The 115,343-nt window shown below is 45.1% G+C and carries 109 protein-coding genes, 1 pseudogene and 1 other annotated feature (1 of these 111 cut by a window edge); of the genes and pseudogenes, 13 read left to right on the forward strand and 97 right to left on the reverse strand.

The genetic code is table 11. From position 1 onward, the window contains the following. Window positions 1-40 precede the first annotated feature (40 nt). From HMPREF0721_RS02825 to tsaB, 8 genes are all read right to left on the reverse strand, one after another. Entirely contained in the window at window positions 41-2,152 is a 2,112-nt protein-coding gene (locus tag HMPREF0721_RS02825) for a heavy metal translocating P-type ATPase (RefSeq protein ID WP_006598027.1), read from the reverse strand. Window positions 2,153-2,170: 18 nt separating this feature from the next. After that, a complete protein-coding gene (locus tag HMPREF0721_RS02830; RefSeq protein ID WP_006598028.1) occupies window positions 2,171-2,416 on the reverse strand; it encodes a hypothetical protein in 246 nt (81 codons plus the stop codon). Window positions 2,417-2,487: 71 nt separating this feature from the next. Beyond that, entirely contained in the window at window positions 2,488-3,453 is a 966-nt protein-coding gene (locus HMPREF0721_RS02835) for a homoserine O-succinyltransferase (RefSeq protein WP_006598029.1), read from the reverse strand. Between the two features lie 151 nt (window positions 3,454-3,604). Continuing rightward, the gene (gene groL, locus HMPREF0721_RS02840; RefSeq protein WP_006598030.1) at window positions 3,605-5,233 is read right to left on the reverse strand and encodes a chaperonin GroEL; all 1,629 of its coding nucleotides are present in this window, start codon (window positions 5,231-5,233) and stop codon (window positions 3,605-3,607) included. Window positions 5,234-5,283: 50 nt separating this feature from the next. After that, window positions 5,284-5,568: a co-chaperone GroES gene (gene groES / locus HMPREF0721_RS02845; RefSeq protein WP_006598031.1), complete on the reverse strand. Its 285-nt coding sequence runs from the start codon at window positions 5,566-5,568 to the stop codon at window positions 5,284-5,286. A 127-nt stretch (window positions 5,569-5,695) separates the two neighbouring features. Continuing rightward, window positions 5,696-6,724, reverse strand: a complete 1,029-nt coding sequence (gene tsaD, locus HMPREF0721_RS02850; RefSeq protein WP_006598032.1) for a tRNA (adenosine(37)-N6)-threonylcarbamoyltransferase complex transferase subunit TsaD — start codon at window positions 6,722-6,724, stop codon at window positions 5,696-5,698. 21 nt (window positions 6,725-6,745) lie between these two features. Next, window positions 6,746-7,237 carry a ribosomal protein S18-alanine N-acetyltransferase gene (gene rimI / locus HMPREF0721_RS02855; protein WP_050786949.1) on the reverse strand — a complete coding sequence of 164 codons (492 nt, stop codon included), beginning with the start codon at window positions 7,235-7,237 and terminating at the stop codon, window positions 6,746-6,748. Further along, complete coding sequence (tsaB, locus tag HMPREF0721_RS02860; protein ID WP_006598034.1) at window positions 7,230-7,916, reverse strand: tRNA (adenosine(37)-N6)-threonylcarbamoyltransferase complex dimerization subunit type 1 TsaB; 687 nt, start codon at window positions 7,914-7,916, stop codon at window positions 7,230-7,232. Before tsaB ends, rimI begins: the two co-directional genes overlap by 8 nt. 157 nt (window positions 7,917-8,073) lie before the next feature. On the opposite strand from tsaB, the gene HMPREF0721_RS11720 reads away from it, so the two are divergent. Continuing rightward, complete coding sequence (locus HMPREF0721_RS11720; protein WP_006598035.1) at window positions 8,074-8,340, forward strand: type II toxin-antitoxin system HicB family antitoxin; 267 nt, start codon at window positions 8,074-8,076, stop codon at window positions 8,338-8,340. Between the two features lie 311 nt (window positions 8,341-8,651). Here HMPREF0721_RS11720 and nrdG read toward each other — a convergent pair whose 3' ends face one another. The 23 genes from nrdG to HMPREF0721_RS02975 form a co-directional block, all read right to left on the reverse strand. Then, window positions 8,652-9,194, reverse strand: coding sequence for an anaerobic ribonucleoside-triphosphate reductase activating protein (gene nrdG / locus HMPREF0721_RS02865; protein WP_006598037.1), 543 nt, complete (start codon window positions 9,192-9,194; stop codon window positions 8,652-8,654). Between the two features lie 42 nt (window positions 9,195-9,236). Next, window positions 9,237-11,414, reverse strand: a complete 2,178-nt coding sequence (nrdD, locus tag HMPREF0721_RS02870; protein WP_006598038.1) for an anaerobic ribonucleoside-triphosphate reductase — start codon at window positions 11,412-11,414, stop codon at window positions 9,237-9,239. Between the two features lie 249 nt (window positions 11,415-11,663). Continuing rightward, a complete protein-coding gene (locus tag HMPREF0721_RS02875) occupies window positions 11,664-12,167 on the reverse strand; it encodes a DNA-deoxyinosine glycosylase (RefSeq protein WP_040639867.1) in 504 nt (167 codons plus the stop codon). After that, the gene (locus tag HMPREF0721_RS02880; RefSeq protein ID WP_006598040.1) at window positions 12,154-12,954 is read right to left on the reverse strand and encodes a TMEM164 family acyltransferase; all 801 of its coding nucleotides are present in this window, start codon (window positions 12,952-12,954) and stop codon (window positions 12,154-12,156) included. Before HMPREF0721_RS02880 ends, HMPREF0721_RS02875 begins: the two co-directional genes overlap by 14 nt. Before the next feature lie 122 nt (window positions 12,955-13,076). Beyond that, the gene (gene plsY / locus HMPREF0721_RS02885) at window positions 13,077-13,706 is read right to left on the reverse strand and encodes a glycerol-3-phosphate 1-O-acyltransferase PlsY (protein WP_006598041.1); all 630 of its coding nucleotides are present in this window, start codon (window positions 13,704-13,706) and stop codon (window positions 13,077-13,079) included. 35 nt (window positions 13,707-13,741) lie between these two features. Continuing rightward, a complete protein-coding gene (locus HMPREF0721_RS02890) occupies window positions 13,742-14,041 on the reverse strand; it encodes a cysteine-rich small domain-containing protein (protein WP_040639868.1) in 300 nt (99 codons plus the stop codon). After that, complete coding sequence (locus tag HMPREF0721_RS02895; protein ID WP_040639869.1) at window positions 14,038-14,628, reverse strand: indolepyruvate oxidoreductase subunit beta; 591 nt, start codon at window positions 14,626-14,628, stop codon at window positions 14,038-14,040. The genes HMPREF0721_RS02890 and HMPREF0721_RS02895 overlap by 4 nt, the downstream gene beginning before the upstream one ends. Window positions 14,629-14,633: 5 nt before the next feature. Further along, complete coding sequence (iorA, locus tag HMPREF0721_RS02900; protein WP_006598044.1) at window positions 14,634-16,409, reverse strand: indolepyruvate ferredoxin oxidoreductase subunit alpha; 1,776 nt, start codon at window positions 16,407-16,409, stop codon at window positions 14,634-14,636. A gap of 76 nt (window positions 16,410-16,485) precedes the next feature. Continuing rightward, window positions 16,486-17,616 (reverse strand): Nif3-like dinuclear metal center hexameric protein, encoded by a 1,131-nt coding sequence (locus HMPREF0721_RS02905; RefSeq protein ID WP_006598045.1) that lies wholly within the window; start codon window positions 17,614-17,616, stop codon window positions 16,486-16,488. Beyond that, entirely contained in the window at window positions 17,609-18,292 is a 684-nt protein-coding gene (locus HMPREF0721_RS11430) for a tRNA (adenine(22)-N(1))-methyltransferase (RefSeq protein WP_006598046.1), read from the reverse strand. Before HMPREF0721_RS11430 ends, HMPREF0721_RS02905 begins: the two co-directional genes overlap by 8 nt. Then, a complete protein-coding gene (rpoD, locus tag HMPREF0721_RS02915) occupies window positions 18,293-19,483 on the reverse strand; it encodes an RNA polymerase sigma factor RpoD (protein WP_006598047.1) in 1,191 nt (396 codons plus the stop codon). After that, on the reverse strand, window positions 19,473-21,251 hold the full coding sequence (dnaG, locus tag HMPREF0721_RS02920; protein WP_006598048.1) for a DNA primase: 1,779 nt from the start codon (window positions 21,249-21,251) through the stop codon (window positions 19,473-19,475). Before dnaG ends, rpoD begins: the two co-directional genes overlap by 11 nt. A gap of 38 nt (window positions 21,252-21,289) precedes the next feature. Beyond that, a complete protein-coding gene (locus HMPREF0721_RS02925; protein WP_006598049.1) occupies window positions 21,290-22,201 on the reverse strand; it encodes a bifunctional riboflavin kinase/FAD synthetase in 912 nt (303 codons plus the stop codon). Between the two features lies 1 nt (window position 22,202). After that, window positions 22,203-23,150, reverse strand: a complete 948-nt coding sequence (gene truB, locus HMPREF0721_RS02930; RefSeq protein WP_006598051.1) for a tRNA pseudouridine(55) synthase TruB — start codon at window positions 23,148-23,150, stop codon at window positions 22,203-22,205. Continuing rightward, window positions 23,147-24,112 (reverse strand): DHH family phosphoesterase, encoded by a 966-nt coding sequence (locus HMPREF0721_RS02935; RefSeq protein ID WP_242821844.1) that lies wholly within the window; start codon window positions 24,110-24,112, stop codon window positions 23,147-23,149. The genes truB and HMPREF0721_RS02935 overlap by 4 nt, the downstream gene beginning before the upstream one ends. Further along, complete coding sequence (gene rbfA / locus HMPREF0721_RS02940) at window positions 24,109-24,474, reverse strand: 30S ribosome-binding factor RbfA (protein WP_006598054.1); 366 nt, start codon at window positions 24,472-24,474, stop codon at window positions 24,109-24,111. The genes HMPREF0721_RS02935 and rbfA overlap by 4 nt, the downstream gene beginning before the upstream one ends. A 51-nt stretch (window positions 24,475-24,525) precedes the next feature. Further along, window positions 24,526-26,904, reverse strand: a complete 2,379-nt coding sequence (gene infB / locus HMPREF0721_RS02945; RefSeq protein ID WP_006598055.1) for a translation initiation factor IF-2 — start codon at window positions 26,902-26,904, stop codon at window positions 24,526-24,528. A gap of 22 nt (window positions 26,905-26,926) precedes the next feature. After that, entirely contained in the window at window positions 26,927-27,313 is a 387-nt protein-coding gene (rnpM, locus tag HMPREF0721_RS02950; protein ID WP_341349317.1) for an RNase P modulator RnpM, read from the reverse strand. Beyond that, entirely contained in the window at window positions 27,201-28,436 is a 1,236-nt protein-coding gene (nusA, locus tag HMPREF0721_RS02955; protein ID WP_006598057.1) for a transcription termination factor NusA, read from the reverse strand. The genes rnpM and nusA overlap by 113 nt, the downstream gene beginning before the upstream one ends. A 9-nt stretch (window positions 28,437-28,445) precedes the next feature. Beyond that, on the reverse strand, window positions 28,446-28,901 hold the full coding sequence (locus HMPREF0721_RS02960; protein WP_040639870.1) for a ribosome maturation factor RimP: 456 nt from the start codon (window positions 28,899-28,901) through the stop codon (window positions 28,446-28,448). A gap of 89 nt (window positions 28,902-28,990) precedes the next feature. Next, a complete protein-coding gene (frr, locus tag HMPREF0721_RS02965; protein WP_006598059.1) occupies window positions 28,991-29,548 on the reverse strand; it encodes a ribosome recycling factor in 558 nt (185 codons plus the stop codon). 1 nt (window position 29,549) lies between these two features. Further along, window positions 29,550-30,239, reverse strand: a complete 690-nt coding sequence (pyrH, locus tag HMPREF0721_RS02970) for a UMP kinase (RefSeq protein ID WP_040639871.1) — start codon at window positions 30,237-30,239, stop codon at window positions 29,550-29,552. 214 nt (window positions 30,240-30,453) lie between these two features. After that, window positions 30,454-30,696, reverse strand: a complete 243-nt coding sequence (locus tag HMPREF0721_RS02975) for a hypothetical protein (protein WP_006598061.1) — start codon at window positions 30,694-30,696, stop codon at window positions 30,454-30,456. A 203-nt stretch (window positions 30,697-30,899) separates the two neighbouring features. Here HMPREF0721_RS02975 and HMPREF0721_RS02980 point away from each other — a divergent pair, with 203 nt between their 5' ends. Then, the gene (locus HMPREF0721_RS02980; RefSeq protein WP_040639872.1) at window positions 30,900-31,667 is read left to right on the forward strand and encodes a peptidylprolyl isomerase; all 768 of its coding nucleotides are present in this window, start codon (window positions 30,900-30,902) and stop codon (window positions 31,665-31,667) included. Window positions 31,668-31,745: 78 nt separating this feature from the next. Here the strand turns inward: HMPREF0721_RS02980 and HMPREF0721_RS02985 are convergent, their stop codons facing one another. From HMPREF0721_RS02985 to HMPREF0721_RS03040, 11 genes are all read right to left on the reverse strand, one after another. Further along, on the reverse strand, window positions 31,746-34,142 hold the full coding sequence (locus HMPREF0721_RS02985; protein WP_006598063.1) for an ATP-dependent DNA helicase: 2,397 nt from the start codon (window positions 34,140-34,142) through the stop codon (window positions 31,746-31,748). Then, on the reverse strand, window positions 34,139-34,462 hold the full coding sequence (locus tag HMPREF0721_RS02990) for a hypothetical protein (RefSeq protein ID WP_006598064.1): 324 nt from the start codon (window positions 34,460-34,462) through the stop codon (window positions 34,139-34,141). Before HMPREF0721_RS02990 ends, HMPREF0721_RS02985 begins: the two co-directional genes overlap by 4 nt. Before the next feature lie 50 nt (window positions 34,463-34,512). Then, window positions 34,513-35,217 carry a DUF2249 domain-containing protein gene (locus HMPREF0721_RS02995; protein WP_006598065.1) on the reverse strand — a complete coding sequence of 235 codons (705 nt, stop codon included), beginning with the start codon at window positions 35,215-35,217 and terminating at the stop codon, window positions 34,513-34,515. 171 nt (window positions 35,218-35,388) lie between these two features. Continuing rightward, window positions 35,389-35,721 carry a branched-chain amino acid transporter permease gene (locus tag HMPREF0721_RS03000; protein ID WP_006598066.1) on the reverse strand — a complete coding sequence of 111 codons (333 nt, stop codon included), beginning with the start codon at window positions 35,719-35,721 and terminating at the stop codon, window positions 35,389-35,391. 4 nt (window positions 35,722-35,725) lie between these two features. Then, window positions 35,726-36,487 (reverse strand): AzlC family ABC transporter permease, encoded by a 762-nt coding sequence (locus HMPREF0721_RS03005; protein WP_006598067.1) that lies wholly within the window; start codon window positions 36,485-36,487, stop codon window positions 35,726-35,728. A gap of 46 nt (window positions 36,488-36,533) precedes the next feature. Next, the gene (locus HMPREF0721_RS03010; RefSeq protein ID WP_006598068.1) at window positions 36,534-37,037 is read right to left on the reverse strand and encodes a phosphatase PAP2 family protein; all 504 of its coding nucleotides are present in this window, start codon (window positions 37,035-37,037) and stop codon (window positions 36,534-36,536) included. Window positions 37,038-37,040: 3 nt separating this feature from the next. Beyond that, complete coding sequence (locus HMPREF0721_RS03015; RefSeq protein WP_006598069.1) at window positions 37,041-37,700, reverse strand: HAD family hydrolase; 660 nt, start codon at window positions 37,698-37,700, stop codon at window positions 37,041-37,043. Continuing rightward, window positions 37,693-38,376, reverse strand: a complete 684-nt coding sequence (locus HMPREF0721_RS03020) for an HAD family hydrolase (RefSeq protein WP_006598070.1) — start codon at window positions 38,374-38,376, stop codon at window positions 37,693-37,695. The genes HMPREF0721_RS03015 and HMPREF0721_RS03020 overlap by 8 nt, the downstream gene beginning before the upstream one ends. 149 nt (window positions 38,377-38,525) lie before the next feature. After that, complete coding sequence (locus tag HMPREF0721_RS03025) at window positions 38,526-39,527, reverse strand: peptidoglycan amidohydrolase family protein (protein ID WP_156788684.1); 1,002 nt, start codon at window positions 39,525-39,527, stop codon at window positions 38,526-38,528. Window positions 39,528-40,007: 480 nt separating this feature from the next. Then, the gene (locus tag HMPREF0721_RS03030) at window positions 40,008-42,962 is read right to left on the reverse strand and encodes a vitamin B12-dependent ribonucleotide reductase (protein WP_006598073.1); all 2,955 of its coding nucleotides are present in this window, start codon (window positions 42,960-42,962) and stop codon (window positions 40,008-40,010) included. Between the two features lie 274 nt (window positions 42,963-43,236). Beyond that, a complete protein-coding gene (locus tag HMPREF0721_RS03040) occupies window positions 43,237-43,836 on the reverse strand; it encodes a cytidylate kinase-like family protein (RefSeq protein WP_006598075.1) in 600 nt (199 codons plus the stop codon). 132 nt (window positions 43,837-43,968) lie between these two features. Next, window positions 43,969-44,229, forward strand: a binding site (T-box leader). Between the two features lie 68 nt (window positions 44,230-44,297). Here HMPREF0721_RS03040 and HMPREF0721_RS03045 point away from each other — a divergent pair. Both HMPREF0721_RS03045 and HMPREF0721_RS03050 read left to right on the forward strand, forming a co-directional pair. Further along, window positions 44,298-45,764, forward strand: coding sequence for an anthranilate synthase component I family protein (locus HMPREF0721_RS03045; RefSeq protein WP_006598076.1), 1,467 nt, complete (start codon window positions 44,298-44,300; stop codon window positions 45,762-45,764). Continuing rightward, a complete protein-coding gene (locus HMPREF0721_RS03050) occupies window positions 45,761-46,324 on the forward strand; it encodes an anthranilate synthase component II (protein ID WP_006598077.1) in 564 nt (187 codons plus the stop codon). Before HMPREF0721_RS03045 ends, HMPREF0721_RS03050 begins: the two co-directional genes overlap by 4 nt. Before the next feature lie 46 nt (window positions 46,325-46,370). On the opposite strand, the gene prfA is transcribed toward HMPREF0721_RS03050, so the two are convergent. The 4 genes from prfA to uvrC form a co-directional block, all read right to left on the reverse strand. Then, window positions 46,371-47,441, reverse strand: a complete 1,071-nt coding sequence (gene prfA / locus HMPREF0721_RS03055; protein WP_040639873.1) for a peptide chain release factor 1 — start codon at window positions 47,439-47,441, stop codon at window positions 46,371-46,373. Between the two features lie 146 nt (window positions 47,442-47,587). Then, complete coding sequence (locus tag HMPREF0721_RS03060) at window positions 47,588-48,454, reverse strand: DegV family protein (protein ID WP_156788685.1); 867 nt, start codon at window positions 48,452-48,454, stop codon at window positions 47,588-47,590. Window positions 48,455-48,482: 28 nt separating this feature from the next. Continuing rightward, window positions 48,483-49,562, reverse strand: a complete 1,080-nt coding sequence (gene hprK / locus HMPREF0721_RS03065) for an HPr(Ser) kinase/phosphatase (RefSeq protein WP_156788686.1) — start codon at window positions 49,560-49,562, stop codon at window positions 48,483-48,485. 24 nt (window positions 49,563-49,586) lie between these two features. Next, window positions 49,587-51,509 (reverse strand): excinuclease ABC subunit UvrC, encoded by a 1,923-nt coding sequence (gene uvrC / locus HMPREF0721_RS03070; RefSeq protein ID WP_040639874.1) that lies wholly within the window; start codon window positions 51,507-51,509, stop codon window positions 49,587-49,589. A 185-nt stretch (window positions 51,510-51,694) separates the two neighbouring features. Between uvrC and HMPREF0721_RS03075 the strand changes: the two genes are divergently transcribed. From HMPREF0721_RS03075 to malQ, 3 genes are read left to right on the forward strand one after another with little or no spacing between them, the layout of a single operon-like run. Beyond that, window positions 51,695-51,952, forward strand: coding sequence for a hypothetical protein (locus HMPREF0721_RS03075; RefSeq protein WP_040639875.1), 258 nt, complete (start codon window positions 51,695-51,697; stop codon window positions 51,950-51,952). Next, entirely contained in the window at window positions 51,949-52,656 is a 708-nt protein-coding gene (locus tag HMPREF0721_RS03080) for an HAD hydrolase-like protein (protein ID WP_006598083.1), read from the forward strand. The genes HMPREF0721_RS03075 and HMPREF0721_RS03080 overlap by 4 nt, the downstream gene beginning before the upstream one ends. Beyond that, window positions 52,653-54,251 carry a 4-alpha-glucanotransferase gene (malQ, locus tag HMPREF0721_RS03085; RefSeq protein ID WP_006598084.1) on the forward strand — a complete coding sequence of 533 codons (1,599 nt, stop codon included), beginning with the start codon at window positions 52,653-52,655 and terminating at the stop codon, window positions 54,249-54,251. Before HMPREF0721_RS03080 ends, malQ begins: the two co-directional genes overlap by 4 nt. Window positions 54,252-54,309: 58 nt before the next feature. On the opposite strand, the gene lepA is transcribed toward malQ, so the two are convergent. Beyond that, entirely contained in the window at window positions 54,310-56,118 is a 1,809-nt protein-coding gene (lepA, locus tag HMPREF0721_RS03090; RefSeq protein ID WP_006598085.1) for a translation elongation factor 4, read from the reverse strand. A gap of 218 nt (window positions 56,119-56,336) precedes the next feature. Between lepA and rpsT the strand changes: the two genes are divergently transcribed. Beyond that, window positions 56,337-56,603 (forward strand): 30S ribosomal protein S20, encoded by a 267-nt coding sequence (gene rpsT / locus HMPREF0721_RS03095; RefSeq protein ID WP_006598087.1) that lies wholly within the window; start codon window positions 56,337-56,339, stop codon window positions 56,601-56,603. Between the two features lie 65 nt (window positions 56,604-56,668). Here rpsT and holA read toward each other — a convergent pair whose 3' ends face one another. From holA to prmA, 8 genes are all read right to left on the reverse strand, one after another. Next, a complete protein-coding gene (gene holA, locus HMPREF0721_RS03100; protein ID WP_169310201.1) occupies window positions 56,669-57,685 on the reverse strand; it encodes a DNA polymerase III subunit delta in 1,017 nt (338 codons plus the stop codon). 44 nt (window positions 57,686-57,729) lie between these two features. Further along, window positions 57,730-59,925: a DNA internalization-related competence protein ComEC/Rec2 gene (locus HMPREF0721_RS03105; RefSeq protein ID WP_006598089.1), complete on the reverse strand. Its 2,196-nt coding sequence runs from the start codon at window positions 59,923-59,925 to the stop codon at window positions 57,730-57,732. 156 nt (window positions 59,926-60,081) lie between these two features. Beyond that, the gene (locus tag HMPREF0721_RS03110; protein WP_006598091.1) at window positions 60,082-60,528 is read right to left on the reverse strand and encodes a GatB/YqeY domain-containing protein; all 447 of its coding nucleotides are present in this window, start codon (window positions 60,526-60,528) and stop codon (window positions 60,082-60,084) included. Between the two features lie 16 nt (window positions 60,529-60,544). Beyond that, a complete protein-coding gene (gene rpsU, locus HMPREF0721_RS03115; protein WP_006598092.1) occupies window positions 60,545-60,730 on the reverse strand; it encodes a 30S ribosomal protein S21 in 186 nt (61 codons plus the stop codon). 132 nt (window positions 60,731-60,862) lie between these two features. Next, window positions 60,863-61,207 carry a histidine triad nucleotide-binding protein gene (locus HMPREF0721_RS03120; RefSeq protein ID WP_006598093.1) on the reverse strand — a complete coding sequence of 115 codons (345 nt, stop codon included), beginning with the start codon at window positions 61,205-61,207 and terminating at the stop codon, window positions 60,863-60,865. Between the two features lie 15 nt (window positions 61,208-61,222). Continuing rightward, the gene (gene mtaB / locus HMPREF0721_RS03125; RefSeq protein WP_006598094.1) at window positions 61,223-62,521 is read right to left on the reverse strand and encodes a tRNA (N(6)-L-threonylcarbamoyladenosine(37)-C(2))-methylthiotransferase MtaB; all 1,299 of its coding nucleotides are present in this window, start codon (window positions 62,519-62,521) and stop codon (window positions 61,223-61,225) included. Between the two features lie 26 nt (window positions 62,522-62,547). Further along, complete coding sequence (locus tag HMPREF0721_RS03130) at window positions 62,548-63,285, reverse strand: RsmE family RNA methyltransferase (protein WP_006598095.1); 738 nt, start codon at window positions 63,283-63,285, stop codon at window positions 62,548-62,550. Further along, window positions 63,285-64,232: a 50S ribosomal protein L11 methyltransferase gene (prmA, locus tag HMPREF0721_RS03135; RefSeq protein ID WP_006598096.1), complete on the reverse strand. Its 948-nt coding sequence runs from the start codon at window positions 64,230-64,232 to the stop codon at window positions 63,285-63,287. The genes HMPREF0721_RS03130 and prmA overlap by 1 nt, the downstream gene beginning before the upstream one ends. A gap of 227 nt (window positions 64,233-64,459) precedes the next feature. Between prmA and HMPREF0721_RS03140 the strand changes: the two genes are divergently transcribed. From HMPREF0721_RS03140 to HMPREF0721_RS03150, 3 genes are read left to right on the forward strand one after another with little or no spacing between them, the layout of a single operon-like run. Beyond that, complete coding sequence (locus HMPREF0721_RS03140) at window positions 64,460-64,828, forward strand: BMC domain-containing protein (RefSeq protein WP_006598097.1); 369 nt, start codon at window positions 64,460-64,462, stop codon at window positions 64,826-64,828. 3 nt (window positions 64,829-64,831) lie between these two features. Next, window positions 64,832-65,314, forward strand: a complete 483-nt coding sequence (locus HMPREF0721_RS03145) for a EutP/PduV family microcompartment system protein (RefSeq protein WP_006598098.1) — start codon at window positions 64,832-64,834, stop codon at window positions 65,312-65,314. A 40-nt stretch (window positions 65,315-65,354) separates the two neighbouring features. Continuing rightward, the gene (locus HMPREF0721_RS03150) at window positions 65,355-66,617 is read left to right on the forward strand and encodes a phosphotransferase (RefSeq protein ID WP_006598099.1); all 1,263 of its coding nucleotides are present in this window, start codon (window positions 65,355-65,357) and stop codon (window positions 66,615-66,617) included. Between the two features lie 65 nt (window positions 66,618-66,682). On the opposite strand, the gene HMPREF0721_RS03155 is transcribed toward HMPREF0721_RS03150, so the two are convergent. Both HMPREF0721_RS03155 and HMPREF0721_RS03160 read right to left on the reverse strand, forming a co-directional pair. Then, window positions 66,683-69,085: an ATP-binding protein gene (locus HMPREF0721_RS03155; RefSeq protein ID WP_006598100.1), complete on the reverse strand. Its 2,403-nt coding sequence runs from the start codon at window positions 69,083-69,085 to the stop codon at window positions 66,683-66,685. Then, entirely contained in the window at window positions 69,075-70,175 is a 1,101-nt protein-coding gene (locus HMPREF0721_RS03160) for a metallophosphoesterase family protein (RefSeq protein WP_006598101.1), read from the reverse strand. Before HMPREF0721_RS03160 ends, HMPREF0721_RS03155 begins: the two co-directional genes overlap by 11 nt. Window positions 70,176-70,771: 596 nt before the next feature. On the opposite strand from HMPREF0721_RS03160, the gene HMPREF0721_RS03165 reads away from it, so the two are divergent. Then, window positions 70,772-72,445 (forward strand): 2-isopropylmalate synthase, encoded by a 1,674-nt coding sequence (locus tag HMPREF0721_RS03165; RefSeq protein WP_040640224.1) that lies wholly within the window; start codon window positions 70,772-70,774, stop codon window positions 72,443-72,445. Between the two features lie 68 nt (window positions 72,446-72,513). Here the strand turns inward: HMPREF0721_RS03165 and HMPREF0721_RS03170 are convergent, their stop codons facing one another. From HMPREF0721_RS03170 to HMPREF0721_RS03230, 14 genes are all read right to left on the reverse strand, one after another. Next, complete coding sequence (locus tag HMPREF0721_RS03170; protein WP_006598104.1) at window positions 72,514-73,242, reverse strand: acyl-[acyl-carrier-protein] thioesterase; 729 nt, start codon at window positions 73,240-73,242, stop codon at window positions 72,514-72,516. 11 nt (window positions 73,243-73,253) lie between these two features. Next, window positions 73,254-74,696, reverse strand: a complete 1,443-nt coding sequence (locus HMPREF0721_RS03175) for a glutathione biosynthesis gshAB (protein WP_006598105.1) — start codon at window positions 74,694-74,696, stop codon at window positions 73,254-73,256. A 102-nt stretch (window positions 74,697-74,798) separates the two neighbouring features. Further along, window positions 74,799-75,092 (reverse strand): type II toxin-antitoxin system HicB family antitoxin, encoded by a 294-nt coding sequence (locus HMPREF0721_RS03180; protein ID WP_006598106.1) that lies wholly within the window; start codon window positions 75,090-75,092, stop codon window positions 74,799-74,801. A 36-nt stretch (window positions 75,093-75,128) separates the two neighbouring features. Then, window positions 75,129-76,235, reverse strand: coding sequence for a UDP-galactopyranose mutase (gene glf, locus HMPREF0721_RS03185; RefSeq protein WP_006598107.1), 1,107 nt, complete (start codon window positions 76,233-76,235; stop codon window positions 75,129-75,131). Window positions 76,236-76,276: 41 nt separating this feature from the next. Further along, a complete protein-coding gene (locus tag HMPREF0721_RS11725; protein WP_156788687.1) occupies window positions 76,277-76,465 on the reverse strand; it encodes a hypothetical protein in 189 nt (62 codons plus the stop codon). 26 nt (window positions 76,466-76,491) lie between these two features. Next, window positions 76,492-77,151 carry an LbetaH domain-containing protein gene (locus HMPREF0721_RS03190; RefSeq protein ID WP_006598109.1) on the reverse strand — a complete coding sequence of 220 codons (660 nt, stop codon included), beginning with the start codon at window positions 77,149-77,151 and terminating at the stop codon, window positions 76,492-76,494. Beyond that, the gene (locus tag HMPREF0721_RS03195) at window positions 77,148-78,671 is read right to left on the reverse strand and encodes an O-antigen ligase family protein (RefSeq protein WP_006598110.1); all 1,524 of its coding nucleotides are present in this window, start codon (window positions 78,669-78,671) and stop codon (window positions 77,148-77,150) included. The genes HMPREF0721_RS03190 and HMPREF0721_RS03195 overlap by 4 nt, the downstream gene beginning before the upstream one ends. 108 nt (window positions 78,672-78,779) lie before the next feature. Beyond that, window positions 78,780-79,346, reverse strand: coding sequence for a hypothetical protein (locus tag HMPREF0721_RS03200; RefSeq protein WP_006598111.1), 567 nt, complete (start codon window positions 79,344-79,346; stop codon window positions 78,780-78,782). A 17-nt stretch (window positions 79,347-79,363) separates the two neighbouring features. After that, window positions 79,364-80,389: a UDP-glucose 4-epimerase GalE gene (gene galE / locus HMPREF0721_RS03205; protein WP_006598113.1), complete on the reverse strand. Its 1,026-nt coding sequence runs from the start codon at window positions 80,387-80,389 to the stop codon at window positions 79,364-79,366. Between the two features lie 85 nt (window positions 80,390-80,474). Next, window positions 80,475-81,128: a VanZ family protein gene (locus HMPREF0721_RS03210; RefSeq protein ID WP_040639877.1), complete on the reverse strand. Its 654-nt coding sequence runs from the start codon at window positions 81,126-81,128 to the stop codon at window positions 80,475-80,477. A gap of 136 nt (window positions 81,129-81,264) precedes the next feature. After that, entirely contained in the window at window positions 81,265-81,654 is a 390-nt protein-coding gene (locus HMPREF0721_RS03215) for a hypothetical protein (RefSeq protein WP_006598116.1), read from the reverse strand. A gap of 184 nt (window positions 81,655-81,838) precedes the next feature. After that, window positions 81,839-84,319, reverse strand: a complete 2,481-nt coding sequence (locus HMPREF0721_RS03220; protein WP_083798128.1) for an RICIN domain-containing protein — start codon at window positions 84,317-84,319, stop codon at window positions 81,839-81,841. A gap of 212 nt (window positions 84,320-84,531) precedes the next feature. Next, complete coding sequence (locus HMPREF0721_RS03225; protein WP_006598119.1) at window positions 84,532-85,233, reverse strand: CpsD/CapB family tyrosine-protein kinase; 702 nt, start codon at window positions 85,231-85,233, stop codon at window positions 84,532-84,534. A gap of 17 nt (window positions 85,234-85,250) precedes the next feature. Continuing rightward, window positions 85,251-85,970, reverse strand: a complete 720-nt coding sequence (locus tag HMPREF0721_RS03230; RefSeq protein ID WP_006598120.1) for a YveK family protein — start codon at window positions 85,968-85,970, stop codon at window positions 85,251-85,253. Between the two features lie 138 nt (window positions 85,971-86,108). On the opposite strand from HMPREF0721_RS03230, the gene HMPREF0721_RS03235 reads away from it, so the two are divergent. Beyond that, window positions 86,109-86,528 carry a GtrA family protein gene (locus HMPREF0721_RS03235; RefSeq protein ID WP_006598121.1) on the forward strand — a complete coding sequence of 140 codons (420 nt, stop codon included), beginning with the start codon at window positions 86,109-86,111 and terminating at the stop codon, window positions 86,526-86,528. Window positions 86,529-86,631: 103 nt separating this feature from the next. On the opposite strand, the gene HMPREF0721_RS03240 is transcribed toward HMPREF0721_RS03235, so the two are convergent. From HMPREF0721_RS03240 to tsf, 26 genes and pseudogenes are all read right to left on the reverse strand, one after another. After that, complete coding sequence (locus HMPREF0721_RS03240; RefSeq protein ID WP_169310203.1) at window positions 86,632-87,693, reverse strand: EpsG family protein; 1,062 nt, start codon at window positions 87,691-87,693, stop codon at window positions 86,632-86,634. A gap of 102 nt (window positions 87,694-87,795) precedes the next feature. Continuing rightward, window positions 87,796-89,658 carry a DUF6020 family protein gene (locus HMPREF0721_RS03245; protein WP_006598123.1) on the reverse strand — a complete coding sequence of 621 codons (1,863 nt, stop codon included), beginning with the start codon at window positions 89,656-89,658 and terminating at the stop codon, window positions 87,796-87,798. A 17-nt stretch (window positions 89,659-89,675) separates the two neighbouring features. Continuing rightward, a complete protein-coding gene (locus tag HMPREF0721_RS03250; protein ID WP_006598124.1) occupies window positions 89,676-91,433 on the reverse strand; it encodes a DUF6020 family protein in 1,758 nt (585 codons plus the stop codon). Window positions 91,434-91,485: 52 nt separating this feature from the next. Next, complete coding sequence (locus HMPREF0721_RS03255) at window positions 91,486-92,409, reverse strand: glycosyltransferase family 2 protein (protein ID WP_040639878.1); 924 nt, start codon at window positions 92,407-92,409, stop codon at window positions 91,486-91,488. 38 nt (window positions 92,410-92,447) lie between these two features. Beyond that, on the reverse strand, window positions 92,448-93,491 hold the full coding sequence (locus tag HMPREF0721_RS03260) for an acyltransferase (protein WP_006598126.1): 1,044 nt from the start codon (window positions 93,489-93,491) through the stop codon (window positions 92,448-92,450). Between the two features lie 21 nt (window positions 93,492-93,512). After that, window positions 93,513-94,451: a glycosyltransferase gene (locus tag HMPREF0721_RS03265; protein WP_006598127.1), complete on the reverse strand. Its 939-nt coding sequence runs from the start codon at window positions 94,449-94,451 to the stop codon at window positions 93,513-93,515. Window positions 94,452-94,731: 280 nt separating this feature from the next. Next, window positions 94,732-95,774 (reverse strand): annotated as a pseudogene (locus tag HMPREF0721_RS12765) (macro domain-containing protein). After that, on the reverse strand, window positions 95,668-96,171 hold the full coding sequence (locus tag HMPREF0721_RS03275; RefSeq protein ID WP_006598129.1) for a TIR domain-containing protein: 504 nt from the start codon (window positions 96,169-96,171) through the stop codon (window positions 95,668-95,670). The pseudogene HMPREF0721_RS12765 and the gene HMPREF0721_RS03275 overlap by 107 nt, the downstream one beginning before the upstream one ends. 166 nt (window positions 96,172-96,337) lie before the next feature. Next, window positions 96,338-97,801 (reverse strand): flippase, encoded by a 1,464-nt coding sequence (locus tag HMPREF0721_RS03280; protein WP_006598130.1) that lies wholly within the window; start codon window positions 97,799-97,801, stop codon window positions 96,338-96,340. Continuing rightward, window positions 97,794-98,693 carry a hypothetical protein gene (locus tag HMPREF0721_RS03285; protein ID WP_006598131.1) on the reverse strand — a complete coding sequence of 300 codons (900 nt, stop codon included), beginning with the start codon at window positions 98,691-98,693 and terminating at the stop codon, window positions 97,794-97,796. The genes HMPREF0721_RS03280 and HMPREF0721_RS03285 overlap by 8 nt, the downstream gene beginning before the upstream one ends. A gap of 322 nt (window positions 98,694-99,015) precedes the next feature. Continuing rightward, window positions 99,016-100,074, reverse strand: a complete 1,059-nt coding sequence (locus HMPREF0721_RS03295; protein WP_006598134.1) for an NAD-dependent epimerase/dehydratase family protein — start codon at window positions 100,072-100,074, stop codon at window positions 99,016-99,018. 14 nt (window positions 100,075-100,088) lie between these two features. Continuing rightward, a complete protein-coding gene (locus tag HMPREF0721_RS03300) occupies window positions 100,089-101,015 on the reverse strand; it encodes a glycosyltransferase (RefSeq protein WP_156788689.1) in 927 nt (308 codons plus the stop codon). A gap of 20 nt (window positions 101,016-101,035) precedes the next feature. Continuing rightward, window positions 101,036-101,755 (reverse strand): IspD/TarI family cytidylyltransferase, encoded by a 720-nt coding sequence (locus tag HMPREF0721_RS03305; RefSeq protein WP_006598136.1) that lies wholly within the window; start codon window positions 101,753-101,755, stop codon window positions 101,036-101,038. After that, window positions 101,756-102,583, reverse strand: coding sequence for a LicD family protein (locus tag HMPREF0721_RS03310; protein WP_006598137.1), 828 nt, complete (start codon window positions 102,581-102,583; stop codon window positions 101,756-101,758). After that, window positions 102,580-103,695 (reverse strand): glycosyltransferase, encoded by a 1,116-nt coding sequence (locus tag HMPREF0721_RS03315; RefSeq protein ID WP_006598138.1) that lies wholly within the window; start codon window positions 103,693-103,695, stop codon window positions 102,580-102,582. Before HMPREF0721_RS03315 ends, HMPREF0721_RS03310 begins: the two co-directional genes overlap by 4 nt. Then, window positions 103,692-104,603, reverse strand: coding sequence for a glycosyltransferase family 2 protein (locus HMPREF0721_RS03320; protein WP_006598139.1), 912 nt, complete (start codon window positions 104,601-104,603; stop codon window positions 103,692-103,694). Before HMPREF0721_RS03320 ends, HMPREF0721_RS03315 begins: the two co-directional genes overlap by 4 nt. Next, window positions 104,604-105,443 (reverse strand): DUF4422 domain-containing protein, encoded by an 840-nt coding sequence (locus HMPREF0721_RS03325; RefSeq protein ID WP_006598140.1) that lies wholly within the window; start codon window positions 105,441-105,443, stop codon window positions 104,604-104,606. Beyond that, entirely contained in the window at window positions 105,444-106,856 is a 1,413-nt protein-coding gene (locus HMPREF0721_RS03330) for a sugar transferase (RefSeq protein WP_006598141.1), read from the reverse strand. 136 nt (window positions 106,857-106,992) lie between these two features. Next, entirely contained in the window at window positions 106,993-107,844 is an 852-nt protein-coding gene (locus HMPREF0721_RS03335; protein ID WP_006598142.1) for a glycosyltransferase family 2 protein, read from the reverse strand. Continuing rightward, complete coding sequence (locus HMPREF0721_RS03340) at window positions 107,841-108,872, reverse strand: hypothetical protein (protein ID WP_156788690.1); 1,032 nt, start codon at window positions 108,870-108,872, stop codon at window positions 107,841-107,843. The genes HMPREF0721_RS03335 and HMPREF0721_RS03340 overlap by 4 nt, the downstream gene beginning before the upstream one ends. A 216-nt stretch (window positions 108,873-109,088) precedes the next feature. Continuing rightward, window positions 109,089-110,090, reverse strand: coding sequence for a glycosyltransferase family 2 protein (locus tag HMPREF0721_RS03345; protein WP_006598144.1), 1,002 nt, complete (start codon window positions 110,088-110,090; stop codon window positions 109,089-109,091). A gap of 12 nt (window positions 110,091-110,102) precedes the next feature. Continuing rightward, the gene (locus tag HMPREF0721_RS03350) at window positions 110,103-111,527 is read right to left on the reverse strand and encodes a sugar transferase (protein WP_006598145.1); all 1,425 of its coding nucleotides are present in this window, start codon (window positions 111,525-111,527) and stop codon (window positions 110,103-110,105) included. 145 nt (window positions 111,528-111,672) lie between these two features. Continuing rightward, complete coding sequence (gene glmM, locus HMPREF0721_RS03355; RefSeq protein ID WP_006598146.1) at window positions 111,673-113,061, reverse strand: phosphoglucosamine mutase; 1,389 nt, start codon at window positions 113,059-113,061, stop codon at window positions 111,673-111,675. Window positions 113,062-113,137: 76 nt separating this feature from the next. Next, entirely contained in the window at window positions 113,138-114,058 is a 921-nt protein-coding gene (locus HMPREF0721_RS03360; RefSeq protein WP_006598147.1) for a glycosyltransferase family 2 protein, read from the reverse strand. Further along, entirely contained in the window at window positions 114,055-115,161 is a 1,107-nt protein-coding gene (locus tag HMPREF0721_RS03365; protein WP_050786954.1) for a glycosyltransferase family protein, read from the reverse strand. The genes HMPREF0721_RS03360 and HMPREF0721_RS03365 overlap by 4 nt, the downstream gene beginning before the upstream one ends. 111 nt (window positions 115,162-115,272) lie before the next feature. Further along, window positions 115,273-115,343, reverse strand: partial view of a translation elongation factor Ts gene (gene tsf / locus HMPREF0721_RS03370; RefSeq protein ID WP_006598149.1) — the 3' end only. The gene runs 580 nt beyond the window's last position; the window shows 71 of its 651 coding nt (coding positions 581-651); the start codon falls outside the window, past its right edge — the gene reads right to left on this strand; its stop codon occupies window positions 115,273-115,275.

Raw genomic sequence — 115,343 nt, forward strand, 5'->3', positions numbered from 1 at the left:
GGGGGGCACATCATTTTGCAGAGCTTTTTTTATTATATGTTTAAACGACACAGACTACATCCGTATCATCATTTTCCGGCGATAAATCCCGCATATTGTTCAGACACAGCCCAATGGTTGAAGCATTATGCAAAATGGCTCCCGTTTGGGGAACGATGATGCCGGCAATGCCCCCGGCCAAAATACTTCCATTTAAAACATTGCCGATCACATACGTATGATGCATGCGCTTCATCAGCTGATCCGATATCTTTTTCAAAACCACCAGCTGATCCAAATCGGATCCAGAGATGGTTACATCCGCAATTTCCTGCGCGATATCCGCTCCCTCTTTAATCGCAACCCCGACATCCGCCGCTGATAGTGCCGGTGAATCGTTAATGCCGTCGCCGATCATGATTACTTTGCGCCCGGTGGCCCGTTGTTTTTCCACATAACGGGCCTTATCTTCCGGCAACACTTCAGAATAGTATTCTTCAATACCGGCCTGCGCGGCGATCACTTTTGCCGTTTTGTCGCTATCTCCTGTCATCATCACGATGTGATGGAATCCAACGGTTTTTAACGCTTGGATAATTTGCGGTGCTTCTGCTTTGATCGGGTCAGAGATGCCGAGTGCCGCAACCAATTCTCCGCCGATCGCCATATAAAGATGACTGTATTCTGGCGGCATGGCTGCCAGTGATGCTTGAATGCTGTCGCTCATCTTCACGCCTTCGTCTTCGAAAAGAAAATGATAAGAGCCGATCACCACTCGCTGATCGTCAATTTCCGCGGCAATACCATGTGCCACAATATATTCAGCCTTAGTGTGCATTTCTTTATGTTCAAGATTCTTTGCTGCGGCGGCTTTAACCACGGCATTGGCCAGAGAATGCGGGAAATGTTCCTCCAGACAGGCGGCAATGCGCAGCATCTCATCTGGATCGCGGTCGCCGAATGTCATGACCTTTCGAACTACTGGCGTGGCTTTGGTTAAAGTGCCGGTTTTATCGAAAATAATCGTGTCTGCTTTCGCAATGGATTCCAAAAACTTGCCGCCCTTAACCGTCATTTGATGGCGGCCGGCTTCCCGCATAGCGGAAAGCACGGCAATAGGCATCGCCACCTCAACCGCGCAAGAGAAGTCCGCCATAAGCACCGATGCTGCTTTCATGACATCCCGGGTCAAGACGAATGCCAGAAGCGCGGCCCCAAAGGTCCAGGGCACCAATTTATCTGCAACCGAAACGGCTTTCATCTGGGTCAAAGCCGCCATGTTTTCCGACTGCTCAATCATTTTGACAATCTTGTCATAGCGCGTTTCCCCCGTGGCAGAGACCACCTGCACGGTCAATTCCCCCTCTTCCAAGACGGTGCCGGCATAAACCGTCACGCCGGGATATTTACTGACCGCTAAAGGTTCTCCCGTCAGCGCGGCTTGATTGACCAAAGCTTCCCCATCGGTCACCTTGCCGTCCAACGGAATCATGTTCCCCATGGTGATTCGGAATCGATCGCCGTTTTGCATATGGTTAAGGGAAACCTGATGTTCCGAACCATCTGCTTCGACTTTCCAAACCTTTTCAACATTCAGCGACAAAGACTGGGCCAAATCGTCCACAGACTTTTTATAAGTCCATTCTTCAAGAATTTCACCAATTTCCGTTAGGAAAACCACAGAGCTTGCCGTTTCAAATTCGCCAGTCAAAAGCGCTGCCAAAACGGCTGCTGCATGGATGATCTCCGCCGAAAAATTTTTCTGCCATAAATCCTTTAATCCGCGAAAAACAAAAGGCGTCGCGTGGATAATGGTCACAGCTGTCCGAATCGGCACCGGCAGACACAACGTTCTAAAGGCTTTTGAAATAATTTTATTGATGATTTTTTCTTTAAAATGTTCATTGGTTGCCCGAGATGACACTGTCGGCACATTCTCTTTCAGTGCCGGATCATCTAAATCCATCGCCGAAATGTAATCCAATAGTGCTGAACGCACACCGTTATAAATCACCGCTAATTGCGCCGTCCGCGTATAAACTTTCACATGCGTAACACCGGACATTTCAATCAAGGTGTAATAAAGCACGTCCGCTTCGCTTTCTGTCAAACGTTTTTTCGTTAAATCCAAATGAAAACGATTCGGGCTTTGATGAATCAGTCGAAATTTCATGGCGCTACGCCCTTCCCATCATTCGCTTACTTCTGCAGTTTTCTGAGCAATTTTTTCTGCCGATTCTTCAGCTTCTTTATCTGCATAATATTTTTCTGTGATCATATCGGCATCCGCCGCGATATCGCCATAACCAGCCTGACACTTTTCAATACCGTCTTTGATGACATTGACTGCAATTTTCGTGCCGGCAACCACATAGGCACTTGCTTTTTTAGCGCTCTTGCTTTTGGCCCAATTGGGAAGGCTACTGAATGTTTTCACATTTCTGGACTACCGACCAGAATCCAAAAGGATTGTGTTTTTATCTTTGATTTTAACTTTGCTGTATTCGCTCAGATTTGATCTGTGCTGCCCGTTTTACCCGCATAACAATCGGTCTCGACCGGTGTCAGATTATTGAGTTCATAAGGCGTTCCCTGATACATAAAATGGAGCCAATTGGTATACAGGCAATTAGAAACGGATCGCCAGCGTAAAAGCGGTCCCCGCGAGGGATCATCGTTGGGATAATAATTCACCGGGATATCCGGATCAAGTCCTGCCTTCATGTCGCGCTTATACTCTTTATCTAATTCCATCCGATCGTATTCAGTATGGCCTAAAACAAAAATCTGCCGAGAAGAATAAGCCAGAATAATGGTCGATCCGACTTCTTCTCCGCTTGCGCAAACATAAAGTTCCGAATTTTGGGCAACAGCCGCTTCATCAATCCCCGTATAGCGCGAATGCGGGATATAAAAAACATCGTCCATGCCGCGCATCAACATTTTTTTATGATGCAAAACCCGATGCTCATAAATCCCCGAAATTTTTTTCTCCAGCGCAACCTTTTGAATCCCGTGATGATAATAAAGGCCGGCCTGAGCACCCCAACAAATATGAAACGTTGTGAAAACATGGGTTTTTGACCATGTCATAATGGCCGTAATCTCATCCCAGTACTCCACTTTTTCAAAGGACATTTTTTCAACTGGCGCGCCAGTAATAACGAGTCCATCAAAGCGCTCGTTCTTTAACTCAGAAAAAGTCTGATAAAATTTATTGAGATGAGAGGTCGCCGTATGTGTTGGTTCATAACTTTCTGTTTTCATAAAAGTGATCTGCGTTTGAATCGGAAAATTGGACAGCACGCGCAGCAGATCCAGTTCCGTATCTTCTTTTAATGGCATCAGATTCAATATGCAAATTTGCAATGGCCGAATCTGCTGTGTGTGTGCACGCCGTTCATCCATCACAAAAATATTTTCGGATTCTAAAATTTTTTTTGCCGGCAAATCATTCTGAACTAAAATCGGCATGACCTAACCTCCTGATAGTTTCGTAGTAGTTTTCTATCATACCATATTTCTTATTTTACATGATTTTAAAGTTTATTTGCACTAAATTAAAAACAAGACTGCAGACATTCGTCTACAGCCTTGAATGATTTTTCAAATATATAATCAGCAATTACATCATGCCGCCCATACCGGCACCTGCTGGCATGGCCGGAGCCGGATTTTCTTCAGGATGGTCTGCCACGGCCACTTCCGTTGTCAAGAGCATGGCTGTAATGGAAGCCGCATTTTGAATGGCTATTCTGGTGACTTTGGTCGGATCAATAATGCCCTTTTCGACCATGTCGACATATCTGTCGGTCAAGACATCATAGCCAATGCCCTTTTCCTTTTTCCGAAGTTCATTGACAATGACAGAACCTTCCACACCAGCATTTTCTGCAATCTGGCGAACCGGTTCTTCAATGGCTCTGCGGATGATGGCCGCACCAATTTTTTCATCGCCTTCTAACGTGGCAACCAATTTATCAACATCGTCAACGGTGTCGAGCAATGCGGTTCCGCCGCCGGGAACAATCCCTTCCTGAACGGCAGCCCTGGTTGCATTCAGCGCGTCTTCAATGCGATATTTCATTTCCTTCAGTTCAACTTCTGTGGCTGCACCAACCTGAATCACGGCAACACCACCAGCCAGTTTTGCCAAGCGTTCCTGAAGCTTTTCACGGTCATAGTCGGAGTCGGTGGCCGGAATCTGCGCTTTAATCTGCGCAACGCGTTCTTCCACAGCAACTTTGTCGCCCTGGCCGTCAACAATGATTGTATTTTCTTTATCGACTTTCACCTGACGAGCGCGGCCTAATTGTTCAACGGTGGTATCTTTTAATTCAAGACCGACTTCTTCGGAAATGACCTGCCCGCCGGTTAAAATGGCGATATCCTGAAGCATGGCCTTTCTTCTGTCGCCGAAGCCAGGCGCTTTAACGGCCACACAATTGAAGGTCCCGCGCAATTTGTTCAAAACCAATGTGGTTAAAGCTTCGCCTTCGACATCTTCAGCAATAATGAGGAGCTTTCCGCCCTGCTGGACAATCTGTTCGAGCACCGGCAAAATTTCCTGGATATTGGAAATCTTTTTATCTGTAATTAAGATATACGGGTTATCCAATTCGGAAACCATTTTTTCGGTATCCGTTACCATATAACCCGATAAATACCCGCGATCAAACTGCATCCCTTCGGTAAAGTCAAGTTCGGTTCCCATCCCTTTACCTTCTTCAACCGTGATCACGCCATCATCGCCAACCTTGGCCATGGCTTCAGCAATCAGCTGACCGATTTTTTCATTTTGCGCGGAAATCGACGCAACCTGTTCTTTGGATTTTTCGGATTGAACCGGCTGAGACAATGCCTTCAAGCCATCGACAACCACATCGACCGCTTTTTCAATCCCTTTCTTCAAAACTATCGGATTCGCACCAGCCACCACATTGCGATTGCCTTCCCGAACAATCGCCTGTGCCAAAAGGGTTGCCGTCGTTGTTCCGTCACCAGCAACATCGTTGGTTTTGGTAGCAACTTCCTTCACCAGCTGTGCGCCCATATTTTCAAAAGCGTCTTCTAATTCGATTTCCTTTGCAATGGTCACACCATCATTGGTGATTGTCGGGGCACCATATGTTTTTGAAAGCAATACATTTCTGCCCTTTGGTCCCAAAGTAATTTTAACTGCATCTGCCAGCTGATCGACGCCACTGATTAAAGCTTCTCTTGCGTCTGCGCGGTATTTAACATCTTTTGCCATACAAATAGCCTCCTCAATTTAAATTATAAATAGAACACGTTCTTTTTTCTTTATTCAACAATCGCTAAAACGTCGCTTTGTTTGATGATCAAAAATTGTTCACCTTCCACTTTGACTTCGTTGCCTGAATATTTGGAATAAATCACCTGATCACCGACCCGAACGTCCAGCGGCACTTTTTTCCCGTCGATCACTTCGCCGGAGCCGACAGCGATAACTTCTCCCTGTTGGGGTTTTTCCTGTGCGGAATCCGGCAAAACAATACCAGAACTGGTTTTTGCTTCTTCTTCCTTGACTTTAACGACGAGCTTATCACCCAAAGGTCTTAACTTCATATTAATGCCTCCTAATAAATTAATAAAATAGCATTTCTCTATTAGCACTCAATATATCCGAGTGCTAATAGTATGTTAATCGATTGGCTGAATTTTTGCAATCATTTTTTCAGTTTTTTTATTTCTTTTAAGATAAAGAATCGGCAAATTGCGCCGGCAGTTCCAATCCCGGTTCTGCATTTAAATCCCAACCGGACAGTCGGCCGGCTTTAAAATCATAGTAAGCGCGTGCCCCAATCATTGCGGCATTATCCGTGCACAACGTCAACGGTGGATAATACAGTTCCCATCCATTCTCCTGGCATGCCTGCTTCAAAGCGTCGCGAAGTCCCCGATTGGCAGACACGCCGCCGGCGACACAAATTTTATTCATTCCGGTTGATCTGACGCAGTCTATGGTTTTCTTCACAAGCACTTCAACCACAGACGCCTGAAAAGACGCGGCAATGTCCTCCGGCTTATAAGCGATATTTTTCATCTTGCAATGATTCAAATAGTTTAAAACGGCGGATTTTAATCCGGAAAAACTAAAATCAAAGGTATCTTTTTCCAAAAAGACGCGTGGAAAATCCACAAAATCCGGATCACCCATTTCGGCGGCTCGGTCGATAGCTGGACCGCCGGGGTAAGGATAGCCCAAAACACGAGCCACTTTGTCAAATGCTTCCCCAGCCGCATCATCCCTTGTTTGTCCCAAAATAATATTGCTCTCGTAATTTTCTACCAAAACCAAATTTGTATGACCGCCGGAAACCACCAACGCCAAAAACGGTGGTGTTAACGTAGGAAAAGCCAAATAATTGGCCGCAATATGCCCTTCGATATGATTGACACCAATCAACGGCTTTCCCAACGCGTAGGCCAGCGCCTTGGCTTCCGAAACCCCCACCAAAAGCGCCCCGACCAATCCCGGGCCGCGGGTCACGGCGATCGCGTCAACCGCTTCAAGGATTAAACCGATATCATCCAATGCATCTTGAATCACATAGGGCAGTTTAATAACGTGATTACGCGATGCAATCTCCGGAACCACACCACCGTATTTGCGATGGATCGCGATTTGCGTATAAATTTGATCTGTCAAAATTTTTCGACCGTCTTCGACGATGGCAACAGATGTTTCGTCGCAAGATGTTTCAATGCTCAAAATTTTCATATTCACATTCCATTTCTCTATTCATAACGGGACCGACATCAGATAAGCGTTCGAGCCATCGGGATAATATTGCTCACGCTTTCCAATTATTTCAAATCCCAGGTGACGATAAAGTTTAAGGGCTTGATGATTTTTTTGCTTGACTTCCAAAGTCATTTTTGTGCAGCCGTTTAGGCGTGCATGATCCATCATGACTTTCATCAATCGTCGACCGAGACCACGCTGCTGCCAATCCGGCAACACGGCAACCTTCATGATCTGCGCTTCATCCACCACACACCATTCACCGGCAAAGCCAACCATTTGCAACGCCTGTTCCTGCTCTGACGAATGCTCGATGACCATATAATGAGCCAATGGATTTTTAATCTCCTGCAAAAACGAGGTCTCCTTCCAGGGAATTAGCCCTGCGGCTCGGTCGATCGTCAAGACCTGAGCAATGTCACCACGAGTCATCGGTCGAAGGCTAAAAAAAGACAGGCTCAAAACTTCATCTGCCATTTTATTAGCCAAATCTTTCTTCCGCAGAGGATTTGCGAATATAATTTAACGTGGCCAGCATGCAATCTGTCGTTTGACCTGCAGTGATTTTCTGCATCCCGATTTGGGCTGCAGAAGAAGCTCGATTCATCCGTATAAATGGCGGTGCACAAATACCTTCGGATAGCAATTCACATAAATGCTCGCCATATTTTTTTACACCGTCTCCCACAAAATAAATGGGGCCAGCATAATCCTTTAAGATATCCGCCAACACATCGACCGTACATACCCGTTCTGATAATACCGTTTGCAAACTATCGGCCGTCGACCGATAAGTCGCCGTGTACACTTGCTGCCGCTGTGCATCCAAAACGGGACAAACCAACCCATCCGCACAATACAAATTAGCCGCCAACGCCTCCAATGTCGAAACGGTTACCATCGGTTTGTGAAGAGCCTGAGCAAATCCCTTGACCGTCGCCATACCAATGCGCAAGCCGGTAAAAGAGCCGGGGCCGTTCACCACGCCGAAAACATCGATCTCTTGAATAGATAATCCAGAATCCTGCAGCATATGGTCAATCGCCGGCAACATTTTTTCGGAATGCTTTCTGCGATAATTGACAATCATTTCTGCCATCAAACGATCATCATCGATCACTGCAGCACTGGCCACAATCGTTGCCGTGTCCACCATCAATAATTTCATTATTATTCCTTTCAGTACTTATATCCAATCAGACAATCAAAATTCAAGTTTACAATCTGTGATATAATAACAAATAATTGATGTTCTTACAATTTCACGAATAAAGCTGCTATATTTTTGCTTGGCAATTGGCCTAAATTAATGAAAGGACTCCCTTATGTCTCGTCAATACAGTTATCCTGCCGTTTTTGATATTCATCCCACTTTTTTCACCATCACTTTTCCGGATCTGCCGATCGAACCAATCCGATTCGCGGCTGAGGAGATCGCTGAATCCTTCGATCACGCCGCGACTGTTTTAGGGAATTACATTTCGGAATCCTTAATTTTTGGAACGCCACTCCCCGAACCAACACCTTTGACAGATCTCCCATTAACGTCAGCACAAAAGGGTGTCATGATCACCATTTCGGAAGTTTTATAATCTATTTTCCTTGCGCAGTTTTTCTAAATAAATTTCATTTTTATTCGCATAACACAATGGCATTCGCCATCGAATATATCTTTATTTGCTCTTCTAAGGTGTTCAAGCCCTGATCAAAATCTGCCTTCGATTTCACCTTACTTTTCTATGCATAATTTTTATTCTGAATTTCTGCCATAAAAAATGCCGCCACATCTGGCGGCTCCCAATCCGAGTATCTAAAGAAACACTTTACTTTATCGCAAGATTCTCTGATGAAAAGGATCAAATCATGACATTCTCAAATACCAATCCGTTTGAATTGACATCGCTCAGTACGCCTGATTGGAGATCGAAACGTTTCGGTCATCCCACAAAACCACCTTCTGCTTTTGTCGAGAATTTTTAACGTCAATGATCCGCTGATTGGCACTGCCGCGGTACAATAAAGTAATGTCCTTTTGTTCTTGCATAAAACGACCATCCACCAGCACATCCGTCAAGTCAAGGATCGCCTGTGTCGTTTCGGACGGATCCGTTGATAGCACCTCATAGGTAAACCCAGTGTAAATCCACAAATCCATCCGGGGGAAGACTTGTTTAAAACGCCTCAGAAAAGGAAGCAACGCTCGTTGATTCTCCGGTTCCATCGGCTCCCCGCCCAGCAACGTCAGGCCACGATAGCAAGGTTCCCGGAGATCGGATAAAATCTTTTCATAAACCGGCTTCGAAAAGACTTCTCCGTAATTAAAATCCCAAGCCACTTGATTGAAACAACCCGGACATGCGTGACGACAGCCCGACACAAACAAGCTCAAACGAATGCCCGGGCCATTGGCAATATCATGCTCATGAATCGAAGCGTAATGCATCATTTTTTTCCTGACTTCCCAAATCCTCAATAAAATTCATGCGGGTTACAAATGCAGCACGCGTTCCTTAATCTCCTGCGTTCGTCCCTGATTAAAGCCCGTCGCACCACCGAGATAACCGCAAACACGCCGCACCACTGACATTTTATTTAATTCGCGATTGCCGCAATTAGGGCATTCCCAGATAAGTTTACCGGCTTCGTTTTCCACAGCTTTAATTTCACCATCGTAGCCACACACTTCGCAAAAGTCACTCTTCGTGTTTAATTCAGCATAGGTAATATGATTGTAAATATGCTTCATCACTTCCAAAACTGCCGGAATGTTATTCTGCATGTTCGGCACCTCCACGTAGGAGATAGCGCCTCCCGGCGACAAACGCTGAAAATCCGCTTCAAACGTTAATTTGCTGAAAGCGTCAATGGGTTCTGTCACATGGACATGATAAGAATTGGTGATGTAGTTTTTATCCGTCACCCCTTCGATGATTCCAAATCGTTTTTGCAAACACTTGGCAAATTTATAGGTCGTTGATTCCATCGGCGTCCCATAAACCGAATAGGCAATGTTTTCTTCTGCCCGCCACTCTTGACATTTATCATTCAACTTTTGCATCACGGCCAATGCGAAGTTTTTCGCTTGATCGTCCGTGTGCGATTTACCCGTCATATAACGACACATTTCATACAACCCGGCATATCCCAAGGAAATCGTGCTGTAACCACCATAAAGCAGTGCATCAATCGTTTCTCCCGACTTTAGTCGCGCCAACGCACCATGCTGCCATAAAATCGGCGCCACATCAGAAGGCGTTCCCAAAAGCCGTTCGTGACGGCAGCGCAAAGCTTTGTGACAAAGTTCCAGCCTTTCGTCTAAGATCTCCCAGAATTGGGCCATATCCCCGCCGGATGAACACGCTACATCCACCAAATTAACCGTCACCACGCCTTGATTGAAGCGACCGTAAAATTTGTGGCTGCCATCTGAATTGCGCTGTGAATCTTCCACCGTTAAAAAACTGCGACATCCCATGCAGGTATAGACATTGCCTTGTTTGAGTTGTTTCATGATTTTAGCCGAAATATAGTCCGGCACCATGCGTTTGGCCGTGCATCGCGCCGCCAAATCGGTCAAATACCAATACGGGGCTGATTCGTAAATATTGTCTTCATCCAGCACATAAATCAACTTGGGGAATGTCGGTGTAACCCAGACATCCTGTTCATTTTTAACGCCTGTGATGCGCTGATTGAGCACTTCTTCAATGATAAGGGCCAGATCCTTACGCACCTGCCCGTCCGGCACTTCATCCAAATACATAAACATTGTAACAAACGGCGCCTGCCCATTACAGGTCATCAATGTGATCAATTGGTACTGAATGGTTTGAATACCGCTTTTAATTTCTTCTTTTAAGCGTGCAAAAACGATTTTTTCGATAATTTCACGATTCATAACTTCACCGCAGAGCCTGCGTTCTTCAATCACTTGCTGACGGATTTTTTGCCGGCTCACGTCGACAAATGGCGCCAGATGTGAAAGTGTAAAGGATTGCCCACCATATTGGTTGGACGCTACCTGCGCTACAATCTGCGTAGTAATATTGCATGCGGTATAAAAACTATGAGGTTTATCAATCTTCGTGCCGGAAATAACCGTCCCATTTTGCAGCATATCTTCCAGGTTGATCAAATCGCAGTTATGCTCGCGCATGGCAAAATAATCAGCGTCGTGAAAATGGATAATCCCTTCTTCGTGGGCTTTCACCACATCTTCCGGCAAGAAAAGCCGTTTGGATAAATCCTTGCTGACTTCCCCGGCGATATAGTCCCGCTGCGTAGAATTAATTGTGGGATTTTTATTGGCATTCTCCTGTTTGACCAATTCATTTTCACGATTAATCAACGCTAAAATTTTGCGATCTGTTGTATTTGACCGGCGGAGGGCCGTCCGCTTATCCCGGTAATGCATATACGCCTGGGCCACCTCATACCCACGCATTTCCATAATGCCCGTTTCGACCAAATCCTGAATATCTTCAACACCGGCCGCATGCTGATAGGCAGAAATTTGTTTTTCCACATTGTCAGCTACCGCCTGAATTTGGGCCGCATTTAACTGACGAATGGGTTTCACTTCTGCATTGGCTTTCGTAATCGCGTTAACGATTTTATCGATATTGAATAAAACTTCTTCGCCGTTTCGCTTAATCACATTCTTCATGAAAATTCTCCATCTTTTCATTTTCTCCAAAGTTTGGGACAAGTGTTATTATACGCCCGCCATGATTGAGATTCAAGTAAAATCGAAACTGAACTCTATATTTTGTGTTTGTAGATTTGAAAACATCAATATTTGGGGCTTATTTTCTCGAAGCAAAGATGACATAATTGTCATTTTATATTCTTCCGAAGTTATTAAGCAGATTCAATTGTTTTTTACTAACAAAAAAAGCCACTTACCAGCGGCTCATTATAACGATAATATCGATCGATATGCATCGATCAAATCCTCCAGGTGCATTTTGGCATTGGCCGGACTGGTGGACGGGAGCCCCAAATGCGACAGTCTACTGATCTGTGGATTTAAGCCCCAATGCTCTCGGAATAATTTTGTCGCTTTTCCCCCGGTAGTAACAATTCCCCGAATGGAAGTTTGTGATACGATCGTCGTCAAATCATTGTAATGTACATTTTTGATAGATGCATCCGATGCCCCTCGAATATCACAACTGCCAATCACATCCCACAATGCCAGTGAATGTTTTTTGAGAAATAACTGTTTCTGCTCGATACTCTCCGGTATCGTTTCCTGATAAACACCGGCCAACGTTTTCCAAAAGCGATTGCGCGGATGACCATAATAAAATCCGGCTTCCCGCGATTTGGGAGATGGCAAAGAACCTAAGATTAAAATCTGTGAGTGCGCATCGTAAAAAGGAACCAACGTGTGCTCAATATGTTCATACGCGGCCATGTAAAAATGCCACCTTTCTTTTTTCCGGCGGATACGGCCGATGATTGGCCATCCAAAAATCGAACCGCCGAAGCAATCTTGTTGCAAAATCCATCCCAAAAATCAGAATCGGCAGCACGACGAGCCAATAATAAGGAGCCGCAATTGCGCTGATTACCGGGACCCCCCTTGCATTGCGCATCAAAAGATAATTTGCATTAAAAAATGTCGACGCCCAAAAAGCAACCGCCAAAATAATACCCATGCCGATCAGTCGCTTTCCCATCTGTTTGAGAGAACGATGATACCCCTGCTTTGACGACATCGGCATACTCAGCGCAATGGTAACCATTAAACCATGGGAAACCATGCTCTGAACGGACATCACATGAATACCAGCGTAATCGTAAAAGACCCAAAGCGGATAAATCAATACCGCAACACCACCAAGAAATGCTGCCACATCAACATAAGGATAGAGTTTTTCAATCCGAAACATTGCTATAAACGGCAAAACCATGCAAATTTGATTGCACCAATCGAAACGAAAATTCGTCCAATGCATACCGTAGTAATGCGTGCGCCATACAATTCGGAACAATTCCAACAACAGCATCAAAACGCCCAAAACTATCAAAATTTTTTGGCTAAAATAGGGATTCTGCTTTCGTTTCTGAACGGCCATAATGGTCACAATCGCGCAGACAATCAGTGTTGCCAGCACAATATGTGCTTGGGAAAACACGCGATTCTGCCGAATGACATCCTGCGGCTTAAAATAATGATTGTAAAAATAGTTTATACCCATAAGCTCATTCCGTTCCGTTTTATTAATTCGATCCTTTTGATCTGTTGATCATCATAACAAAAAGACCTGAAAAGCGCAAACACGCTCTCAGGTCTTTTATGCAGCGGTAATCGAATGAAATATTATTTTTTCATGTCCACACGCTGACCAATTTTGCTTTCAGTGCCGTTCAAAATTCGTTTGATGTTGCTGCGATGCTGAATGTCTGTTGACAATGCCATAAAAATTGTCAGTGCCAAAGCCGGAAGATTATGCGCGCCAAAAAAGCCGAGGGCTACAAACGGCAAAATGGTCATCCCCATCATTGATGAAAGAGAAACCATTTTAAAAATGACCAATAAAATCAATCCAACCGCAATGCAAATAAGCGCAATGCGCCAATCGTAGACGAGAAATAAACCGATAGACGTCGCGGTTCCTTTACCGCCGCGAAATTTTAAAAGCGCCGGCCAATTGTGGCCGCATAAAACAGCAATACCCGTTCCGGCGGTCCACCAAGGACTTAATCCCAGATGGCTTTCCAATAAACGTGCTATCACAATGCATAATGACCCTTTCAAAGCATCCAACAGTAAAACTAAACCAGCGTATTTGAGTCCCATTGTCCTCAGAACATTTGTTGTACCGGCATTACCGCTGCCAAAATTTCGAATATCCTCACCGCGAACAGCTTTAACAACGATATAGGCAAAATCGAGATTGCCCACAAAATAAGATGCTATGAGCAACAACACACCCCACGCGACATTCATCTGTTATCCTCCTTCAATTCTCCCGATAACGGATTTTATTCTTTTTTCTGATCTTTCTGCATTGATGCTAAGTTTGCTTGCTTCATTCGTTCCAAAAGTGTCATCAATTTTTGAATGACACGATCGTAATTTTGCCGATAATGCGGAAAACAACAATTGGTACAGATCTTTACCCCTTTATCCGAAATAGTATAATTACCTCCGCAGTCTTTGCCCAAGGCATAAAGAGGACAATAACAAAACAGACAATTAAAATCCTCCAAGTTCTCCATTGGATGGCATGGAAAGTATTCGCATTCCCGATGCTGAAAAAATTTATAATGGTCTGTCTTCAATGGCTGGCTCGTTCTGCAACCAAGGCCATGCCTTTGGCCATTGCCGCTTTGTTTAATTCAACAAATTTCGGTTTAACATTATCTTCGATAATCCGGTTCCAATCGATATGTTCCAGGCCCATTGCCTTAACGATTGTTCCCAACAGGATCACATTTGTCACTTTTTCATTGCCCATTTGCGTCGCAATATCTGAAGCCGGAATCACTTTTGCATCAGCGATTTTAGCAAGTTCCCCCAAAATATCCGGATGATATTCCGCCTGGCCGATCACGACCGGCATCGGCCAGATTTCCGTGTCATTAACAATCACTTTACCATCTGCTTTCAGATAATTGATGTAGCGCATGGCTTCCATCTTTTCAAAGGCAACAAGGATATCGGCCGTTCCCAATTCGATAACCGGAGACTGCACTTCATCCCCATAGCGCACCTGCGAACTGACCGAACCGCCTCGCTGGCTCATCCCATGGATTTCACTCATCTTGACGTCGTAGCCGGCCTGCATTAAGCCCGTCGTCAGCAATTTGGCTGCCGTGATCGTTCCCTGTCCGCCGACACCTGCCAATAAAATATTTTTTGTCTTCATGATAATCACGCTTTCTTAACAATTGCATCGACCGGACAAACCTGGCCACAAACGCCGCAGCCCACACAGGCATTGGTAATGGTCATTTTTTGGTCTTCAATGCGGCCAAATTCCAACGCCGGACAGCCCGTTCCGATGCATTGCTTGCATCCGATGCACTTATCCATGAGGACTTCGTATTTTTCGGTAAATACCTGAGGAAATTCTTTCTTGTCTTCCATTGAAAGCCGTTTTAAAGCGCAGGGCCAACGCGTGATGATAACCGCCGGTCCTTCGCAGGCAATCCCCCATTCCAGCGCGGCCTTGGTTTCTTCCAAATTGTTGGGATCGATGGTTCGAATATTCTCGATATTTAAAGCCCGGCAAACCGCTTCAATATCGACAATCGGCGCTGCATTGCCCTTTAAATCGTAACCGCTTCCCGGATTTTCCTGATGACCGGTCATGCCGGTAATGCGGTTATCCAAAATCACGGTCAAATAAGAGCTCTTATTATAAGCCGCATCCATCAAGGATGTGATGCCGGAATGAAAGAAAGTAGAATCCCCGATTACGGAGACGACTTTTTTGTCTTCGCCTTTTATTTTAAAGGCCTGCGCCACGCCGTGTCCGCCAGAGATTGAAGCACCCATGCAGATCAGCGCATCCGTTGCATTATACGGCGCGGAAAGCCCTAAAGTATAGCAACCGATGTCGCCAAAAATCATGGTGTTCTTCAATTTGCCTAATTCATAGAAAAAACCACGATGCGGGCAGCCCGCACAAAGTGCCGGCGGTCGGCCGACAACGGTTTTTTCGTTCGGCGCCAATACTTCCTGGCTTTTACCAAAGGCAGCCTCGCGAATCTTTTCCGGGAGCAGTTCTCCCATCTGCGGGAACAAGTCTTTCCCAATGCAGTCAATCCCGGCTGCTTTGATCTCCGTTTCCATGATGGGATCATTTTCTTCCAAAACATAAATCGTCTTGACCTTGGAAGCAAATGCCTTAATCATGTCCATCGGCATAGGATAAGAAAAACCAATCTTGCAATAGGATGCCTGATCGCCAAAGACTTCTTTCGCATAGCGATATGAAACCCCGGATGCAATGATCCCGATATCTTGATGATTATCTTCATAATAATTCCACTTACATTCATTGGTGAATGTTTTTAAGCGTTCAAAATTTTGGGCTAACTTTTGCTGCATTCCCGGTGTGAACGCCGGCAGCGGGCAATATTTTTGAATATTTTTTTCGTAAGGCTTATCGGCAACCTCCGTGCGATCTGAGCATTCAACAATGCTCTTGGAATGGTCAACACGGGTGGTCATTCTGAACAACACAGGGATGTCGAAAGTTTCAGACACATCATAAGCATCCTTCATCATATCTTTGGTCTCCTGTGAATCCGAAGGTTCAAACATGGCCAATTTGGCATGGCGCGCATACCGGCGATTGTCCTGTTCATTTTGAGACGAGAACATTCCGGGTTCGTCGGCCGTCAAAATAACGGATCCTCCGTTGACACCCAAATACGCAAAAGTAAACATGGGATCGGCGGCCACGTTCATGCCCACATGCTTCATGCAGGCCAAGGTTCTAATGCCGGCGATAGAGGCCCCAGCAACCGCTTCCACGGCCACTTTCTCGTTAGGCGCCCATTCCGTCTGAACTTCATCATAAAGTGCCAGATTCTCCAGGATCTCTGTACTGGGAGTGCCCGGATAAGCCGATGCAAATTTTACCCCAGCTTCCCACGCACCGCGCGCGGCGGCTTCGTTGCCCGTAAATAATTTTTTCATAGCGTCCTCCTACTTTGATGCTGTGCTAAAGTCCCCATCTATTTATACGCCACCTTAGCAGTTTGTAAACAAACCATTAATGGATTTCCAAAAAATCACACATTTTTTCTGAAATAATCGTTTCGACACCCGGGCAGTTAGCCGCAATCATTTCTTTTAAAAGAAGCACTACCTGGTGCTCTGTTCCATAATGCCCGGCATCCACCACCCAAAGATGATTTTCATGTGCGCTTTGGGCCTCATGGTATTTGAGATCTCCGGTTACATAAACATCGGCATTCCGCACTTTGGCCAATCCCATAAATTCAGCACCGGCACCAGTGCAAAGAGCGATGCGTTTAATTACCTGGGGTGGTTTTCCGGCCGTGCGAACAAGCTTCAAGCCCAAAGCAGATTTTAGTTTTTCCAAAAAATCCTGGGGTAATAATGCCGTTGACAAATCGCCAATTTTTCCCGGACCGTTGGCCTCTTTTGTCAATGATTCATCCATAGGATAAAGATCATAGGCCATGGTCTCATAGGGATGAACCGCTTTGATCTTTTGAATCAAAGATTTCGCCATTTCATTATCAATAACGGTCTCGATGCGATCTTCTGCTACGGTTTCCACTTGATTTTCACTGCCGATGAATGGTTTCGATTCCGAAAGGGGCTTAAAGGTTCCCTTGCCGACCGCACGGAATGAACAATGGCTGTATTTCCCGACATAGCCGGCGCCATTATCGCCCATTACTTGAAGAATGGCCTCCGTATGTGACTCCGGTACAAAAACCACTAATTTATACAATCGATCCTTGGGGCTGTTAGAAAGCGGACGCATTTCCTCTAAGCCCAACGCTTTCGCGATAAAATAATTGAGCCCATATTCGGCGGCATCTAAATTGGTATGCGCCGAATAAACGGATATTTTATGGGCGATCAATGCGTCAATGAGCTGACCCTTGCCATCATCCACACAAATAGACTTCACACCGTTAAACAAAAAAGGATGATGGGAAACGATCAAATCAATATCTTTTTCAATCGCCTCTTCCACAACATCGGGTGTCACATCCAAGGTCAGAAGAACTCGGCAAACCGGATGTGAATAAGACCCGACCTGAAGTCCCACATTATCCCATTTTTCTGCCAAGTATCGCGGCGCATTTCGCTCAATAGCTTTAAAAATATCACTGTTTCGGTATTGTTCTTTCTTAACGCTATCCACGAGCAACAACCTCCTTTAGCATATCAAGCATTCCTTGAGACTGATGCCACTTGCGTCGGGCACCATCCGTATTAATGGCAGACACCTGAACCAAGATATGTTTTTCCTTTTGAATCAAGTGATGCACAAATTCCTCAAAAGTTTTATTTTCCTCGCGAATATCGGCAAGGCCAATCCAATAATCGATGGGCGTTGAAATTTGCATTTTTCCCGGTTCTGCCGCCATAATCTGATAATAATGACCATCTTCAAAAACCATTTTTTCAAGAATAAGACGAGCGCCGATGGCTTCAAGCGCTAAGCGCACAGTCTGAACATTATTCATAGGTTGCAAAACCAAATGAAAATGATGTCCTAATTTTATTTTGCCTTTCAGCAAAATGTCGGCCATCAGCAAGCCGCCCATTCCTGCTATCACAATCGCATCGCATTCTCCTGGAGCGATAATATCCAAACCAAATCCTAACCGAGTTTCAATACCAGTCATTCCGCGGTGAGTAATTTGCTTCTTCGTCTTTTGGAGTGAAGATATTGAAATATCTGAAGCAATGGCACGTTCTGATTGTCCGTTTTGAATCAACGCGATCGGCACATAACCGTGATCCGTTCCGACGTCTAAAACGCATTCGGCCCTGCCGACAGCTTCAACAATACACTGCAGCCGTTCTGATAACATTTAGGTCAGGTAGTCCTTTAATTTTTTACTTCTGCTGGGATGACGAAGCTTCCGCAGCGCTTTTGCTTCGATTTGTCGAATTCTTTCCCGCGTGACATCGAATTCTTTGCCAACCTCTTCGAGTGTTCTTGCACGGCCGTCATCCAAACCGAAGCGCAGCCGCAACACTTTTTCTTCCCGGTCGGTTAACGTGCTCAAAACATCAATCAACTGTTCTTTTAATAGGGCATACGATGCCGCTTCTGATGGCGCCGGCGCTTCATCGTCCGGAATAAAATCACCTAAATGGCTGTCTTCTTCTTCACCAATCGGCGTTTCAAGCGAAACCGGATCTTGGGCAATTTTTTGAATTTCCCGCACTTTATCTTCCGAAAAGCCCATTTCCTTGCCAATTTCAGCCGGAGTTGGCTCTCTTCCATATTCCTGCAGAAGTTGCCGAGAAACGCGAATCAATTTATTGATGGTTTCAACCATGTGCACCGGGATGCGGATGGTTCTCGCCTGATCGGCAATGGCTCTTGTAATGGCCTGGCGGATCCACCAAGTCGCATAGGTAGAGAATTTAAAGCCCTTGGTATAATCAAATTTTTCAACCGCCTTGATGAGACCCAGGTTCCCTTCTTGAATTAAATCAAGAAACGACATTCCCCGCCCCACATAACGCTTAGCGATGGAGACTACCAGGCGCAAATTAGCTTCTGCCAATTCCTTTTTGGCATCTTCATCTCCGGCGGCCATCCGTTTGGCGATAGCCATTTCTTCGTCAGCTGTCAATAGCGACACACGACCGATTTCCTTTAGATACAGCCGCACCGGATCATTCACATTGACATTTTCCGTCAGATCTTCTTTTTTGTTCGTCTTTTCGTCTTTTTCGATGGAACGTAATTCTGCGATACTGGCATCGTCCAAATCCGTCATATCCATATCTTTAAATGTCAAACGAATATTTTGTTTTTGAAGATACAGATACACTGCATCGATCTCATCGGAGTCAAAATCCTTTTCTGATAGGGCGTGCTCAATGTCTTCGCTATTAAGAATCCCTTTTTGTTTGCCTCTTTCGATCAAGGATTGAATTTCGGGCAAATTCTGGATTTCTGGGGTGACTTCCTCTTCCGACAAAGACTGAAGGGTATCCATTTGTTTCAGGACACCGTCTTTTGTCAGTGTGTTTTTTTTATCTGCCATCTTCCACCTCCTGCATGCTATCTTTTCGTTTTTTCAATTCCATTAATGCATTCAATGTCCGTGCAACTTCTGGATCGCTCGGATCCAATGTTTTAAGTTTCTTCTGCAGTGCACGCATCGCTGCAGCATCTTTGTATTGCTTAAGCACGCGAATGCTTTCTTTGGGACTTGCTTCGCCATTCGAACTTTCCATGATGAGCGCGGTTAATGCTTGCTGCGCTTCTGGCTGATCAAGAGCGGCAATAACCGTGGCCCCTGTCATGGGTTTTCTTTCCTGATAACATTTTTTGATTTCGTGAAAAGCTTGTCGAAACATCGCATCAGAAAAATGTGATTCTGTTAAATCAAGCGCATTAAAAGGGATGGTTTGGTTTAAAAGACCAATAATGATATTCTTTTCAGCTTGGAGCACAGCCTTGGGCGTTTTTTTCTTTTGTTCCGCTAAATATTTTTTAAAAGCCGGCATTATCTGATCTTCTGAATATCCGATGTTTTTAATTGCAGCATTATAAATCATTTTAGCAGAAATTCCTGTGCTCTGCGCGACCAATTTGGAAAAAAAGTTTTTTTCAATATCAGACCTCGCTTCCCGAATAATGGGAACAGCCTGACTCACATAGGTCAAGCGATCATCATTCGTTTTTAATGGATTATCCTTCTTCAGACAGGTCAGCTGATATTCAATGGCTGTTTGGGCTTCCCGCACTTGTTGTCTGAAAGCGTCAACGCCATTTCTGCGAATATAAGAATCCGGGTCATCCTCGGCATTGAGCCGCACCACTTTAATTTTAAGCGGTGAATTTTTTAGAATCGCGATCGCTTTATTCGTTGCGTTTTCTCCGGCCTGATCGCCGTCAAAGCACAAAACGATTTCGTCGACATAGCGGCTTAAAAGTTTGGCATGATGGGATGTAAAGGCCGTTCCCAATGCCGCCACTGTATTTTTAATGCCGCGCTGATACAGGGCAATAACATCCATATAGCCTTCTACCACCACCAACTGATTGTCGACGATGTTTTTCTTGGCCCGATTTAAATTAAAAAGTTCCGTCCCCTTAGAAAAAATCAGCGACTCGGGAGAATTCAAATATTTCGGGCCATGTTCCTCATTGGAAAGAATGCGGCCTCCAAATCCAATGATCTTGTCTCTGGCGTTTTGAATGGGTATCATCAATCGATTGCGAAAGCGATCGTAAAATCGCCCACGGTCATTTTTAATTTCCACACCACTATCGACAATATCGTCAATTTTAAATTGCCTTGCCGTCAGATACTGGCACGCTTCGCGCCACTGGTCCGCTGCGTATCCCAATCCGAAGGTCTTAATAGTTCGGATATCAATGCCTCTTTCTTTAAGATATGCCAGAGCATCGGGTTGATGCTTGAGCAGTGTATAATAATGGTTGGCCAACACACGGTTTAACTCATAGAGCGTTTCTTTTCTTTGATATTTCGCATCGTCTTCGGAAGTGCTTTTAGGTAAATGAATATTGGCTCGTTCCGCCAGATATTGGATCGCTTCCGGAAAGCTCATATTCTCTTTGTCCATTACAAAGGAAATGACATTTCCCCCCACACCACAGCCAAAGCAATGATACAGCTGTTTATCTTGCGACACTGAAAATGATGGTGTTCGTTCATTGTGAAATGGACAACATCCCATATATGAATGGCCTGATTTTTTCAGTTGAACGTATTGGGAGACCACATCGATAATATCATTGGCTTCTATGACACGCTGAATGATCTCTTCCGAATATTTCGGCATTCAATCATCCCCTTTCGCCCTCTATTTAAAGAATCCTTTTATTTTTTGCGATACATTTGGTCTATAAAATGGATATCGTGCTTGATACGCGCAATAAGTGCATCCACAGACTCAAACTTAATTTCATCCCGGATCTTTTTTAAAAATGACACCTTCAGATGATGTCCGTAAATATTTTGATTAAAATCATAAATATAGGTTTCAATGCTGTATGGATGTTTATCAAATGTTGGATTATATCCTAAATTGGTCAATCCGTCATACTGCTTGCCGTCAAGTTCCACTTTTGTAAAATAAACACCGGTGCTTGGCATAATAACGGAAACATCCGACTGCAAATTAGCTGTTGGCACATCGAAGGTATGTCCAAGGCGTTTCCCGGTCACAATCTTTCCCTCGACGGCATAAGGTCGGCCCAAAAGCGGCGGCACATCCTCCACTTTCCCCGTGGCAACTAATTCGCGAATGCGCGTTGAACTTACTGTTTCCCCCCCGATGACACACGGCGGCATCACAGAAACCGTAAAGCCGTATTCACTTCCAAAATCCACCAGATCCTTAGTCATTCCGGCACCTTTATAGCCGAAAGTATAATTAAAGCCGACCACCAAATGCCTAACATTGTATTTCAGCAATAAATAATCGCGAATAAAAGCTTCCGGCGATAGGTTCATCAATTCTTCCGTGAATTGATTGATAAAGATTCGATCAATCCCCATGGCCTTCATCGCAGCTGTCTTTTGAGCATTGGTTGTAATCATTTTGGGCGCATAGGCCGGGAAGATCAACTTGAGCGGGTGACTTTCAAAGGTCATCACACCGGACAGCCAATGATTTGCTTCGGCAATGACCATCGTCTTTTCTAAAAGCTTTTGATGTCCCTTGTGAACGCCGTCAAAGAAACCTAAAGCTAATGCAATTTCCTGATTTATATATTCTTCTGTCATCATATTATTCTGAATTCATCATTTTCAGCGGACGCACGCAAGGTTCAGTCGGCTGGACTTTACCGTTTAATCTAAATTGGCCGATTCCTTTAAATCTGCCTTGGCTATCGTAGATACGCAGCAATTGGTCGGCTTCCAATTTTTCAAAACCGGTCATACTGTTCCAAGCGTAAAGTTCTGCGCCGTTTCCAATAAAGCGATCGCCCCATGCATTGCTTTGCACCGAATCATATTGATCTAAAAAGCGTTCAGCTGACTGAAGCCTTTCGAAACGCTCTGCCATCGACATTTTTTCAAGGTTGCTCAAGGTATGCGCATTTTCAATACGCCACCGCCCGACCGCCGTGCGTCTCAAATCACCCATACAAGCACAGGTATTCATCACCGTTCCCAGATCATGACACAAGCTGCGGATGTAGGTTCCCGACGAACAGTGGACCAAAAATTCGCAGCGCTGGGGCAATGCATCGATTTTTCGAATTTCTATTTGATAAATACGGATCGCTCTCTCCGGCATCTCAACCATTCGGCCGGCTCGCGCATAATCGTAATATTTTTTTCCGTCTTTTTTTAAAGCCGAATAAATCGGCGGTTTTTGCATTAAATCGCCCTTAAATTGCTGCAACGCGTGATGCAATGCAGCAATAGAAAAATCCGGTGTGCATACTCGGAGCACTTTCCCTGTCGCATCATAAGTATCTGTTTCCAAACCAAAAATTACTTCGGCCTGATAGGTTTTATCTGTATCTGTAAAATATTGAATAAATTTGGTAGCCGGCCCAAAACACACCAGCATCACACCAGACGCATTAGGATCCAACGTGCCAGTATGTCCGATTTTTTTGAATTGGTAAAGTCGACGCAGACTATTGATAACATCATGAGAGGTCACTCCCTTGGGTTTATCCACAATCAATACGCCGTTTGGCTGTTTCACTGATTTATTCGTCATCTGTCAATGCTACCGGCCACCAAATCAATCAATGCGTTTTGGATTTCCATCAAATCACCGGCAAATGTCAACCCGGCCGCTCGTTTATGACCACCGCCTCCATAACGCTTGGCAATAACCGAAACATCAATATCAAACGGAGAACGCGATCTGAGCGAAATGCGGTATTGCCCCGGCGTGATTTCTTTAATGGTTGCAGCCACCATGATTCCCAAGGTATTCATGCCGATATTGGCAATGTCATCTGTGATATTAATATCACCGCCATATTTTTGAATCGTTGCATGATCAAGCAATACCCATCCAATCCGGCCGTTGTCCAAGACTTTCAGCACCGAAGCCGCCGCCCCGTACATTTTCATTTGATCGTAGGATTTTTCACAATGCAACTGTTTCGATAGAACGGCGAAGTCATTCCGATAAGCGTAAAGCTGCGCTACAATTTCATGGGTCTCAGCTGTCACATTTGAAAATTGAAACGAGCCGGTATCCGTCGAAATACCGGCGAAAACAGCATCTGCAATTTCTGCGTCCAATTCAATATTCATTTGCATCAACAGCCGAAAAACCAATTCGGCTGTCGCCGAGGTAATTTCCACATGATTGAGAACGCCATAGCCCTCATTGCTTTGATGATGGTCTATGACGATACTGCAATCATGAGGGGGCAATTCCTTTGGTTTAAAAGCAAAGGACAAAGTCGAACAGTCCACAAAAACCAGTGCGTCATAGTGATCAGCCATGTTGCGATTAAAGCAGTTGATTTCTGGCAACCCGGCAAGCTTTTGCTCCACTGGCGTCTGTACATAATAATCGACTTTTTTACGACATTTTTTCAACCCCAGTCCCAAAGCAATGGCGGAACCAATAGCATCGCCATCCGGTTTTTGATGAGCCATGATCAAAAAACGATCATGAGTTTTCAGATAATCTGCAATTTCCTGTGAGATGGGTCTGATCATGCCTTTTCACTTTCCTGCTGATGCAGTTCATTTAAAATGGCATCAATGTGCATGCCGTAAGCAACCGATTCATCCCGTTTAAAGTGCAGTTCCGGAATCATATGTGTTTTCATGATTTTTCCAAGGCTGCTGCGCAAAAATCCCTTCGCCTTTTTCAGGGCCTCCATAACACCTTGCGCATCCTCTTCCGATCCAAGCACACTGATGTACACTGTGGCCACTTTTAAATCAGGTGTTGCCTTGACGCCAGTAATACTTAAAGTATTGTTGTGCAGGCGTTTATCTTTCGTTTTCTGTCGAATGATCAAACTCAGTTCTCTTTGAATCTGAGCGTCAATCTTTTCTTTTCTATGAGAAGCCATCTTGATTAGCCCTTTCTATTTTTGATTTTCAGTCCCAATGAGGGTAAAACTCTAAAGTTCGCGCTTAACAGCTTCATTGACAAAAGTTTCGATCACATCGCCTTCTTTAATATCGTTGTAGTTTTCGATACCGATACCGCATTCGTAACCTTGGTTGACTTCTTTCACATCGTCTTTGAATCGGCGCAGTGAAGCGATCTTCCCTTCAAAAACAACAATGCCGTCTCGTGCGACACGCACTTCATCGGAGCGACTGATCTTCCCGTCTGTAACATAAGCACCGGCGATAATGACGCCTCCCGGAATTCTGAAGGTAGAGCGCACTTCCGCATCTCCGGTTACTTTTTCCACAAACTCCGGATCGAGCAGCCCTTCCATGGCTTTCTTCACATCGTCAATCGCATCGTAAATAACACGATAGAGGTGAATATCGATTTTTTCATTTTCAGCAGCCGCCAATGCATTTTTATCCGGACGCACATTAAATCCAATAATAATCGCGTCGGAGGTGGTCGCCAGCAATACGTCTGATTCATTGACCGCACCAACAGCACCATGAATGACATTGACTTTAACTTCGTCATTACTCAATTTTTGAAGCGATTGCGACAATGCTTCAACCGATCCCTGAACATCCGCTTTTACAATCAGATTGATATCTTTGACATCGCCTTCCTGAATTCGAGAGAACAGATCATCCAACGAAACTTTCGCTTTTGCCTGACGGTTGTTCTTTTCCTGTTCGAGGCGCTGTTCCGCCATTTGTCTTGCTTCCTTGTCTGACGGCATAACGATAAAGTCATCGCCGGCCTCCGGTGTTCCGGAAAGGCCTGAAATTTCAACGGGTCTCGACGGACCTGCCTTTTTGATTCGACGGCCTTTATCATCAACCATGGTTCGCACGCGGCCATAGGTCGTTCCAGAGAGGATCGCATCGCCGAGGTGAAGCGTCCCCTGCTGAACCAAAATGGAAGCGGTTGAGCCTTTGCCCTTTTTCACCCGCGCTTCAATCACACAACCGCGCGCCGGCCGATCGGGATCTGCCTTCAATTCTTCGATTTCGGCAACCAACAAAATGTTTTCTAACAATTCGTCGATATTTTTGCCTTTTTTGGCCGAAACCGGAACCGCGATAACATCACCGCCCCATTCTTCAACAATCACACCTTGATCGACCAACTCCTGCTTGACGCGTTCGGGATTGGCACCTTCTTTATCGATTTTATTGATTGCAACAATGATCGGCACTTTTGCCGCCTTGGCATGATTGATGGCTTCTATCGTCTGCGGCATCACACCATCATCCGCAGCCACAACCAAAACAGCAATGTCCGTCATTTGAGCACCGCGTGAGCGCATGGCCGTAAACGCGGCGTGGCCCGGGGTGTCAATAAAAGTGATCGACTTCCCTTGAATCTTAACCGTGTACGCCCCAATATGCTGGGTGATGCCGCCGGCTTCACCCGCTGTTACATGTGATTTCCGGATACGGTCAAGCAGCGATGTTTTACCGTGATCAACATGCCCCATGACGGTGACAACTGGCGGTCGGATTTCTTCATTACCCGTTTCCTCTTCGTCATATTCCTCGAGCATTTTTTCAAAAACATCTTCAACTTTAACGGCTTCAACTTCATACCCCAGTTCATCACAAACCAATTGCGCTGTATCAAAGTCGATCCTTTGATTGATCGTGGCCATGGTTCCGGCGAGCATCAAAATTTTAATGATTTCGGTCGCTGCAACATCTAATGTCTCAGCCAGCTCACTAACTGTAATGTTTTCCGGGATGGCATAGACTTTATTTTTTGCCTGTTCCGTTTTCTTTTCGTCTTTTTTCTTTTTGTAGACCGCGTGAGAGGTTTTTCCCTTTTTACTGTGATCTTTCACCTTAAGAGCCGGCTCATTTTGGCGGTTGGCGCGATCCTTTTTATTTTTCTTTTTGCGATTTTTTTTATTTTCGCCATTTTGTTTCGGCAATGCCTCCGCACCATTTTTCTTTTTTAATCCCGACGCATGTTCTTGAGGCCCTGATTGTTTTGGCTTAGCCGATTTCTGCTTTATATCAGCTGTTTTTTTCTTTTCAGTACGCTTTTTATCCGCACCCTGAGCTTTTTCCGAATGATCTGCGTGCGATTGTTTTATCTTTTGTTTCGGAACTTGTTTTGATTTTTGTGATGCCGTCTTGGCTTCTTCTTTTGCAGCGGAGGTTTTCTTAGAAGGCACTTTTTTCTTTTTAGCCGGCGTCTGTTCTTCAGTGCGCCGGTCCTTCTCGGGATCAAATTGTTTTTTAAAATTTTCAACTTGTTGATCTGTCAGCGCACTCATATGATTTTTAACCGGGATTTCAAATCGGTTTAAGATCTGGACAAATTCTCTGCTTGGAATATCATACTGACTTGCTAATTGATATACTCTCAATTTTGCCATATAATTTCCTCCTTTATTATATTTACATGGGCTGTATTTCCTTACGTAATGCAACTATCAGTTGGTCAAACGCTTCATTACTGATCGACTGTTTTAAAGCCGATTGAAGGGTTTCTTTTTTTAATTTATCAAGACACTGCAAGTTCCGACAGATATAGGCTCCCCGACCGTTCTTCTTCCCTGTCAGATCATATGTCAACCCTTCGGTTTCGTTATATACGATTCGAATTAAATCTTTCTTGGGTTGTTTCTCTTTACATGCAATGCATGTTCGCATCGGTATTTTTTTCATCATTTCAATCGTTCGGAAGCGTTTCTGCTTCAATAGGATCATCTGCCAAAACATCGGTCTCTGTATCTGAATCGTCGTCCAGCAATCCAGCGCCGGCATCATCACTGAGCACTTCATCCATCTCTTGCAGGATATCATCCACCAATTTCTCGGTTTCTTTTTCCTGGGAAAATTCCTCTCTCAAATTCGGATTTTCATCCAGCATCGCCTGAAAATCACTGGCACTTTTAATATCAATCTTCCAGCCAGTCAATCGAACCGCCAAGCGAACATTTTGTCCTTCTTTGCCAATCGCCAACGAAAATTGAAAATCGTCAACCACAGCATACGCCTGTTTATCGCGAGGATTAGCCAAAACCTCAATAACGTTGGCCGGACTCAAAGCGTTGGCGATAAATTCATGAATATCTTCGTTATAGCGAATGACATCAATTTTTTCACCGCCCAATTCATCAATAATATTTTGGATGCGCGTGCCACGGTATCCCACACAGGATCCAACCGGATCAACCGTGCTGTCATTCGATTTAACCGCAATTTTTGAACGTGAACCCGCTTCTCGAGCGATGCTTTCAACATCGACCACGCCATCGTAAATTTCCGGTACCTCCTCTTCGAGAAGCCGTTTAAGCAATCCGGAATGCGTTCTGGACACCATAATTTCCGGTCCTTTGCTCGTTTCCTTGACTGAAGTAATGTAAACACGAATGCGCTGTCCCGCTTTATAATGCTCGGTCGGAATCTGCTCGGAAAGCGGCATCAACCCCGTCGCATCGCCGATATCCACATAGACCATTCGGCGATCCACATGATCAATTTTTCCTGTCACAACTTCATCTTGGCGTTCAATAAATGTGTCGTAAATATTTTTACGTTCCTGCTCCTTAATCTTTTGATAAATCATTTGTTTGGCATTTTGGGCTGCAATGCGGCCAAAATGCCTCGGTGCAATTTTTTTCTCAATCATTTGACCGATTTCCGCCGCTTCATCAATCGCCAAGGCCTCTGCCAATGTCTTTTCCTTATCGGGATCCATCACCTCATCGACAACCAGCCAGGTAGTGTATACCTGAATCTCACCAGAAGACCGGTCAAACCTCACCTCAACATTTTGTTCAGACCCATAATTCTTGCGATAAGCCTGTTCAATCGAGCTTTCGATTGCCTCTATCAATTCTTCTTTATTAATGCCCTTTTCCTTTTCTAAAACGTCCAGGGCCGCTAAAAATTCTGCATTCATTTTCTACTCCTAAAATTCAAAATGAAGAGATGCTTTTGCAATTGATTTAAACGGGATCGTTAACGGCTCAGCGTCACCCTCTTGAACCACAATTTTTTCATCATCAACAAAGCGCAAAACAGCACATAATTGTTTTTGCCCATCGATGGCCTCAAAAAGTTTTAAATCAATCATTTCGCCGACAACTGCCCGATAATGTTTCAATCTCGTCAGTTTACGTTCTAATCCCGGCGAAGACACCTGAAGGGTATATGTTTCAGCGATTGGATCCGCTGCGTCCAAAAACGCACTGATTTCTCGGCTGACTTTTTCGCAGTCTTCCAAGCTGATCCCTTCCTTCCGATCAATGTAGACCGTTAAAATGCGTTTTTTCCCGGCCTTTTCAAAATCCACATCGTAAAGTTCATAGCCCAAAGTCGTCACCTGTGGCTTGAGCAACTCATAAATCGCGTCTTTCCTTGCCATTTTTCTCCTTTGAGAATATTGTATCATTCTCATAAAAACACAAGAGCGGGTCACCCCACTCTTGAACCAGATCTATTTGGTTTTATCCGTTATACCGCCAGAATTTCTTCTTCCTTAGCTTTCAGAACCGCATCGATCTCTTTGATCTTTTTGTCGGTTAATTTCTGAACAGAATTCTGGCCATCGTGCATTTCGTCTTCGCTGATGTCCCCGTCCTTTTGCGCCGTTTTAAGTTTTTGATCTGACTTGCGACGGATGTTGCGCATGGCGACCTTGCATTCTTCTCCATATTTTTTGGTGAGTTTGACCAATTCTTTTCGGCGTTCTTCGGTTAATTGCGGCACCGCTAAACGAATAATCTTGCCGTCGTTGGATGGATTAAATCCCAAATCTGCTGTAAGAATGGCCTTTTCGATCGCCGGCAGCGCTGTTGTGTCATAAGGCTGAACTGTGATCAGTCGTGCTTCCGGTGCCGCAACCGTGGCCAGCTGATTAATCGCTGTTGGTGCCCCATAATAGTCGACGGTCACTTTATCGAGAATATGCGCATTGGCCCGTCCCGCACGCAAAGTGTTCAAACTGCCGCTCAAATTTTCTAATGCCTTATTCATTTTTTCTTCGGCACGCTGCATCATTTCATTAACCATCTTAGTTTCCCCCCTCAATTAATGTGCCAATCTGTTCGCCATTAACTGCGCGCAAAATATTATCCGGATTATCCAAACCGAAAACCAAAATTGGAATATCATTATCCATACAAAGGGTGATGGCCGTCGAATCCATTACTTTAAGCCCTTTGTTAATCACATCCAAATAACTCAGATGATCAAATTTCTGAGCATTTGGATTGATCGCCGGATCAGAATCATAAACAGCATCTACATTTTTCGCCAGCAGGATGATATCGGCATCAATTTCTGCTGCTCTAAGCGCCGCCGTAGTATCTGTGGTGAAAAATGGATTCCCAGTTCCCGCCGCAAAAATAACGACGCGCCTCTTTTCAAGGTGACGCATAGCCTTACGCTTGATATAGGGTTCCGCAATTTCCTTCATTTCGATGGCTGTCTGAACGCGGACCGGAACGCCCATTTGTTCTAATGCATCCTGCAACGCTAAAGCATTCAACACGGTTGATAACATTCCCATATAATCGGCTGTCGATTTATCCATACCGAATCCCTGACGACCGCGCCAAAAATTGCCGCCACCAACAACAACAGAGATTTCCACATCATGAACATAGACTTCTTTTACGGATTCACTGATTTGCTGAACGGTTGCCGGATCAATTCCGAATTCCTGCTCACCAGCCAAGGCTTCACCAGAGAGCTTGATCATAACCCTTTTATACTTTGCGTCCAAAAGAACCTCCCAAATTTAAAGATGGTGTTTGTCTCCAGATAAAATCGGAAAAGTGAACGAGACTTTATCTGAAAAAAAAGAACACAAAATGTGCCCTTCCCGAAATTTTTCGTGTTTTATTGCGCGCTAAAACCACACAACGATTATTTTTATTATACACGATATTCAAAAAAAGTAAAGAAGAAACTCGTTAACTTGAAGGATTTCGGATCATATCGATTCGATTGACGCGATAATGCCTGTTTCCCCGCAAAACCACGTCTCCCACTTTTACATTAACCAATTGGGCCAAAAATGGATCTTGACGCACCGCGTCAATCACAATTTTGCAATTGAAACGAACGTTATGATCGCTTGAGATCACAACGGTCTTTCCGTAGTTCACCCCCGATGGAATTTGATAATGTTTCTTTGGCTGCTGGTCTTCCTGCATGGCGTTCTCCTTAACAAATGTATCGTTTCTGAATAATTCCTTTCACTTTAACATCTCCAGCGCGCTTTTGCAAGCCGTTTACACTTAGCTTCTTAAAAAACGCGCCTATTTATCCTGATTCTTGCTTATTAATCGCAGCTTGACAAAAAAAAACGCAAACGATAGACTAAATGGCATTAAATCACCGATCACAGGAGGATCACATGTCAGAAAAGGATCAAGTCCTTGCCACTGTTGAAGGCAAAGAAATCACGCAGAGCCAACTGGATTTGCTCATTGAACAGGCGCCGCAGGATCAGCAAATGCAATTTCGCACCCATGAAGGCCGCCGTCAACTGCTCAACGAGATGATTGCGCAAGAACTTTTTTATTTAAAAGGCAAAGCTGAAAAAATCGAAGAAACGGAAGAATATCAAAAAGAATTTGCAGAAATGACTGAAAAATTTTTAAAATCATACATGATTTCACATTTTATGTCTTCCGTAAAAGTTGAAGAAGACGAGCTTCGCCAGTATTACAATGAAAACCAGGACAAATTTATCGCGCCGGATTCCGTTCGCTGCAGTCACATTTTAGTTCCGGCCAAACAGCAGGCCATCGATATCATTGAAGAAATCGATACTGGCGGAAAAACCTTTGAACAGGCGGCAAAGGCTTATTCTGCCGACGCTTCCAATAAAGACCGCGGCGGTGATCTCGGCTATTTCCATAAAGGACAAATGGTTGCCGAATTTGAAATGGCTGCCTTTTCGCTGAACCCCGGAGAGATGACCAGCGCCCCCGTCCAAACGCAGTTCGGCTGGCACATCATTCAATGCACTGATCACAAGACAAACGAGATAGTTCCCTATGAAGCCGCCCGCGACAGTCTTCATCGTTTCCTTCTAGGACAAAAGCAAAATCGCCGTTACGTTGCAGAGGCAGAAGATCTGAAAAAACAGTATCACGTCAATATCAAATTGGGCTTATAAAAATCTTCAAAATAGAGATCTCGAGAACTTTCGAGATCTCTATTTTGTTTTTTGCACTTGCGTCTCTTGGTCATTGTCTTATGACCAAAAATGGCCGACCACTTGTCGCAGTGCTTCTGCATTTTGAACCAAATGAATTTTTTGATCTGCAACTGGCAGCAGACTTCGATAAGCCTTTTGGGAAAACCGGGAATCAATTAGAAGCGCCATGCCGCGATCCCTTTCCGCCCGGATCACCCGCCCCATGGCCTGAATTACTTTATTCATCCCCGGATACCGATAGGCATAATCAAATCCGGACTGCAATTGTTCATCAAAATACCGTTTGAGCAGATCATTTTCCGGGCAAACCATGGGCAATCCCACACCGACAATCACCGTGCCGATCAGTCGATCCCCGCTGAGATCAATCCCCTCGCCAAAAAATCCTCCAAGCACGCAAAACCCAACCAAAGTCTTCTTGCTTTTTTCCTGAAACCGCGATAAGAAAACTTCCCGTTTATCAACCGTCATTGCCGGATCCTGCACTAAAAGTTCAAACGAGTTATCTTCGCCCAAACGATCAACCATTAGTGTCAGATAAGCATACGACGGTAAAAAAACCAAATAATTGCCGCTTCTGCCGGACACAAAGGTTTTGATCAGTTGGGCAACTGCCTCTGCACTCGCTTCCCGATCGCGATATTTGGTCGAAATATGATTAGCCACGACAACGCCAAAACGGTCGGCATCAAAGGGTGAAGGCAGCTGGATCGCCGCCGTCTCCCGGCCGCTGCCCAGAAAATAAGCATAATAATCCTTGGGCACCAATGTCGCCGAAAAATAAATCACCGTTCGAAGCATGGCCGCTTTTTCACCAATATGCCTGGAAGGATCCAGACACCTTTGCGTGATGATCAGATTTTTTCTTTTCTTTTCACAGGTGACAACACTTTCCGCACCCGCTATTTCCGCCAGATCAAGATACCTTCTGGCGTTAAAATACCAATCCATGACCGAATCCTCCACGACATTCCCATGTTCCCGCGCCGATTTTGTATAGGCTTCGCAGGCAAAGCAAGCGTATTGCAGGCTTTCATTCAGAGGCGCAATTTGGGAGGATGACACCACCTCAAAATCTGATTCCTGACTTTGAAGTAAGGCTAAAAACGCATTGTTGAGTTTGGTCAATGCTTTTCGGAAAGACGAATCCTGTCTGGAAATTGTCCTGCGTACTGCCAGAGCGTCTGCTTTATAAATCGCTGCGGAAAACATTCCGCGAGCTCTATCCGGCAGATTATGCGCTTCATCAATTAAGGCAATCGTCTGTCCAAAATCATTTTTCGGACCGGACAAGCGCTCCAAAGCGATATGCGGATCAAAGAGATAGTTATAATCGCCGATGATCATGTCGCACCAATCCGCCAAATCAAGGGACAGCTCAAAAGGACATAATGCATAATCTCTTGCCAGAGCTTCAATCTGAGAGCGGTCAAAATGGTCATGCCGGTGCAATGCTTCATAAACCACGACTCCTGCCCGATCATAATAATGTGCCGCGTAGGGACACGCATCCGGATTACATTCACGTTTTTCCAAAAAACAAACGGCATCCTTTGCCGTGAGTGTCACCGATTTGAAAACGGCTCCCCGCTGCCGAAGCAAATACGCCGCTTTTTCTGCCGCGAAGGCATTCGTCGTTTTAGCCGTCGCGTAAAAAATGCGCTCGCCCTTTTCCTGACCAATGGCGGCCAACGCACCGTATAAAACGGCTAAGGTTTTGCCAATACCCGTCGGTGCCTGACAAAGCAGCGCACGTTTCTGCAATACTGAGCGATAAACGGCAATGGCCATTTCCCGCTGACCGCTCCGCCACCGGGCAAAGGGAAACGGCAAATGCGAAAGACTGCGGTTTCTTGCAATCACATTCTCCGTACGCAGCCGCACCCACTTCATAAAATCCGCCAAAAGCGTTTTGGTGAAAGTCTCGAGTTCTTCTCGCGTAAAATCTTGGCGAAGGGTGCGGAAGGTCCCGGAGGGCACCTGATAATACGTCAATTGCGTTCCAATCGATTCAAGGTCTTCTTCCTCGGCAACCATCCAGCCATAAAGCTTAACTTGAGCCCAAAAGTCCGGATCGTCGGCTTCCGTCAACGCCATCACGTCCTTTGAAACGGTCTTAATTTCATCGATAAGAACGGCTCCTGCCTCGCGGATAATCCCGTCCGCACGGCCCTGCAGATCAAAACGATAGGATTCAAAACGGACACATCTGCGCAAGGTGACTTCCGGCTCGTAATGTTCCCCCGCCATCTTCTGAAGACGACGATGTATCGCTGCCCCTTCCTGGGCTCGATCAAAACCGCCGAAGCGATTGTCGATGCTGCCGCTTCGAAGAACTAACGCCACCAGATCTTTCACCGACAGATGAATCGTGCGCGCATCTTCTTCAGACGAATCCGCCGGTCGTATCATTTCCTGATTTTGAACGGTCATTGCGCTTTCGGTTCATAGGGATCGGGCAACCGCATCCAAGCCGTAATCTCTGCGATACACCCGCCATCATCCGTTAAAATTTTGCTGTCGTTAAAAAGCACATTGTTCATATCCTCGCTGGTGGAATGGGTTAAAAAGATTGTCTGGCCACCCTGTTTAAAGGCAGGAATAAACGTCGCCAATGCGATTTCGCGCTTAGCTTCGCCGGCTGCCCCGCCGATGGTCTGTGCCATGGGATAATGCACTACGCTGACCAGACAATTTATTTGACGATCCGGCAGTTCTGAACCCACCAGGATCCATTGCAGCTTTTCAATCATAATAGCCTCCTTTTGTGTTGATTATAACACGAATGTGTTGAAAGGCTGCATTAATGATTGTCGACGCCGACTTCCGGATTCTTTTCTCCAAAATTTTCTTTTAATTTCATCACGATCTCAGCGCGCGCAGTCCCTTTGGATTCTTCCGATTTGATGAACTTATAAGCGCGAAACAACGCCGAAGGTCCGATTTCTGATGAAAAATGGCCAATGCCTTGGTTCCAGGCAAGCAATTCAAACACATCGTCCAACGCGCGGACATCCAAACCATGGGCGTAGGCCTTCACCAATTCCCGGCCGGCCTGGCGCATTCTGCCCGCCCCCACAGCATTCGCCAGCGATAAAAGCAAGCGCATTTCATAGGGGAGATAACGCTTTTCATCGTTCCAGGTTAAATCCCAAAAATCAACGGCAACTTGACCGAGCTTTTCGTCAATCATCGGATAATTGAGCAGTGCCAGCGGCGCATAGGGAGCCGGCGTATCCTCCGACGGGATGGCCTCGCGGTAAAAATAAGTCTTAAAGCAATTGGGCTCCGGCGTTTCAACCCAATAATCAAACCCCATCTTTTTCAGCGCCAAGCAAAGCGGATGCGGCTCAAAAGTCTGCAGCACAATCAAGCCTTCGCCAACGGCGAGATCGGCCGCTTTCCTGCGAATTCCCGGAAAAAAATTTCCTGTTTTGTGGCGGACATCAATCACTTGAAATGTCTCGGCCTGACGCAGCCAATCTTTTTGTTCCTTTGCATATTGCATTGCTTTTACTCCAATCTTTTTATTCGTTAGTCTTTATTATATGCCAATGGTTTAAAAAGAATGTTGTCTGTCCAACACACTACAAAATAATTATTTTTTATTTTCATATGCAAGACCGAACAAAAAAAGAGGCCCGTGTCCGGGCCCTAAATAAAAAAAGCGATTAAAAAACTAAAAAACCAATTGCAGCAACAGCATATAGCAAATGGTGCCGCCGGCAATGGATAAAAGCATCTGCTTTTGCCATCGATGCAGCCCGATGACCACCAAAATGGCAATAAATTCCGGCAAACCGTGGGAACCCGCCAATACATTCACATCCTTCAGGCAGTACACCACCAATAAACCAAATACCGCGGCAGGCAACACTTTTCCGAGATACTGAATGTATTTGGGGGTCGGCTTTCCAGAAGGAAAAGCCACGAAGGGCAAAAAGCGGGTCATTAAAGTGCCGAGCACCACCATGCCGATGGTGATGCATTGCTGGACCAGTGTCATCTTCATTCGTTCAGTCCTTCTTTCCCAGCTCCTGACGCTCCAGAGGATTTCGCAACAAACTTAACAGGCCTAAAATCGCCGCCATCGCCGGAATGATAAAATGGTCTGCGCCAAAGAGCAGCAAACAAATCAGCGACACGGCAATGCCCGTCAGAGAACTGACGTGATTTTTTTCTTTTCCCCATTGATCCATAAAGATTACGACAAACATGGCCGTCATCACAAATGCAAGTCCTTTGGTATTAAAATGCAGCAGCGATCCAAAAAGGCCTCCCAACGTCGCCCCGGAAAACCAATAGCCATGATTGAGCAGCGTCACAAAAAACATAAACCAACCGGCATCCACATCCTCTGGAATATCCGCCGTATAATTAATTGAAAAGCTTTCGTCACACAGCCCAAAAATCAAATAATATTTTTTAATCCCCACATCACGGTAACGATCCAGCATGGCAATGCCGTAAAACAGATGGCGGGCGTTCACCATCAAGGTCATCACCAGCGCCGACAGCGGATGAAAAGGCGCAAGCAGCATCGATACGGTTACAAACTCAATGCTGCCGGCAAAAATCACCAAGCTCATCACCATCGGATACCAAAAAGAAAAACCCGATGCGCGCATGTAAATGCCGTAGGTCAGGCCTAAAAACCAAAACCCCGCAAAAATAGGAATGGTGTGCGGAAATGCCGCCTTGAACGCTTTCAGTTTGACCGATGTCCCCTCAGGTGCCGATAATTTCGGCACCGTTTTATTTTTAGAATTTGTCGGCATAGACGTCTCAGATTTCAAAAATACCTCCCCTGCTTTCCTATTGCCCTTATAAAATCAGAAAAATAAAAAGGCCGGCCAGCACGCCGCTCAGATAACCGGCGGCCACATCCGTCGGATAGTGCACGCCCCCGATCACTCGAATCGTCGCATCCAAAAGCGTAAGGCTCAACATCACAATTCCCATCGCAGTATGATAATGAAGCCAGGCCATCGCGATAACCGCTGCCGAAAAAATATGGCGGCTGGGCATGCCGTGCCCTTTGGTTGTTTTATGAATCAGCGGATCCAACTCGTAAGTTTCGTAGGGCCTTTGACGATTGATCTTCGCCCGGACAAAAGAAAGCAGCACAAACGTCGCCGCCGGCACTGCCAAACTGATTGGAAGATCTCCGCGCTGAAAACACCACAAAAGCACGCATAACAGGCCATAGGATCCAAAAACAAACCATTTCAGCCCTTCGTTGAGCACATTCAAGCCTCGCACGCGAGCGGGCTTTTCCCGAAACCAAGTCGTCAGCTGCTGATAAAAAATGGGATAGTCTGTGCGCACGGATCACCTCAGAAGTCGATCCATGATCTCCCGATGGGATTCCACCACATCGTTTGCCAGAGAAGCATCCGCTATCCCTTCCGCCGCCGAAGCAAAAAGCCAGCAATCCATACCGGCGCGTTGAGCGGCTTTTAGACCATTGGTCGCATCGTCGATCACCAAGCACGTCTCCGGCATTACTCCCATATTTTGAGCGGACTGCAGCATGATGGCGGGATGCGGTTTGCCATCAGCCACATCCTCCGACGTCAAAAAACCGTCGATCCAATCGGAAACACCCAAAAGCGCCACGACTTTCTCGACGACTTTTCGCGCCGATCCTGAAGCGATGGCCAAATGGTATCCTGTTTTGTAAAGCGACTCAAAGCAGCGCCGGACATCTGGAAAAAGCGCCGGCCTCCGAACGGGATCTTCCAAATGAGCGAGATAAAACGCAGTTTCTTTTTCCGCTTGAACCGCAGGATCGATCTCCAGATGATACCAGTCTTTTAAATCGCGCCACCAATTTTCACAGCCCCGCCCCATGCTCTTTCGAATCATTTCCGGTGTCGGAGCAATCCCCAGCGATCGATACATCTCGTCCTCAATGGTTTTATACATGGGTTCGGAATCAATTAACACACCATCCATATCAAAGATGATTCCCCGGTATTTTTCATGCATCGGCTTCTCCTTTATGCTTTTCGTCTAAAATCAGGGCCAAAACAGCCTGCGGCGTATCGGCAAAAACTTTCGCGCCGCAGGATTTTAAAAAAGGCTTATCACGAAAGCCCCATGTCACCAAAATATGATCCATGCCCGCGTTTCGCGCCGTTGCCAGATCCACATCCGAATCGCCGATATAAACCGCGCTTGCCCGGTCCAATCCCAACGCGTCAAGCGCGGCATCCACCGAATCCGGAGCCGGCTTGCGGCGGACGCCGGCTGCTTCGTTTTCGCCGATGGCGATGTCGAACAATCCGTCAAAATATTGAACGGCAAGTTTTTTCACCGCGGCATCCGGCTTATTGGAGACCACGGCTGTTTTAACACCGTTTGTCCGCAAATCCCGAAGCAGTGTTTCAACGCCCGAGTAAGCTTTTGTCTTGATATCCGCATGCGCCTGATAATACGGGCCAAACCATTTAAACACCGTTTCAATATCGGCTTCTGATATGTTTAGCGGCGCTGCCTGTTCGATCAACCTGCGGGTGCCATTGCCCACAAATTGTCGGACCTCATCCACGCTACGCTTTGGATAGCCAAAATGCGCCAAGGCCGCATTGGTCGCATCGGCCAGATCGTCCAGAGTGTTAAGAATCGTTCCGTCCATATCAAAAATTGCTGCTTTATATTTCATTTCGCACTCCTTAAGTCATCTCATTTCTCTTTTTATCTCTTCAAAAAGAACGGCTTCATTATATCATCTTCCGATGGGATTGAAAACTGAGGAAATTTCAGCGCATCAAAAAAGACATCCCCAAGGGAATGTCTTTTTTAATATCGTGATTAATTTCCTGTATAACGCAACGCATAGGAATATGAACTGCTCGGCTTCCACGATTTGCCAACATTCGACTCCCTACCCGAGGAATCTCCCGACCTTCCATCATAATCTCGATGAAATTCCGCCGTTTGGCCATTTCCCAAATACAAGGCCGCATGCGAAGAGCATACTAAAATATCGCCTCTGCCCGCAGAAGATGAAGAAATCTTTTTCCAACCGTACCTGCAAAGCACGTCCATATTGCCTGTATAGTTTGCCGACCCAGTTTGCAATCCTGCCATCCGCAACGAGTAGATAATCGAAGAAGAACAGTCAAAATTCGGACCCCAGCGATTACTCTGAGAGTAGCCATGCGAGTTGTCATTGCAAAGCGCAATCATAATGCTGATAAATTTCTGCAGCTTGGGACTGTTCGACGATGCAATATTGGAAATATCCGCGCCAGGGGCAAAAGCTCCTGCACTGCTGGCCGCCGAATTCAATTCTGAAACTTGCTTTGCCAACTTTGATTGCTGAGACACTTTGATCTTGGCAAGCGCCGCCTTTTGCGCCTCCAGTTTCTTGGCGTTGGTTTCGATCGCTTTAGTCGATGCTTCCAGTTCTTCCTTGGCTTTTCTTTGCTCAGTCAGCACCTTTTTCTTATTCACCTGCACATAGCGCATGCTCTGCATGTTGGAGAGGGCCTGAATCGGCGTCTTGGCCGAAAATAAGCAAACCAAAAGGGAATCCCCGCCCGATTCGTATTCATTGCGCATCAAAGCCGCCAATTGTTTCTCGCTTTTTTCATATTCGGCCTGCCTTTGCGGCAACAATGCCTTATTAATGGTCAGCTCCTGGTTGGCTTTGTCAATCTCCTTTTGAATATCTGTCAATTGTTTTTCCGTGGCTGATAATGCCTGCTTTGATTTTGTAATGTCTTGTTGTGTAACCGCCAATGCCGGCGTCGTCGGGAGCAATAGGGACAACACCAGAACTCCGGCCGCTATCTTTTTAAAAGATGGCAACAAAGCTTCCCTCCTTTTTCTCAAAATGATAGAATATATTTTACATAATTTTTACACTTTTATCAAATTTTCCTGCCTTTTTCCCTTTTGATTTCAAAATCACTAAAGAAATAATACCCTTTTCGTTTCTCCGTCATTTTATCAGCTTGAATTCAGTCCTACAAAAATAAAAGCTCCTAATGAGAATCAATCCGCAGGCAAACGACCGCATTCTGACACCGATGAGCCCTGTTTATTAAAGCGCATCCTTTCTTTATTCGCAAACACGCCATCGGCAAAACCCGCGGGCTCATCGTCCAGAAATTTTCCGGTATCTGCATCAAAATGAATAAGCCTCGCTTCTTGCTTTTGATACCAAAATGAATTTTAAAAATTTCAACGATATTTTTGAAGGACGCATGCCAAAGCATAATCTATAAAATCTCACAAGCAAAAAAGGCTCGAAATAAACACACGAGCCTTTATTTTGTTCTGAAGCAATCAACTGCAGCCGGTGGTCGTTCCGCAATCCAGACAAACCTTGCACGTCCCGTTGCGAACCAAGCGGTCAGAGCCGCAACTTGAACAGATTTCACCGTACACATGCTCCAGTGATTCATCATCCAAATCAATCGGTGCTTCCGCAATCTGCGCCACCTGCGCCATTTCGATTTGGTGCGGCTGGCTTTCGGAGCGCTTATAATGATGCGCCGGCTTCACCTGGCAGCGGGAATAATCCCCGCATTCGATGTCAATAATTTTCGAGATCAAATCCGATATCGAACTCGCATTTTTGATATACGGATGGCGAGACACGAACCCCGAAGGCTCATACTTCTGGCCGCGGAGCATCGTCGCGATATCCTGAGGCGAAATGCCGTATTGCAACATGTGCGAAATCGATTTGGATAACGAAGCCAATAATCCTTTGATCACCGTGCCCTCCCGATCGGTCGAAACAAAAAGTTCCGAAATGCGATCGTCATCATAAAACGAAATGGTAATATAAAGCTCGATGTCGCCAATTTTGGCTGTATGCGTGCGGCTGTTGCGAATGCCCCGCGGCTTTCTACGCTCCGGCACGCCGATTTCCCGCTGCTTGGCATAAGCAAGCAGTTCCTGATAGGTCAGGTCTTCAAGGTCGCGGTCACCCTGGCTGTCACTGCCGCTCGACAGCGGCTGTGCCGCCTTGCAGCCGTCGCGGTAGGTGGCAATCGCCTTGGCGCCGGTGCGGTATGCCAGCAAATGGATATCGGCAATATCCTGCACCGTGGCCGCATTGGGCAGATTGACCGTTTTGCTTACCGAGCCAGAAATCATCGGTGTGATAGAACTGACCATCAGCACATGGCCTTCCGGGCGGATGGTATTAGCCGTGTCAAAAATCGGCAGATGCTCTTTTTTAATATGCGGAGCATCTTCAAGCCCCTGGTGCAACGTCATGCCGTTTTCATCCTTTTCGAGCATGTAGGCCATGACGTCTTGAATCTGGGGCTTAGTATAACCCAAATTTTTCAACGCCATTTCCATCACCGGATTGACGATTTCAATCGATCCGCCGCCAACCAACTTCTTAAAAACCACATGGCTGTAAAAGGGTTCGATGGATGTCGCACCACAGTCCATCGCAAAGGAAATGGTCCCCGTCGGGGCAATCACAGACACCTGCGCATTGCGATACCCATAGACTTCGCCATAGTCAAGAGCTTCCTGCCAGGCATCCTTGATGCGCATCGACAGATTTTTAAAGCCCATGCGCTTTAAAATCGGGTGATCAATAATATAAGGATCGTAATCCAATCCCTCAAAAGCATCGGTCAAGGTACCGGCAATTCGGGCATGATTGCGCATCACCCGCATCATATAGGGCTCGTTGATCTTGTAACATTCAAAGGCCCCGACTTTGCTCGCCATCAGTGCCGAAACAAAATAGGAATGGCCGGTCATCAGTCCGGCAAGAGCCGCCGTCAGATTGCGCGCTTCATCTGAATCGTAGGGATAGCCCAACGCCAGAATCAAAGAAGCGGTGTTGGCAATGCCAAGCCCCGTCGTCCGAAATTTATAACTCTTCTCCGCCACGTCTTCTGTGGGAAACTGCCCCCAATAAATGGAAGCTTCCAAAACCAACTGAATGAGTCCTGCCAAATGGCTGAAGCGTTCGATGTCAATCTTTTTCGTTTTTGGATCAAAAAAGCGAAAAATATTAATAGATGCAAGATTGCATGCCGTATCGTCGAGAAAAGCGTATTCCGAGCAGGGATTCGTCGCGTTGATACGGTTGTGCTTCGCCCCGACGTCTCCGTCTTCCCCCGCCGGACAGGTGTGCCAATTATTAAAGATGTTGTCAAACTGAAGTCCGGGATCTGCACATGCCCAAGCCGCTTCATTGATTTCATCCCACAATTTGCTCACTTTGATTTTACGATCGACCTTGTGATCTTTTCGGCCCGTCAAGGTGATTGTGGCTTCCGGATCTTCATCCAAATGCATCACTTTATCCATAAATTCACGGTCAACACGTACCGAATTATTCGCATTTTGACCGGCAACCGTCTGGTAGGCTTCGCCATCCATGCCCATGTCGTAGCCCATTTTCCCCAGTGCGCGCACTTTTTCTTCTTCTTTGACTTTCCAATTGATGTAATCTTCAATCTCTGGGTGATCAACATCAACGATCACCATCTTTGCCGCGCGGCGGGTTGTTCCGCCGGATTTGATCGCGCCAGCATTCCGATCGAGCCCTTGCAGAAAGCTCATCATCCCGGAGGATTTCCCTCCGGAAGACAAAGCTTCATTTTCTCCCCGCAGGGGTGAAAAATTCGTGCCGACACCGGAGCCGCCTTTAAATAATTTCGTTTCTGAAACGTAATGGTCCGATATGGAACGATGTCCCAAAAGCTGATCCTTGATCGACAGAATAAAACACGCCGATGCCTGCGTTCTTGTGTAACGATCTCGAGATTCTACCACTTTTTTCAAGGCCGGATCATAATAATAAAGGGCATCCGATTCCGCACCGATGTGATAATTGCGTTCAATGCCGGTGTTAAACCACTGGGGTGAATTAGGCGCCCACATTTGTGCCAACAATGCAAAAACCAGTTCATCGTAAAATGTCTGCCATTGATCGTTCGTCTCGATCAAGCCTTCTTCTTTAAGCGCATCCGCCCAAAATCCCACCATGCGATCCGTGACCTGGCGCATCGAATATTCATAACCGCGTCCGGGTACACCACTTTTACGAAAATATTTACTGGCAATGATGTTGCAGGCGTTTTGAGAATAATTGGCTGGAAACTCCAAATCATTCATTTCCAACAGGGTTTCCCCCGTTCGATAATTGGTCATCACCACGTCAACCGTTTGCCATTCAAACAAGTCGTAAACCGTTTTGGTGCCATTCGCCAAATCACCTGTAAAATGACGCATAAATAAATCCGAAATTTGTTTCACCATTGTCTCCCTGTCTTTTATCCTTTAAATTTCTCTTGCCTCAACAATAGATTATCTTATTTTTTATTTGCCTAAAATTGTATATTTCAGTTTATAAAACACAATATCTTGTTGTTGAAAGCTTCTATATCTTATCACGGAAAGCGATTGATGTAAATCACCAAAAAATATTCTCATTAAAATCTCAAACATTATAATCCGTCCACGTGTCAAACGTATGGTTTTCAGCATATAAAAAGGCGCCGAGATTGGCGCCTTTATAAAAGTAATTATCATGCTACATTGTTTCATAAACTTCTGTCAAAATGCCAATAATATCTTGCATCGAAAAAATGGAACTGTCGAGTGACAGATCATAATTTCGCAAATCGTTCCAATTGCGATCTGTGTAAAAATTATAATATAGCCGGCGTCGCTTATCGACTTTTTTGATGACGCTTCGAGCTTTTTTTTCATCCAGATTATCGCGGTTCATCACCACGCTCAAACGATAATTGAGGGGTGCATAGACGAAAACATGGCGACTGTCAATTTTATCTTTTAACACGTAATCCGAACATCGGCCGACAATAATACAGTTTTCTGATTCAGCCACATCGCGAATCACCGAAGCTTCTGCCTGATAAAGCAAATCGTTAATGGGCTCGACTGTTGTGTAGCCGCTGCCAACCTGATACCCCACTGAAGAATAAATCCAAGGATTGGCGCGCGTTTCATCAATTTCTGCCAGATCCTCATCTGATAACTTACTTTTTTTAGCTGCCATCTCAATGAGTTCTTTATCATAAAACTGGATGCCAAGCGCTTCTGACAATTCCCGAGCAATTGCGCGGCCATTACTGCCGAATTCCCTTCCGATTGTTATGACTTTACCCATAATGCCGCCTCCTATCTACTAATTTTAAATTATTATAACACAATTCGTAAACTTTTTCATTAATGACTTTTCTTTATTATGTTCTACTGAAAAAACTTGACATTTATTTTCGAAAGGTCTACTGTAATCGTAAATAAACTGACGATCAGGAGCAAGTAAGAGCGCGCGTGCATGACAGAGATCTGCCGGCTGGTGTAAGGCAGAATGTGAAGCGTTTCCCAATGGACCTGTGAGGGTTATCTGAAGCGATATTATCGTTGTAAGATGAACGGGCTTCCCGCCGTTATCACGGGAAAGCGTGTGTTGGCACGCTGCTGAGCGGGTATTTTTGAATACCAATTTGGGTGGCACCGCAGAAGCTGATTTTTGATTCTCTGAGCTTTTGTCCCTTGTAAAATATTGGAACAAAGGCTTTTTTCTTTGTCCAAAATCAACATTTATGAAAGAGAGGCTTCATCCCGATGATTCCCAGTGTTGAACAAATCAAAAAATTATCGCAGGAATACACCACCATTCCTCTATGCTGTGAAATTTATGCCGATATTATTACGCCCATCACCCTGCTGCGCCGCATTCAGGCTCAGTCCCAACACTTTTTTCTTCTCGAAAGCGTAGAAGGCGGCGAGGCCTGGGGGCGCTATTCCTTCTTAGGCTTTGATCCGAAAATACGCATCCAATTAAAAAACCACCAAGTTACAGTTGAAAATTATGCCAAGCGAGAGGTGCATTCGGAAACGACAACGGATCCCATCGCGGCCGTTCGCCAGATCCTCGCCGCGCACCGATCCCCGCGCATTGAAGGTTTGCCGCCTTTTACCGGTGGTTTCGTTGGCTACTTTGCTTACGCCATGATCGGCTATAGCGAACCGACGATTCAAATCAAAAACAGCGCCTGGAATGATTACGATCTTCTGTTTTTTAACAAAATCATCGCCTACGATCATTTAAAGCAAAAAATACAGCTGATTGTCAACATGGAAACCGAAAATATCATGGCTGCCTATGGCCAAGCTTGTGCCGAAATCGAAAAGATGAAAAAATTGGTCTGCGATGTGTCGCCCCTGCCCAAAGCGCATCCCGACCGTCACGTTCATTTTGAGTGTCCCGTTTCCGAGGCCAATTATGCGCAGATGGTCGAGCAGACCAAAGCGTTGATTCGAGACGGCGATATTTTTCAGGCCGTTCAAAGCCGGCCCTTTTCAAGTTCTTATCGCGGCAGCTTACTCAGCGCCTATCGCGTGTTGCGCACGACCAATCCTTCGCCTTATATGGTTTTCATGAGCATCGATGATGACGAAATTATCTGCTCGTCTCCCGAAACCCTGGTCCGGCTTCAAAACGGCCATTTAACAACCTTCCCCGTCGCCGGCTCGCGCCCCCGGGGCAAAACCCAAACAGAGGATTTCGCCCTTGAAAAGGAACTGCTGAGCGACGAGAAAGAACTGTCTGAACACAACATGCTTGTCGATCTTGGCCGCAACGATATCGGCCGCATCGCTAAAATCAACTCGGTGATGGTTACCAAATACATGATGATCCACCGCTATTCCAAAATCATGCACATCTGCTCCCAGGTGGAGGGCGATCTGCGAGAGGATCTTGATGCCTGCGATGCCATTTTGTCCGTTTTGCCCGCCGGCACTTTATCCGGTGCGCCGAAAATTCGTGCCTGCGAAATCATCGAGGCTTTCGAAAAGACGCCCCGCGGTATTTACGGCGGCGCACTGGGTTATCTGGATTTCACCGGCAACATGGACACTTGCATCGCCATTCGCATGGCGTCCAAGAAAAACGATGTGGTCACGGTCCAAGCCGGCGGCGGCATCGTCGCCGATTCTATACCGCATAATGAATTTATGGAAAGTGCCAATAAAGCCAGGGCCGTCATTGACGCCATTGAACATGCCTGGGAGGTTGACCAACAATGATTTTACTCATTGATAACTATGATTCTTTTTCCTATAATGTGTACCAGCAAATCGCAGCTTTAAATAAGGATATTATCGTTTATCGCAACGATGCCATAACACCCGACGTTATTGAACAGCTCGCACCAGCCAAAATCGTGCTGTCCCCGGGACCCAAATATCCGTCGGATGCCGGCATCTGCGAAGCTGTCATTCGCCGGTTCGGTCCGCGAATTCCCATTCTGGGCATTTGTCTCGGACATCAGGCCATCTGCGAGGTCTATGGCGCGACCATCCGTCACGCCAAACAGCTCATGCACGGGAAACAAAGTACGATTCAGATACAGGCCCGCGATCCTTTGTTCGTCGGTCTATCAAACACCATTAAGGTAGCTCGATATCATTCGCTTATCGCAGATCATTTGCCGGAAATACTTATCGTCACCGCTACCGATGATCTGGGGGAAGTGATGGCCGTCCGCCATCGGGAGTATCCCGTTTTTGGCGTCCAATTTCATCCGGAATCCATTTTAACGCCAGATGGCAGCACCATTATGGAAAATTTCATTTGCAAACTTTAAACACAAAAAAGGCAACTGCAAACAGCTGCCTTTTTAATTGCGTGTTTTATCCGGCCTGTTCTAATTTTTTGGCTTGATCCGTCGTAATCAACGCATTGATCATTTCATCAATCTCTCCGTCGAGAAAAGCCTCCAGCTGATGCACGGTTTGCCCGATGCGGTGATCGGTAATGCGCCCCTGCGGAAAATTATAGGTCCGAATGCGTTCACTGCGGTCACCGGTCCCCACCTGGCTTTTGCGTTCTTCTGAAATCGCACTTTGCTGCTTTTGCATTTCCAAATCGTACAACCGCGCTTTAAGCACCTTCATCGCCTTCGCCTTGTTTTTAATTTGGGACTTTTCATCCTGACAGGTTACCACCAGACCGGAAGGAATATGCGTCAGGCGGACAGCCGAATCCGTCGTGTTGACACATTGTCCACCGTTGCCGGAGCTGCGATACACATCCACGCGAATATCGTTGGGATTGAGATCCACCTCCACATCGTCTGCCTCCGGCAACACCGCCACCGTTGCCGTCGACGTATGAATACGCCCGCCGGATTCTGTTTCCGGCACGCGCTGCACCCGATGAACGCCGCTTTCGTATTTCAGGCGGCTGTACGCTCCCTGTCCCTGAATCGCAAAGTTGATTTCCTTAATGCCGCCAAGATCCAGGATATTGGAGCTTAAAATTTCGATCTTCCAGCTCTGCCGCTCGGCATAGCGGGAGTACATCCGGAATAAATCGCCCGCAAACAACGCTGCCTCATCGCCGCCGGCTCCGGCGCGAATTTCCACAATAACATTGCGTTCATCATTGGGATCCTTTGGCAGGAGCAAGATCTTCAGTTCTTCTTCCAATGTTGCCAATTGTGCCGTTTGCTCGGCCAGCTCGTCTTCGCACATGGCCTTGAATTCAGGATCGATGGACTTATCGGCCAACATTTCCTTGCTGTCGGCGATCGCTTGATCCGCTTCCCGATAGGCTTTGTATTTTTGAATGATCGGCTCCATATGGGCATGCTCTTTCATCAAATCCTGCCATTTGGCCTGGTCGGCAATCACCGCCGGATCCGAAATTTCCTGATTTAACTTTTGATATTTTTCTTCTAAAAAATCCAATTTTTCTAACATCTTGTTCTCCTTTTCGGTGAGCAAAACCTTGATCTTGCTTCATTACATTGCACGTCTGCATTTTTTCTCCCATTGCCAGCGATTCTTCGAGAAATCAAATGCTTTTCTAAAATGAACGTGCATCCAACGACCAATTCGCATCGCTGCTACAAAGGATTTTCATCAAAAAAGAAAACTGTCATCGAGCCGGGACCAATATGCGTTCCGATCACCGGTGCCAAGGTTGTCTGTTCAAAATTGGTATTGCCGGTTTTTTTCGTGATCATGGCCTGCAGCGCATCGACCAATGGCTGTTGAACCGCGTCTACAAAATATATTTTCTGATGCGCCAGATCATAAGTATGTGTTTCCATATAAGACACAAATTTCTTCAGCAAGCGCTTTTCGCCCCGACATTTATCCGTGATCTGCAATTTGCCATCGCGATCCACCTCCATAAAAGGGTGAATCTTTAACGCATTGCCTAATACCGCCGACGTTTTACTCAGCCGACCGCCGCGATACACATAATCCAGATTGGTCACCGTAAAAATATGGTGAATATGAGCGGTGCACCGCTGCGTCAGTGTGATCAATTCGTTCATTGAACGTCCTTTTTGCGCTTCAAGAGCCACCACATCCACAATCATCCCGAGGCCGCCGGTCACTGCCTTGGTATCAATCACGCGAATATCAGCATCCGGATAGCATTCACACACATCGTGACAGGCCAGCTGGGCCGTTTGAAAAGTTCCCGACAATCCACTGGAAAAGCAAAGGTATAAAGCCGGCTGTTTTGCCTGGGCATGCCGCTCAAAACATTGGAAATAATCCATATAAGGAATCTGCGACGTTTTGTAAATAACCCCTTCTGCCATCTGCCGGTAAATGGTTTCCGGCAAAATATCAATACCATCGCGGAAGATGATCTCCCCCTGGGTAACATACAGCGGCAATACTTCAACGTCATACGAACGCAGGCGCTCTACGGGCAGATCGCAGGCCGAATCTGTTATAATGTGAATTTTTTTCATATTCATCCTTTTATCTAAACCATCCAGATTACGAATGCTCTTCAGCGCTCTGTTTCTGCGCAAGCTTTTTCAAATCTGCTTGAAGATCCTCCGTTTTCTCACGCGCCTTTTCTTCAAGTTTCTGCATCGTCTCCCTTTCTTTTTGCCGCGCGGCTTCCCGTTCCTTTTTTTCGCCTTCTTTTTTGTTGTGTTTGGCAATATTATCGACAAAAATTTGTGCCGAGCGGTATCCGGCGTCTTTTAATCGCGCATTAATGGCTGCTGTTTCAATAATTGCCGCTAAATTGCGTCCGCTGGAAACGGGAATGGTCACCAACGGCACCTCCACACCTAAAATATTCGTCGTTTGTTCATCCAAACCCAGCCGATCATAGGGCGAATGATCATCCCAATTTTCCAGGCGAATCACCAAATCGATATTGACTTCCCGCTTAACCGATTTCGCTCCGTAGAGCATACGGACATCGATGATGCCGATCCCGCGGACCTCCATATAATAGCGTAACATCTCCGGCGCTTCGCCAATGAGCTCATGTCCGTGATGACAGGTGATCTCTACAACGTCATCAGCCACAAAATTGCTGCCGCGCTTCAGCAGCTCCAAAGCTGTTTCACTTTTGCCGATGCCGCTGGCGCCCGTAATCACAACACCAACGCCGTGCACTTCTACCAATACCCCGTGAATACCCGTTTTAGGAGCCGTTATATCATCGATATAATCCACCAAACGATAAACCAAGGAAGTCGTTTTTTCCTTGCTTCTCAACAACACACGATGATATTTAGCTGCCGCCTTCTCAAAGAGCGCCGCTTCCGGCAAATCCCAGCACACAATCAAACACGGTATATCATAGCTGAACAAATCGTCAACACGTTTTTCTCGCAGCCTTGGGTCGAGCGATATCAAATACGATGTTTCAACCTTGCCAACCAATTGGATCCGGCTTTCATCGAAATATTCATAGTATCCGTGCAATTGCAGCCCGGGTCTGTTTGTCCCCGAATCCCATAAATCAAAGTCCTCACTTGGACTGTATAATTTTTCCAACTCCAGCGCTTTGCAAAACGCATCCACATTGATGGTGCATAATGGCTTTTTTTCACTCATGTCACGCTTTCCCTTTCCCATCGTTCATTCTTCTTCCTTCGTTTGATTCTCTGCAGCCCGGCGACTGAAAAAATCGACAACCGCTTCTGCCGATTTTTGGTTCATCCCATTCACAGCACACATTTCATCCACAGTCGCATTGCGAATATTTTGAATATTGCCATAATAGCGCATCAACGCTTCCCGTCGTTTTTTGCCAATGCCCGGAATGCTCTCCAACTGGGATGCCAACATTCCTTTTTTACGAAGCGTCCGATGGTAACCAATCGCAAACCGATGCACTTCTTCTGAAATCTCATTCATTAACGTGCTTAACGGCGTTCCTTTAACGACTTTGTATTCCTCGTCCCGATAAACCAATCCGCGAAGCTGATGATGATCGTCTTTGACCAAACCGCAGACAGCGCTTTTAATTTCAGGATACATTGCGAGGATCGCCTTTGCCGCATCCACATGGGTCTTGCCGCCATCGATCATAAAAATTTCCGGAAAGGGCAGAAAAGAGCTCGCGCCGGAATCCTTTCCTTCTTTCATTTCACGAATCCCATGTTCAATGCGGCGAAACAGCATCTCTTGCATACTGCCGTAATCATTTTGTCCTTCGACCGTTTTGATTTTAAAGCGCCGATAAGCCTTTCGCTGAGGGCGCCCCTCTTCAAAAACGACCATGCCCCCCACATTGTCACTCCCGGAAATATTTGAAATATCATAGGCCTCGATGCGATGGGGAATCGCGTCGATATCCAACAGATCCCGCAGCGAATCCAAGCGGCTTTTCTTTTTCTCCTCTTTCTGATGCTTTTCGAGCAAATACTGGCTCAACGCCAAATCTGCATTCTTTTGCACCATGGCAATCAACCGCTGCTTATCGCCCTTTTGCGGCACCGTCAAGGTCACCCTGCTGCCGCGCTGGCTGGACAGCCACGCCTGAATGGTTTTTGCTTCATCGACTGCCAAATCACCCGATAAAACAATTTCTTTCGGAATAAAATGCGCTCCCGCATAATATTGTTTAACGATATTGGTCATGATACTCTCCGATGATTCACCGGCCACGCCCGTCATCATCGAAGGATGCCGGCCCAAAAGCTTGCCATCTCTGACGTTAAAAATCTGAACGCTTGCCAGCCCCTCTGCCGCTTTCGCATCATTTTTTTCCGGCGTTTCCTGCACCGCGTAAGCAATGAAATCCTGATCCTGTTCATTTTCTGAGATGATCTTCTGCCGGGATACCACCATCTGGATTCCCTGAATTTGATCGCGTTTGCTCGCCGCTGTTTCAAAATCCAGGCGCTTACTGGCCGCCGCCATCTCTTGTGACAACCGATCAATCAGCTCTTTTTCTTTCCCGTTGAGGATATCAAGTACGGCATTTACATTCTCGCGATAAGCTTCTTCCGTGAGCTTCCCGGTACAAGGAGCCGTGCATTGCCCGATATGGTAATACATGCAGGGACGCCCACGGCGAACGCCATAAGCGAGCTTACGATTGCACCGATGCAGCGGATAAACCTTCTGAAGGGCTTCGATGGTTTGGCGCACGGCCATGCTATTGGTGAACGGGCCGAAATATTTCCCCCCGTCCCTTTTGTGATTTCGGGTCATAAAAATCTTGGGAAATCTGTCCTGAACCGTCACTTTAATATAGGGATAACTTTTATCATCCTTCAGCATGATATTGTAACGCGGCCGATGCTCCTTGATCAAATTGCATTCTAAGATCAAAGCCTCCATTTCTGTATCGACCACAATGGTTTCAATCGATTCAACATGGGAAACCTGGATTTGCGTCTTGAGCGGCAGCTTCTTAGGATTTTGAAAGTATTGATGCACCCGGTTGAAAAGATTTTTCGCCTTTCCCACATAAATAATATCCCCGGCGTGGTTGTGCATAATGTAAATGCCCGGGCGCTTGGGAATATTTTTCAAATTATCACGATTATACATCGCGTCACTTCCTCTATTCAATTCGTCTGTTTTAATCGTCATTATATAAAATAATTATTTATAATATAGTCAATAAATTGCCTTTTGGCAATCTTTTAAAATTTTTTTGCCCTTAAATGACAAAACCTTTCGGCAGCAGCTTTTATTTTTGCTATAATGGACAGGTATTCACAAAGGAGATTATTATGTTTGAAAAAATAGACAAACGCGGCGCCAGCATATTGGTGTCCGACGATCATTTTGAAGTTGAAGTTACCCCCAAAATCTATGACGACGGCTACACACTTACCAAGCGCGTCCTCGATTATCCGCTGGAGATCATTGAGATTCGAGACATCCGTCTGCCACTGTCCGAAAAAGAGATCTTGAAAGAGGCAAAGAAATTATTGAAAACTGAATATGAATCTTTTTCCTGGCAGGGATGGCGTCTCCCAACGGCATGAACACATTTCAATACCGCACAGTGCTTTTCGATCTCGACGGCACTTTGATGGATACCGGCCCCGGCATCTTTGCCGCCTTTCGCCATGTTCAGCAAAGCATGAAGTGGCCGGCCTTGACCGACAAGCAGCTCCGTGCGCTCGTCGGCCCCCCTTTGATCGACTCTTATGTTAAGACGTTTGGGCTTACGCCGGAAGAGGGGCGTCAAGCGGCCATCATGCATCGCCGGTTTCAAATCCAAAAGAGTTATCGGCTTGCTTCGCCTTATCCTGGCATCGCCAGTTTTCTCCAAAGTCTGAAAGATGCCCGCTGCAAACTTGGTGTCACAACGCTCAAGGGCGAAGCCATCGCCCGGAAAACACTCGAAACCGGCCATCTTGCGCATTACTTCGATTGTATTCACGGTGTGCAACACGATGGGAGTAACCCGACAAAAGCAGCCATCATCGATCGCGCCCTTCACACATTAAAAACACAGCCGCAGGAAGCGCTGCTCATCGGCGACAGCCATTACGACGCTATCGGCGCCTGGGAAACCCATGTCACATTTGCCGCCGTAACCTATGGCTACGGTTTCGCCAATTACGAAGCAGCCGAAAAATATCATCCGCTCTTTATTGCCCGGTCCGTCAGCGACCTTTCGGATTTTGTCGCATCAGCAGCGGATAAATTACGCACGCATCATCAAAAGGAGGGACTCCATTGAAGCACTTAATAAATAAAATTAATACCGTTGTTTCAACGCAACCGGCTATTCAAAAACCGCCGCAATTCGGCCGTGCTTCCGGAATTCTAATGCACATTGCCTCTCTTCCCGGACCCTACGGCATCGGCACTTTGGGCCAATCCGCCAAAGATTTCGTTGATTTCTTAGATCATTGCGGCTGTGCGTATTGGCAGGTCTTACCCCTCGGCCCTATCGATGGATTTAATTCGCCCTATCAAAGCCTGTCCGCCTTTGCCGGCAACCCTTATTTCATCGATCCTGATGCGCTGCACACCGCAGGACTGCTCACAGAGCAAGAAATCGCTGACGCCCGATACGATGGTTCCCCCTGGGCCACCGCCTACAATTGGATTAAAGACACGCGGCCCGCTTTGTTTCATAAAGCTTTTTCTCGTGTTGACACGGCCCTTCAGCAAAAAATCGACGCTTTTACCGCTGATCAGCCCTGGCTCGAAGACTATGCGCTTTATACGGCAATTGCCAAAGACTTCGGCATTGCCTGCTGGGCGGACTGGCCAAATAAAACGCTTCGCAAACGCGACCCCAAGACGCTTGACACAATCAAAGAAAAATTAGCTGATGCCATTGCCTATGAAATTTTTTTGCAGTATCTTTTTTTCACACAGTGGCAAGATATCAAATCCTATGCGAATCAGAAAGGAATTGCCATTATCGGCGATATGCCCATCTATGTCGCTTTGGGTTCTGCCGACGTCTGGGCCCATCCGGAACTTTTCGATTTAGATCAAAACGGTCGGCCACGCCGCGTCGCCGGTGTTCCGCCGGATTATTTTTCCGAAACCGGTCAACTTTGGGGCAACCCCCTTTACGACTGGCAGGCAATGAAAAGAGATCGCTATCGTTGGTGGCTTGATCGGCTGGGCATGGCTTTAACGTTGTTCGACACGGTTCGCATCGACCATTTTCGGGCATTTTCTGCCTATTGGGCCGTCCCCGCAGATGAAGAAACCGCCCAGAATGGCAAGTGGCTTCCCGGCCCTGGTATGGACTTTTTCAATGAAGTTTATGCCGCTTTTAATTTTGCGACGCCGCGTATCATTGCGGAGGATCTTGGCGTATTGGATGACGACGTTCTTCAACTGCTTGGGGATAGCGGTTTTCCCGGCATGCGCGTCATGCAGTTTGCTTTTATCGACACCGGCGACGGCATCCACTGGCCCCACAATTATTTGCCCAACACCGTCGCTTACACCGGCACTCACGACAATAACACCCTCCTGGGCTACCTCTGGGATCTCAACGACGGCGCCAGACAATTCGCCTTTGAATATATCAATTATCTTTGCGAAGATGACGCCTGGCAACAGGGCGGTCCGAAAAGTCCGGTTTGCCACGCCTTTATCCGCCATTTGTGGATGAGTGCCGCAAAACTGACCATTGTCCCCATGCAGGATTTCCTGGGCTACGGCGCTGACACGCGCATGAATCGTCCGGGCGAAGCCGGCGGCAATTGGTGTTTCCGGATTCCTCAGGAGGCTTTGGACAGTGCCGACAGCCATTGGCTCTTTGAAATGAATCGCATCTATAAACGCCTGAAACCTCAGAAGCAATAAAAATCCTCCACGATGATCATTATGACCATCGTGGAGGATCTTTCTTATTCTCTCATTCCTAACTGTCAAGCTTCAATACCGCCATAAAGGCTTCCTGGGGCACTTCCACGCTGCCAACCTGCCGCATTCGTTTTTTCCCGGCTTTTTGTTTTTCCAGCAGCTTGCGTTTGCGGGTGATATCTCCGCCATAGCATTTGGCCAAGACGTCCTTTCGCAAAGCGGAAAGCGTCTGCCGCGCGACAATTTTATTGCCGATAGCAGCCTGAATCGGAATCTCAAACATTTGTCTCGGAATGGTTTCCTTGAGTTTTTTGCAAATGACGCGGCCTCTGGTAATGGCTTTTTCTTTGGGGAAAATAAACGACAAGGCGTCCACAATATCTCCGTTGAGCAAAATATCCATTTTCACCAAATCAGCTTCGCGGTATTCTTTCACCTCATAATCCAGCGAGGCATAGCCCCGGGTTCGCGATTTGAGCGCATCAAAAAAGTCGTAGACAATTTCGTTCAGCGGCAATTCATAATGCACCGAAACCCGTGTTTCCTCCAGATATTCTATATTGATATAGATTCCTCGGCGCTCCTGGCACAGTTCCATCACCGTCCCCAGATAATCGCTGGGCACCATGATCGTCGCATTGACAATCGGCTCTTCCATGTGTTCAATCTCCGAGGGATCCGGCAAATTGGCAGGATTATCCACCCAAAGCAATTCACCGTCGGTTTTAAGCACTTTATAAATCACGGAAGGTGCCGTCGTCACTAAATCCAAATTAAATTCCCGCTCTAACCGTTCCTGGATGACATCCATGTGCAGAAGTCCCAAAAAACCGCAACGGAAACCAAACCCCAAAGCGATAGACGTTTCTGCTTCGTACAGCAGTGACGCGTCGTTGAGCTGGAGCCTTGCCAATGCTTCTTTGAGATCTTCATATTTGGCACCATCTGCCGGATAAATCCCGCAATATACCATAGGAATCACTTTTTTATATCCGGGAAGCGGATCTGCTGCCGGGCGCGTCACTTCCGTGATGGTATCACCGACACCAATATCACCGACGGTTTTAACGCCGGCCACCACATAGCCGACATCGCCGGCCTGCAATCTATCTCCCGGATACAATTGATTTTCAAAAAAACCGACTTCTTCTACATCAAACTGCAAATTTCCGGCCATCAAATGACAGCGCATACCGGCTTTGATGGTCCCCTCGACAATGCGCACCGAGGCAATCACACCGCGATATTGATCGTAATACGAGTCGAAAATCAAAGCCTTTAATGGGGCGTCGACATCTCCGGTCGGTGCCGGCACATTGTGAACAATATCTTCAAGTACTTCGTCAATATTGATATCGGCTTTTGCAGAAATCAGCGGCGCATCTTCTGCCGGCAGACCAACGATGTCCTCAATTTCCCCTTTAACGCGGTCCGGTTCAGCCGATGCCAAATCAATTTTATTGATCACCGGCAGAATTTCCAGATCATTGTCCAATGCCAAATAGACGTTGGCAATGGTTTGTGCCTCAATCCCCTGAGAAGCATCCACCACCAAAACGGCTCCCTCACAAGCTGCGAGTGACCGGGAAACTTCATAGGTAAAGTCAACGTGACCCGGCGTGTCGATCAGATTCAAGATATACTCATTGCCGTCTTTTGCTTTGTACAAAAGGCGAATGGCCTGCAGCTTGATGGTGATTCCGCGTTCCCGTTCCAATTCCATATTGTCCAAAAGCTGATCTTCCATATCATGGGCCGAGATCAGTCCTGTCTTTTCGATAAGCCGATCGGCCAGCGTCGATTTGCCGTGATCGATATGTGCAATAATCGAAAAATTGCGCGTTCTTTCCTGTTGTGTCAAAGACATGTATCAATCCTTCTTTTAATTTTTTTCTACATCCGAATGGGCGTTGTTATCTTAACACAGAGCCGCTTTCGCTTGCAAATACCCCCTCTCCGGCTCACAAATATACTTGATGAAAGTCATTTGTAAATCCAGGGGCGATTGAAAATTTTTCTTGTTTTCAATAACGGCCTGTGCTATACTTTTCACGTTAACAATAAATGAGGAGGTACGGTACTTCAATGGCTAATATCAAATCAGCAATGAAGAGAGCAAAAACCAACGAAATTGCCCGCATGCGCAACAAAGCTGTTCGCACGAACCTAAAGACAGTCGAAAAGCAATTTAAGGCTGTTATTTCAGAAGGCGACGCGGCAAGGGCTCAGGATGCATTCAACACAGCTGCAAAGCGTTTGGATCAGGCTGTTGCCAAACATGTCATTCACAAAAATGCGGCATCGCGCAAAAAGAGCCAGTTGGCAAAAGCGCTCAACAAAGTCACTGCCTAATCTCGTTTATTCCCTAACACGTGTCTCGGGCGGCCGTTCGGCCGCTTTTTTATTTGTCCGTTTTCCTATGCCAGGCGCATCATAAACAGTTCGATGCCCAGTTCCGGATCGATGGCACCGGTTTTCATTGACAGATCCAGGTCTCCGAGTGCAATCATCAATCCCCGAAGCTTGTTAAAACCGTATTTTCTGGAGCGGTCGGCCATCTTTTTGACCACAAAAACCGGACGCCCCACTTTTTTGGCAATCATGTTCACCGGCATACGCCGATGCGACAGTAAACACACCTGCATCATCGTCCGGATTTGCCCTGCCAATAATCCAAAAACCCCAAAAGGCGATTCCCCCTGAAGATAAAAACGCCCGAGCATTTCAATCGCTCCGGCCATATTGCCTCCCAGCGCATGATCAATCATTTTAAAAATATTATCATCAACGGCGTCCGGCACCACCTCTGCCACATCCTGGTGTTGTACCAGCTCTTCAGCTCCCAGATAGTCAATCAACTGGGCCACGCGGTTATCGATCATCGCCATGTCACAGGCATCACTGGTGAGATATCGGGTCCTTTCGATCAGATTTCGCAGCGTGCGTGTGCCGATTTTTTTATGCGCGCGTTTAAAGCGCATCGCAATCCAGTTTTCAAGTTCCACCATATTCAGCTTTTCATAATCGACAACCGCAGCGACCTTTTTAAGTGTTTTATAAACTTTTTTTCGTTTATCCGGTTTGCTGTCGTGCACGATCAAAATCGTCGACGGCTCCGGATTCTCCAGATACGCACAGAAAGCATCCGCGGTTTTGGTGTCCGAGCTGTGACAAAGTCCGGTCTCTTCTCGCAGCACAACAACACGATGCTCGCTCATCATCGGCAGCTGGCGGCAACTGGCAATCACTTCCCCGATTTCAAAATCTTTATTTTTAAAATACATGACGTTCAGCTGGTTAAGTCCCTCGGGAATAACCGTTTGAATCAGCTGTTTTTCCATCATTTTAGCAATGTATTCTTCCGGGCCGGTAAACAAATAGATATTGGCCGGCTGGCCGCTGCGCATTTGCTTCATCAATTCTTGATATTTCATATATTTCCTTTTGATGCTGTTTAATCTTTCTTGAAACTTTTTATTCATTCGTAGGTTTTAATTTTAAGTGCTTTCCCATTTGTGATCAATTCGACAGCACCGTTTTGATCCGTTCGATAACATTGTGCCCCTGATCGGCGGATTCTTTTAAGCACTGCCGATGTCGGATGCCCGTACCAATTGTGCTGTCCCACAGAGATGACCGCAATCACCGGCGTGACAGACTTTAAAAAAGCGGCAGATGTCGCGCTGGCACTCCCATGATGCCCGACCTTCAACACGTCCACATCAATGGCCTGCGGATCCAATCGGAGCTCCGTTTCAATACCGGCATCGCCTGTAAATAAAAATGATCGCCGCCCATACTGCAGACGCAAAATCATTGAAACTTCATTTTGTTGGTCATCAGGAACCGCTTCAATATTGCGCTCCGGCCACAGCACCGCCACCTGCAAGCCATCTTTCGTCTTTAAATCGTCGCCTTGGGCCAACACAGCCACCGGAATTTTCTTTTGACGCCTCAACCATCCATTGTATTTCGTCGAAACATAAATCTTATCAATCGGAATCTTCCAAGCCAGCTCCTCAATCCCCTGGGCGTGGTCGGCGTGATTGTGAGAAATAAACGCGCCATCCAGATGCGTAATTCCCTTGCTGTAAAGTGCCGGCAAGAGCACCTGTTCGGATATGGGCGTTCGCTCTGCATTTTCCCCCGGAATTCTGTCTTCATATCCGCCGCCATCAATCAGATAAGCGCCGCCGGCCGGCGTTTCAATCAATGCGGCGTCGCCCTGCCCCACATCCAAATAGGTAATCTTTAACCCCTGCGGCAGCCATCCCGGCAATAAGGTCAAAAAAATTAAAAGCGGCAGCCCGATCGAAACCACCATAACCTGCCGATAATGCCGAAGGTTAAAATAGCCCGCAGCGAGCAACGCAAACATGACAATCAAAAGAAATGCCGCAAGCGACAGTGCTCCACCGTGAAAGTTGAAAAAAGCCAATGCACGCAACCGATCAGTCAACGCAAAAATGAACTTTGCCAATAGCGATGGCAAAATGACCATCACCTGTGCCAGCTCCGGAAACACCATCAGGAAAGGAATCACAACAAAGGCCAGGATTAATAAAATGCCGACAAGCGGCACCACAAGCAGATTTCCCACGAGCCCAATCACATTCACCGTTTGAAAATAATATAACGTCGCCGGCAAGGTGCCGATCGTGGCTGCTATTGTCAAGCCGATAGACTGAACGAGCCATTTCCCGCAACGTGACCGAATGTCCAAGCCGCGGGTCACGCGATAAACCAACGGTCGGTACAGCAGAATGATCCCCAACACCGCCCCGAAGCTCATCTGAAAGCTGACACTCCAGAGTTGATACGGCGCAACGGCAAGAATGATCATCGCCGCCACACACAAAGCCGAAAGCCGATCCACATGACGTTTTGTTATCCGTCCCCAAAACGGAATCATCAGCATGATTGCCGCCCGAACCACGGATACCGCAAAGCCGGTCAATACAATATAAAAGCCAACGGCCACAGCGGTCATCGCCATGACCTGTGCTTCTTTGCGCCCCATCGCCTTGAACAACCACCAGACGGCTACACATAGATAACCAACATGCAGTCCCGAAACAGCTAACACATGCGCAATCCCAGCATCAGCAAATGTTTCCCGCAATTGGGTATCTCCCTGAAGATCACCAAAAAGAATGCCTGTTAACAAATGAGCCACGCGTTGATTAAAATATTGATTACAAGCCGCTGTCAAACTTTTTCTTAATTTCAATATCGAAAAAATCGGTGAATACCATTGCCCCGCGATGGTCACTTTATGTTTATATGGCACATAAATTTGTGCTGAAATCCCCCTTGATTTTAAATAGCGTCGGTAATCAAAACCGCCGGGATTCCGACGTCCATTTGGAAGCGTCAGCGCTCCTTCGGTTCTGACGATATCTCCAGGCTGCAGCGTCTTTAAATAGCCTTTTCTGCCAAAACATGACACAGATGTCATGACCTTGCCATGAATCCGTTCCCCATTGATAACCGGTTTGCCCAATACAAAGCGCACCTGCTGTCTATGACGAGTCGGGAGCGTTTCAACAACCCCAGTAATTCGAATTGTTTTCCCGATATAGGCATCATAAACCGTTGATTTTCCATCAAAAAAACCGACACAAAGGATCATAAATATCATGCCTGCTATGATCCAAATGGCCGGTCTTTTCATTTGTTCAATCCCTACGATTCAAAATACAAACTCAATTATTTTTTAATTATATCATCGTCTGCCTTTCATCGCCACAAAAGATTCTATATTTATTGTAAAAATCCTTTTAAAATCAAATAAAAAGGGAAATGCAATTCTGCATTCCCCTTTTATCACTTAGGCTAATTTTGCTCGGACAATCTGATTGACAATCTTCCCGTCAGCTGCACCTTTGATTTTTGGCATCAGTGCTTTCATGACATTTCCCATATCTTTCATGCTCGCGGCACCGACTTCCTGAATGGTTTCATCAACAATTGCTGCAATTTCCGCTTGCGACAATTGTTTTGGAAGGTAGGCTTCAATGATTGCCATTTCGGCCCTTGTCTGTTCGATTAAATCATCTCGTCCAGCTTTTGTAAACTCGTCCAGCGCATCTTTGCGCTGTTTGTACTGTTTGCTGATGATGGCCCGAATATCCGTTTCCGGCAATACATCAACACGTTGATCCTTCTCTTTCTGAAGAATCGCCGCGCGCATCATTGTAATTGTCGATTTGCGGACTTTATCCTTGGCTTTCATCGCTGTTTTCAGATCAGCAAGAAGCTGCTCTTTTAATGCCAAACTTATGCCACATCCTTTATCTGTGTTTCTTCATTTTTCTTTTTCTGGCCGCTTCAGACTTCTTTTTGCGCTTAACACTCGGTTTTTCGTAGTGCTCACGTTTGCGAATTTCAGACATGACACCTGCCATGGCCGTCTTTCTTTTGAAACGTCTTAACGCGCTTTCCAGAGATTCATTCTCACGTACTCTAACTTCTGACATTCTTATCCCCCCTTCCTTGGTTAAAACTACCCTTGGAAATCAGTTGATATGGGTTGGGCAATAGACATTATATTTCAATCCTTAAATTTTGTCAATAAAAAAGGGCAATTTCTTGCCCTTCGTTCAACCGAATTAGCCTGGTGGCCAAGCCATATTTCTGCCCGCCAGAAAATGAAAATGCACATGCGGCACCGTTTGTCCGCCAGCCTCTCCGCAATTGTTAACAACCCGAAAACCATCTTCCGCCACACCAAATTTAATCGCCAAACGGCTGATCACGGTTTGAATCTTTCCCATGATGGCATCTCCTGCCGGAATTGCCAAAATTGAAGTGTAATGCTTTCTGGGAATGATCACAATATGAATCGGTGCCTGAGGACTCACATCCTTAAAAGCGATAATATCTTTGTCTTCATAAACAATTTCTGACGGAATCTCGCCTTCAGCGATTCTGCAAAAAATGCAATCTTCTGCCATGGGTCATTCTCCCCTCTATTCACCCACCATATAGGCTTGATCTTTTGAATATTGTAACATCAATTCTTGAATTTGTCCTATTTTTTTTCCGTCGGCGAACATCCGCACCGGAATATAATTAGGGGTGTGTCCTTCGATGCGGTGATTCGCTTGCAATTGCTCGAACAGCACTGGCATGCGCTCACCCGCATTCTCTTTAAGAAATGCTTGTTCTTGCTCGCGGGACAAAGCAATAAGGTCCTGACTGCGCCGGTGCTTCGTTGTCTCATCCACTTGACCTTCGAAATCGGCCGCCGGGGTTCCATGCCGCTTAGAATATTTAAAAACGTGCACCTTATAAAAATTAACAGCAGTCATAAAATCTTTTGTCGCTTGGAATTCTTCATCGGTTTCGCCCGGAAAACCGACGATAACATCTGTCGTAATGGCCGGCTTTGAAAAATACCGGCGGATCCGTTGGACAATTTCGAAATACTGCTCCGTCGTATAATGGCGATTCATACGTCGGAGCACGGCATCGCAGCCGCTTTGCAGCGACAAATGAAAATGAGGACAAAAGCTTTTAATCTCACTGAGCCCCGCGACAAAAGTCTCCGTCATCAAAAGCGGTTCAATGGATCCCAGACGAATGCGCGCCACACCGGGAATCGCATCCACGGCGCGAATCAAGGTGAGTAAATCGGGGCCTCCCGGCATATCCTTGCCGTAGGACGCAATGTGAATGCCCGAAAGCACAAACTCTTTAAATCCATCCGAAGCCAAAAGCTGGACTTCCTCACAAACAGAATCGATCCTGCGGCTGCGGATGCGCCCGCGGGCGTAGGGCACGATGCAATAGGTGCAGAATTGATTGCAGCCGTCCTGTACTTTTAAAAACGCCCGCGTATGCCGACGGTGTTCGGCAATGGGCATATCCTCGAAAATATGCTGTTCACTAATATCCGACACATAAACTTGACGATGATGGTCTTCTTGGAACCGCGCCACCTCATCGACCACACGATTACGATGGGCCGTGCCCAAAATCAAATCCACCTCTTCAATTTTTGATATTTCTTCGGGGGCAACCTGGGCATAACAGCCAGCAGCGACAATAACCGCATTGGGATTTTTTCGCCGCGCCTTGCGCAACATCTGCCGGCTCTTACGATCGCCGAGATGGGTCACAGTGCAGGTGTTCACCACATATACGTCCGCCGCTGTATCAAAAGGAACCACTTCATAACCGACTTTTAAAAAGCAGGCTTTCATCGATTCGGTATCAAAATCGTTAACTTTACATCCCAAATTATAAAATGCAACTTTTTTTTTCATATTCTCTTTTATTACTCATCCGCTTATTATTGGCCAAATGCATAATTGATTTGAGCCAGTAAGACCATGCCGGCTGTTTCCGTTCTCAAGATGCGCCTGCCCAACGAAACGCTCTTTGCACCCGCTGCCTCCAGCCTTTCGACTTCTTCACGGGAAAATCCACCTTCCGATCCCACAATCACGGCGATGTTTCGGTACTGTGTTCGCCCTTCAAGCACGGTTTGAAGAGGCCTGTCCATCTCGTGTTCATAGGCTATGATCACCAAATCAAAATCTGCCGCGATCTCACACATTCTTTGAAAGGCGACAGGCTCGTGCACCTGTGGTATTTTCCCTCGTTTGGATTGCTTAGCCGCCTCAAAGGCTATGCGCTGCCACCGACCGCATTTCCTGGCCACCTTATCCGGCTCCTCCAGTTTGGCCACACAAAAGGCCGAAACAAAAGGCACTACGCTGCTGATTCCCAATTCTGTGTTTTTCTGGACGATTTCATCCATTTTCTGACCTTTGGGCAATCCTTGAAACAACGTCACCGTGTAGGGCAATTCACCCGCAGACGGCCGTTTCTCTTGAATCACCGCCGTTAATTGTTCCTTTTCCCGACAGGTGATCAAACAATGATAGTCAAAACCGCTGCCATCACACACTTCAAAAAGCTCATTGTCGCGAATCCGCACCGCCTTAGCAGCATGTTTAAATTCTTCGCCGTCAATTATAATTTGATCGCCGTGAATCTGTTCCGGCTTCACAAAAAAACGATGCATTATTGGACCAGCTTCCGCGCGACCACCACGTCCCATTCGCCCATCGCGTCTGTCGCCACGATGTCAAATGCCCTGATCTTCAAAGCATTTTTTACTTCATTCAAATGCTCGTGAATAATGCCGGATGCGATAAAAATGCCATCGTCTTTCAGATACAGCCGAATGGAATCCGCCAGACGAATGATCACTTCTGCCAGAATATTCGAAACGACAAGATCTGCCTGATGATCCTGGGAAATGACCTCGAGCAAATCTCCTTCTTCAATGCCAACCTGTTCACTCAAATCATTGAGGGCCACATTGGATCGAGCGGCATCCACCGCAACCGGATCAAAATCCACGCCCACGACTTTTTGCGCCCCTAATTTCCCGGCCACAATGGACAAAATTCCCGAACCACAGCCAACATCATACACCAGGTCATCCGGATGCAGATATTTTTCTAATGCGAGCACGCAAAGCTGCGTTGTTTCGTGTGTTCCGGTGCCGAAGGCCATCCCCGGATCCATATTGACAATCATTTCACCGGCTTGCGCCGTATAAGGCTCCCAGGTCGGTTTAATCACAATTTTATCGCCGATTTTGGTCGGTTTGTAAAATTGTTTCCAGGAATTGGCCCAATCTTCTTCAGCCATCTCCCGCACCGTGACGGTGCGTGCGCCGGGATCCAGTCCCCATTCCAAAAGATGGCTCAGCCCTTGCTTAATCTGCCGCAATTGTGTTTCAAAGTTTTCGTCATCCGGAAGATAACCGGTCACACAAGACGTCTCCGGATCCATGGCAAGAATCCGATCATCCACATAATTGACGGTTTTATTATCTCGAATCGCGCTGAGATTGGCTGCCGATTCTATGGCGGTTCCCTTGGCGCCTGCCTCATAAAACAAATTGACCACGGCTTCCTCCGCTTCCTGAGACGTTGTCACACGGACTTCCTTCCAATTCATCGCGCTATCCTTTCTTTTAATGCTGATTCGATACACTGCCAGTCATGGCCGGTCCATCCGCCCCTTGTCATGAGGCCTATTATAATACGACCGTCTAAAAGAATACAAGCGTGAAAAACATTTTAGGAGTATTTTGTCTATTAGGGAAAAATATTGGCGCTCCATGAGTAATCGAAACCAAAATATGGTAGAATACAAACAAATCATCAAGACACAAGGAGAACCCCATGCCCAGTTTAGATAAAGATCGCGAAGGCATTGAACGCTCAATACAAGAATACGTCCCCGGGAAGCAAGTGACCCTTGCGCACGTGATTGCCAATCCCAAACACGACGTCTATGTCAAGCTCGGCCTTGAAGACGACCGCAACGATGCCATCGGCATCCTAACCATCACACCAAGCGAAGCGTCCATTATCTCAGCGGATGTCGGCACCAAGGCTGCCGCCGTTCAAATCGGTTTTCTCGACCGATTCAGCGGTTCTCTCGTCATCACCGGGGCCATCAGCGATGTGAACTCTGCCGTTCGCGCCATCATTGAATTCCTCAAAAACACTTTGGGATTCGACGTCCCCGATCATATCACCCACTCTTAATCGATGGCCAGCAATCGCAATCGTGTCGCTCTAATGGGCAGAATCAGAAGCGGCAAAACCACATTGATGCAGTGTCTCCAGCAAAAAGAATTGAAATACGCCAAAACCCAGCAGGTTACCTACACCGATAATTTTATCGATACGCCGGGCGAATTCATCGAGATGTCCATTTTTTCCCATCAGGCCGTTTCCGTTTCATTGGACAGTGCCCTGATCATCATGGTCAGTTCCTGTGTGGACACCATGAACTCCATCCGTCCGAATTTTATTTCGTTCTTTAATGTCCCCGTAATCGGCGTTGTCACAAAAATCGATCGGCGAAACGACGAAAAAGCCGATATCGCCCGAAGTCATCACTATCTCGAGTACGCCGGCATTAAAAAAGACAAAATTTTTGAAGTCTCCTCCTTTTCTGGGGAGGGCATTCCCGAACTCACCGAAGAGATTCATCGTTATCTCGATGTCAAAGACAATATTTTTCGTTAAACCTGAGCCCGGAACATCCGGGCTTTTTTGAGGAGTTTCCATGGCAAAAGAGCAAAAACACCCGGCAACGATCTCTTGGATCGGTCAATACCTGAAGGACCATAAGCTTTTCCCTCAAAGCTGCACCTTAAGCATTGAAGATTTGCACAACGTTAAAGAAAGCGCCGAAGGTTTTATGAACGAACTTTTTCGGGTCAGCGGATCCAACGGCCGTTCGGTTGTTATTAAACGCGTCTGCGCCATTCCTATCAGCCGCACGGACAGCCCGGAAGACCGTGCTAAACCACCGATCGATCCCACCCGCATCCGCAACGAAAACGCCGTTTTAATTTTTTGGAATCAAGTTTCTCCCGGTATCTGTCCGGAAATTTACCTTTATGACGAGCCCCTGGGCATCACCGTCATGGAAGACCTGAGCGCGCTGAAAATGCTGCGCCACGAAAACAGCCGGATGCATCAATATCCGATGCTGGCTTCACGAATGGGCCGCTTTTTTACCCGGAATCTTTTCGACTCGTCTGCACTCAACATGACGCGTTACCGCTTTGAAAAACTTTGTCGCTATTTTAAAAACGGCGCTTACGACACCTTGTTTTTCTCCGTCTTTCAAAGCAACAGTGTCGTAACCTTGGAACGGCCGATGCAGCTCGAAACACGGCCTCTTCGCCAGCGCATTATCGATAATCCGACCATCCAGCAAAAAATCAAACGATTGGCCGACCGCTTTTTAAATGCCAAAGAATGTTTAATTCACACGGACATTCACGCGTCAAATATCATGGTTGATGCCGAACACATCAAAGTCATCGACACGGAATTCGCCGGCTTTGGCCCCATCGCCCAGGATCTCGGACGCTTTACCGCATCCTTTGTTCTCAACTATCTCTCCTGGTATGGCGATAGACAGGCGAATTCCAAAGACGTTTCAGCCTTCCAAGCTTATTTGATCAACCAAATGATCGCTCTTTATGACAGCTTCGATCAAACCTTCAGACGACTGGTCGAAGCCAATAAGGCAATCAATTATCCCCTGCAGCATCTGGATGTCGATCATTATCTTTTGGCGCATTTCAAAGAAGCATTGCTTTTCATGGCGATCAACGCCACTTCCCGTCTTCCGGATCCCGCTTTATGCCATGATCTGAAACGCCTTGGCGAAAATCGCCTCTACCCGACTTTGCTCATGCTGACCATTTTTGAAGATCTATTCACCAATCGCATCGCACCGCCAAATATGGCCGCTTTCACCCATTATTTAAAAACGTTGACCGTGCATCATCCGCGATCCGCTTTTCAACTCTAAACCGTATATTTGTGCCCAGTGCCACACAAAAAGACCCCGAAAGGCAACCGCTTTCGAGGTCTTTTTTAAATGCCGATACCAACATATGGCATGCCGGCTTCATCCATGATATTTTTTTCATCACTGCTGCAGGTAAAAAGCAAAACCTGATCGTCCCTACTCACCTGATTCAAAAATTGAATCGCCGCTTTCTTGCGAACATCGTCGTATTGAACAAAGGGATCGTCCAAAATAAAAGGCAAGTTTCTGCCACGATCCACAATATCCCGCACGCCAAATCGCAGTGCAAAATAAATTTGATCGATGGTCCCGCCGGATAATTGCTTCAGGTCGATCAATGCCCCGCTGCCCGGGCTCACCACCCGGATATTCAGCTGATCATCCACTTTGACTTCGCGATATTTGTGTGTGATTTTTCCCAAAATATCCCCAATCTTCTGATTGAGATCGCCGGCCCGCATATAGTGGCTTTCCTTCTGATATTGATTGAAGAAGGCTTCGGCCATATCGCAAGCCTTAAGCTCGATTTCGTAGGCCTCAATCTGATCGTTGAGTGCCTCAATTTTTTCTTTCAATACCACCGGGGATTCGGTTTCCTCTGCGAGCGTCTGGTTCTCGCCTTCTAAACTCGCAATCTCCCGTTTGGCACTTTCCATCGATTGTGCTAATTTGCGATCTTCGGATCGGTCTGTTTCAAACAAATCTGACCGTTTGGGCATACGCACATAATCTTCACCGGACAAACTCTCGTACAGTTCCGCATTGGCCTGGCGTTTTGCCTGCAGATCCCGAATCTGTTCCTGAATGCCGGCACCGGCACGGTAATCCTCGATCGAATTCAACTCCAGCGGCGATAAAATCGCCTGAATCGCGGCCGTCTCCTGTTGTATCACATCGCTGCAATCCGCCGCATCATCGGACAGCCGATCAATTTGATAGTGAAGATCCGTCACCTGTTTTTTCAACAGCTTCTGTTCTTCAAAAGCATTTATCAAACGTTTCATGATTTTTTCAAATCCGACGCGATGCCGCTGGCCATAAGTGGCCATGATTTGCGTTACCAGCCAGTCCGCTTCATCCGTCTCAGAAGTTGTTTTCGGCTGTTGCGATATTCGATGCTCGCTTGACGAAGTCTGTCCCAATCGATGCACCAGCAAGAAGCCTCCGCCGGCCAGCATTCCGGCTAATCCCAACGCTGAAAGAAACACCTGCAACCCAAAATTGAGCATCGCATTAGGATTTAACAAGGCGACAACCAGCAATACGATTCCGACCGATACCACGCCGCCCCAAACGAAGGGACTGATTCCCAAAAGACCCTGACCGCCGGCAAAAGTCCGACCCGTTTTCCTTTCAGCCGCTCCATCTTCCGCCAAAGGCTGACCCATACACTGCCGATACAAAGCCCAGTCGTCATTGACACTGGCCTCGTCGATGCCGCTCAGCTTTTGCGACAGCTGCGCTTCCCGATGCGTTGCCTGTTCCAATTTGTCTTTTGCACTGGTTAATTCTTTTTGAATTGCGGTCTTCTTTCGCGTCAGATCTTCGCGATGCTTTGCCATCAATCGAAGCTGATCGTCTATTTCCGGCTTGTAATAGGCAGTTTGTGCCGTTAGGACATCAATCTGATTCTGAAGCTTCTTCCCTTCAGTCCGAACCGCTTCAACTTTTCTTCGCTGAGCGTCCACTGCCTGCTGCTCGCGATCACGCTTAGCCGTTTCCAGCTTGCTCTGTTTATCTGCCAGTATCGCCAAATGATCCTGATACTGCAAAATTCGCTTTTGATTGGTCCGAATCCGCTGATACTTTTTCTGTGCGAGATCTAATGCTTCTTCATAGGCATCGCGCTTGCGAACGGTTATCCCATAATTGGACTGACTTCGTCGAAAGGTGCCGATGGCCTCTTTTTTCTGCGCCAGATAATCCAGTACACCCGTCACCGAAATATCCCCGGTCTGGTCACCAGCCATGTTAATCAGCCGGCTGTTGATTTCCGCTGCGAGATCTTCATCAGAACGGGTTGCCATTTGTTTAAAATTAACCGTGTTATTATACACAGAAGAATTAACAGCGTTGTATCCCAGCGGTATATACTGCTTGGTCACCGGATCGTAAGGATAAGTCTCCGAAATATCTTCCCCGGTGATGTTGTCAAAAATGCGAACGCCATCTCGCTCCTGCAAAAAATCCCGTTCAATGCGAATTTCTCGCCCGGCATTATCTTCGATAATGATAGATCCGTAATATTTATCACTGTGCAACGGCCGATAACGTTCGTAATCATCACTATACGTCCGGCGTTTGCGATAGGGTTTGTAAAAGCCAAAAAACATCCCCTCGATAAAGGCCTGAATCGTTGATTTTCCCGCTTCATTGGGCCCGAAAATCAAATTAAAGCCATCCAACACTTCAATGGTTGTGTTTTTAAATCTACCGAAGGCATGGAGATTCAGCGTTTTAATTTTCATGATTGCCTCCGTGCTGCAGCAGCCCTTCAACCCCATAGTAAAGAGCTTTTTTTGCAACGGGATCCGTCCCATTGCGCCGCATTTCCTGAATGAAACGGCCGATGATATTATCCGCATTTTCTTCCAGCAGACGGTCAATATCGAGATCCGGCTCTAAGGCGTTCCCGTCCAATTCCAAATAATAAAAAAGATGGGACAGCTCTTCCTGCAGCCATTCGAGCGAAAGATCCACATTGTGATAGCCCTCCAGCTTAAGCCGATACAAATGACGCATCCGCGCAGGTTCCTTATCGACGCCGGTGCAAATGCGCCGTAAATCATCCATTGTCATTCCCGGCTCAACGCCAATGATCCGCGTGATAAACCGCCGTTTCTGCGTCAAGACGTTTTGTGTCTGCAGATGATGCCGATCAATTTGCCCAACGACGATGCCGCAATCGCCGCCATCTTTAAAACTCAAAGGTTCGGGGCAACCGCAATAAGCCGCGCGCTTGTTTAAAAAAGTACCTTTGTGAATATGCCCCAACGCCACGTAATCAAAATAATCAAACAGGCTGAGATCGATCGGCATAAAGGGGCTCTGAACATTGAAAGCATCTCCATGCAAGACCAAAATATTATTATCCGTTTCCTGGACCGGCAAATGGCCGGCGTTAAACGGCATTTGCTTGTAGGTATCGCGCGTCCACCCAAGCCCGTAAATATGGGTCTGTGTGTCTTCGAAATACACGTCTTCCATCTTGCCGCTTTTAAAAATCGTGACGTTCTCCGGCCAGGCCACCAGCCCATAAAGGCTCGCCGGACTGTAATAATCGTGATTGCCCGGGCAAATGATCACCTTCGACACGGTGAGCCGGCTCAGTCGTTCCGAAACCATTTTTAATAATTTGATATCCGTCTCCAGCGAATCAAAAAGATCACCGCTGATAATCAGATAATGAATATGATTTTTTTCGGCCGTTTGAATGATTTTATCAAAAGTTTTCCAGAGCTCCATGCGTCGTCTTTCACCAAGTTCCGGATCACCGCCTTTAAAATGAAACTGACGCCCTAAATGAATATCTCCCGTATGAATAAAGGATATTTTCATCAGTCATCCTTTCCTTATCACTTGAAGTGTTGATTGTGCTGTCCATTTAAATGCCTCTCATCAAATGTTCAGCCCTTTCATTTTCTTAATGCTTTTTATTATAACATAGCTTTTTTTCTTTAACAGAATTGGAAACTTTTATTTACGGAAGATTTTTTAATCGATCTTGAAAAAAATCGGTTTTTTTATTGCATATTTTTGCCGAACTTCTTGACAATTGTATATGTGAACGCTAATATAAATCCAACGCATTGACAGGGAGTAGTAAATTTCCTCCGAGTATCCAGAAAGCCGCTGGCCGATGTGAAGCGGTTGTGAAAGGAATTTGAACTGGCCCTCGAGCGGTAAGCTGAACGTTTTAATCATTAGGCAAACCGGATCCCATCCGTTATCCTGGGAGGATATAATCTTAGCAATGCTTGCCGGGACGTATCCGATAATGAGGCAATGAATATGCAATCAATATTCGCTGCGAAATAGAGTGGTACCGCGAAACCGCATCTCAACGATGCGTCCTCGCCTCTATGCATCTGGCATGGAGGCGTTTTTTAATGGCTCCTGCCGCCCGCCCATTTATCTATCAGGAGGAACCCAAAATGATGAATTACAAAAAATACCGCCGCCAATATTTTATGCCCCCGGAACCGTCCAACGATTGGGTTGCCAAGGAATACATCGATCACGCGCCTATCTGGTGTTCTGTCGACTTGCGCGACGGCAATCAGGCGCTGATCATCCCGATGAGCCTCGAAGAAAAACTGGACTATTTTAATTACTTAGTGAAGGTCGGCTTTAAAGAAATTGAAGTCGGCTTTCCTGCCGCTTCAGAAACGGAATACGAATTTTTGCGCACGCTGATTGAACGGGACATGATCCCCGACGACGTGACCGTTCAGGTGCTGACTCAGGCCAGAGAGCATATCATCAAAAAGACTTTTGAAGCTCTGGACGGCTGCAGAGGGGCCATTGTCCACCTCTACAATTCCACTTCGAAGGCCCAGCGCGAACAGGTTTTTCGCAAGCCAAAGGACGAAATTTTAAAAATCGCCGTCGATGGTGCCGAGCTCCTCGATCGTCTGGCCAAGGAAACCAATGGCAATTTCCAATTTGAATACTCCCCGGAAAGTTTCACCGGCACAGAAATTGATTACGCCCTCGATGTGTGCAACGCCGTGCTCGACGTATGGCAGCCCACCCCCGACAACAAGGTCATCATCAACCTCCCGGTTACCGTTCAATTATCGATGCCCCATGTTTATGCCAGTCAAATCGAATACATGAGCAAGCACCTCAAATACCGCGACAACGTTCTGCTTTCGCTTCACCCGCACAACGACCGAGGCTGCGGCGTTGCCGATACGGAATTGGGGCTTCTTGCCGGCGCTGACCGCGTCGAAGGGACGCTTTTCGGCAATGGGGAACGCACCGGAAACGTCGATGTGATTACCCTGGCGCTCAATATGTACACCCACGGGGTCGATCCCAAACTTGACTTCAGCAATCTGCCGGAACTGGTGGAAGCCTACGAACGCGATACCCGCATGCAAGTTTATGAACGCCAGCCTTATTCCGGGCAATTGGTTTTTGCCGCCTTCTCCGGCTCTCATCAGGATGCCATTGCCAAGGGCATGCATCTGCGGGAAGAAGACCATAAAAACACCTGGGATGTCCCCTATCTCGCCATTGACCCCACGGATATCGGCCGCAGGTACGAAAAGGATGTCATTCGCATCAATTCCCAGTCCGGCAAAGGCGGCATCGGCTATGTGCTCGAACAGAAATACGGTTTTAATCTGCCAAAAAAAATGCGCGAAAACTTTGGATATGCAGTCAAAGACGTTTCAGACCATGCCCACAAAGAACTCATGCCGGACGAAGTCTATCAGATCTTTATGGATACCTATGTCAATAAAGAAGACTACTTCGGCATCCCAAAAGCGCATTTTGAACAATTGGAGAACGGACGGATCCGTGCCCATTTAACCATCAATAATGAGGGGGATATCGGTGACTATGAGGAAGACGGAAACGGCCGTATCGACGCGGTGTTTAACACGGTCATCCGCCACATCCACACCCCCATCGTCGACCTGGCCTACAGCGAACACGCATTGGAAAGCGGTTCAAAGGCTCGGGCAGTGGCTTATATCGGCTTAACCCTCGGCGATGGGCGCATTGTGTGGGGGGCCGGCATCGACAACGATATTATCGTCGCGTCGATCAAGGGCCTTGTCTCCGCCATCAACCAAATCGGCCCTGAAAAGGCTTAACAATTGCAAAACTATGACAAATAAAAATCGCCAGCTCACATTGATCTGGTGGTTTTTATTTTTTGTCTTTAAAATTGCAATTGCAGTTGCGTGAGCAATGTCTCATTGGCATTGAAGATATCAACCCGATAACAATTCGGAGCGATCTCCCGATCCTTCACGGTAACCACATCCCCATAGAGGGCCTGTTCTTTAAAGACGATATCCAGCGTCTTTAACGTTCTGGTTTGAAGTACCACAGCCGGCAAACACGCCAACGCCCAAGCCAAATAGCACACATTGTTTACGTGACCGTTATAGTCAATATCCAAATAGCGCACGCTAAACTGACGCACATTTTCCCAATCTTTGATTCTCGCCAACCGCGGCATTTTAAACCTTGGCCCCTGATCTTCCACATCATAAACCGCATTGATCGGCACTTCATTAACGCGGACAATGTGATTCTGCCGACGGTCCACCATCATCCAATGAGACTGGCCATCCACCATGTGCTCCCCCGATTGATTTTTCAAAAAAAATCCGCGATGGGCCGTAAACCCTTTAAAGGCCGAGGCCCAGGTCCCCAGCTGCAACTGATCCAGAAACCGGGGCATCTGCCAAAAATCGACATGATACTTTACGACGATCCATGTCAGATCCAACGCACTGAGCTCATAAGGCCCGGCTTTTAAAGACGCGCTGTGCTCCAGCGAAATCTGCTGAAAATAATTCATCACGGCAACCGGCGACAAATGATGATCCTCCAGGCAGTCATATGTCGCAATGGCCTGCGGCCTCTCAAAAATCTTTCCCATAAGTCACCCTGTTATTCGGCCGCAATGCGGCGTCCCGGGAGTGCCGGCCCGTCGTATTGTGCAAGCCACGCATCACCCTTTTGCAAACCCAATTGCGTCGCAACTTTGCTTTCGATTCGATACTCTGCTGCCAGTGCCAGGTTTGTTTCAAGAAAACTCATCTCCTTGATAGATGCGTTCAATTTAGCAGCATAAGTCGTTTCCGGATGGGTTATACGACGTCTTATTGTTTTAAGCATTTTCTGTCGGCCCAACGACAAGCGATCATCCATGTCCAGCATTTCATCAATTAATTCAAGGGCCCAGGTTTTAAAACCAACTGCTTCCCCATCCCGGCTCAGCATTAAATCGTCGCAAAATCCGCGCTCGGCTGCCAGGTTTTCATTGCGAACGGCTTCTACCTGAACGGCCGCAAAATCCGTATCCGATTCTGGCTTTAGCAAACAATAGAGCATCATTTGATGCATGAGCTGCATATCAATCAGACTGATGCCGCATTTATCAAAAGGATTGAGATCCATCGTGCGCATTTCGATATAGTCGATCCCATCCTTTGCCAGCGAATGCAGCCAATCCTTGGGATCCTTGGGCTTCAGGCGCACCTGCGCGTACAATTCCTTCGGCTGGGAAAGTTTTCCCTCCTGCACAAATGCGGCCACATCACCCGCAAAATGTACACAGCTATCGTAACGCGGATACAGCGGGTCAATGTTTTTATACCCGGTTGTCCCGTTGCGATAACTGGGACCTGCCTCACTGAAATGCCCTTGGGCGCCATCCTGATTGGGCATAAGCCGCAGACACTCCTTTGCAAAAGTCGCATGGGCAGCCGAAGTGGCACCGCTCAGATAGATTATCAGCCAACGATAACGCAGATAATTGCGGGCTATTTTTAAATAAAGTTCATCTTTAAACGCTTGATAAGAAAGTGAGCTCTCCTTTTGTTTTGCGTCACAATACAACGTCTTAATCGTTTCTTCCGCCAAAGAATAATTGAAGTGAATCCCCGAAAGCATTTGTTTCTGGGCACCGTATTTTTGGGCTAAGCCCCGGCGATAAAGCATTGAAGCTTCCGCATCGGGGGCTCCTTCATAATGCGCAATGGGAATTTGATCTAACGGCGGCAAAACGCAAGGCATCGAATTGGGCCAAAAAAATTCGCCCCGGGGCAACGCGATTTCCACCAAGTCCGTCAAATGGGACAAAAGCTGATAAGTTTTTTCAACACTGCTTAACGCCGGTGTGACAATTTCAATTTGGCTTTCCGAAAAATCCGTCGTGATCAGTGGATTGGTTAACTTATTGCCAAAAACGGCAGGGTGCGGTGTCAAAGCCAACGCCCCGTCTGCTTTCACCCGCAGTCCTTCGCGCTCAATGCCAAAAGAGCCGGCCAGTAAAGCATCTGAAGATACAACGCGTTGAATATTTTCAATTGTAAAATAATCTTTCATCATTAATGATCATCTCTTTCAAATCATACCTATCATTTTGATTGGTATAATTCGCTTGAAAAAAGCTGCCAAAGGCAGCTTTCTTAATTATATCGCGGAGACTTTTTACACCCAAATCTCTTTTGCTTTGGTGTTGTCCCAATACTGATCGATATCGGTATAAACATATTCGATCACATCGTCACCTTCGGCCTGCATCAAACGCGCATTTGAAGGATCCGGAATGGTTTCACGATCCTGAGACTTTTTAACATAATAACGTCCCAGCACTTCTTTGGCTTTTTCAGCCACACTTTCCTTGTCCTCTCCCGAAAAGGCGGGTACTTCCGGCAAATCCGGGAAGTGGCAGATTATCTTTCCATCTTCAGTGTGATAAACAGCTGGATATATTTTAAGCATTTTCTCTCCTTCTTACTTTCGTCAACCAAAATAGGCTCATGCCAAAATCTGATGGCTTTTTTCAAGAGCGGCTGCGATCACAGCATCCATATCATAATATTTATATTCACCCAATCGGCCGCCGAAAACCACATGCGCTTCTTTTTCGGCCAGTTTGCGGTACGCTTCATAAAGGGCGCTGTTCCTTTCGTCATTCACGGGATAATACGGTTCATCGCCCGGTTGCCATTCCGAAGAGTATTCCCGACTGATGACTGTTTTCCCCGGATCGGATTTGCCAAACTCAAACCACTTATGTTCGATAATCCGCGTCCAGGGTGTTTCGCGATCGGTGTAATTAACCGCCGCATTACCCTGAAAATTATCCATATTGAGTTCTTCTGTTTCAAAACGCACCGAACGATATTCCAAATGCCCGAGTTTAAAGTCGAAATAAGCATCGACGGCGCCCGTGTAAATCACTTGATCGGCCATTCCATCCCAACGGACCTTATCATCAAAATAATCCTGTTCCAGCCGCACATCAATGCCATCGAGCATGTTTGCAACCATCTGCGTATATCCGCCAATCGGAATTCCCTGATACAAAGCGTTAAAATAATTATTATCAAAAGTCAAACGAACCGGCAGTCGCTTGATGATAAAGCTCGGCAGTTCTATGCAGGATCTGCCCCATTGTTTTTCGGTATAGCCCTTGATGAGCTTTTCATAAATATCGGTCCCGACCAGGCTGATCGCCTGTTCTTCCAGATTTTTCGGTTTGGCAATACCCGCTTCTTTTCTCTGCTCCGCGATTTTATTCGCCGCTTCCTGCGGTGTCACCACGCCCCACATTTTATTAAAAGTGTACATGTTAAAGGGCAACGAATAAAGCTCTCCTTTATAATTGGCCACCGGCGAATTGGTAAAACGGTTGAACGTCGCAAAGTGATTAACATATTGCCATACTGCTTCATTGTTGGTATGGAAGATGTGCGCGCCATAACGATGCACCTGAATACCGGCTACCGCCTCTGTATAAACATTGCCGGCGATATGCGGCCGTTTGTCGATCACCAGAACCGATTTCCCCGCTTTTTTCGCTTCCTGCGCAAAAACAGCGCCGTAAAGGCCTGCGCCGACCACCAGATAATCATATTTCATTGGTTTGATCCTCACTCAATACTCTAAAATTAACGCCATTATTATAGCACAGAACGATGAGCGATGCCATTTAAATCGTCAAGAGCGCTGCGAAACACCAAATGATCAAAGCGACGGCCGCCAACGCGACCAGCACTCGCAATAAGCAACCCGCAATCTTCAGTTCTATGCGGATGGCCACAAGCAGAATAATCGCCGATAATATAAATGAAAGAAGATTTTGCATTCAATCGCCTCCTTCTGTTCTCATAATCTGTTAACGCTTCGGCACCACGGTTCCACTGGCCTTCACAATGTGGTCCGCCGGAATCACCCCGCGCAGAGAGACCGTGGGATAAATATTCGTGCGCGGTCCGATAATCGTCCCCGGATTTAACACGGCATTACAGCCCACTTCAACCCAATCGCCCACCATTGCGCCAATTTTCCGCAGACCGGTTTCCAATGCGCCCTCTGCTGTTTTGATCGTGATATTTTGCCGATCCGCTTTGACATTAGACGTGATGGAGCCGGCCCCCATATGAGCGTGAAAGCCCAGGATGCTGTCGCCCACATAATTATAGTGCGGTGTTTCTACGTTATCAAACAATATCACATTTTTAAGTTCCGCCGAATTGCCGACCACGCAGTCCGCGCCCACCAGCGCCGACCCGCGGATAAAAGCCCCGTGACGCACCTGCGTGCGCGGTCCGATGATGGAGGGCGCGCCTAAAAATGCCGACGGCATCACCTCCGCTGTTTTATGCACCCAAACGTGCTCCGCACGTTCCTCATACAGCTCAGGGTTCAGATTTTTCCCCGTCGTCACAATCCAATCGGAAAGATCAGCCAAAGCCTCCCAAGGATAAGTCAGCCGTTCGAGGAAACCTTTTGCCATGGAATGCTCTAAATCAAACAAATCTTGAATTTTAATCATGATTGCTCCTCGTCTCTTCGGTAATGTCGCGTGTGACCCGGCCGCCCATTCTTTGCGGTCTTTTCATTCGGTGCGGCACGGTCGGCATTGAAAAGGCCAGTCGATGACTTTGTTCGCTGCCGCTTTAAAATATCTTTGGCAATGCGCGCCGCCTGATCATCCATTTGCTTCGCTCGCCGGACCTCATTCGTGCTGCCACTTGAAGCCGACATCCACCCCTCCGCTTCGGACTTCGCCCGCTCACGGACCTGTTTCCTGGCCCTTTCGACGGCGGCTTTCTGTTCTTTTCCGGGGCTTGCACCATATTGATTGACCACTGCATTAATTTGATCGACCGGTATGTAGCGTGTGTGGGCCGTCAATAAATCCCGTTCTTCGCTGGAAGCAAAAAGGGCCACGCCCAGCGCCATCCAGAACGTATTAAAATGCAATCTCATCAAATTCCGATCGATCATGGCATTCAAAGCCATAAAGGTCAGCACGATCAACAAATAGTATTCTTTTTGTTTCCAGATCTTCCAATAACCCCAGATCAGCACACCTTCGAAGGCTGCAGAAAGCAAAATCCCGTATTCCTGAAGTACCTGCAAATAAGCACTATCGATATAATTATATGTCGGACTGCTGGAACCGCCGGCAGTCGACATCGGAAAGGGCCTGGGAAACCATTTAATGCCCCGCGTTACGATTGACACGTGCCCTAATCGCAAACGTCCTGAAAGCCAGCCGTTAAGCGTAGCCAGCCAATGCACATTGGGATCGTAAATATACGCCAGGTAAATGCTCAGCACACCGAAAATCAACGTCGAAAAAACCATTATCCAGCCAAGCACATGCATATTTTCCAACAGCGATGACCGATGCTGCAACAAAAGCACTGTTGCCAGGGCAATACACACCAAAATGAATGGGTTGCGGGAGTCGGTGAAAATAAAGAGGAGAATATTGACGGCCAGCAATGTAATCAATGCCGCCTTCCCCAGCGAATTGCGTTTTAAATACACCAACAGCGCCGTAATATTAAACAATAGGGTTGGCGGCAATGACGGATAGGTAAAGCCCAAAAAATAACGGGTCCGATCCGGATAGCCCATGACATCGTTGGGAATCACTTTGAGCAAACTGCAAAAAATGACCAACCCCAGCATGATGGATGAAATCACAATCGTCATTTTGACAATTTTTTGAAACTCAATATCCCTCGCACTCAAAATAAAAGCAACAATCCAAGTGATCGGATTGGTCACCACATCACCGATTGAAAAATTAATCCAGACCAGAATGCCAAAAGCCAAACAAATCCCTAATCTTTCCTGATAAGCATAGGTTCGATTCAAAAACGCTTTTAACATTAGCAATAAAATAGCCAATGTCAAGAGTTTGTTAATGGGCCAATTGGGGAAAGTGGAGACAAACCGTGAATTGTTAAGAATAGAAATCACCAGATAAAGGCCGTATGCCACATAGAATAAATAATCGTTGATGTCATGATTGAGCCAATGAATTGCTTTTTCTTTCATGTCGGATGTTTTTTTGCCCCTTTTATGCTTTTCAAAAATTAAAGCGATCTATCCTAAAAGATTTAAGATCGCTTTGTTGTGCAACGTCCATTTAAAATTGTATAGCCACTACCATTTTTTGACAGAAGCCGTCAGTGATTCGATGGCATGCACCTTTGTCTTCTTGCCATTTTGAATCTTGTAATAAGTCGGTGCTCCGTCTTGATTGTTTACCAGCACGGCTTTGGCAATGCTGCTGTATTGAATGCCCGTACATTCGTCCTCGTCAGACGGCACATCCCCAACCATTTTAAAGATAAATGTCACAACCGGATCGGTTTTTCCTTTCTCGGTGACGGTAATCGTCGCTTGATGCGATGCCGACGCTTTAGCTTTGCTCACCGAAAACGTATCCGTGTTGAGAACCGATAGATTTTGTTTCACTTCTTTAGCCAACTGACTTTCTGCCACAGAGCCTTGGAACTGCAAAAAAATATTTTGATACAACGTATTCGTATAATAATTTTGAGCTGATGTCGTTGATGCACTCTGTGCGGATGCCGTTTTTTCAGACGTCTTTTTCCCGGTTGAACGACTTTTCTGTTGTCGCGGCTGACTGTCGCAAGCGCTGAGCAAGCCAATGCACACCATCGTTATCGCTAACGCAAAACCTAATCTTCTATGCTTTTGTAACATCAGCAGCCTCCATTCATTTAAGCTTCCGCATCCGAATAGCCCTGGGGATTTTTCTTCTGCCAGTTCCAGGAATCCCGACACATGTCTTCCAAAGATCGCTTCGCTTCCCACCCTAAAATCGTTTTGGTTTTATCCACATTAGCCCAGCATGCCGGCAAATCACCGGCTCGCCGTTCTCCGATCTGATAGGGCACGCGAATTCCGTTTGCCCGTTCAAACGTTTTGACCATTTCCAAAACCGAATAAGGCTTGCCGGTTCCAAGATTAAAGATTTCAACCCCGGGATGCTTCGCTGCGTACATCACCGCCTTGACATGGCCGTCTGCCAAGTCCATCACATGAATGTAGTCTCGGGTGCAGGTGCCGTCCGGGGTTTCGTAGTCATCGCCAAAAATGGTCAGACGTTCACGGCGCCCCACCGCCACTTGGGAGACATAGGGCATCAGGTTATTGGGAATACCCTGAGGATCCTCCCCGATTTCACCGGAAGGATGGGCCCCAATGGGATTAAAGTAGCGCAGCAAAACCACCGATAACGCCGAATCCGCTGCCGCCGCATCCTGCAAAATTTGCTCCATCATGGCTTTGGTCCAACCGTAGGGATTGGAGCAGCGTCCCCGGGGCATGGTTTCTTCGTAGGGCACCGGGTTTTCTTCGCCATAAACGGTTGCCGACGACGAAAATACTATTTGATGCACATCAGCTTCTTGCATGCATTCCAATAACGTTAAAGTTGTATCGATATTATTGCGATAATACGCAACCGGTTTGACGACTGATTCGCCGACAGCCTTCAGTCCGGCAAAATGAATCGCACAGTCCACTGCGTTTTCCTTCAGGGCTCGGCGCACCACCGCATGATCTTTAACGTCGCCCTGATAAAGGACTATCTTTTTCCCGGTGAGTTTCTCCACCCGCTTAATCGCCTCGGGGCTGCTGTTGCAAAAGTTATCGATCACCACGACCTGATGGCCTGCGTTCAAAAGCTGGACTGCCGTGTGAGAACCAATATATCCTGCGCCCCCGGCTAATAAAATTACCACGTCATTGCCTCCGTCTTTTTAAATTCGTATTATTTTAACAGTATAAATGAAAAAACTGTCACTTTTCTTATTTTTAAGCTGCTTTTTATGCCGCACGCTTCGATTGCCGCCCAATTTTTTTCTTTCTGCCGTGCCAAGGCATCAAGATGCGATACAGCACATATCCTAACAAAGCCCCAACGGTATTGTTAAACAAATCGTCATATTCAAACAGGCCGCATTTAAAGAGCCATTGCAATCCCTCGATGCTGAGCGAGCAGACAAATCCGAAGAGCACGGCCAGCACCACACCCCGTTTGCCGCGAACCAAGGGAAACATGAACCCCACGGGCACAAGCATCAACATGTTAAGCAGCACTTCTTTCACATAGTGCCAGCTGTGATCCACCAAGATTTTTCGGTATTCCCATAAAAAATCCGTATTCACATGTGCCACCGCATCCGATGTTCGCGTAAAAACCGTAGAACCAAACATCAGATATAAATAAATCACAAAAAAGACAGCCGCCAGACCCTGGCCAAAAGTAATCTTCTTTCGATGGTGCAAGACAATCAGAACAATCAATGTGACGATCAAAATGACCATTCCCAATCCGATCGTGCCGGGTGTCCAATTGGGCCGGTATCCCTCCCAAATATCTTCAGTTAAATTGCTCATATCCGTCTGATAAATCTTTGTTGAAAGGATCAACAACGCCCGGTTGAGCCATCGGGCAAGGGGCAAAAATACATTTACCAAAATACTTCACACTCCGTAATTGATTTATGACAAATTATACCCTGATTTCATTAAATGTTTCCAAAGTGACCATGTTCACTCTCACAACCTAATCTATAAAAAAAGAGCCGGCAGGCTCTTCTTATTTTCTTCAATTTTATTTCGCATTCTGACGCGTCGCCCAAAGCACGACCGCTAAGGCGCAAATCCCCTGAAGCAGCGCCATCACAAATCCCGGCTTAACATCCATATACCCCCCCTTAAACAGACAACCGCCGATGTAAATCATGATATCCGCCGTCCCCAGCGTCAGGATATTAGCAAAGATCAACCGGCCGCGATTGTACTGCTGGATTCTAAAAGCGCCATGAAAAAAGGCCAGATTTAAAAAAGCTGCCCAAAATATGATATTGACCAGCACATATCCCGGCCGAGAATAATAGGTAAACACCTGATAATTATAAAAGCGGTACCAGAAGAGTGCAAAAAGAATCGCGTTGCTTCCAACCAATAGAATTTGTGTGATCCACTGCTTCTTATCCTTCATTTTTTCCTCCCTAATTTGTGGATTTATTCTACCACAGATCAAAGCGATTTCACAGCGAAAAGAAAATATCACTTCAATCTTTACATTGGTAATTCATTTCATACACGATGATCCGTGATTACCTTCATACAAAAAAGAGCCATCTTTTATAAAGACAGCTCTTTTTAACCCTCGGCAATCTCTTTTAAAACGCCGCATAAGCCTTGTTCATATCAATATTGCCGCTAAGACCGCTGACCCTGCCGCTTGACGAATACTGCCAGATATCAATGTGGTTCCCATAGGATGGCTTGCTGCTTTCCGACCAGTGATAGGGATACTGTGCATACCAGATACGGTAATTTTTAATCCGGTTGTATTCAATCTTATTCTTCAGCCAGTTCTGATTCGCATAAAGCATCGGCGTATAACCTCTCGACTTGACCCGCTCGCAGAAAGCCACAATGTTTTTCGCCTGCTGTGTCTTGCTTAAATATTCAATGCGCTTATCTTCAACATCAATGCAAACCGGAAGCTGCAGCTTTTTCCCCGCAAGAAGGCTGACGGCATAATCGGCTTCTTCGCGTGCCTCCGCCTCGGTATCCGCATAGCTGTAAACATACACGCCTACCGGAATCCCATTTGCCTTTGTATTTTGATAATTATTGTTAAACTGCTTGTCCGCGGCGCCATTGCCCTTATGACCCCAGGCAATTCTCAGCATCGCGTATTTGATGCCGGCATTTTTGGCTTTTTTCCAATTTGCCTGGCTGATGTATCCCTGCCATTCCGACACGTCAACGCCTTTATCTCCAATGGAAACCGTTGATCCAAAACTATTTTTATCCGCTTTATTAATTGTAAATTTTTGAGCCCCTGTATTATTAGCGGTATAAAGCTGCACATTGGCATGATTATTCTTGCTGGCGCCATTAATGTCCATCACACGGGTCATCGACGATTCCGGCTTTAATAGATAGAGATTCCCCGATTTAACAACGATCCACCTCTGAGCTTTCGTCCCATTAGAAGTATAAATTTGAATATCTGTTGAATCCTTATCCGCCGCGCCCTTAACATCTAATGCCTTTGATGCATTAGTTAAGCTGACAATCGTATACGAATTATCTGCGTTCCGCTTGAAAGTCCAACCTTGATTTTTCGAGGTCATCCTATTCTGCTGATCAACTGTTGTCCCGTTAATCGTCACTGATTTACCGCTATTTGAATTGGTAATGCGAGCTGTAAATCCATCGCCCAAATTTTCTGCCTTAACCGCGTTAGTCACGCTTGTTTTCTCAATCAAAAAACCTTGCGCAGCAGAGCCATTTGAAGTGTAAAGCTGAGCTTTTGCTCCCTCATCTTTCGTCGCCCCCGAAATATCGAGCACACGCGTCAATGAAGAAGCCGGCTTTAAATTATAAACAGAACCATTTTTTTCTATAACCCATTTTTGTGCATTTGTATTATTTGAAGCGTAAGTTTGAATAATTGTTCCGTTTTTATCTATTGCCCCTTTAACATCCAAAGCTTTTCCAGATGCTGCATTCGTAATCGTATATGAGCCATCTTTGTAGGTAAAGCGCCAGAATTGCTGACTGATACCCCCGGCGTAGGTTTGTTGAGTAGCCGTAGACGTAGCGCTTTCTGCCACAACTTTACCGCTATTAATATTTGTCAATTTTGCCGTAAAATCATTTCCTAAATTGACCGATTCCATTTGACCGTCATCAGATGCACATTTTTCAATCGAAAACTTTTGAGCCCCCGATTTATTCATGGTATAAAGTTGAACATTTGTTCCTGCCTTTGAGCCATTACCGCTAATATCCATTGTGCGCGATCCGGAAATAGCCGGGCGCAGATAATAACTGCCGTCGCCGTGCTTAAGCAAATACCAGCGTTGTGCATTTGTATTATTGGCGGCATATGTTTGAATGTTCGCGCCGTTTCTATCTGCGCCGCCCGAAACATCCAAACATTTTCCGTTCAAAACATTAGTAATGGTGTAGGTTCCGGAGCCACGGCTGTAAACAAAACGCCATACTTGATCTTTGCCAATTTTGCGCGGCTGGACAACTGCATTGCTTCCATCAATTGAAAGCGCACGATTATTAGAGGTTAATCGCGCTGTGAAATTTCCCAAATCGCTGCTTTGAACGGAATGACTTACAACAACCTTAAAATTTTGAGCTTTCGTATTATTATCCTGATAAAGCTGAACATTTGTCCCGCTTTTATTAATTTCTCCGCCGACCACATCCATAACTCGAGCATTGGAACATGCCGGCTTTAAATTATAGGAACCATCTGTATTTAAAAGCAGCCGCCATTGCTGCGCTTTTGTTCCATTGTCATTATAAAGTTGAACATTACTTCCATTTTTATCCAAAGCACCCGAAACATCCAGAGCCTGACCATTCGATTTATTGATGATCTTATAATAGCCATTGTCTACAGGAATAAACTCCCAGTATTGATCTGTGCTGTATTCATTTTTTTCCAGAACGACCACATTGTTCTCATTTTTGGACACAGCCTGATCCCCTATCAGTATCTGCGCTGTAAACATTGAAGAACTCGGCACGTTAGATGCCTGCACGCTCCGGACCAACATCATCCCCGATAATAAAGATATCGTTATTGTTATAATGGCCAATAATTCAATTCTTTTTCTGAGTGCCATGCTCCCATCCCTTCTTAATCAAAATATTGCGTTATTATTTTTACTTATTTTTAAATTCCACTTTCAAATTGCCTTTAATTATAACGAAAAAATCCCTTTCGGTAAAGGGATTTTAAGGTTTTGATCGATTATTTGATTTCAGATCTTCATTTAATGCTTTGCGATATATTATTTGATCAATTTATATGATAATATTAATTTTCGCAATTATTTTAACCGAATGCGCGGTGATATTGTTCTCTGATATTTTTGTTTTCCATGATATCAAATTGCGTCAGGGTCGTTCCAATCACCTCTGCCCCCAAAATATCCAACCGCTGTTTCGCAGCAATCACCTCTTCTCGATTCGCACCGTATTGTTTAACAACCCACAAGACCGCATCCACCGCTTCCGCCAGGGTTGAGGCGTCCGCATAAGCGCCAATCGAGGGACCATCAACCAAAATATAATCATATTCCTTTGAAAGCGCTGATAACATCGCCTGCATTTTGACCGTTTCAATACGCATTTGCGCTTCTGTTCCAAGGGGCATGATCCAAAGCGCGCCTTTCTCCGCGATATATTGATCCCAGTCATAGCCGCCGGCAGCCAGCCAATTGGAAAGGCCCGGCTGATCATCCGGCACCGCCAAGCAAGCACCAACTTTCGGCGAATGGGTATTGCCATCTATCAGCAGCACTTTTTTCCCGGCTCGGCTCATAACCAAAGCCAGATTAATAGCGGTTGCCGTTTTGCCTTCTCTCGCAATGGCCGATGTGATCAGGATGCTTTTAACATTTTGTGTTTCTGCACGATGCATTACGTTCGCCGCCAGCGATCGGTATGCTTCTGCATAAACAGCTGGCTGCACGTGATCCATTCCAAGTTCGCTTAAAGGCGTGTGTTTATTATTTCCAAATTTAAAAAGGCCCATCTTCTTTTCCTTTATTTCTAATGCTTGATATCAAAACGTCTGGCACTGTCCATCGATGGAATCGTGCCTAAAACCGGCAGTTCGGTATCTTCCTCCAACAGCCCCTTCGAGCGATATGTGGTGTCGCGCAAAATCCGAAAAAGCACATAAAAAACAGACAGCACAAAGCCCAAACCGCCTGCTAATACCATCATTTTCTTAGTCGACGGCGAATGCCTTTCCGCAATATCGGCTTTCGTCATTTTAACGGATTCAACGGTATTTAAATTTTCCGGCAAGATCTTTTTTGCCGTTTGGCTCAGCGTCTGTCCCCCCATTTTGACGGATGCACGGTCGCTGCCAGACAATGTCAATTTCAACACATGGGTGTAAGCCGCGGTAGTATCTTCGTCATCCGCTTTAATTTTAACGGATAATGCACTTTTCTGAGCTGACTTGGTTAATCCACTATACGCCGGCTGCATCATACTTTTATTCTGCAATACAGCTTTGATGCTTTGTGCCTGAACGGCGGCCATCGTTCCCGGCTGATCGATGCCGTTGGGGGAATTGACAATCATCGTCATCTTGGCGCTATAGGAGGGCGTCTGCATCAGACGAGCGCCGCCGAAACCAAGCAGGACACAAACAAAGGTGATCAAAATAATCGCAGGAATATTATGTTTAAACGCTACCCACACATCCCGAATATCAATACTGACAGAACCTTCGTCCTGCACCAGATTATAATCTTCCATTTTGTCTCCTTTAACCAAAATATTTGATTCAATTATAACGGAATTCGGATGCTTTCGCAAGACGCGCTCTTACTTGTGAAGCCGGGCACAATGTGATAGAGTTACAACATCAATATCAATGGAAAAAGGAAGTCTTCAATGATTCAAAAACTCTACCAAAAATATCGCGAAATCATCAACTATTTGGTCGTCGGTGTTCTGACGACCATTGTCAGCCTCGGCGTGTATTATCTTTGCGTTGCCACTTTCCTCAATCCGGACAACGGCTTGCAGCTCCAAGCCGCCAATGTGATTTCTTGGATCGCCGCCGTAACTTTTGCCTACTTCACCAACCGCAAATATGTTTTTGCCAGCCGAAATCCCAACATGATGCGGGAGGCATTCGCTTTCTTTCTTTCTCGCGTCAGCACCTTATTGATGGACATGGGCGTGATGTTTTTAGCTGTAACCCTCAGCGGTATGAACGACAAAATCGCCAAACTCATCTCTCAGGTTGTTGTTACCATCGCTAATTATATTTTCAGTAAATTCTTCGTTTTTAAGAAAAAAAATTTTTAAAGGCACACAAAAAGGCGTTTGGAAAGGATTGTACCGACCTCCCAATCGTTAGATTTTGGTCTAACTTTTGGGGGTCACATCAGATCCAAGCGCCCTTTTAATCTTACCAATGCCGAAGATTTACAATAAACTGCCGCATCATCTGCGACGTATATGGATAAATTTGATTCTCTTTGAGATACACCGTTCGAAATCCCCAGATCGTCAGCAATAGCAAGCCCAGAAGCAGCGTCCAAACGATCTTTTCTTTTCCCTCGCTGATGCGAATCAGCCGCGCATATGCTACGCTTTTATACATCCCAAAGTACAGACTGATGCGATACAAGAAAAAGACGATAAGCCGCAGCTGAAAGATCACCACTTCTAAAACCAGCAGAAAAATATAAAAACTTCCCTCCGAAGGGCCTCGCGCATCATCAAAAGTCAAAAATGCATCGCGCTTGTGCAAGGATAAAATGATTCCCGGCAGCCAAAAAATGCAAATCATGAGGTTGGATTTGATCGTCGCCATTTTAAAGACATCGCTGAGATAAAGCTGGTATTTCGGCGGCAGCATTCCCCAGGCCAGAGCATGGGCCAGCAGCGGTTTGTAAAAAATCATCGCCAGCGCCACAACGCCGACAATGGCCACCTTGACCCAAATCCGCTCCCAACGCTTAAAAATCAGATAGAGCACCGGCAGTGCCACACCGATGACCGCCGTATAATGAAACAACACCGCCGCAGCAAAGGTTAATCCATAAGGCCAATATCTTTTCTCAAGGAAAAAGTGAAAGCCCCAGAAAAGAAAACCCATGGCAATGTATTGACGCATGAGGTTCAGACTATCCCCGTAAAACAAACATAAAAAACACAGCCAACCCATCGGCAGTGAAATTTCATCGCGATAGGCATAAAGTCCCGCCATGAATAATCCATTGATCAGCAGGCTAATCACAAAATAGAGCCAATGGGGATTGGCCGTCACCCGTGTGATCAGGAAATTGAGCAACACATAAAGCGGCTCCACGGTTTTGATCTGGGACTGAATCAGCCATTTCAGATCGTGATTTTGCAGGCACCAAAAAAACTGCGGATTGCCGTAATAATGAATGTCGGTGCCGATGGTGTCATCGCGAAGGGCAGCTAAAACAGCCGAGAGCACGGCTGCCAACAAAAGGATCATACCGCCTCGTATTTTATTCTTTTTTTTAAGCTGTTTTTCGCCAATCCAGCAAATCCCAAAGGATAAAGCAAAACAAAAAAGATAAATCATGAGCCATCCTTTTTAAAAAACTTTTCGATTTTTTTGAGGAACCAATAGCAACAACCACGGGCAACTGGCCGCTATGGGGGCATAATATCTAAAGCAATTATTAATCGGGGACATCATACACGTTCCGATCAATAAAACCAAGGCAATGCACGGAATTACCATAACCCATTTTCTTCTCCGAATTAAATCATAACATAATAAAATAATCAACCATGTATAAAACGCACAAACATCAGTGAGGCTTAATAGCGGTACTTTATCCCAACATTTAGAATAAGCGTCTAAAATTTCTCGTTCTTTTTGAAAACTTTTATTAGTATAAACATGATAATGTTTATCTGTTATGCCGCCCAACCAATTGAAAATAGTCATTCCTGAATTCCAGTTACCAGCGCCTGTAGGAAATTGGGGAATAAAGGCATAGTATCCAGAATTCAAACCAATGCCTGCTTCACAATACATTTTGGGATACTGCCTGGACATTTCAAACCAAAGCCTCAGATACTTTCTCCCGCTTCCTCGAAAATTATTTTTTATCGGATCCGAGCATATCGGATCATATCTTTTGTAAAAATCTTTTTTTTGAAAAAAATGTTCAACTTGCTTCCTGTATTTTAAAGGCAGCGTTTCATGATAATTTTTTACCGTTCGGGCTGTTTGTTGAAGCGGCAATGACATTGCCTCCTGTTTTTCAGACGGTTTTACCCCTGTATAATGAATATATTTCTGAAATCCCCAAAACACAATAAATGGCAAAACCAACAATAAAATAGCCCATGTTTTCTTTTTGTATAGAGCAAAAATTGCTAAGAAAAATACAGTCGGTAAAAGTGCATATACAAAATTATTCCGGAACAGACAGGACAGCAGCAAAGCAATTGCCGTCACTATTCCCTGTCGACAAGAAAATATATTCTTTTTTAAATTCATGGTTAATATTATCAGGTTCAATATTGCATAGCTAAACAAACCATATGCAAATGTATCTTTAAATGCATGTTTTGCATAGGCGCCCCAAACTGGGGTAATCGCAAAAAACAATAAGACTAATATGCACAAACTAAACCGGATACCATTTTGTTTAAGAATTTTAATGCCATGTGCCAACATCGCCGCCATCAGCACATCCCGGCAGAACACATATAGAAATAACCCCAAATTTTCATTATGAAGTTTCATTCCAATCTGATAAAACCAGGTGATAACTAAAGTGGAAAACCATGGATGATGATTGCTCGGCACTAAATGATCATATCCAAAATACGTACTCATTTGCCAAAATACATCGTTATCCGCACTGGCAGGATAGTACGAAATAATCCAAAGCAGCCAACACATCAATATAATGATAAAAGACATAAAAAAAAGATGACGTTCAAAAAATGTTCGCCATTTTGACATTGGAAATTTTTCTTCGGTATGCGCAAAAGACAAATCCCCGATATTTTCAATGAGGAATTCAGCTATCGCATAAAAAACCAATCCGTACCCAAAAGCCAAAAAAACGGTAAGCACAAACGCATTGTTAGAATTAAATGCCGGGATTTGGTCCCTGTAATACATCATTAGGCCGAAGGTATTAAAAAATCCAAACACCACACTTATACATGATAGCCCTGCCTTCACTCTTTGTCCCGTTTTAACGCGCCACTCAAAAAAGAGGTAAAAAAACAATGCCAACGCCAACGCAATCAATGCCCATTGCACACCATAACCATTGAAAGATTGTTCAATCTTTAAAATTTCTGCTGCTATCCGACTTTCTGACAATAAATCGAAAGATTTTGGTCCTGCATAATTAAATGAAAACACCATACTCGAATATATTCCGATCAGCAAAGCAAAAACGGCATGTTTTTGGTTAATCTTTTGCACAATTGTTATCCTTTCTTCTATATCCTATGGTAGCCATCTGAAGCAAATTCTTGATCTGTCGCAACAGATACTTCTTGTTTTTTCAGTAAAAACGGTAACGAAAAAATAATTGGCACAGCATAAACACTACAGACCATATAACGTGGCAATATCACTGGCCCCACCGATAAAGTTAACGTTGTGAGCAAAACGGGAATCAAAGCGATCAAAATATTCCATCGGCGCGATCGAATTGCATAAAAAACCAAAGCAAAAGGAAGCCACGTTGCGAATAAAACTTTTGAAAACAAAACTGCCGCAGCGTTTTCAACATGGAGCAACATCATGTCAAATGCATCGGCCCATCGTTGAACCTTAATACTGCGATATGCGCGTTTAAAAATCTGATGTACCTGTGATATGGATGCTTTTCCATTACTCCACCGCGCATAAATTTTTTCAGATGCATAACCTCCGTTTTGATTCGGCAGATTGTTTCGGTAATAAATCAGGCTTTCATCTCCTTGGCAGGTTGCGTCAACACTTAAAAGGCCATAGTCATTCGCCGCTAAAGATAAGCAAAACGTTTTGGGAAATCTCGTCCATGCTTTAAGATACCATTTTATAAAATTCATTCTATCCGTATTCGATGCATTCTTTTTCCAATGCGACTTTGTCGCATCTGCTCGGAGCGGATTGTAATCTTGTGCCATTGCTCTCGGTTTTTGATAAACACCCTGAATGATCTGCCAATCATTTTCAGAAAGTGCCTTCGGCTCTCTTTGGATTAAGCACGCGACCTGCTGTGAGGGAATAGATAACATCTCTTTTTGCTCTCCTGAAGCGACACCCCACATGGGCAGTACTACATGACTCCACAAACCGCAGAAAAAAACCAGATAAAAAAACATAATCCATAGAATCCGTCTGTGTCCATTGTTGCAATAACAAAATACGCCAAACAATGAAACCACTACAATATAGATACCCACTTTTTTAGTAAGTGCCATTAAAAATAATAATATCAGTAAGATGCCGCAAAATCGCAATGACTTTAAAACGGCGCCTCGGCTCCGAACACATTCAATCACAGATAGGAAAAACAGCACAAAAATCCAGCCGTTCAGCATATCCTTTGCCATGGTTTGTGCGAAGAGTGGAATAACCGGAAAAAGAGCATAAAAAAATGTTGCCGTTCTAATGACTCGCGGTCGAACCCCATGTGCCTTTATATAACACAAAAAAAGAGAAAAGGCAGCAGCTGTCGCAGCCATCTGCAGCCATGCATATATCGCAACAGACCAGAGATTAGAACCTAAAAAATCACCAATTCTCCAAAATTTGTAGAACAGCATTGTGTCAAACCACGGGTGATGATCCGAAGCCGCCATTAAACCATAAGGCTGGAGAATCTGCCAAAATGTGTCCGGGTCAAGATTGCCAGGGAAGCGCATTAACCAATATGGCAGCCATGCCAGTAAAAAAAGAAACCAATAATGAAAGAAAAAAACTTTTAAAGTTTCTAACAATGAAGTCTGAATGAACAATCTTTGTGTCTGGGAACGCTCAATATATAAAAAGCACTTTTTTAATAAAAAATAACCCAAAACAAAAAACAACAAGCCAATAAAGAGGAGTCCCCCCATCCCTGATCCATCAAAAAATCTATTTCGAGTAATCAGCCGATCATTCGCAAGCATCCCCAAACAATACAGCAGATCAAAAAAGATCGCACCAAAGACTGCTGTTCGATCAATAGAAAACTTTTGTATCCATACGGATACCTGTTTTTTCATTTAAATATTTCCTTATCCTTTCATCTGTTCATTATATTTCTTTAGTTGGCTTTTACTTTTCTTTTTCCAATCGATTTAAGGTCATTTCAAACTGGCGGCGATCATTTTTCGCCTCATTGGATAAAATCAGACCGGCAAACAACGACTGCAATGCTGCAATCATGGCAAAGCCCGAAACAATTAACGTCGGAAAACGGAGCACTACTCCCGATTTCAAATATTCTCCCAGCACTGGGAAGAAAAGAATTGCCGCCAAAGCAGCCAAAATTGCTGCAAAAATACCAAAGAAACCCATGGGCTTATAATTTTTATATAATTTCACGATCGTTCCCAACACCTTGATTCCATCCGAATAGGTGCTGAGCTTCGACTCAGAGCCCTCCGGCCGATCACGGTATTCAATAATTTCATTTTCAATTTGCAGATGATTGTTAACCGCATGAATGGTCATCTCTGTTTCGATCTCAAATCCTTCAGACAATACCGGAAAGGATTTAACAAAATTATAACTAAAAGCGCGCATTCCGGTCATAATATCCTGAATATCACACCCAAACAATCGATTAATGCTGCTGCGAACAATCGAATTGCCAAAATTATGAAAAGGCCGTTTATTCTCTGCAAAATATGTGGATGAAAGGCGATCGCCCACCACCATATCCGCCTGATGGTTTAATACTTTTTCCACCATTGGAACAGCAGACTCCATAGGATAGGTATCATCTCCATCAACCATGACATAACACCGGGCATCAATTTCCCGAAACATCCGCCGAATCACATTTCCCTTGCCTTGCTGATATTCATAATGCACCACTGCACCGGCACGCTCTGCCAAAACCGCCGTCTGATCTGATGAATTGTTATCATAGACATAAATCACGGCATCGGGGAGCGCAACCTTTGCATCTGCCACTACTTTTTCGATTGTCTTCTCCTCGTTGTAACAAGGAATTAATACTGCAATTTGATCCATCCTTTTTCCTTTGTCTTTTAATCTCACGATCCGCCATTTTACGGTAGTAAACTATCCATTAAACAAACTTTTCTCAATACATTTACGATTATAACGACTATTCCTAAAATAAGCAAAGGGACAATCAATCGAAATAAAAGCGAATATGAATTAAATCCCAAAACTTTTACGATCACCTGCAGCACATACCAATGAAGCAAATACAGGCTAAAAGTGTATTTCGATAATACTTCTACTATTTTATTAACACCTTTATGCGCCATCCATTTTGTGCCCGCATAGCGAAAAAAGACGAATACGGCAATCGAGTATAAAACACAGGGCACATTCACATAACCTTTATAGGTCGATACGATCTGCCCGGCAGGCATTGATAGCTGGTATGTTCCGATGATGTGCATCAAAAGACCGATGAGCCCTAAACCATAAATACCGAATCGCCATCGTCTGGGAATTTCAATCCGCGTCAACAGGTATCCCAACATAATGTATATCAGATATCCGGCCCCCACGCCGACAGAAAAAGTGCCCACATCTTTTGCGCCATAAAGCGACAAAGCAAAAGGCAATAAAACATTTAAAAAGAATGCTGCAATCGCAAGGAATGAAAATAATTTTATTCTTCGCTCCTTGGGAACCGCCGCAAACAATGGCAGGCACAAATAAATCGAAAACAGCGGCACAAAAAACCAGTAAATTGCAACAAGCTTTCCCGTCAACAGTCCTTTAACAATAAAAGTGATTCCCACGCCGGCAGGATCAATGGATTTGAGGATAAAAATTTGGAATAAAAGGCCAAAAATGCTCCAAAAAAGATACGGAATAACGGTCTTATGGATTCGCTTTTTCGCATAGGTTTTTAAATCATAACGCTCATAAAAATCCATCAACGTCGCACCTGAGATCATAAAGAAAACAGGCACTGCAAAATAAAACACACATTCAATGATATTGGCCGATGGCCAATATCCTGCTGTTTTGCTAAACTGCCAAAAACAACCATTTATATGCAGATAAACGACTCCTATGGCTGATATCACGCTGGCAAAACTAATATAACTTATATCTTTTGGTTTTTCCATACTATTAATTTCTCATTATTTTTACCTATTCAAATAAACCGATATCAAATCTCGGATATAGGATCGAAATCCGAAATAATATTTTTGATAACTCATCAGCTTCAAATAAATTATTGGATTCCTTCCTTGGGCAAATTGCAGCCTCAATTGCCATGTCTTCATCATTTTATTCAGATTGAGAAGTTTATTTTGGTTATTTTCTGCTTCTAACATATTTTTCGTAAAAGCAATAAGCCGTTCTGTCAAACGAATATAATATTCCATTTGATCTATTAACCAACTTCTATCCCTTCTCCTCATGGACAGAACGCTATCGGCATGACGACGATATTTAATTGTCTTTCGTTCGAAATGGTATAGGCCATCCATAATACACGCAACGCGCCAAAAAAAGGCATCATGTGCATCTTCGTTTTTATCCCAATAATCCACAATATATTTTTTCATACCCTTGCGGATGCAATAAGTACAACCTGGGCGTTTTACATAGATAAAGGAAGCATTCATTGGAATCAATGTTACTGCATTGCTGTCGTTCATCGCATTCCTTAAACTTCTATGATCTCGCCCCGATCGATCATCCATATAAAAAATATCATAATCGGAAACAAGACATTGAATTCTCTCATTTTCCTCCATTACGTGCGTCATTGAAGCAATTTTATCCGGATACCAAATATCATCCTGATCGCAAGGAAAAATAAAATCGGCATCTGTGCTTTGAATCAATGACATAAAATTTTGTCTCCATCCACGGTTTGTTTCATTTATTTTAATAGACCAATTTAATAAATGATGCTCTTGGATATATTGTTCAATAATCGAAACTGTGTCATCATCTGAGCCATCATCGGAAATCAGAACTTCATCAGGTGACATTGTCTGGTCTTTCAATGAATCTAATAGTGGCAGAATGTATTTTTCTCCATTGTACGTTGACAGGACAATTGCCGTTTTCATTTTCAAAACTCCTTGCATACTTCTCCACATCAGCTTTCAGATTATTTGATGACGCAAATGAATTCCAAAAGGCAAGACAAGACAAATTTGACGATTATTCCAGCTTGACAAATACTAATCAATCTTGTTTAGTGATTATTTTCTGTCGTGTTCGTAATTCTTTTGATTATTTGATGTATCCATACCATCTTGCATATATAAATTAATGCTATCATTTTGTTATCGAAGTTGATAACACTCACTCCGTAACTATGGATAATAGCTACACTATGTAATTATATTAACTAACTGGACTGCCAGTAATCCTTGAGTTCTTAATTCGCTTTTCATTCTCTGTAAAAAACTGGCATTGAAGTTCTAAATAGTTACATAACTTTTCCCAAGTAACATTAGCGTCAGAAAGCGCAGGTGGATACACACAAATTGTCATTTTTCTGGCTACAAATTCATCTTGTGATTTTGTAGCAAAAGAGAAAATCGTTTCATGAACTACATCTTCAAATGTTCCATCACATAATCCTGCTCGTCCTGTTCCAATTACAGGTATTGTTATAGGTTCAGTATGTCCTTCCTTTGATAGATATTCCCATAACCCAACAAGTGCCTTCGCCATATTTTGCATAGTTACATTTTGCGGCTTTCCAGTTTTACTAACATCTGCAACAGCGAGAAAATAGTAATGCTGCCTCTTATAAGTAATTTTAGCAACTGTCCCTATCTCATACCTATTCTTATTTGTTTTTCTTCTATCTTCCAAAACTTTATAATTAGTGTAGTTTTCATCAAGCGAGTTTTTTATATCCTTATCTAATTCCGAAAAATCAACACCGTATATATTTTTTGAAACTGTCCTTGCAAACTTTGCTCGCTGATAAAGTCTCCGCTCATAGTTGTATCAAAAGTCGTATTTGTTGGAATCACGATTGCAGACTCTTTTATATTCAACAAATTCGCCATCTTCAGAGATATAATAGTATCTTTTTCACCCAAATATGCTGTTTTTTCCGCCTTTTCTTTACGTAATAACAATACAAGCATTGCTAAAATTACCAAAAATCCTAAAATGTGATTTCTAAATATACCAATTAGCATTTGAGTTTTGAATGCAGCTTGCTCTATTTCACAAAATGTAAAATAACCACCAACTAAGGCAAAGAAAGTCGAAATATATTCTAACGGCTTTTTGAAAAAAGGCAAAAGAAATTGGACATAAATTTTAGTACATGCCAAGTTTTTCATAAACATTTTCTTTATAGTAATATGCTCCTGTTTTTCCTTCTTTACGGCATTTTTCATCAAATTCTGGCCAATTTTCCAAAGCATACTGTAATATCTTAGCGTTAAAACTAATATGTACAGCTAAATTATCTCTCATTAAAGCAGGGCAACGATTTTGATCTTCACTCCTCTTTCCATTTAAATTAACAACAATGCAAGGAATTTTTCTTTTGATTGCTTGTTCGATTTCCCACCTCACATATTTATACATATATTTTGTATGTTCTCCTACCAAAAGTACAAATACCTTTGTCTTCCTGAATCTCTCTTGAAGTCCTGCTTTTATAGATGCCTCACTCTTATCGTAAATATTATTTATGTCATGAGCATCATAAAAATTAAAGGATGTATAGTCGCTTTGTTTCCAAGCTTTCATTAAATAATAATACCTTAAATCATTATCCGCATCCATTGAAACGTATACTTTATTTTTATATGCCATCTTAATCACTTCTCCTTGACACTTTTATTTGTTGAATCCTTTATAACTTCCAAACCCATATACTGTCATTGCAATAGTCATGTCTTCCAATTCAATGTTTTACTGTTTCGCTATTTCTCTTAATTCACCAATAGTCGCAAACTCAAAATTTCTCATTGACGTTTTCTCAATCAACTTTTTTATTTTTCCACACTTTTCCTATGATGACTTGCAGCATTTCCCTCGCCAGCGGCTCTTTCATAACAAACATCGCCGCCGCATACACCCCCATAAACAGTACAGCTGAAATAACCAATGTCACAAAATTACCGAATCCCAATCGCGACACCCATAAGCTGGCTGCCGAACCCAATGCCAAGGCGATCGCAATTTTATAATACTGGATCTGCTTAAACAGCGGTGCCACTTCTTTGCGCAGCGCCCAAAATTGCACGATCAGCACCATGAGCTCCGCCGCGACTGTTCCGATGGCCGCCCCGGATGATGCCATTTTCGGGATCAGCAGCCAGTTAACCACCAAGTCAACGAGTGCTCCCGCAATTTCCGAATAAAGCACCACTTTTTCTTTACCCAGGGGTACGAGCATCTGCAAACCCAAAATATTGGTCAGCCCGATAAACAGCAGCGTCGGCATAATCAATTGCATCGGTTCGATTGCGCCGCCATAGGCACTCCCGGAAAGCAAAAAAATCCCCTGCCGTGCGAAGAAGATAAAATACAGCATCAACGGTGTCGCAATAATAAACACAAAATTCAGCGCCTTCGCCGCGATGCGCTTGAATTCGGCCATTTCACCGTTCTTTACATAATAAGAGGCCCGGGGCAAAAGCACCGTGCCTAACGACGTCACGACGCTGACCAAAATCGTTTTAATTCTAACTGCCGCATTATAATAGCCCACATCGGTATCGGTCTTCATAAACTTTAGCATGACCGTGTCCAAATTGGTATAGATCGTCGTAGCCACCGCCATCGCAAAGAAAACGAACACTGCTTTTAAATGTCTCTTAAGTCGATAGCTGCCCACCGGCCTAAAATAAATATACCGGCGCGCATTGATAAAATTGAGCAACTGCGAAGCCGATGCCGCAAAAATAGAGATGCCGCCGTAAATCACATAATCACTTTTGACATGAATAAAGGCAAACATCCCGATGAGCGCGATAAATTTAAAAATAATAGAACGCACAGTAATATAAGTGTACTGCTCCAGCCCTTTATACATCCATTCGATGCCGATACACTGAAAAATAATATTAAGGGAGACAATCAGATAAAGGGTGCGGTCTCCCTGCAGACGCGGCACAACGGCAAGGGCGCCAAACAAAATGCCGTAAGAAATAATACTCATCAACAAATTGATGAAGAAAAGCTCATGCACAACACGCGTCAACGCCATTTTGTCGTCGCGCACCTGCGCACATTTGCGGATCCCATAGGTCGGAATCCCGAGCTGGGCAAACATGGTGAAGTACATAATTAATGACGTGGCGAAAGCCACTTTTCCGGTTCCCGCCGGCAAAAGAATCCGCGAGACATAGGGAAAGGTAATCAGCGGAAAAATGAACTGCGACATCATCAAAATCGCATTCATCAGAAAATTCTTCTTGATTGATTTTTGTTTAGGCATTCATTTCTCCATCTAACAACGGTTGATTACCCTGTTGTCCGCTTTCTTCTTGTCGAAAGTTCGGAACGCGTTTCCATTTTTTGATAGATTTTCCAGAAAAAATCATTAATGGGAAGGGATTGAAGGCAAAATTCATCAGTCTCGGTTCTGTCAACGCAAAAACCAAAACAAACAAATAAACAAAAACGAGATAATAATCTTGCTGGCGAATCGCCTTGTAAATACCATAAGTATACATTGCGACCACAACTGCAATCACTAACACCCCATAATTAAGCGCCAATTGCAGATATGAGGAGTCAACGTAGTTATATTGCGAATCTGCCAACATCGGATGCTTAATGCTATACCCCATCCATTTGATCGGTTGTCCAAAAAATGTAAAGCCATATGATTTGATCGCCTGATGTCCCAGCATGAGTCGATTGGATAACAGTTTATTCACTGTGGCAAAGGTATGCTGATTCTGATTAAAATAAATGGCCGAAACAAACGCTAAAATACATAAAACCGTCGGTATCAATAGATAGATTCCCTTCAGCTTTGACAATTTTCTCCAGCGTCTGCGGTTGAGATTTTGAATGGAAAAAAAGATCAAAAAAAGCGTTGACAGCATAAATGCCATTCGCGTATCCGTCAGCTGATAAAATAAAATGTTGATGGCTTCAAGAAAAATTGCTTCGCCGACGCCGAATTTTTCTTTTCTGAGATAAATGTATCCCAACATAAAATAAAAATATAAAATGGGTCCTGTTGTTGTCCATGAAAAGCCCAAGCCATGGCGAATACGATCACTATTCCTGCCGAAAAGATGGTCTTCCATGATGCCGATTTGACTTAGAAGAACAACAATCGCTAAAAAAAATCCTTGTATGCGGATTGTTAAACGCATTATTTTACGCTTGTCAATATTGATAGATGCAAATAATACCAATAAATATAATAATAACGTTTTGTTCGTAGATGAAATGCAACTGATTATAAAAATCAAAAAATAAATATTAAAATAAAAGTCTTATTCTTTTTATCTTTGTTCTGCATATCTCCGCGCAACAAATTAAATAAGCAAGGTAGCGCAACCCTTTGGCAAGCACGACCAAATACTTTATTCCCTGCAATGTCGTCGCACCGATTAAAAGAGAAAGCAGAAACAGAATCCATGCCGAAAAAAATAAAATTTCTGATTTGTTAAATCGATATGTCTTCTTTAGCATCTAAATCTCTTTTAAAAACTTTTCATTATCTGTTTGCATACTCTTAATTAGCCTGTCGAAAGCATCCTTTAAATCAATTTGAGGTCTCCAACCCAAATTTTCTAATTTTTCCGTTGATAAATTCATATGCAATGTTGGTGCATATCCGAAATTTGAAATTTTTTCTTCCTTAATTTTTACTTTAATACAATTTTTTGAATTGTTCTTGGCAACTAATTTTGCCATTTCAAAGATAGAACAATATGTATTCGCATTCGCAGCGTTATACGCTTCGCCTGTTTTTCCAAAGAAAAGAACCATAAAAATAGCGGTCACCGCATCTGCTATATAAAGATAGGATCTTTTTGTCTCTCCTTTTGTGTGAAGCACAATATCTTTTCCTTCAATAGCGCATCTGGCAAATTCAGCAAAAACACGACCATCACAATAATTTCCCCCTGGACCAAATGTCTGTGTTAACCTAACAACTTTAATTGGTATCCCAAATTCTTGTGAATAAGCAACGCACAAATTTTCGCACATTCTTTTACTTTCGGGATAACAAGAGCGAATAGCCATTGTATTAATATCAGTCGGATGATCTTCTCTTACTAACTCATCTGTCTGTGGTGTCCCATAAACCTCCATACTTGATAAATAGACGAAACTCTGAACCGGATTGGCTTTCGCAAATTTTAAAACGTTTTGTGTTCCTTTTAAAGCCGTTTCTATTGTTTTTATTGGTTGATCAATAAAATTTTTGCTCGCCGTCTGGCTCGCTGCATGAATCACAAAATTAACATTTATGTTCTTCGGTCTTAAATCTCGTATATCTGAAACATAAAATTTAAGAGTGTCGTCTTCCTCTCCAAAAATGTGATGTGCTTTATTTAAATCTCTAACTATTGCAACAATGTTTATTTTCTGATCAGAATATTGATTAAAAAAAAGAAGACTTTTTACTAAGGACTGTCCTATAAGCCCCGTTGCACCGGTTATCGCAATCGTTTTGCCGGCTAAAATTGAAAAATCTATTTTATTATTAATGTAATTTAAATCTTCCATCAAAACTTTTTCCATCGTATTATTTCCTATTAATCTTGTGGAACCCATCCCGGTTTATATAATGCGTGTATACCCATATTATCATTTTTTGCATCATGATAGGCTTCTCTAAACATTTTTTTTAGAATAGCTGGATTTGAAGATAAGATAGAAATATCGCTCAAATACCTCCTCATGTATCGTAATATGAAATATCTTTTAGGAAAATTATACTTGATCATTAACAGATCGTTCCGTTTTTTATAATACCGTCCCCAATCGACAACGTTGGGATTGTGAGGCGGCGTATCGTGATCGACAATGCTATTGGGAACACATATAATTTTCCCGTACCGCCCCAAACGAATGGCATGCTCCTGATCATCGCAGTAAATAAAAAATTCTTTGCGATCAAGCCCAACCTTTTTCAAAGCATCCGTTTTTATCATGGTTCCAACATAAGAAAAAATATCTATCGGAAATGCCTTTTGTTGATATTCTTCAATGGCCGATGAATATATTTTCACTTTAAACTTGGTAATCTTTAAATGATGCCGATGCGCTGCATGAATTTTCCCATCATTGTAGATTGCCGCACAAAGGGAGACGATTTTGTTTTGTTCCTCAACAGATAAACCGGAATAATAATCCGATAAAACCTTTAATGCTTCTGCCCTTGGATACGCATCGTCATCTGAAACCCATATCCAATCCGTTTGCAGATTTTCCACGGCATAACGCATGCCTTCATAAAATCCACCGGCTCCGCCCGTGTTCGTGCTTAACCGGAGCACGTGTTTTTCATATTTATCTTCGATTTTTTTCCACTGCTCTAAAAATTCCCGTGTTCCATCCGTGCTGCAATTGTCAACTACTATCAAATGTTTAGGCAAATAAGTTTGCCTTTGATATTTCTTCAGGGCAACCTTAAGTTTCTCAAGCCGGTTAAATGTCACTAAAACTATTGCAATGTTCATTCTATTTTTCACCATCATTATCAACCAAGAATTTGTCTATTTTCTCTCGCATCAGAAATTGCCCGGAATGTATAAAAATCTTCAGGCGTCGTTATCTTTATATTTTCATAACTGCCTTCAACAATACATATTTCCTGTCCATAATTTTTCATCAATGTACAAGAATCAATTGCATTGACATATCCGTCGGCCAGAGCCTGTTCTTCGACGGTCAAAATTTTATCCAGCAAAAAGCTTTGAGGCGCCTTCGCTATAAATGACTGACTGCGCGGAACAACATCCCCTACTTTTTGGTTTCCTTCACATAAAATAACCGTCTCTTTAACCGGCGAGCATGTAACTGCCGAGCCGTTTTTTTCGACTCCTCTGATGTTTTTAGTAATCGTTTCGCTATCGATCAAAGGCCTTACACCATCATGAATCAAAACGATATTTCCTTTTCGACCAAACATTTCGGCAGCACATCTAAGACCATTGTAAATAGACAATTGTCCGGTTTTTCCTCCGGGAACAATTTTTTTTATCTTATCCAATCGATAATGATAAGCCAACTCCTCCATATATGTTATCCAAGCTTCAATACAAACGACGACGACGGCATCAATTTCCGAATGCCTTTGGAAGTGTTCAATTGTATGGACAATAATTGGCTTGCCATGAACCATCAAAAATTGCTTAGGCCGGTCTTTCGAGTTCATTCGCTTTCCAGCCCCGCCGGCAAAAATAACAGCGATATTCAATTATATCTCCTCACCATCTTCAAACCAAACTTCCATATTGTGTGTTGTCCTTTTTTCTTTCGGAGGCAGTTTCATGTAATCGCCGTACAATCCGGTTAAATAAGTTTCCCAGCAGGACATCGTCTGAAATGAATAACCTTCAAAATTAACATTGTACGGTATTTCATATTCACTTTTATTAACACACTCTCCGAGGCCGTATAATCCCCATGTCACAGCACCGACTTTTTCGGTTTCTTCATAGGGATAGCGTTGAGCCATCTCGACAATCTTTTCTCCAGATTTTTGAGCGGGATATATTTTTTTAATCAATGCTATGTATGCCGGCTTGAGGATACGTTTAACAAAATTCTTCCCTTCAGAGGGAACCGCCATATTTAACATAAGATATTTTCGATATCTGCCAATTGTTTTATATATCTTTTTTACTTCATTATTATCTTCAGGCAATCCATCATAAGGAAAAATATCAATCCATATTCCTGTATCATCACGATGCTTAAAATACTGTGTTTGATAATGGGTTCGCTTGTCAAAAATCTTCATATAAGGTAACGTAAAATTCCCATCTTCAAAACAAATCATTTGGAGATGCCTCGGCAATTTATCTTTTTGATGCAAGACGAAAATCAATCTATTATAATCAGGTCTTGGCATACAAACATCGATATCATCATCCCATGGAATAAATCCCTGATGCCGAATCGCTCCTAATAAAGTTCCTCCACTTAAATAAAGTTTGATATTTTCTTCATCGCAAATTTTTTTTAAAATTAATAATATGTCTAGTCCTATCTTCTGAATCTCTTGTAAATTAAGTTCTTTCATATTTTAATATATAAATTTAAAAACTGATGCACCGTATCTTCAATACTAAATTGTTTCTTTCTTATCTCATCACTCGTATCCTGCCGCTCTATCCGGACAAATTTTTTTACATTATTTACCCATAATCCAAGTGATTCGTTATTTATCGGCAAAAACGATACATTTTCTGTCAGCTTAGCTTCCCGTGTTACCTGATCCGAAAAAATCACCGGCAATCCAGACGCTTGCGCCTCAACACCAACAATCGGCAAACCTTCAAAATGAGATGGTAAAAGAAAAATATCCATTGCTTGAAAAAGTTGATTCACACGTTGACTCGAACCATAAAAAATAACATCTTTTTTTAAATTCTTTTGAGCCACCAGCGTTTCAATTTCACTCTTTGAATCACCTTCCCCAATTAACAATAGCTTCGCATTGGGAATATGTTTCTTCACTCGTTCAAAAATCTCAATAAGATAAGGATGATTTTTTTGAAAGGCAAAACGGCCGACATGTCCAATCACGCATGCGTTTTGAAGTCCCATTTCTTTTCTAATTGCCAATCTAACAACTTCGTCGTATTTAAATTTTCCTAAATCCACTCCGTTATTAATGAGTAAAACACGACCTGGATAAATATTGGGAAACATCCATTGTCTAGCCAGCCCTGAACAAGCAACAAATTTAGTTCCGATATTCTTTAACTTTTTCCTAAAAAATTTATGAATACACTCTTTGAATTGTCTATGAGAACCGTCAACACCGGCAGCATGCGAATGCAAAACAATATTTTTAATACCCGCTGCCTTTGCAGCTTTTCCTGCAACCCATAACTTATTGGACACATCTGAATGAATATGCACAAAATCATATTTTTGGTTTTGCATTAAATTCTTTAAATTTTTATAAATATGATATTGTTTTACAATTTTATTTCCCGCATGGCCTACATAGTGAACCGTTGTTCCCCACTTTTTTAAATAATCAAGATTCTCTTGCTTTTCAAAAGGTTCCTGACACGCAATATCAATCTGAAGTGATTTTGGCTTATTTTCAATAACATTTTTAACTAAAGAATAAACGCCGCCATTTCCGATATCATCAACATTTATTTCGAGTACTTTTGTCATTCCGTTTCACTCTGATCCACAAATTCTATTGGTGGGTAAAATTTAAATCCCTCACGAAACGAAGTTAAAATGATTTTTAATTTCTCTTTCTTTGCATCTTTTGCTTTGAAAAAAACCCTAAAAAGATGAAGTAATGTTCTTATGTATAAATAACAATAACCTTTAAACCCTTCACGTCGATATAGAACCACTTCGTTACGATACATATATCGATAACGCCACAAACGATCTTCTGAGTCTTGCTCGATACCGACTTTTGAATTGCTTCCCATCTTGTGAATAACTTGACTTGCCGGAACTGCATAACAAGGCATCTTTAAAGATATTCGGCGGGAATATTCTAAATCATCCGACCAAATAAAAAATTCTTTAATAGGTAGGCCAACCTTTTTTATAACTTCGGCTTTTATAAAAAACGAAACAAACGTCGCCATCGTTATGGGAACCTGTTGAGATTTAAAATCTTCAAGTTTCCCATGCATACTGATTCTTTGTCGATTCATATTGCAAATAGAACCATCTGTCCAGTACGCAATTCCTGACAAAAAACCATATTCACCTTGAAGGCGTTGATCGGCAAGCATCAGCTGATAAAGCGCATCTGATTTGACATAAGTATCATCATCCATGATCCACACATAGTCATATCCCATCTGTACGGCCTTTTCCATACCAACGCGAAAACCACCGGCACCACCGAGATTCTCTCCTGTATTGTAATAAATTATCTTTTTTGTTTCTATTAAATCATTAATGAATTCATGGGTTCCATCTGTACTGGCATTATCAACCAAGAGGATATCGCAAAACGCATGATCCATTTTCAGCAAATGTTCAAGACATCCTCTAAGCATCTTTTTTCTATTGAAAGTCACAACTACTGCAACGATCTTATTTTTCTCTCCCACTCAAAAACTCCCTTCATAACGCCTGTGAAAAAACTTCGCTCTTAAAAAAGACGTTCCTTTCTTCCACCAATTCGTTTTCTCCATATTGGCATAAGGCAATTCTTTCACATCCGAGGACTGCAGCACGCCAATTTCCAGCTGACCATCCAGCCACACATTGAGCAAAATCTCAGAGACGCGCCCATAAAATCGCCCTTGAAAGGCATCGAGTTTTGAATCGTCAATCCGATTTTCCAGTTCCTCCAAAATCGCAAAAAGCCAGGTGCAATAAGCATCTGTTAAATCCCGGCGCATAATCATCATATTAAACATATAACCATAGCGCTGTGCCGCCACCCGATCATAAGCGGCCAAATAATCCCGATAATGTTCGGCAATAATCTCACGCGTGACATCCAGCTGCTCTGCATAATGGGTGTGTGCATAATGCGAATAGAGTGTCTCGATATAATAATGTCGCTTTTTCGGCACAAACACCGGGTACCGGTCCAGCATCGGCGCGAGTTTTTCATAAGTCAACACCGACTCAAAAGGATTCTTTTTTTTGCTTCCGTCCGTAAAATGCCTGCGATAATGCACCAGGCCGATAAAATCACAGTCCAGATGTTTCCACGCCCAATAAAGTCCGGTCAACTCACAATAGGCCGAATTTTTTTCTGAAATATTATCGCCGAAATTATCCTTAGTGTATCCCAGATCCAGCGGGTTGCCGCCGGCATCGGTTTTCCCTTCCGCCCCGACATGAACCGGCAGATACATGGGGTCTTCCGGCATCGGGTAAGCCTTGTGCGCCGCCACAATAATCTGAATGCGCCGTGCAATGGTCTTGTCTTCCGTCATCTATTCTGCTCCTTTTGCACTGAACACAACACGAATCGTCTTGAGAATCAATTTAAAATCCAAACTCAGCTTCCAATTTTCAATATAATAGGCATCCAAACGCACGACCTCTTCAAAATCCGTGATGTCCGAGCGCCCGGAAGCCTGCCACATCCCGGTTAATCCCGGCTTGGCTGCCAAGCGCTTCAGGTGATGCATATCGTATTGCTTATACTCGTCCATGGTCGGGGGGCGCGTCCCCACCAGTGACATGTCGCCCTTAAGCACATTCAAAAACTGCGGCAGCTCATCGATGCTGGCCTTGCGCAAAAAATGCCCGATGGGAAAAATCCGCGGATCGTTATCCATCTTAAACATCAAACCCTGCATTTTATTTTGCGCCATGAGTTCCTTCTTGCGTTCCTCTGCATCCGGATACATGGTTCGGAATTTATAAATTTTAAAAGTCCGGCCGTTTCGCCCCACCCGCTCCTGGGCAAAGAAAAGCGGCCCCGGCGACTGGTGCTTAATGATCGGAGCAAAAATAATGCAGGCAATGCCGGTGAACAGCAGGCCAACCAACGCGCCGACGATATCGATGATCCGCTTGACCGCCAGCTTCCATTGCGGCACCAAATTCATACTGGAAGTGACCATCGTCACGTTGCCAACCGAATGGATTTGTTTGTTGCGAATGGACTGGCTGAACTGCGGCAGGGTCACATGCACCGTGAGCCCTGCATCAACCAATTGATTGAGCAATTGTTCCGCGACGGCTTCGTAGCCCTCCAGATCCAAAAGAATTTCGTCGACCACATGGGCGCGGATATAATCAAACACGCTGGCCATCTCCGCAACCACCGGCACATCTAAAATGCTCTGACCTGTCGCATCGGCGCCGTCATATAAAACAACCCCCGAAACGCCATAGGTTCGATAAAAATCCTGCTGCAGGGCTTGAAGAATCGCTTCAGAGCCTTCTTTCGTGGTAATAACAAGAATCTGCCGCTCCTTTTTCGATTCACGCAGGCGTTTGCGAATGACGCGTTTCCAAAGCAGCCGCTCTATATAAACCAGCACCACTGAAACAGGCAACATCGAAACGACCAGCAGCCGTGAATAATAATAGGAATTCTGACTGAGGAACATCCAGAAAATCAGCAGTGCAATCACGACAAAACTGTGCACGCACACTTTTTTAAACTCGGCGTAACGATCCCGGCGAATCATATCGCGATAACTATTGCCAAAAAATACTGTGATCAGATGGGCCGGCACAATAGCAATGGCCATCCGCTGGTATAGCGGAGAAAACGGGAAAAACACGCCGATGCGATAGGCATAAACAATGAAGAAAGCCAGCTCGAGCAAAAGCAAATCCCAGATCAGAAAATCCAGGTGCTTCAGCCAGCCTTTCGTATTTTTTCGATACATAAGAACTCCGTTCTGTTGAATGCCGTCCCAATACCAGACCGCACATTTTTATCATTATAACACAGGACAAAATCCGTGCCTAAAACGACGGTGTTAATTTCGGATCTTTTTAAGCAAACGGCGCCGTTAATCCGACTCACAGCGACATCTTCCGCGCATCGCGAACCCCGCGGAGCATCGCTTTGATATTGGCGCGCCGATTGGGCTCATAAAGGCAGACCAAGATGGCATACAGCAATAATCCTTTATATTCTTTTCGCTTATTCACCAAGCCGTTGCGGGCATGCTTGCGAATAAAATAAAGATTGTTGCGCACGATGTAGTACTTCCGAAAAGACGAATGGTTAAAAACGTCCCATTCCCGGCCGAGAAAGCGCACCTTTCGGCTTTGTCCCAATTCGTGGAGCAATCCCACGTGATTAACGCGGATGGTTCGATAGCCATGCTCTATCATCGTCTGGCAGAGATCAATATCCACATAATCGATAAAAAGCTTTTCATCAAAACCGCCGCAATGCTGCCAGGCAGCAACATTGGTCAAGCAGCCGGAGGTGATGATGCGCGTTTCCGTTTCATAAGGCGCGTCTCCCGACTTAAAAGGCACCATAATCCCGGCATTGCGATCCTGAATAATACAGGTCATCATCCCAATCTGATCATTATCCATATACGGCCGGTAAGCCGTGATCAAATCCGCGGCCGCCACCGAATCCTGATCTAATGTCAGCATCCAGCCGGCGCCGGCATGCTGTCCCGCCGCCATGATCTGATTGAGCGCCTTCGCGATGCCCAGATTTTCACGATTCTCAATAAGCGTAACCTTTTGAGTATCTGTCGACGCGTCCAGAAAAGTTTTTAACGCCGCGATATTCTTGGATCCGTTATCCACGCAAACGACAAAATCCACCTGTCCCACGACCGCATTTAGATTTTCCCGGAGCCGATCCATATCCGGTTGATACGTCACAATGCCGGCGCCTATCTTCATGCGGATGCCTCCTTTTCTGAACGCGCCCGTCTTTGTCGCTTCATGCAAATTCTAAGCGCGCGCAGTCCCAGCAGCAAATAGGGTGAAAGGATCAGTAAAAACGTGTTGAAATACGGATAAAGGATCATATCGTCGATCAAGCCGTGGCAGGCCAGCAGCGCAAAGATCATCAGCAAACAGCCTTCCCCCTTGCAAAGCATCACCCACAGAGCTATCGTCACCACTGCAATCAACAAGATTGAAAAAATAAATCCAAAATTGAGCAGATAGTGCAAATAAAAATTATCCACATAATTGTAAATGCCGGCAACCGGTTTGCCGGACGCCTGCAAACCATTGCCCACCCAGGCAATGGTTTGGCCAAAGGGTTTGACGCCATAGGTTTTAAATGCAGCCTGGCCATACCACAGACGATTGCCGATAGCCAAATTCAAGCGCTGCCAATTAGCCTGCCCGACACTATAAAAACGGGTGACCGCAGCTGTCATGACGGCTCCCAGCACAAAAGAAAATGGCCAAAGAACCCCCAACTTGTTTTGAATCATTTTTTTCTGAACCGCCGGCCGGCATTTGATCACAATCGCATAGCAAAGCAAAACAGCGATCAAAATCATGGACAGACGCGCGTTGGTCTTCGTATAAAACCAGACGTTTATCGCCGCCAGCGCGATCAATTCTCCCCAGCTGATGTTTATCCGACGCAAATAAACATGAAGCGCTACAATGTTGAAAAAAATCACGGACGGCGTTAAAACATATAAAAAGCCCAGGTATTGCCTGATCTGCCCATCCCGAACGGTCTGCACCGTATGAATCCAACCCATGTGCTGCGCAAGAATCGTTCCCAGCAATACCCCGGCACTGATCATCAAAGCCGTTTTCGCAACCCGCTTAAAATCAATTTTCCGCGCACAAAAAACAAACACAAAAATCATCCCGAAGGGATGGCCAAAATAGCCGGCGATGCGTGCCATCGCGCCAAAGACCAAAAGCAACACAAAATCACACCAACCGTTTTGGTGTCGCATGCAGAAAATAATTTCCCGAACCCCCAATAAGAACAGACACGCAAAAAACACCTTATTTTCTAACGATGCCAATGGCCACCTGGCCGCAAAAAAAGTCTGCAATAACAGCGACCAAATGCCATAAACAGCAAACGCGATTAAAAATAAGGTGTCTTTGGATTTTTTCAAATTAATTAACGGCGATCGTGAAGACATGGCCATCCTCTCTGATGATGATTAACGGCTCTCCGCCAATTTTGCAATATGCTTTGCATATAGGCTGTAGCCAACAAAATGCAGCCTGCGAAGCCGCGCAATGGTGTGCGACTTCATCGTAATCCGATAAATATGCGGATATTGCCGGCGAATATGCCGATCAAAATTTTTTAAAGTCGTCTTGTGAGACCCTGGCTGCTCAAGAATCAAAAAGCAAAAATAAGCAAGTTCCGTGATGCTCAGAATTTTTTTTCGCATTAACGTTTCGATCCCCCGTTCGCGAATGGAAGAAAGCTGCGTTTCATAAAGCGGCATCAATTTCTCCGCCACCCGCATCGGATCCTTAAAGTGTTTGCGCATCCCGGAAAGGCTCACGCTTTGCCCCTCAACGCCCAGCTGATAACAATAAATGGGATGGGGAAACCGTGCAATGCTTTTTGCAAAAAGCAAAGGCAGAAAAGTATATTCGTGATCGGTGTAAAAGCAGTGCTCGGTAATGCCAACCGAATGCGTCTGGAGCAGCTCCGTTCGAATGGCCAGTTCGTGCATCAGGACATCCTGATCCATCGCCATTTTTTTTAATGGGCCATCTTCTTCCGGCACTTCCGGATGACGATCCTGCAGTACTTTCGAACGGCCTTCATAGACTTCATAAAACGGAGACAACACCAAATCAGCCGTTGCGGTTTCAAGAAATGCCAGAAAGGCGGCCAAATGCTCAAAACAATACCAGTCGTCGCCGTCCAATTGTTTGAAATATTTTCCGTGGGCGCAAGCAATGCTTGCGTTAATGGTGGATCCGTAACCCCCGTTGGCCTTATCAATAACTTTAAACGTCTGCGGATAACGCTCGGCATAAGTTCGTGCCATTGCGACGGTCTCATCTGTCGAGCCGTCATTCACAACGATCACTTCAAGCCTTGCCATCATCTCGTCCGGGCCAATTAAAGAATCCAAACACCGGCGCAAACTCCCCGCCACATTATAGGCCGCTACCGACACCGTCAATTGTTTTTGTTCCATAAAGTCCCCTGACTACCGGTTTTCATTATCCATATCGGAAGCTGTCATCTGACCGGCGGCCACACCTTCAGCCGCTTCTTTGGTGAACACGGTTTTGATGGTCTTTAAAATCAGCAGGCCGTCCTGAATAATGCTGTAATTCATGATATACATCAGGTCGAGTTTAAGTTTGTCAAAGGGCGTGGTATTGTATTTGCCGTAAATCTGGGCAAACCCCGTCAGTCCGGCCTTCACTTTTGTTCTAAAGGCAAACTCCGGCATGTTTTGGCAATACGCTGTCATGATCTCCGGACGCTCGGGTCTGGGCCCGACCACGCTCATATCCCCCTTGAATATATTAATCAACTGCGGGATTTCATCGATACGCACCTTGCGGATGAACGCGCCGACCTTGGTGATCCGGCTGTCGCCCTCTTCGGCCAATCTGGCAACGCCGTCCTTCTCCGCATTGACCACCATCGATCGAAATTTAATGATCTTAAATTTTCGATTGCGAATCGTACAGCGCACCTGCTTATAAAACACCGGGCCGCCGTCTTCCCGTTTAATGGCCAGGGCGGTGATGAGCATCACCGGCGACAGCACCACTAAACCGATGCCGGAACACAGCAAATCCAGCAAACGCTTAAAAAATGCCTGTCCGGTTGTCAGCCCGAAATTGCGGTTGAGCAGCACCGGCGAATCAAAAATGTGCAGATTTTCCGAATACCGCAAAATAATATCCGAAATCTTGGGCATGGTATAGGTTCGGAGGCCCTTGGCAAAGCACATCTTCATGATATCGTTGCGAATAATCGCACGGATATCACCGATAATGACGCCGTCATAGCCTTCACAGCGCGTTACAACCTTGCGGGCAATCCGCTCATTTTCTTCCAAATCATCCGTTAATTCCAGACAGATCCGTTCCCGAACGATGTATTGATCCGGCCGCCTGGAAAACTTATCCAGCAGCGTATCCGACTGCTTTTCCGAGACGATCACCAATTGCTGAGGCGGAAAAATTCGCAGAAAAATGCGGTGGCTGATCAGCGCCCAAATCACAATCACGCCGATATCCACCATCGTCAGCCATACAAGGGGCCAGGCCGAAATCCACCCGTAGGCCAATGGCGTTACCAATATAAAATAAGCAACGATGTTAGAAAGAAAAACGACGATGACTTGGCTCATTAAAATGTCGGATATGCGGTAATAACCGATTTTAGTGCCGGCGTAGACCTTCGACACCATCACGATGATAATCAAATACATCGCCGAGATAAAAATGTTGCCATAGTAGAAAAAAGGCCAGCGCACCATGGCATTGTAATAGCGCGTCCAAACATTATAAAAAAGCAAAAATTCGACCACAAAAAGAAATGCCCCCATCAATTGCCGAACCGGCTGTCTGAGCATCAAGCGTTTTTTTCGTTTTTTGTAAGTTTTTTTATTCATGTGCTTTCATTATTCTCTAAGTTTTTTTTATTCTAACAAATCATTGCTTGAAAAAGCTTAAGCGCAACTTTGGGCTTCCCATTTATCCGCAAAAAATAAAAGGCATTGCCGTCATGATCGGCAACACCTTGCTTTACAACCGCGATTAATCCACCGCGTATCCTTTTTCCTTAATAACGGCGATCACCTGATCGACATATCGCTCGCAGATTTCCTCGGCTTCAGCCTCCACCATAACCCGCACCAATGGCTCCGTGCCCGATTCGCGCACTAAAATGCGGCCGGTATTTCCCAATGCTGCGGCAACCTGCTGCACGGCCGCCTGCACATCGGCGTCAGCCTGCGCTTCCGCCTTGTCGGATACCCTCACATTTTTGAGCACCTGCGGATAAATTTTGAGCGGGGCCGCAAGCTCTGACAGCTTTTTCTTTCGGCTCATCATCACCTGCATGAGTTTTAAACTGGTTAAAATACCATCGCCCGTCGACGCATATTTGGAAAAAATAATATGGCCTGACTGTTCGCCTCCAAGGTGACAGCCGTTTTCGGTCATATATTCATAAACATATTTATCACCGACGGCCGTCTTTGCATAATCAATCCCCAATTCATCAAAGGCCTTGTACAGACCAAAATTGGACATCACCGTGGTGACCACCGTGTTCGTCACCAGTTTGTCTCGCTCTTTCATATAGCGCCCATAAATATAAAGAATGTGATCCCCGGTGATAACCTGCCCTTTTTCGTCCACCGCAAGGCAGCGGTCCGTATCGCCATCGTAGGCAAAGCCGACATCCAAACCGTTGTCGGCCACAAATTGTCGCAATCCCTCGATATGGGTCGAGCCCGCATCGCGATTGATATTGGTGCCGTCCGGATCCACGTTCATCAGATAAGTTTTCGCGCCCAGCGCATTGAAAATGGACGGCGCGATATTCCAAGCCGAGCCATTGGCACAGTCGAGCCCCACTTTCATCCCCTTGAAGGAGTAAACCCCCAGTGAAATAAGATAACCGATATAGCGATTGCGGCCGGCCACATAGTCAACCGTCCGGCCAATGGCATCCCTTTGCGCATAGGGGATTTCCGGCCAGCTTTGGCCAAACGCATTAAGGCGCCCGTCCAGATAATCTTCGATGAGGGCGATCACGTCTTCGCTCATCTTCTCGCCCTGTCCATTGAGCAGCTTAATGCCGTTGTCGTAATAGGGATTGTGACTCGCTGAGATCATGATGCCGCCGTCAAAATCATCGACGCGAGCGACATAGGCCACCGACGGGGTGGTCGTCACATGCAAAAGGTAAGCATCGGCTCCGCTGGCCACCAGTCCGCCGGACAGCATATCCTCGAACATATAACTGGAGCGACGCGTGTCTTTGCCAATCACGACGCTCGGCGCACCGATTTTCCCTTCCCGTTTGCGCAGTTCCCCATAATACCAACCGAGAAATCGGCCGATTTGATACGCGTGTTCTGCCGTCAATCCCTTGTTGGCTTCCCCGCGAAAACCATCGGTCCCAAAATATCGCCCCATCGCACTCTCTCCTTTTCAATTTAATTTTTTTATTATAGCAGATGCGTTGTCTGCGCTCAAACGCGCCAGTGCTGACTCATATATAATAAAATTGTCCTAAAATTCGGAAAAAATCACTTTTAAAATACTTTCCCCTGATCAGAGCTGCCATTCGGCCCCATTTATTCTTAGCCGGAATGGCCAAAAAATAATTGAGAATTTGCGCCTGATCGGCCGGCAAGTCACGGCCATAGTGCGCTTTAAACGCCTGCGCTTGCCGATAATAATCGTTTTTCTTATCCCGGGTCGCCGGGTCCTTGAACTTGGTCAACCGATAATTGAAACTTTTTACGTCCGTCGCGCCCACGCATTGATCGCAATGCTGGCGATACGCCATCAGTTTTTCATCCAAATGGACGATTTTTCCAAACGCACTGGCATAAAGGGCAAACCACCAATCATGCATCAAAATTTCAGCATCCGTTGCAGTCGCTTTTTGATAGAGCGCGCGATTGACCATCATCGTGCATCCTGTTACATAATTTTGAACCAACAGCCGATTAAAGGCCAAATGAGGACGATAAACCTGATTTTTGCGCTCGTCAACCGGCAACGGCGTCAGATCTTTGTCCACCGTTTCATAATTCGAATAAATCAAAATCGGCGTTTGGCTGCCCCACCGCTGCTCGGCCTCCGCCATGGCTTTTCGCGTCTTTTCCGCCTTCTCCGGATACCACACGTCGTCCTGGTCGCAATACATCACATAATCGGCCGATGCCGCCCGGGTCAGCGCCATAAAATTGCCTACCGGCCCCCTTGCGGCAGCGGACACCGAAACGGCTTCAATTTTTTCCGAATAGCGCCGGGCATAATCCGCAATCATCTCCGGCGTCCGATCGGTTGAGCCGTCATCTCGTATTAAAATCCGGATATCCTTTTCCGTTTGGTCAATCAACGAATCCAGCTGTGCTCCCAAGTAGCGTTCGCCGTTATAGGTCGCCACTAAAATATCAATCATTTTAAATTCTCCATGACCGAAGTCAGCGTGTTTTCAAAAATCTCCGTCGTAAAATGCCGATTATAAAATTGCTGAACGGCGGCGTAATCCACCTGTGCCGCCTGGACTGACAAAATTTGACAAACATTCTTCAGATCATTGCGTTCAACATTGACGCCCACCCCTTCATCTTTGACAAATTGCCAGGTATCGCCGCGGATATTGTTAATCACCGGCAAGCCGTAATACCAATAATCAATAGACTTGGTCGTCAGACCGACTTTTACGGTGTCGATCATCAAATTAAAGCCAAAGGTACACTGTCCGAAAATCTGTTTTTTCTGATTGTCGTCATAAATCGGTCCGTAAAATTGATAATCGATTCCTTTTTCTTCCAGTAAATCGAGTAATCTTTGTCGATTTTCACCTTCCCCGACAATATGCAGTTTCACCGATTTTAATGGTTTAAGTTGTTCGAGAATCGACACCATTAGATCAATATCCACGATGTGGTTGAGCGATCCTAAATATGCCAGATGAAGCACGTCGCGCTGTTTTCCATGGTGCATTTCCGGAGCATCCGGGCCTTTGATCCAGTGAAGCGTTCGTGCTGACGCCGGCAGCGCAATGATCTCACGATATAAGTCACATTCGGTAAGCACCCGATCCGCCCCGGGCAAATAGCGATCCCGCAAATTGCGCCAATAGCGCAGCGGCGGCCAATTTTTGATCCCTTCCATCGGGAGAGATTCCGGCCAAAGATCGACAATATCCACCACCAGCGAACATCCCGTTTCTTTTTTGACCTTTACCATTGCCGGCAGCAATGAATTGGGCGGAATCATCACGTACAGCAAATCAAAGGGATGCGTTTTGAGATAACGCCTTACGTCTCGTGCAAAACGATGATGAGACCATAACCGGGCCAAAGATAAATTTTTCTGATACGGCTTTGTCGGTATATAAATGTGATCCGGCTTATGTTCCGACACCCGTTCTTTGGTTAAATGAAAAAAATCTGAAAAGATCCATGTGACTTCGCCGCCTTGTTTCTGAAAGAAATGTCCGACAGCCTCTGCCCGATCATAATCCCCTGATAAATTGGTTATTACTGCAATTTTCATCCTTTTGCCTTCACCTTTGCTCATCGCTCAAAAGCCTATCATTCATCAAATAAAAAATGAACATAACAAAAAACTCCGAAGTCCGAAGACTCCGGAGCTGATTGTCGAAAATTATTCGCCCATCTGTTTTGCAACTTCTTCCGCGAAGTTTTCTTCTTTCTTTTCAAGGCCTTCACCCATTT

Source organism: Pseudoramibacter alactolyticus ATCC 23263 (genome assembly GCF_000185505.1).
GTDB lineage: Bacteria > Bacillota > Clostridia > Eubacteriales > Eubacteriaceae > Pseudoramibacter > Pseudoramibacter alactolyticus.

What these genes read in the sequence shown, in the direction of transcription:
- HMPREF0721_RS02825 (WP_006598027.1), bottom strand. Translation starts at nt 2,152, where the DNA reads ATGAAATTTCGACTGATTCATCAAAGCCCGAATCGTTTTCATTTGGAT.
- HMPREF0721_RS02835 (WP_006598029.1), bottom strand. Translation starts at nt 3,453, where the DNA reads ATGCCGATTTTAGTTCAGAATGATTTGCCGGCAAAAAAAATTTTAGAA.
- groL (WP_006598030.1), bottom strand. Translation starts at nt 5,233, where the DNA reads ATGGCAAAAGATGTTAAATACCGCGCAGACGCAAGAGAAGCTTTAATC.
- groES (WP_006598031.1), bottom strand. Translation starts at nt 5,568, where the DNA reads ATGAAGTTAAGACCTTTGGGTGATAAGCTCGTCGTTAAAGTCAAGGAA.
- tsaD (WP_006598032.1), bottom strand. Translation starts at nt 6,724, where the DNA reads ATGAAAATTTTGAGCATTGAAACATCTTGCGACGAAACATCTGTTGCC.
- tsaB (WP_006598034.1), bottom strand. Translation starts at nt 7,916, where the DNA reads ATGAAATTATTGATGGTGGACACGGCAACGATTGTGGCCAGTGCTGCA.
- HMPREF0721_RS11720 (WP_006598035.1), top strand. Translation starts at nt 8,074, where the DNA reads ATGTCTCGTCAATACAGTTATCCTGCCGTTTTTGATATTCATCCCACT.
- nrdG (WP_006598037.1), bottom strand. Translation starts at nt 9,194, where the DNA reads ATGATGCATTACGCTTCGATTCATGAGCATGATATTGCCAATGGCCCG.
- nrdD (WP_006598038.1), bottom strand. Translation starts at nt 11,414, where the DNA reads ATGAAGAATGTGATTAAGCGAAACGGCGAAGAAGTTTTATTCAATATC.
- HMPREF0721_RS02875 (WP_040639867.1), bottom strand. Translation starts at nt 12,167, where the DNA reads ATGGCCGCGTATGAACATATTGAGCACACGTTGGTTCCTTTTTACGAT.
- HMPREF0721_RS02880 (WP_006598040.1), bottom strand. Translation starts at nt 12,954, where the DNA reads ATGGGTATAAACTATTTTTACAATCATTATTTTAAGCCGCAGGATGTC.
- plsY (WP_006598041.1), bottom strand. Translation starts at nt 13,706, where the DNA reads ATGAATGTCGCGTGGGGTGTGTTGTTGCTCATAGCATCTTATTTTGTG.
- HMPREF0721_RS02895 (WP_040639869.1), bottom strand. Translation starts at nt 14,628, where the DNA reads ATGAAGACAAAAAATATTTTATTGGCAGGTGTCGGCGGACAGGGAACG.
- iorA (WP_006598044.1), bottom strand. Translation starts at nt 16,409, where the DNA reads ATGAAAAAATTATTTACGGGCAACGAAGCCGCCGCGCGCGGTGCGTGG.
- HMPREF0721_RS11430 (WP_006598046.1), bottom strand. Translation starts at nt 18,292, where the DNA reads ATGTTATCAGAACGGCTGCAGTGTATTGTTGAAGCTGTCGGCAGGGCC.
- rpoD (WP_006598047.1), bottom strand. Translation starts at nt 19,483, where the DNA reads ATGGCAGATAAAAAAAACACACTGACAAAAGACGGTGTCCTGAAACAA.
- dnaG (WP_006598048.1), bottom strand. Translation starts at nt 21,251, where the DNA reads ATGCCGAAATATTCGGAAGAGATCATTCAGCGTGTCATAGAAGCCAAT.
- HMPREF0721_RS02925 (WP_006598049.1), bottom strand. Translation starts at nt 22,201, where the DNA reads ATGATGACAGAAGAATATATAAATCAGGAAATTGCATTAGCTTTAGGT.
- truB (WP_006598051.1), bottom strand. Translation starts at nt 23,150, where the DNA reads ATGACGAATAAATCAGTGAAACAGCCAAACGGCGTATTGATTGTGGAT.
- HMPREF0721_RS02935 (WP_242821844.1), bottom strand. Translation starts at nt 24,112, where the DNA reads ATGATCAGACCCATCTCACAGGAAATTGCAGATTATCTGAAAACTCAT.
- rbfA (WP_006598054.1), bottom strand. Translation starts at nt 24,474, where the DNA reads ATGGCTTCTCATAGAAAAGAAAAGATTGACGCTCAGATTCAAAGAGAA.
- infB (WP_006598055.1), bottom strand. Translation starts at nt 26,904, where the DNA reads ATGGCAAAATTGAGAGTATATCAATTAGCAAGTCAGTATGATATTCCA.
- rnpM (WP_341349317.1), bottom strand. Translation starts at nt 27,313, where the DNA reads ATGAAGTGCTCAGTGATGATGCCGGCGCTGGATTGCTGGACGACGATT.
- nusA (WP_006598057.1), bottom strand. Translation starts at nt 28,436, where the DNA reads ATGAATGCAGAATTTTTAGCGGCCCTGGACGTTTTAGAAAAGGAAAAG.
- HMPREF0721_RS02960 (WP_040639870.1), bottom strand. Translation starts at nt 28,901, where the DNA reads ATGGCAAGGAAAGACGCGATTTATGAGTTGCTCAAGCCACAGGTGACG.
- frr (WP_006598059.1), bottom strand. Translation starts at nt 29,548, where the DNA reads ATGGTTAATGAAATGATGCAGCGTGCCGAAGAAAAAATGAATAAGGCA.
- pyrH (WP_040639871.1), bottom strand. Translation starts at nt 30,239, where the DNA reads ATGATCAAGCTCTCTGGTGAAGCCTTGGCTGGTGAGCAGGAATTCGGA.
- HMPREF0721_RS02975 (WP_006598061.1), bottom strand. Translation starts at nt 30,696, where the DNA reads ATGCAGGAAGACCAGCAGCCAAAGAAACATTATCAAATTCCATCGGGG.
- HMPREF0721_RS02980 (WP_040639872.1), top strand. Translation starts at nt 30,900, where the DNA reads ATGTCAGAAAAGGATCAAGTCCTTGCCACTGTTGAAGGCAAAGAAATC.
- HMPREF0721_RS02985 (WP_006598063.1), bottom strand. Translation starts at nt 34,142, where the DNA reads ATGACCGTTCAAAATCAGGAAATGATACGACCGGCGGATTCGTCTGAA.
- HMPREF0721_RS02990 (WP_006598064.1), bottom strand. Translation starts at nt 34,462, where the DNA reads ATGATTGAAAAGCTGCAATGGATCCTGGTGGGTTCAGAACTGCCGGAT.
- HMPREF0721_RS02995 (WP_006598065.1), bottom strand. Translation starts at nt 35,217, where the DNA reads ATGCAATATGCAAAGGAACAAAAAGATTGGCTGCGTCAGGCCGAGACA.
- HMPREF0721_RS03000 (WP_006598066.1), bottom strand. Translation starts at nt 35,721, where the DNA reads ATGAAGATGACACTGGTCCAGCAATGCATCACCATCGGCATGGTGGTG.
- HMPREF0721_RS03005 (WP_006598067.1), bottom strand. Translation starts at nt 36,487, where the DNA reads ATGCCGACAAATTCTAAAAATAAAACGGTGCCGAAATTATCGGCACCT.
- HMPREF0721_RS03015 (WP_006598069.1), bottom strand. Translation starts at nt 37,700, where the DNA reads ATGCATGAAAAATACCGGGGAATCATCTTTGATATGGATGGTGTGTTA.
- HMPREF0721_RS03020 (WP_006598070.1), bottom strand. Translation starts at nt 38,376, where the DNA reads ATGAAATATAAAGCAGCAATTTTTGATATGGACGGAACGATTCTTAAC.
- HMPREF0721_RS03030 (WP_006598073.1), bottom strand. Translation starts at nt 42,962, where the DNA reads ATGGTGAAACAAATTTCGGATTTATTTATGCGTCATTTTACAGGTGAT.
- HMPREF0721_RS03040 (WP_006598075.1), bottom strand. Translation starts at nt 43,836, where the DNA reads ATGGGTAAAGTCATAACAATCGGAAGGGAATTCGGCAGTAATGGCCGC.
- HMPREF0721_RS03045 (WP_006598076.1), top strand. Translation starts at nt 44,298, where the DNA reads ATGATTCCCAGTGTTGAACAAATCAAAAAATTATCGCAGGAATACACC.
- HMPREF0721_RS03050 (WP_006598077.1), top strand. Translation starts at nt 45,761, where the DNA reads ATGATTTTACTCATTGATAACTATGATTCTTTTTCCTATAATGTGTAC.
- prfA (WP_040639873.1), bottom strand. Translation starts at nt 47,441, where the DNA reads ATGTTAGAAAAATTGGATTTTTTAGAAGAAAAATATCAAAAGTTAAAT.
- HMPREF0721_RS03060 (WP_156788685.1), bottom strand. Translation starts at nt 48,454, where the DNA reads ATGAAAAAAATTCACATTATAACAGATTCGGCCTGCGATCTGCCCGTA.
- hprK (WP_156788686.1), bottom strand. Translation starts at nt 49,562, where the DNA reads ATGAGTGAAAAAAAGCCATTATGCACCATCAATGTGGATGCGTTTTGC.
- uvrC (WP_040639874.1), bottom strand. Translation starts at nt 51,509, where the DNA reads ATGTATAATCGTGATAATTTGAAAAATATTCCCAAGCGCCCGGGCATT.
- HMPREF0721_RS03075 (WP_040639875.1), top strand. Translation starts at nt 51,695, where the DNA reads ATGTTTGAAAAAATAGACAAACGCGGCGCCAGCATATTGGTGTCCGAC.
- HMPREF0721_RS03080 (WP_006598083.1), top strand. Translation starts at nt 51,949, where the DNA reads ATGAACACATTTCAATACCGCACAGTGCTTTTCGATCTCGACGGCACT.
- lepA (WP_006598085.1), bottom strand. Translation starts at nt 56,118, where the DNA reads ATGTCTTTGACACAACAGGAAAGAACGCGCAATTTTTCGATTATTGCA.
- rpsT (WP_006598087.1), top strand. Translation starts at nt 56,337, where the DNA reads ATGGCTAATATCAAATCAGCAATGAAGAGAGCAAAAACCAACGAAATT.
- holA (WP_169310201.1), bottom strand. Translation starts at nt 57,685, where the DNA reads ATGAAATATCAAGAATTGATGAAGCAAATGCGCAGCGGCCAGCCGGCC.
- HMPREF0721_RS03105 (WP_006598089.1), bottom strand. Translation starts at nt 59,925, where the DNA reads ATGAAAAGACCGGCCATTTGGATCATAGCAGGCATGATATTTATGATC.
- rpsU (WP_006598092.1), bottom strand. Translation starts at nt 60,730, where the DNA reads ATGTCAGAAGTTAGAGTACGTGAGAATGAATCTCTGGAAAGCGCGTTA.
- HMPREF0721_RS03120 (WP_006598093.1), bottom strand. Translation starts at nt 61,207, where the DNA reads ATGGCAGAAGATTGCATTTTTTGCAGAATCGCTGAAGGCGAGATTCCG.
- mtaB (WP_006598094.1), bottom strand. Translation starts at nt 62,521, where the DNA reads ATGAAAAAAAAAGTTGCATTTTATAATTTGGGATGTAAAGTTAACGAT.
- HMPREF0721_RS03130 (WP_006598095.1), bottom strand. Translation starts at nt 63,285, where the DNA reads ATGCATCGTTTTTTTGTGAAGCCGGAACAGATTCACGGCGATCAAATT.
- prmA (WP_006598096.1), bottom strand. Translation starts at nt 64,232, where the DNA reads ATGAATTGGAAGGAAGTCCGTGTGACAACGTCTCAGGAAGCGGAGGAA.
- HMPREF0721_RS03140 (WP_006598097.1), top strand. Translation starts at nt 64,460, where the DNA reads ATGCCCAGTTTAGATAAAGATCGCGAAGGCATTGAACGCTCAATACAA.
- HMPREF0721_RS03145 (WP_006598098.1), top strand. Translation starts at nt 64,832, where the DNA reads ATGGCCAGCAATCGCAATCGTGTCGCTCTAATGGGCAGAATCAGAAGC.
- HMPREF0721_RS03150 (WP_006598099.1), top strand. Translation starts at nt 65,355, where the DNA reads ATGGCAAAAGAGCAAAAACACCCGGCAACGATCTCTTGGATCGGTCAA.
- HMPREF0721_RS03155 (WP_006598100.1), bottom strand. Translation starts at nt 69,085, where the DNA reads ATGAAAATTAAAACGCTGAATCTCCATGCCTTCGGTAGATTTAAAAAC.
- HMPREF0721_RS03160 (WP_006598101.1), bottom strand. Translation starts at nt 70,175, where the DNA reads ATGAAAATATCCTTTATTCATACGGGAGATATTCATTTAGGGCGTCAG.
- HMPREF0721_RS03165 (WP_040640224.1), top strand. Translation starts at nt 70,772, where the DNA reads ATGATGAATTACAAAAAATACCGCCGCCAATATTTTATGCCCCCGGAA.
- HMPREF0721_RS03170 (WP_006598104.1), bottom strand. Translation starts at nt 73,242, where the DNA reads ATGGGAAAGATTTTTGAGAGGCCGCAGGCCATTGCGACATATGACTGC.
- HMPREF0721_RS03175 (WP_006598105.1), bottom strand. Translation starts at nt 74,696, where the DNA reads ATGATGAAAGATTATTTTACAATTGAAAATATTCAACGCGTTGTATCT.
- HMPREF0721_RS03180 (WP_006598106.1), bottom strand. Translation starts at nt 75,092, where the DNA reads ATGCTTAAAATATATCCAGCTGTTTATCACACTGAAGATGGAAAGATA.
- glf (WP_006598107.1), bottom strand. Translation starts at nt 76,235, where the DNA reads ATGAAATATGATTATCTGGTGGTCGGCGCAGGCCTTTACGGCGCTGTT.
- HMPREF0721_RS03190 (WP_006598109.1), bottom strand. Translation starts at nt 77,151, where the DNA reads ATGATTAAAATTCAAGATTTGTTTGATTTAGAGCATTCCATGGCAAAA.
- HMPREF0721_RS03195 (WP_006598110.1), bottom strand. Translation starts at nt 78,671, where the DNA reads ATGAAAGAAAAAGCAATTCATTGGCTCAATCATGACATCAACGATTAT.
- HMPREF0721_RS03200 (WP_006598111.1), bottom strand. Translation starts at nt 79,346, where the DNA reads ATGTTACAAAAGCATAGAAGATTAGGTTTTGCGTTAGCGATAACGATG.
- HMPREF0721_RS03215 (WP_006598116.1), bottom strand. Translation starts at nt 81,654, where the DNA reads ATGAAGGATAAGAAGCAGTGGATCACACAAATTCTATTGGTTGGAAGC.
- HMPREF0721_RS03220 (WP_083798128.1), bottom strand. Translation starts at nt 84,319, where the DNA reads ATGGCACTCAGAAAAAGAATTGAATTATTGGCCATTATAACAATAACG.
- HMPREF0721_RS03225 (WP_006598119.1), bottom strand. Translation starts at nt 85,233, where the DNA reads ATGGGCCTTTTTAAATTTGGAAATAATAAACACACGCCTTTAAGCGAA.
- HMPREF0721_RS03230 (WP_006598120.1), bottom strand. Translation starts at nt 85,970, where the DNA reads ATGGAAGATTATAATCTGGTGCAGGACGAAGGTTCTGTCAGTATTGAT.
- HMPREF0721_RS03235 (WP_006598121.1), top strand. Translation starts at nt 86,109, where the DNA reads ATGATTCAAAAACTCTACCAAAAATATCGCGAAATCATCAACTATTTG.
- HMPREF0721_RS03240 (WP_169310203.1), bottom strand. Translation starts at nt 87,693, where the DNA reads ATGATCCTTTTGTTGGCAGCCGTGCTCTCGGCTGTTTTAGCTGCCCTT.
- HMPREF0721_RS03250 (WP_006598124.1), bottom strand. Translation starts at nt 91,433, where the DNA reads ATGAAAAAACAGGTATCCGTATGGATACAAAAGTTTTCTATTGATCGA.
- HMPREF0721_RS03255 (WP_040639878.1), bottom strand. Translation starts at nt 92,409, where the DNA reads ATGGATCAAATTGCAGTATTAATTCCTTGTTACAACGAGGAGAAGACA.
- HMPREF0721_RS03260 (WP_006598126.1), bottom strand. Translation starts at nt 93,491, where the DNA reads ATGGAAAAACCAAAAGATATAAGTTATATTAGTTTTGCCAGCGTGATA.
- HMPREF0721_RS03265 (WP_006598127.1), bottom strand. Translation starts at nt 94,451, where the DNA reads ATGAAAACGGCAATTGTCCTGTCAACGTACAATGGAGAAAAATACATT.
- HMPREF0721_RS03275 (WP_006598129.1), bottom strand. Translation starts at nt 96,171, where the DNA reads ATGGCATATAAAAATAAAGTATACGTTTCAATGGATGCGGATAATGAT.
- HMPREF0721_RS03280 (WP_006598130.1), bottom strand. Translation starts at nt 97,801, where the DNA reads ATGCCTAAACAAAAATCAATCAAGAAGAATTTTCTGATGAATGCGATT.
- HMPREF0721_RS03285 (WP_006598131.1), bottom strand. Translation starts at nt 98,693, where the DNA reads ATGCGTTTAACAATCCGCATACAAGGATTTTTTTTAGCGATTGTTGTT.
- HMPREF0721_RS03295 (WP_006598134.1), bottom strand. Translation starts at nt 100,074, where the DNA reads ATGGAAAAAGTTTTGATGGAAGATTTAAATTACATTAATAATAAAATA.
- HMPREF0721_RS03300 (WP_156788689.1), bottom strand. Translation starts at nt 101,015, where the DNA reads ATGAACATTGCAATAGTTTTAGTGACATTTAACCGGCTTGAGAAACTT.
- HMPREF0721_RS03310 (WP_006598137.1), bottom strand. Translation starts at nt 102,583, where the DNA reads ATGAAAGAACTTAATTTACAAGAGATTCAGAAGATAGGACTAGACATA.
- HMPREF0721_RS03315 (WP_006598138.1), bottom strand. Translation starts at nt 103,695, where the DNA reads ATGACAAAAGTACTCGAAATAAATGTTGATGATATCGGAAATGGCGGC.
- HMPREF0721_RS03325 (WP_006598140.1), bottom strand. Translation starts at nt 105,443, where the DNA reads ATGACGGAAGACAAGACCATTGCACGGCGCATTCAGATTATTGTGGCG.
- HMPREF0721_RS03330 (WP_006598141.1), bottom strand. Translation starts at nt 106,856, where the DNA reads ATGTATCGAAAAAATACGAAAGGCTGGCTGAAGCACCTGGATTTTCTG.
- HMPREF0721_RS03335 (WP_006598142.1), bottom strand. Translation starts at nt 107,844, where the DNA reads ATGAAGATAGGCGCCGGCATTGTGACGTATCAACCGGATATGGATCGG.
- HMPREF0721_RS03340 (WP_156788690.1), bottom strand. Translation starts at nt 108,872, where the DNA reads ATGCGACACCAAAACGGTTGGTGTGATTTTGTGTTGCTTTTGGTCTTT.
- HMPREF0721_RS03345 (WP_006598144.1), bottom strand. Translation starts at nt 110,090, where the DNA reads ATGGAACAAAAACAATTGACGGTGTCGGTAGCGGCCTATAATGTGGCG.
- HMPREF0721_RS03350 (WP_006598145.1), bottom strand. Translation starts at nt 111,527, where the DNA reads ATGAATAAAAAAACTTACAAAAAACGAAAAAAACGCTTGATGCTCAGA.
- glmM (WP_006598146.1), bottom strand. Translation starts at nt 113,061, where the DNA reads ATGGGGCGATATTTTGGGACCGATGGTTTTCGCGGGGAAGCCAACAAG.
- HMPREF0721_RS03360 (WP_006598147.1), bottom strand. Translation starts at nt 114,058, where the DNA reads ATGATTGATATTTTAGTGGCGACCTATAACGGCGAACGCTACTTGGGA.
- HMPREF0721_RS03365 (WP_050786954.1), bottom strand. Translation starts at nt 115,161, where the DNA reads ATGAAAATTGCAGTAATAACCAATTTATCAGGGGATTATGATCGGGCA.